Annotated in this window: 97 protein-coding genes, 1 tRNA gene and 1 pseudogene (2 of these 99 only partly in view); 53 read left to right on the top strand and 46 right to left on the bottom strand. The window is 61.2% G+C overall.

What is annotated here, in order from left to right; translation table 11 throughout:
• Positions 1-176, bottom strand: partial view of an aminodeoxychorismate/anthranilate synthase component II gene (locus J3P96_RS02890; protein ID WP_018928869.1) — the beginning only. Its footprint begins 418 nt before the window's first position; only the first 176 of its 594 coding nucleotides appear in the window; the start codon lies at positions 174-176; the stop codon falls past the left edge of the window.
• A 413-nt stretch (positions 177-589) separates the two neighbouring features.
• Here J3P96_RS02890 and estP point away from each other — a divergent pair, with 413 nt between their 5' ends.
• Positions 590-2,497: an esterase EstP gene (estP, locus tag J3P96_RS02885; protein WP_434655240.1), complete on the top strand. Its 1,908-nt coding sequence runs from the start codon at positions 590-592 to the stop codon at positions 2,495-2,497.
• Positions 2,498-2,635: 138 nt separating this feature from the next.
• Here the strand turns inward: estP and trpE are convergent, their stop codons facing one another.
• The 10 genes from trpE to J3P96_RS02835 form a co-directional block, all read right to left on the bottom strand.
• The gene (gene trpE / locus J3P96_RS02880; RefSeq protein WP_434655237.1) at positions 2,636-4,117 is read right to left on the bottom strand and encodes an anthranilate synthase component I; all 1,482 of its coding nucleotides are present in this window, start codon (positions 4,115-4,117) and stop codon (positions 2,636-2,638) included.
• Positions 4,118-4,187: 70 nt separating this feature from the next.
• Positions 4,188-5,006: a phosphoglycolate phosphatase gene (locus J3P96_RS02875; RefSeq protein ID WP_434571435.1), complete on the bottom strand. Its 819-nt coding sequence runs from the start codon at positions 5,004-5,006 to the stop codon at positions 4,188-4,190.
• Positions 5,003-5,677, bottom strand: coding sequence for a ribulose-phosphate 3-epimerase (gene rpe, locus J3P96_RS02870; RefSeq protein WP_434627731.1), 675 nt, complete (start codon positions 5,675-5,677; stop codon positions 5,003-5,005). Before rpe ends, J3P96_RS02875 begins: the two co-directional genes overlap by 4 nt.
• 78 nt (positions 5,678-5,755) lie before the next feature.
• Positions 5,756-6,904: an iron-containing alcohol dehydrogenase gene (locus J3P96_RS02865; RefSeq protein WP_434627729.1), complete on the bottom strand. Its 1,149-nt coding sequence runs from the start codon at positions 6,902-6,904 to the stop codon at positions 5,756-5,758.
• 204 nt (positions 6,905-7,108) lie between these two features.
• Positions 7,109-7,933 (bottom strand): ABC transporter permease, encoded by an 825-nt coding sequence (locus J3P96_RS02860; protein WP_305498415.1) that lies wholly within the window; start codon positions 7,931-7,933, stop codon positions 7,109-7,111.
• A 12-nt stretch (positions 7,934-7,945) separates the two neighbouring features.
• On the bottom strand, positions 7,946-9,196 hold the full coding sequence (locus J3P96_RS02855) for an ABC transporter permease (protein WP_434655234.1): 1,251 nt from the start codon (positions 9,194-9,196) through the stop codon (positions 7,946-7,948).
• A gap of 226 nt (positions 9,197-9,422) precedes the next feature.
• Complete coding sequence (locus J3P96_RS02850) at positions 9,423-10,466, bottom strand: ABC transporter substrate-binding protein (RefSeq protein WP_003206153.1); 1,044 nt, start codon at positions 10,464-10,466, stop codon at positions 9,423-9,425.
• Between the two features lie 49 nt (positions 10,467-10,515).
• Complete coding sequence (locus J3P96_RS02845) at positions 10,516-11,640, bottom strand: ABC transporter ATP-binding protein (RefSeq protein WP_305498413.1); 1,125 nt, start codon at positions 11,638-11,640, stop codon at positions 10,516-10,518.
• A gap of 361 nt (positions 11,641-12,001) precedes the next feature.
• Positions 12,002-12,631: a response regulator gene (locus J3P96_RS02840; RefSeq protein ID WP_047702279.1), complete on the bottom strand. Its 630-nt coding sequence runs from the start codon at positions 12,629-12,631 to the stop codon at positions 12,002-12,004.
• Positions 12,632-12,694: 63 nt separating this feature from the next.
• On the bottom strand, positions 12,695-15,097 hold the full coding sequence (locus J3P96_RS02835; RefSeq protein ID WP_434655232.1) for a PAS domain-containing sensor histidine kinase: 2,403 nt from the start codon (positions 15,095-15,097) through the stop codon (positions 12,695-12,697).
• 74 nt (positions 15,098-15,171) lie between these two features.
• Between J3P96_RS02835 and J3P96_RS02830 the strand changes: the two genes are divergently transcribed.
• A complete protein-coding gene (locus J3P96_RS02830) occupies positions 15,172-16,161 on the top strand; it encodes an alpha/beta hydrolase family protein (RefSeq protein WP_434571421.1) in 990 nt (329 codons plus the stop codon).
• A 169-nt stretch (positions 16,162-16,330) separates the two neighbouring features.
• Here J3P96_RS02830 and J3P96_RS02825 read toward each other — a convergent pair whose 3' ends face one another.
• The 3 genes from J3P96_RS02825 to J3P96_RS02815 are packed head-to-tail and all read right to left on the bottom strand — an operon-like array spanning position 16,331 to position 18,793.
• Complete coding sequence (locus J3P96_RS02825) at positions 16,331-17,098, bottom strand: TerB family tellurite resistance protein (RefSeq protein WP_434655228.1); 768 nt, start codon at positions 17,096-17,098, stop codon at positions 16,331-16,333.
• A 1-nt stretch (position 17,099) separates the two neighbouring features.
• On the bottom strand, positions 17,100-17,771 hold the full coding sequence (murU, locus tag J3P96_RS02820) for an N-acetylmuramate alpha-1-phosphate uridylyltransferase MurU (RefSeq protein ID WP_434655225.1): 672 nt from the start codon (positions 17,769-17,771) through the stop codon (positions 17,100-17,102).
• Positions 17,768-18,793, bottom strand: a complete 1,026-nt coding sequence (locus tag J3P96_RS02815) for an aminoglycoside phosphotransferase family protein (protein WP_434655223.1) — start codon at positions 18,791-18,793, stop codon at positions 17,768-17,770. Before J3P96_RS02815 ends, murU begins: the two co-directional genes overlap by 4 nt.
• Positions 18,794-18,923: 130 nt before the next feature.
• Here J3P96_RS02815 and J3P96_RS02810 point away from each other — a divergent pair, with 130 nt between their 5' ends.
• The 11 genes from J3P96_RS02810 (at position 18,924) to J3P96_RS02760 (ending at position 33,015) form a co-directional block, all read left to right on the top strand.
• Positions 18,924-21,722 carry an LPS-assembly protein LptD gene (locus J3P96_RS02810; RefSeq protein ID WP_434655221.1) on the top strand — a complete coding sequence of 933 codons (2,799 nt, stop codon included), beginning with the start codon at positions 18,924-18,926 and terminating at the stop codon, positions 21,720-21,722.
• Entirely contained in the window at positions 21,703-23,019 is a 1,317-nt protein-coding gene (gene surA, locus J3P96_RS02805; RefSeq protein ID WP_305498405.1) for a peptidylprolyl isomerase SurA, read from the top strand. The genes J3P96_RS02810 and surA overlap by 20 nt, the downstream gene beginning before the upstream one ends.
• A complete protein-coding gene (gene pdxA, locus J3P96_RS02800) occupies positions 23,016-24,005 on the top strand; it encodes a 4-hydroxythreonine-4-phosphate dehydrogenase PdxA (RefSeq protein WP_434655219.1) in 990 nt (329 codons plus the stop codon). The genes surA and pdxA overlap by 4 nt, the downstream gene beginning before the upstream one ends.
• A complete protein-coding gene (rsmA, locus tag J3P96_RS02795; RefSeq protein WP_434571410.1) occupies positions 24,002-24,820 on the top strand; it encodes a 16S rRNA (adenine(1518)-N(6)/adenine(1519)-N(6))-dimethyltransferase RsmA in 819 nt (272 codons plus the stop codon). The genes pdxA and rsmA overlap by 4 nt, the downstream gene beginning before the upstream one ends.
• Before the next feature lie 109 nt (positions 24,821-24,929).
• A complete protein-coding gene (gene apaG / locus J3P96_RS02790; protein ID WP_305498400.1) occupies positions 24,930-25,310 on the top strand; it encodes a Co2+/Mg2+ efflux protein ApaG in 381 nt (126 codons plus the stop codon).
• Positions 25,310-26,185, top strand: a complete 876-nt coding sequence (locus tag J3P96_RS02785; protein WP_434571408.1) for a symmetrical bis(5'-nucleosyl)-tetraphosphatase — start codon at positions 25,310-25,312, stop codon at positions 26,183-26,185. The genes apaG and J3P96_RS02785 overlap by 1 nt, the downstream gene beginning before the upstream one ends.
• Positions 26,186-26,218: 33 nt before the next feature.
• Entirely contained in the window at positions 26,219-26,548 is a 330-nt protein-coding gene (gene glpE / locus J3P96_RS02780) for a thiosulfate sulfurtransferase GlpE (RefSeq protein ID WP_434655215.1), read from the top strand.
• A 299-nt stretch (positions 26,549-26,847) separates the two neighbouring features.
• Complete coding sequence (locus tag J3P96_RS02775) at positions 26,848-28,770, top strand: PrkA family serine protein kinase (RefSeq protein ID WP_305498395.1); 1,923 nt, start codon at positions 26,848-26,850, stop codon at positions 28,768-28,770.
• Positions 28,771-28,890: 120 nt separating this feature from the next.
• Positions 28,891-30,162, top strand: a complete 1,272-nt coding sequence (locus tag J3P96_RS02770) for a YeaH/YhbH family protein (RefSeq protein WP_434655212.1) — start codon at positions 28,891-28,893, stop codon at positions 30,160-30,162.
• The gene (locus tag J3P96_RS02765) at positions 30,159-31,724 is read left to right on the top strand and encodes a SpoVR family protein (RefSeq protein ID WP_305498391.1); all 1,566 of its coding nucleotides are present in this window, start codon (positions 30,159-30,161) and stop codon (positions 31,722-31,724) included. Before J3P96_RS02770 ends, J3P96_RS02765 begins: the two co-directional genes overlap by 4 nt.
• Before the next feature lie 64 nt (positions 31,725-31,788).
• Positions 31,789-33,015, top strand: a complete 1,227-nt coding sequence (locus J3P96_RS02760) for a multifunctional CCA addition/repair protein (RefSeq protein ID WP_434655209.1) — start codon at positions 31,789-31,791, stop codon at positions 33,013-33,015.
• Between the two features lie 141 nt (positions 33,016-33,156).
• Here J3P96_RS02760 and folK read toward each other — a convergent pair whose 3' ends face one another.
• Positions 33,157-33,675 carry a 2-amino-4-hydroxy-6-hydroxymethyldihydropteridine diphosphokinase gene (gene folK / locus J3P96_RS02755; RefSeq protein ID WP_434655207.1) on the bottom strand — a complete coding sequence of 173 codons (519 nt, stop codon included), beginning with the start codon at positions 33,673-33,675 and terminating at the stop codon, positions 33,157-33,159.
• Entirely contained in the window at positions 33,666-34,019 is a 354-nt protein-coding gene (gene folB / locus J3P96_RS02750; protein WP_434655205.1) for a dihydroneopterin aldolase, read from the bottom strand. Before folB ends, folK begins: the two co-directional genes overlap by 10 nt.
• 75 nt (positions 34,020-34,094) lie before the next feature.
• On the opposite strand from folB, the gene plsY reads away from it, so the two are divergent.
• The gene (plsY, locus tag J3P96_RS02745; protein WP_434655203.1) at positions 34,095-34,664 is read left to right on the top strand and encodes a glycerol-3-phosphate 1-O-acyltransferase PlsY; all 570 of its coding nucleotides are present in this window, start codon (positions 34,095-34,097) and stop codon (positions 34,662-34,664) included.
• A 7-nt stretch (positions 34,665-34,671) separates the two neighbouring features.
• Here the strand turns inward: plsY and tsaD are convergent, their stop codons facing one another.
• Positions 34,672-35,697: a tRNA (adenosine(37)-N6)-threonylcarbamoyltransferase complex transferase subunit TsaD gene (gene tsaD / locus J3P96_RS02740; RefSeq protein WP_434658075.1), complete on the bottom strand. Its 1,026-nt coding sequence runs from the start codon at positions 35,695-35,697 to the stop codon at positions 34,672-34,674.
• A 198-nt stretch (positions 35,698-35,895) separates the two neighbouring features.
• On the opposite strand from tsaD, the gene rpsU reads away from it, so the two are divergent.
• The 5 genes from rpsU (at position 35,896) to J3P96_RS02715 (ending at position 44,420) form a co-directional block, all read left to right on the top strand.
• The gene (rpsU, locus tag J3P96_RS02735) at positions 35,896-36,111 is read left to right on the top strand and encodes a 30S ribosomal protein S21 (protein ID WP_002551877.1); all 216 of its coding nucleotides are present in this window, start codon (positions 35,896-35,898) and stop codon (positions 36,109-36,111) included.
• Between the two features lie 478 nt (positions 36,112-36,589).
• Positions 36,590-38,548, top strand: coding sequence for a DNA primase (dnaG, locus tag J3P96_RS02730; RefSeq protein WP_434571398.1), 1,959 nt, complete (start codon positions 36,590-36,592; stop codon positions 38,546-38,548).
• A 67-nt stretch (positions 38,549-38,615) separates the two neighbouring features.
• Positions 38,616-40,463: an RNA polymerase sigma factor RpoD gene (rpoD, locus tag J3P96_RS02725; protein WP_434571396.1), complete on the top strand. Its 1,848-nt coding sequence runs from the start codon at positions 38,616-38,618 to the stop codon at positions 40,461-40,463.
• Between the two features lie 121 nt (positions 40,464-40,584).
• Positions 40,585-44,328 carry a bifunctional diguanylate cyclase/phosphodiesterase gene (locus J3P96_RS02720; RefSeq protein WP_434655201.1) on the top strand — a complete coding sequence of 1,248 codons (3,744 nt, stop codon included), beginning with the start codon at positions 40,585-40,587 and terminating at the stop codon, positions 44,326-44,328.
• 15 nt (positions 44,329-44,343) lie between these two features.
• A tRNA-Ile gene (locus J3P96_RS02715) sits at positions 44,344-44,420 on the top strand.
• 54 nt (positions 44,421-44,474) lie between these two features.
• On the opposite strand, the gene J3P96_RS02710 is transcribed toward J3P96_RS02715, so the two are convergent.
• Both J3P96_RS02710 and J3P96_RS02705 read right to left on the bottom strand, forming a co-directional pair.
• Complete coding sequence (locus tag J3P96_RS02710; RefSeq protein WP_434655197.1) at positions 44,475-45,671, bottom strand: type II toxin-antitoxin system HipA family toxin; 1,197 nt, start codon at positions 45,669-45,671, stop codon at positions 44,475-44,477.
• A complete protein-coding gene (locus J3P96_RS02705) occupies positions 45,671-45,922 on the bottom strand; it encodes a helix-turn-helix domain-containing protein (RefSeq protein WP_434655195.1) in 252 nt (83 codons plus the stop codon). The genes J3P96_RS02710 and J3P96_RS02705 overlap by 1 nt, the downstream gene beginning before the upstream one ends.
• A 140-nt stretch (positions 45,923-46,062) precedes the next feature.
• Here J3P96_RS02705 and J3P96_RS02700 point away from each other — a divergent pair, with 140 nt between their 5' ends.
• The 11 genes from J3P96_RS02700 (at position 46,063) to J3P96_RS02650 (ending at position 59,601) form a co-directional block, all read left to right on the top strand.
• A complete protein-coding gene (locus J3P96_RS02700) occupies positions 46,063-48,498 on the top strand; it encodes a hypothetical protein (protein WP_434658072.1) in 2,436 nt (811 codons plus the stop codon).
• Positions 48,499-48,533: 35 nt separating this feature from the next.
• Positions 48,534-48,995 carry an Lrp/AsnC family transcriptional regulator gene (locus J3P96_RS02695; protein WP_434655192.1) on the top strand — a complete coding sequence of 154 codons (462 nt, stop codon included), beginning with the start codon at positions 48,534-48,536 and terminating at the stop codon, positions 48,993-48,995.
• A 272-nt stretch (positions 48,996-49,267) separates the two neighbouring features.
• Positions 49,268-50,950, top strand: coding sequence for a flavin monoamine oxidase family protein (locus J3P96_RS02690; protein ID WP_434655191.1), 1,683 nt, complete (start codon positions 49,268-49,270; stop codon positions 50,948-50,950).
• A 12-nt stretch (positions 50,951-50,962) separates the two neighbouring features.
• Positions 50,963-51,757: a carbon-nitrogen hydrolase family protein gene (locus tag J3P96_RS02685; RefSeq protein ID WP_434655190.1), complete on the top strand. Its 795-nt coding sequence runs from the start codon at positions 50,963-50,965 to the stop codon at positions 51,755-51,757.
• A gap of 48 nt (positions 51,758-51,805) precedes the next feature.
• Positions 51,806-54,244 (top strand): pyrroloquinoline quinone biosynthesis protein PqqF, encoded by a 2,439-nt coding sequence (gene pqqF, locus J3P96_RS02680; protein WP_434655188.1) that lies wholly within the window; start codon positions 51,806-51,808, stop codon positions 54,242-54,244.
• Between the two features lie 157 nt (positions 54,245-54,401).
• Positions 54,402-54,476 (top strand): pyrroloquinoline quinone precursor peptide PqqA, encoded by a 75-nt coding sequence (gene pqqA / locus J3P96_RS02675; RefSeq protein WP_003177660.1) that lies wholly within the window; start codon positions 54,402-54,404, stop codon positions 54,474-54,476.
• An 80-nt stretch (positions 54,477-54,556) separates the two neighbouring features.
• Complete coding sequence (gene pqqB / locus J3P96_RS02670; protein ID WP_434655185.1) at positions 54,557-55,468, top strand: pyrroloquinoline quinone biosynthesis protein PqqB; 912 nt, start codon at positions 54,557-54,559, stop codon at positions 55,466-55,468.
• A gap of 193 nt (positions 55,469-55,661) precedes the next feature.
• Complete coding sequence (gene pqqC / locus J3P96_RS02665) at positions 55,662-56,414, top strand: pyrroloquinoline-quinone synthase PqqC (protein WP_434655182.1); 753 nt, start codon at positions 55,662-55,664, stop codon at positions 56,412-56,414.
• Positions 56,411-56,686, top strand: coding sequence for a pyrroloquinoline quinone biosynthesis peptide chaperone PqqD (gene pqqD, locus J3P96_RS02660; protein WP_434655179.1), 276 nt, complete (start codon positions 56,411-56,413; stop codon positions 56,684-56,686). Before pqqC ends, pqqD begins: the two co-directional genes overlap by 4 nt.
• Entirely contained in the window at positions 56,679-57,809 is a 1,131-nt protein-coding gene (gene pqqE / locus J3P96_RS02655; protein ID WP_434571378.1) for a pyrroloquinoline quinone biosynthesis protein PqqE, read from the top strand. The genes pqqD and pqqE overlap by 8 nt, the downstream gene beginning before the upstream one ends.
• A complete protein-coding gene (locus J3P96_RS02650; protein WP_434655177.1) occupies positions 57,775-59,601 on the top strand; it encodes an alpha/beta hydrolase family protein in 1,827 nt (608 codons plus the stop codon). The genes pqqE and J3P96_RS02650 overlap by 35 nt, the downstream gene beginning before the upstream one ends.
• A 132-nt stretch (positions 59,602-59,733) precedes the next feature.
• Here J3P96_RS02650 and J3P96_RS02645 read toward each other — a convergent pair whose 3' ends face one another.
• The 5 genes from J3P96_RS02645 to J3P96_RS02625 all read right to left on the bottom strand — a co-directional run bounded on the left by J3P96_RS02645 (position 59,734) and on the right by J3P96_RS02625 (position 67,596).
• Entirely contained in the window at positions 59,734-59,892 is a 159-nt protein-coding gene (locus J3P96_RS02645) for a YqaE/Pmp3 family membrane protein (RefSeq protein ID WP_038436734.1), read from the bottom strand.
• 339 nt (positions 59,893-60,231) lie between these two features.
• Entirely contained in the window at positions 60,232-62,010 is a 1,779-nt protein-coding gene (locus J3P96_RS02640) for an acyl-CoA dehydrogenase C-terminal domain-containing protein (protein ID WP_434655174.1), read from the bottom strand.
• 254 nt (positions 62,011-62,264) lie between these two features.
• On the bottom strand, positions 62,265-64,061 hold the full coding sequence (locus tag J3P96_RS02635) for an acyl-CoA dehydrogenase C-terminal domain-containing protein (protein WP_434655171.1): 1,797 nt from the start codon (positions 64,059-64,061) through the stop codon (positions 62,265-62,267).
• A gap of 91 nt (positions 64,062-64,152) precedes the next feature.
• Positions 64,153-65,442: a GGDEF domain-containing protein gene (locus J3P96_RS02630; RefSeq protein WP_434655169.1), complete on the bottom strand. Its 1,290-nt coding sequence runs from the start codon at positions 65,440-65,442 to the stop codon at positions 64,153-64,155.
• A 348-nt stretch (positions 65,443-65,790) separates the two neighbouring features.
• The gene (locus J3P96_RS02625; RefSeq protein WP_434571371.1) at positions 65,791-67,596 is read right to left on the bottom strand and encodes a phenylacyl-CoA dehydrogenase; all 1,806 of its coding nucleotides are present in this window, start codon (positions 67,594-67,596) and stop codon (positions 65,791-65,793) included.
• Between the two features lie 53 nt (positions 67,597-67,649).
• On the opposite strand from J3P96_RS02625, the gene J3P96_RS02620 reads away from it, so the two are divergent.
• Complete coding sequence (locus J3P96_RS02620) at positions 67,650-67,799, top strand: hypothetical protein (RefSeq protein WP_305498356.1); 150 nt, start codon at positions 67,650-67,652, stop codon at positions 67,797-67,799.
• A gap of 74 nt (positions 67,800-67,873) precedes the next feature.
• Here J3P96_RS02620 and J3P96_RS02615 read toward each other — a convergent pair whose 3' ends face one another.
• The 6 genes from J3P96_RS02615 to bioB all read right to left on the bottom strand — a co-directional run bounded on the left by J3P96_RS02615 (position 67,874) and on the right by bioB (position 72,892).
• Complete coding sequence (locus J3P96_RS02615; RefSeq protein WP_434655166.1) at positions 67,874-68,170, bottom strand: pyrroloquinoline quinone biosynthesis protein PqqE; 297 nt, start codon at positions 68,168-68,170, stop codon at positions 67,874-67,876.
• A gap of 118 nt (positions 68,171-68,288) precedes the next feature.
• Entirely contained in the window at positions 68,289-68,969 is a 681-nt protein-coding gene (gene bioD / locus J3P96_RS02610; protein WP_434571368.1) for a dethiobiotin synthase, read from the bottom strand.
• A complete protein-coding gene (gene bioC, locus J3P96_RS02605; protein ID WP_434655165.1) occupies positions 68,966-69,778 on the bottom strand; it encodes a malonyl-ACP O-methyltransferase BioC in 813 nt (270 codons plus the stop codon). The genes bioD and bioC overlap by 4 nt, the downstream gene beginning before the upstream one ends.
• Complete coding sequence (locus J3P96_RS02600) at positions 69,771-70,502, bottom strand: alpha/beta fold hydrolase (RefSeq protein WP_434602029.1); 732 nt, start codon at positions 70,500-70,502, stop codon at positions 69,771-69,773. The genes bioC and J3P96_RS02600 overlap by 8 nt, the downstream gene beginning before the upstream one ends.
• Complete coding sequence (bioF, locus tag J3P96_RS02595) at positions 70,495-71,673, bottom strand: 8-amino-7-oxononanoate synthase (RefSeq protein ID WP_434655162.1); 1,179 nt, start codon at positions 71,671-71,673, stop codon at positions 70,495-70,497. The genes J3P96_RS02600 and bioF overlap by 8 nt, the downstream gene beginning before the upstream one ends.
• A 163-nt stretch (positions 71,674-71,836) precedes the next feature.
• The gene (gene bioB, locus J3P96_RS02590) at positions 71,837-72,892 is read right to left on the bottom strand and encodes a biotin synthase BioB (protein WP_434627635.1); all 1,056 of its coding nucleotides are present in this window, start codon (positions 72,890-72,892) and stop codon (positions 71,837-71,839) included.
• A 90-nt stretch (positions 72,893-72,982) separates the two neighbouring features.
• Between bioB and J3P96_RS02585 the strand changes: the two genes are divergently transcribed.
• The 5 genes from J3P96_RS02585 (at position 72,983) to rarD (ending at position 78,808) form a co-directional block, all read left to right on the top strand.
• Positions 72,983-73,723 carry a ComF family protein gene (locus tag J3P96_RS02585; protein ID WP_434655160.1) on the top strand — a complete coding sequence of 247 codons (741 nt, stop codon included), beginning with the start codon at positions 72,983-72,985 and terminating at the stop codon, positions 73,721-73,723.
• 55 nt (positions 73,724-73,778) lie between these two features.
• The gene (locus tag J3P96_RS02580) at positions 73,779-74,543 is read left to right on the top strand and encodes a TOBE domain-containing protein (RefSeq protein WP_434655158.1); all 765 of its coding nucleotides are present in this window, start codon (positions 73,779-73,781) and stop codon (positions 74,541-74,543) included.
• 67 nt (positions 74,544-74,610) lie between these two features.
• The gene (locus J3P96_RS02575) at positions 74,611-76,512 is read left to right on the top strand and encodes a PhoX family protein (RefSeq protein WP_434571359.1); all 1,902 of its coding nucleotides are present in this window, start codon (positions 74,611-74,613) and stop codon (positions 76,510-76,512) included.
• A gap of 230 nt (positions 76,513-76,742) precedes the next feature.
• Positions 76,743-77,717 carry a serine/threonine protein kinase gene (locus tag J3P96_RS02570; protein ID WP_434655156.1) on the top strand — a complete coding sequence of 325 codons (975 nt, stop codon included), beginning with the start codon at positions 76,743-76,745 and terminating at the stop codon, positions 77,715-77,717.
• A 203-nt stretch (positions 77,718-77,920) separates the two neighbouring features.
• Complete coding sequence (rarD, locus tag J3P96_RS02565; protein ID WP_434655153.1) at positions 77,921-78,808, top strand: EamA family transporter RarD; 888 nt, start codon at positions 77,921-77,923, stop codon at positions 78,806-78,808.
• A gap of 217 nt (positions 78,809-79,025) precedes the next feature.
• Here rarD and J3P96_RS02560 read toward each other — a convergent pair whose 3' ends face one another.
• Positions 79,026-79,544, bottom strand: a complete 519-nt coding sequence (locus J3P96_RS02560) for a glycine cleavage system protein R (protein WP_434571355.1) — start codon at positions 79,542-79,544, stop codon at positions 79,026-79,028.
• A gap of 438 nt (positions 79,545-79,982) precedes the next feature.
• On the opposite strand from J3P96_RS02560, the gene J3P96_RS02555 reads away from it, so the two are divergent.
• Entirely contained in the window at positions 79,983-82,160 is a 2,178-nt protein-coding gene (locus tag J3P96_RS02555; RefSeq protein WP_434655151.1) for a malate synthase G, read from the top strand.
• 221 nt (positions 82,161-82,381) lie between these two features.
• Here the strand turns inward: J3P96_RS02555 and J3P96_RS02550 are convergent, their stop codons facing one another.
• Positions 82,382-82,828, bottom strand: coding sequence for a response regulator (locus J3P96_RS02550; RefSeq protein ID WP_434571351.1), 447 nt, complete (start codon positions 82,826-82,828; stop codon positions 82,382-82,384).
• Between the two features lie 252 nt (positions 82,829-83,080).
• Between J3P96_RS02550 and J3P96_RS02545 the strand changes: the two genes are divergently transcribed.
• From J3P96_RS02545 to J3P96_RS02510, 8 genes are all read left to right on the top strand, one after another.
• Positions 83,081-85,021, top strand: a complete 1,941-nt coding sequence (locus J3P96_RS02545) for a putative nucleotidyltransferase substrate binding domain-containing protein (RefSeq protein WP_434655149.1) — start codon at positions 83,081-83,083, stop codon at positions 85,019-85,021.
• Positions 85,018-85,725 (top strand): 3'-5' exonuclease, encoded by a 708-nt coding sequence (locus J3P96_RS02540; protein WP_434655147.1) that lies wholly within the window; start codon positions 85,018-85,020, stop codon positions 85,723-85,725. Before J3P96_RS02545 ends, J3P96_RS02540 begins: the two co-directional genes overlap by 4 nt.
• A gap of 209 nt (positions 85,726-85,934) precedes the next feature.
• Positions 85,935-86,453: an RNA polymerase sigma factor gene (locus J3P96_RS02535; protein ID WP_434655145.1), complete on the top strand. Its 519-nt coding sequence runs from the start codon at positions 85,935-85,937 to the stop codon at positions 86,451-86,453.
• Positions 86,450-87,430: a FecR domain-containing protein gene (locus J3P96_RS02530; RefSeq protein ID WP_434655143.1), complete on the top strand. Its 981-nt coding sequence runs from the start codon at positions 86,450-86,452 to the stop codon at positions 87,428-87,430. Before J3P96_RS02535 ends, J3P96_RS02530 begins: the two co-directional genes overlap by 4 nt.
• A 218-nt stretch (positions 87,431-87,648) precedes the next feature.
• Positions 87,649-90,087, top strand: a complete 2,439-nt coding sequence (locus J3P96_RS02525; RefSeq protein ID WP_434655141.1) for a TonB-dependent siderophore receptor — start codon at positions 87,649-87,651, stop codon at positions 90,085-90,087.
• Positions 90,088-90,311: 224 nt separating this feature from the next.
• Positions 90,312-91,442, top strand: coding sequence for a PepSY-associated TM helix domain-containing protein (locus J3P96_RS02520; RefSeq protein ID WP_434655139.1), 1,131 nt, complete (start codon positions 90,312-90,314; stop codon positions 91,440-91,442).
• Positions 91,439-91,618, top strand: coding sequence for a hypothetical protein (locus tag J3P96_RS02515; RefSeq protein WP_434655136.1), 180 nt, complete (start codon positions 91,439-91,441; stop codon positions 91,616-91,618). The genes J3P96_RS02520 and J3P96_RS02515 overlap by 4 nt, the downstream gene beginning before the upstream one ends.
• A gap of 196 nt (positions 91,619-91,814) precedes the next feature.
• Positions 91,815-92,444, top strand: coding sequence for a glutathione S-transferase (locus J3P96_RS02510; protein ID WP_434655135.1), 630 nt, complete (start codon positions 91,815-91,817; stop codon positions 92,442-92,444).
• A gap of 197 nt (positions 92,445-92,641) precedes the next feature.
• Here J3P96_RS02510 and creD read toward each other — a convergent pair whose 3' ends face one another.
• The 3 genes from creD to creB form a co-directional block, all read right to left on the bottom strand.
• Complete coding sequence (gene creD, locus J3P96_RS02505; protein WP_434602048.1) at positions 92,642-94,015, bottom strand: cell envelope integrity protein CreD; 1,374 nt, start codon at positions 94,013-94,015, stop codon at positions 92,642-92,644.
• Between the two features lie 213 nt (positions 94,016-94,228).
• On the bottom strand, positions 94,229-95,647 hold the full coding sequence (gene creC / locus J3P96_RS02500) for a two-component system sensor histidine kinase CreC (RefSeq protein ID WP_434655132.1): 1,419 nt from the start codon (positions 95,645-95,647) through the stop codon (positions 94,229-94,231).
• Positions 95,647-96,327, bottom strand: a complete 681-nt coding sequence (gene creB / locus J3P96_RS02495; protein ID WP_434655131.1) for a two-component system response regulator CreB — start codon at positions 96,325-96,327, stop codon at positions 95,647-95,649. The genes creC and creB overlap by 1 nt, the downstream gene beginning before the upstream one ends.
• A 179-nt stretch (positions 96,328-96,506) precedes the next feature.
• Here creB and J3P96_RS02490 point away from each other — a divergent pair, with 179 nt between their 5' ends.
• The gene (locus J3P96_RS02490; RefSeq protein WP_434655129.1) at positions 96,507-97,499 is read left to right on the top strand and encodes an RHS repeat-associated core domain-containing protein; all 993 of its coding nucleotides are present in this window, start codon (positions 96,507-96,509) and stop codon (positions 97,497-97,499) included.
• Between the two features lie 159 nt (positions 97,500-97,658).
• Here the strand turns inward: J3P96_RS02490 and J3P96_RS02485 are convergent, their stop codons facing one another.
• Positions 97,659-98,165: an ATP-dependent zinc protease family protein gene (locus tag J3P96_RS02485; protein WP_305498325.1), complete on the bottom strand. Its 507-nt coding sequence runs from the start codon at positions 98,163-98,165 to the stop codon at positions 97,659-97,661.
• A 197-nt stretch (positions 98,166-98,362) separates the two neighbouring features.
• Between J3P96_RS02485 and J3P96_RS02480 the strand changes: the two genes are divergently transcribed.
• On the top strand, positions 98,363-99,250 hold the full coding sequence (locus J3P96_RS02480; protein WP_434655127.1) for an acyltransferase: 888 nt from the start codon (positions 98,363-98,365) through the stop codon (positions 99,248-99,250).
• On the opposite strand, the gene J3P96_RS02475 is transcribed toward J3P96_RS02480, so the two are convergent.
• Complete coding sequence (locus J3P96_RS02475; protein ID WP_434571332.1) at positions 99,251-99,820, bottom strand: DUF2780 domain-containing protein; 570 nt, start codon at positions 99,818-99,820, stop codon at positions 99,251-99,253.
• A 159-nt stretch (positions 99,821-99,979) separates the two neighbouring features.
• On the opposite strand from J3P96_RS02475, the gene J3P96_RS02470 reads away from it, so the two are divergent.
• The 5 genes and pseudogenes from J3P96_RS02470 (at position 99,980) to J3P96_RS02450 (ending at position 103,686) form a co-directional block, all read left to right on the top strand.
• Positions 99,980-100,558 (top strand): hypothetical protein, encoded by a 579-nt coding sequence (locus J3P96_RS02470; protein ID WP_434655125.1) that lies wholly within the window; start codon positions 99,980-99,982, stop codon positions 100,556-100,558.
• 304 nt (positions 100,559-100,862) lie between these two features.
• On the top strand, positions 100,863-101,453 hold the full coding sequence (locus J3P96_RS02465) for a lytic polysaccharide monooxygenase (RefSeq protein ID WP_434655124.1): 591 nt from the start codon (positions 100,863-100,865) through the stop codon (positions 101,451-101,453).
• Between the two features lie 44 nt (positions 101,454-101,497).
• Positions 101,498-102,511: an RHS repeat-associated core domain-containing protein gene (locus J3P96_RS02460; protein ID WP_434655122.1), complete on the top strand. Its 1,014-nt coding sequence runs from the start codon at positions 101,498-101,500 to the stop codon at positions 102,509-102,511.
• Positions 102,512-102,688: 177 nt separating this feature from the next.
• Positions 102,689-103,222, top strand: a pseudogene (locus J3P96_RS02455) (RHS repeat-associated core domain-containing protein); the annotation flags it as partial.
• A 35-nt stretch (positions 103,223-103,257) separates the two neighbouring features.
• Complete coding sequence (locus tag J3P96_RS02450) at positions 103,258-103,686, top strand: hypothetical protein (RefSeq protein WP_434655120.1); 429 nt, start codon at positions 103,258-103,260, stop codon at positions 103,684-103,686.
• Between the two features lie 98 nt (positions 103,687-103,784).
• Here the strand turns inward: J3P96_RS02450 and fdhA are convergent, their stop codons facing one another.
• The 8 genes from fdhA to J3P96_RS02410 form a co-directional block, all read right to left on the bottom strand.
• A complete protein-coding gene (gene fdhA, locus J3P96_RS02445; protein WP_003177608.1) occupies positions 103,785-104,984 on the bottom strand; it encodes a formaldehyde dehydrogenase, glutathione-independent in 1,200 nt (399 codons plus the stop codon).
• A gap of 188 nt (positions 104,985-105,172) precedes the next feature.
• Positions 105,173-106,030 (bottom strand): formyltetrahydrofolate deformylase, encoded by an 858-nt coding sequence (gene purU / locus J3P96_RS02440; protein WP_434571318.1) that lies wholly within the window; start codon positions 106,028-106,030, stop codon positions 105,173-105,175.
• Between the two features lie 158 nt (positions 106,031-106,188).
• Positions 106,189-106,821 carry a sarcosine oxidase subunit gamma gene (locus J3P96_RS02435; protein ID WP_434655118.1) on the bottom strand — a complete coding sequence of 211 codons (633 nt, stop codon included), beginning with the start codon at positions 106,819-106,821 and terminating at the stop codon, positions 106,189-106,191.
• A 165-nt stretch (positions 106,822-106,986) separates the two neighbouring features.
• Positions 106,987-110,004 (bottom strand): sarcosine oxidase subunit alpha, encoded by a 3,018-nt coding sequence (locus J3P96_RS02430; protein WP_434655115.1) that lies wholly within the window; start codon positions 110,002-110,004, stop codon positions 106,987-106,989.
• Positions 110,001-110,330, bottom strand: a complete 330-nt coding sequence (locus tag J3P96_RS02425) for a sarcosine oxidase subunit delta (RefSeq protein WP_434602065.1) — start codon at positions 110,328-110,330, stop codon at positions 110,001-110,003. The genes J3P96_RS02430 and J3P96_RS02425 overlap by 4 nt, the downstream gene beginning before the upstream one ends.
• Positions 110,331-110,344: 14 nt before the next feature.
• On the bottom strand, positions 110,345-111,595 hold the full coding sequence (locus J3P96_RS02420) for a sarcosine oxidase subunit beta (protein ID WP_007980419.1): 1,251 nt from the start codon (positions 111,593-111,595) through the stop codon (positions 110,345-110,347).
• Between the two features lie 21 nt (positions 111,596-111,616).
• Entirely contained in the window at positions 111,617-112,870 is a 1,254-nt protein-coding gene (glyA, locus tag J3P96_RS02415; RefSeq protein WP_030139294.1) for a serine hydroxymethyltransferase, read from the bottom strand.
• A gap of 308 nt (positions 112,871-113,178) precedes the next feature.
• Positions 113,179-113,883 carry a TraX family protein gene (locus tag J3P96_RS02410; RefSeq protein ID WP_434655111.1) on the bottom strand — a complete coding sequence of 235 codons (705 nt, stop codon included), beginning with the start codon at positions 113,881-113,883 and terminating at the stop codon, positions 113,179-113,181.
• A 194-nt stretch (positions 113,884-114,077) separates the two neighbouring features.
• Between J3P96_RS02410 and J3P96_RS02405 the strand changes: the two genes are divergently transcribed.
• Positions 114,078-115,118, top strand: a complete 1,041-nt coding sequence (locus J3P96_RS02405; RefSeq protein ID WP_434655109.1) for a low specificity L-threonine aldolase — start codon at positions 114,078-114,080, stop codon at positions 115,116-115,118.
• Between the two features lie 187 nt (positions 115,119-115,305).
• Here J3P96_RS02405 and gbcB read toward each other — a convergent pair whose 3' ends face one another.
• A protein-coding gene (gbcB, locus tag J3P96_RS02400; RefSeq protein ID WP_305498306.1) for a glycine-betaine demethylase subunit GbcB crosses the window boundary here: on the bottom strand, positions 115,306-115,343 show its final stretch. 1,063 nt of this gene lie beyond the right edge of the window; 38 of the gene's 1,101 nt are visible here — the last part of the coding sequence; its start codon lies beyond the right edge, outside the window; it ends in the stop codon at positions 115,306-115,308.

The raw sequence follows: 115,343 nt of genomic DNA, 5'->3' as shown, positions 1-115,343 counted from the left end.
GCCTCGGTCGGCGTGCAAGGGCCGGGCGAGACGACGATGCGTTCGGGCTTGAGGGCCTCGATTTCGGCAATGGTCAGCTCATCGTTGCGCACGACCTTGACCTCGGAGCCGAGCTCGCCGAGGTATTGCACAACGTTGTAAGTAAAAGAGTCGTAGTTATCGATCATCAGCAACATGGCGTAAACAACCTATTGAATACACTGACTTGGAATACAGCCTTCGAAGAGTGGCCCGCACGGTGCTGCGCTGGACAGGCGAATGATGCGCCTGCGAAGCGGTTTCCAAACGGGTAAAGAAGGCAAATCGGTACAGGTCCGGCGAAGCCGGCATGGAACGTTCAGGCGCGCCAACGCCAACGGGCGTGAGCCTTGATCAATTGATTCAGAAGTTTGCTGACAATCGACACGGGGGAAGTCTCGTTCATACGTTCCGGCACAGTAACTTAGCTGGGCGGAGCACGCAATAAGACGGACCCGAAGGGCCCGCAAACAATCGCTACGCTCCGGGATTGGGTGGCAGACCGCCGGAAGCTTTTGGTACTGTCGTTTCGTTTCTTCCGATAAAAAACAAGATTGAAAAGGACCTTCTCATGATCAAGCCGACGTTGTTCATCCCCATCGCCAGCTGCCTGCTGACCATGGCCTGCGCTCAGGCGATTGCCGCCCCCAATCCCTACTCCAATTTCATCGTGTTCGGCGACAGTCTCAGCGACGCCGGTCAGTTCAGCGATCCCGACGGCCCGCCTGGCTCAACCTTGCGTTTTACCAACCGCACCGGCCCGGTGTACCTGGATGGCAGCGGCGAAGCCTATTCTGCAAACGCGACCCAACTGCTCGGTGGACGACTGGGCTTTTCCGCCGATGAAACCGCCGCGTCCACTTCGGCAGTGCGTGCCCGCGAAGGGCTCGCGGACGGCAACAACTGGGCCGTAGGCGGTTTTCGTACCGACCAGATACTGGACTCGATCACCAATATTTCCGCCACCGGCGAGCGCAGCCGGGCCGGTTATCTGCCCGCCAATGGCCTGCGTGCCGACCCGAATGCGCTGTATTACCTCTCCGGCGGCGGCAATGATTTTCTTCAAGGCAGAGTGTTGAGCATCGCCCAGGCGGATGCCGCCGCGGACCGCCTGGCTGACAGCGTGCAAGTGCTGCAAACCGCCGGAGCCCGCTATGCGATGGTCTGGTTGCTGCCGGACCTGGGCCTGACGCCGGCCCTCAATGGCACCCCCTTGCAGGGAACGGTCTCGCTGCTCAGCAATCGGTTCAACCAGCAACTGGTCACACGGTTGCAGGGCATCGATGCCGAGATCATTCCGCTGAACGTTCCGCTATTGCTGCAGGAAACCTTTGCCGATCCTGGACGATTCGGCCTTGCCACCGGCGAGAACCTCACCGCCACTTGCTTCAGCGGCAACAGCTGTACGGAAAACCCCACCTACGGCATCAACAGCGCCACGCCTGATCCGAGCAAGCTGATCTATAACGATGCGGTTCACCCCACCGAAACCGGGCAGAAGCTGATTGCCGACTACGCCTATTCCCTGCTCGCAGCGCCGTGGGAACTGACCTTGCTGCCGGAAATGGCCCACTCGACCTTGCGCGCCCACCAGGATGAATTGCGCAGCCAATGGCAATCGGACTGGGAAGATTGGCAGGCGGTAGGTCAATGGCGGGCGATTGTTGCCGGCGGCGGCCAGCATCTGGACATTGATAGCCAAGGCAGCGGTGCAAGCGCCGACGGCAGTGGCTACAACCTGAACATCGGCGGCAGTTACCGCCTCAACGAAGCCTGGCGCATCGGCGTGGCCGCCGGCCTGTACCGCCAGGACATGGACGCAGGCCGCAACGATTCGAACTACAAGCTCAACAGCTACCTCGCCACCGCGTTCGCCCAGTTCCAGCAGAACCGCTGGTGGGCCGACGCCGCGCTGACCGGCGGCAAGCTCGACTACGACAACCTGGAGCGCAAATTCGACCTGGGCGTCAGCCAGGCGCAGGAGAAAGGCGATACCGACGGTCATCTCTGGGCATTCAGCACGCGCGTAGGCTACGACATTGCCCAGCCGGGCAGCCAATGGCACCTGTCACCGTTTGTCAGCGCTGATTATGCGAAGGTCGAGGTCGATGGTTACTCGGAACAGGGCAGCCGCTCCACGGCGCTGACTTTCGACGACCAGACCCGCGATTCAAAACGCCTGGGCATCGGCTTGCAGGGCAAATACAACTTTACCCGCCAGACCCAGGTGTACGGGGAATATGCCCACGAGCGCGAGTATGAGGACGATACGCAAAAGGTGAACATCGCCCTCAACAGCTTGCCGGCCAATGACTTCACGCTGGAGGGCTATACCCCACAAAGCCCCCTCAATCGCCTGAACCTGGGGATCAGCCACAAGTTGACCAGCGATCTCGCGCTGCGGGGCGGTTATACGTTGCGCAAGGATGATGATTTTACCCAGCAAGGGGTGAGCCTGGGGGTCAGCCTGGATTTCTGAATCCTGCAGTAACCGAAAGCCCTTGTGGCGAGGGAGCTTGCTCCCGCTCGACTGCGCAGCAGTCGCATCGATTTGATGGGCCCGCTTCGCAGGCCAGCGGGAGCAAGCTCCCTCGCCACAGTTGTTCGGCAAGAGCCTTCAGTCGTTCGAGGTCTGCTCGGCCAGGGCTACGGCACGGAACATTGCCCGACGCTTGTTCAGGGTTTCCTCCCATTCCAGCGCGGGCACCGAGTCGGCGACGATGCCGCCGCCAGCCTGCACGTGCAGTTCACCGTTCTTGATCACGGCGGTGCGGATGGCGATGGCCGTGTCCATGTTGCCGTTCCAGGCGAAGTACCCGACGGCTCCGCCGTACACACCGCGCTTGACCGGCTCCAGCTCGTCGATGATTTCCATGGCGCGGATCTTCGGCGCGCCAGACAAAGTGCCCGCCGGCAGGATCGCTCGCAAGGCGTCCATCGCCGTCAACCCGGCCTTCAATTGCCCGGTGACGTTGGACACGATGTGCATCACGTTGGAGTAGCGCTCGATGACCATTTTCTCGGTGAGCTTTACCGAGCCCACTTCGGAAACTCGGCCAGTGTCGTTGCGCCCCAGATCGATCAGCATCAGGTGCTCGGCGATTTCCTTGGCATCTGACAACAGGTCCTCTTCCAGCGCCCGGTCCGCTTCCTCCGTGGCGCCGCGTGGCCGTGTGCCGGCGATCGGCCGCACGGTGATCAGGTTTTCCTCGACCCGCACCAGCACCTCGGGCGAACTGCCCACGACATGGAAGTCACCGAAGTTGAAGAAATACATATAAGGCGTCGGGTTGAAACAGCGCAGCGCCCGGTACAGATCGATCGGCGCGGCCTTGAAGTCGATCGACATCCGTTGCGACGGCACGACCTGCATGCAGTCGCCCGCCAGGATGTATTCCTTGATGGTGTCGACGGCTTTTTCGTAGTCACCCTGGGTGAAACTGGAACGGAACACCGGGTCGGCAGCCGACTGCTTGCTGAGGTCCAGGCCGGGACGCGGGGTGATCGGCTGCCGGAGTTTTTCCAGCAACGTCTGAAGGCTTTGTTGACCTTGCTCGTAGGCATCTTCACGGGACGGATCGGCCAGGACGATGGCGTGCATCTTTCCGGCGAGATTGTCGAAGACTACCACCGCATCGGAGACCATCAGCAGAATGTCCGGCACACCCAGCGGATCGGGGTTCGGACAGGTGCCCAGGCGTTTTTCCACATAGCGCACGCAGTCGTAGCCGAAATAACCCACCAGGCCGCCGTTGAAACGTGGCAGGCCGGGGATGGTCGGGACGTTGTAGCGGGCCTTGAAGGATTCAACGAACGCGAGCGGATCCTCGACTTCGTGGCTTTCGATTTCGACGCCATCGTAGGTCACGCTGATGCGATGGTCATGGACTCGCAGCACGGTGCGGCACGGCAGGCCGATCATGGAATAGCGACCCCATTTTTCCCCACCTTGCACCGATTCGAGCAAGTAGGAATTGGGTTGGTCGGCCAACTTGAGGTAGATCGACAGCGGCGTGTCGAAGTCGGCCAGGGTTTCGCAGGCAAGCGGGATGCGGTTGTAGCCGGCAGCGGCTAGACGCAGAAATTCTTCGCGGATCATGGGGTGCCTCGTGGCAAGAGGAGCTGACAGTCAGGTATGCAAACGCGCCGGATAACCGGCCAGGATCACGTCAGGCGCGCCAACGCCAGCGGGCCAGGGCCTTCATGACTTTCATCCAGAGTTTGCGAGTGACCACCACGATGGCGTTTCCAGAAGAGGATTGAACAGCGTCGGGCAACGTTATCTCAGCGGCCGGGTCCAGGCAACCGGGAATTAGCAGGCGCAGATCATCAATCACCAATGTCGGAAATTCCTCGGCAATCGGTCGGCCATGATTGTAGCCGTAGCTCAGGGCAACACATTTGACCCCCGCGGCTTTCGCCGCCAGCACGTCGCTACGCGAGTCGCCGACAAACAACGATTGGGACGCCGGGATGTTGGCCATTTTCATGACGAAGAACAGTGCGGCCGGGTCGGGTTTTTTCTGTGGCAAGGTGTCGCCGCCGATGATCCAGCGGAAATAACGGCCGATCTTCATCTGATCCAACAGCGGCGCGACAAAACGCTCCGGCTTGTTGGTGATCAGCGCCATTTCCACGCCCTGCTTGTGCAACCATTTGAGGGTGGAGCGCACGCCCGGATAAACCACGGTCAGTTCGTGGTTGCCTTCATAGGCTTCGTTGAACAGCTCCAGTGCCCGCTCGGCCTCGGCCTCATCAACGCCCTGGGCATCAATGTGATTGGCCAGGGCCCGGCGCACCAGCATCGGCGCGCCGTTGCCGACCCACTGGCGCACCGCGTCGATGCCGGCAGGCGGACGCCCGAGCTGGAGCAGCATATTGTCCACGGCGGCCGCCAGGTCCGGGACCGAATCGACGAGCGTGCCGTCGAGATCGAACATCACCAGACGCGGCAGGCTGCCGGGAAACAGCTGCTCGAAGCCGCTCATGGACGTGCCAGGGCCAGTTCGGCGCGCATCTTTTCGATCACTGCCTGGTAGTCCGGTGCGTTGAAGATCGCCGAACCGGCGACAAAGGTGTCGGCACCGGCCGCGGCGATTTCGCGGATGTTGTTCACGTTCACGCCGCCGTCGATTTCCAGGCGGATATCCCGGCCCGAGGCATCGATCAGGGCGCGGGCTTCGCGCAGCTTGTCGAGCGTGCCCGGAATGAACTTCTGCCCGCCGAAACCCGGGTTGACGCTCATCAGCAGAATCATGTCGACCTTGTCCATCACGTACTTGAGTACGTCCAGGGGCGTGGCCGGGTTGAACACCAGGCCGGCCTTGCAGCCGCCTTCGCGGATCAATTGCAGGGAGCGGTCGACGTGCAGCGTGGCTTCCGGGTGGAAAGTGATGTAGGTGGCACCGGCCTCGATGAAATCACCGACGATGCGATCCACCGGACTGACCATCAGGTGCGCATCGATTGGCGCGGTGATGCCATATTTGCGCAACGCCGCGCAGACCATCGGGCCGATGGTCAGGTTGGGTACGTAGTGGTTGTCCATGACATCGAAGTGGACGATGTCGGCCCCGGCGGCCAGAACGTTATCCACTTCCTCGCCCAGGCGGGCGAAGTCGGCGGAGAGAATCGACGGAGCAATAGCGAAGGGCTGCATGACGCACCTGTTTTGAGCGAAATCACGATGGCGCGCATTGTATACCTCAAGATTTGGCGCGCCCACCGTGACGCACGATCAATACGCCGCTCGGTAGATCTTCTCGATATCGCCGGCGCTCAGCTTGCGCGGGTTGTTGCGCATCAGCCGCTCTATACCCGCCGCCTCCGCCGCCATGGACGGAATCACCTCCTCGGTGACGCCCAGGCCACTCAGGCCCTTGGGAATTTCAACCGCGGCACACAACGCGGCCATGGCCTCCACGGCCTCGTCCGCGGCTTCGATATCACTCAAGTGAGCCGTCTTGATGCCCATGGCTTCGGCAATATCGCGCATGCGCTCGACGCAGGCCATCTTGTTCCAGTGCATGACATACGGCAGCAACAAGGCATTGGCGACGCCATGGGAGACATGGAAACGCCCGCCCAGCGGATAGGCCAACGCATGCACGGCGCCGACCCCGGCATTGCCGAACGCCATACCGGCCATCAGGCTGGCGGTGGCCATGTCTTCACGGGCCTGCAAGTGGGACGGGTTGGCGTAGGCCTTGGGCAAGGCGCGGGTGATCAGCTTGATCGCGCCGATGGCCAGGGCATCGGTGATCGGCGAGGCGTTGAGTGACAGGTACGACTCGATGGCATGCACCAACGCATCAACGCCGCTGGCGGCGGTCACGCTGCGCGGACACGTCAGGGTCATCTGCGGGCTGACCAGCGCCACGTCCGGCAGCAGGAAATCACTGACGATGCCCTTTTTCAGCTGTGCGGCCTTGTCAGAGAGGATCGCCACGTTGGTGACTTCCGAACCGGTACCGGCGGTGGTGGGAATGGCAATCATGGGCGGACCTTTGCGCGGCACCTGATCGACACCGAACATATCCTGCAACTCACCGTGATAACCGGCATAAACGCCCACGCACTTGGCAATGTCGATGGCGCTGCCGCCACCCAGGCCGATGAGGCCGTCATGCCCGCCGTCGCGGTAGGCTTGCATGCAATCTTCGACGATGGCGATTTCCGGGTCGGGCATGACCCGGTCGAAAATCTCGTAGTCGCGCCCGCCCAAATGCTGCAGCGCCAGCTCCACGGTGCCCGACTTGACCAGCGCCGCGTCCGTGACGATCAACGGGTTATCGACATCCAGCCGTGTCAGCTCCGCCGCCAGTTGCTCGATGGCAGCGGCGCCGGTGATCAGTTTGTGGGCGATCTTGAATGAGGAAAGACTCATGTGCGCGGCCTCTTGTTCGAGTGGGGGCTGGCACAAGGATAGCTCGGTATTGGGGGGTGGTCTGTCATTCAGCTTATGAATGCACCGAGGAGCGGATGTGGGAGCGAGCCTGCTCGCGAAAGCGGACCGTCAGTCAACAATTATGTCGACTGGTACACCGCATTCGCGAGCAGGCTCGCTCCCACACTGGTTTTGCAGGGGGCCTCAGACTTGGGTCGTACGCAGCTTCTCGCTACGCCCACGCAGCCATTCCAGCGTCAGCAGCAGGATCACCGAGAAGGCGATCAACAACGTAGCCGCGGCGGCGATGGTCGGGCTCAGGTTCTCGCGAATACCGCTGAACATCTGCCGTGGCAGGGTCGCTTGCTCCGGGCCGGCCAGGAACAGGGTCACCACCACTTCATCAAACGAAGTCGCGAAGGCGAACAACGCACCAGAGATGACGCCCGGCGCGATCAACGGCAAGGTCACGCGACGGAACGCGGTCAATGGCGAAGCCCCGAGGCTGGCAGCAGCGCGGACCAGGTTGTGGTTGAACCCTTGCAAGGTCGCCGAGACGGTGATGATGACGAACGGCACACCGAGCACCGCGTGGACGATGATCAGCGAGAAGAAGCTGTTGCCCATCCCCAATGGCGCGAAAAACAGGTAGCTCGCGACGCCAATGATCACCACCGGCACCACCATGGGCGAAATCACCAGGGCCATCACCAGCGCCTTGCCCGGGAAATCACCACGAGTCAGGCCGATCGCCGCCAGCGTACCGAAGATCATCGCCAGCAGCGTTGCCGCCGGGGCCACGATGATGCTGTTCTTCAACGCCCGCATCCACTCGGCCGAAGCGAAGAAATCGTGGTACCACTGCAACGAAAAGCCCTGCAGCGGATAAACCAGGAAGCTGCCCGAGTTGAACGACAACGGAATGATCACCAGCACCGGCAGGATCAGGAACAACAGGATCAGCCCGCAGAGTATGCGCAAGCTGTAGAACCACACCCGCTCGACGGGGGACATGTAAGGACTCAGCATTTCGATCTCCCCTTAGCTCAGGCGCAGGCGACTGGCGCCCACCAGCCAGCTGTAAATCAGATAAAGCACGATGGTCGCCAGCAACAGCAATCCGCCGAGCGCCGTGGCCATGCCCCAGTTGATGCTGGTGTTGGTGTAGAACGCGACGAAGTAGCTGACCATCTGGTCGTTCGGGCTGCCCAGCAGTGCCGGGGTGATGTAGTAGCCGATAGCGAGGATGAACACCAACAGGCACCCGGCACCTACGCCGGCGTAGGTCTGCGGGAAATACACCCGCCAGAAACTGGCGAACGGGTGGCAGCCCAGGGAGATCGCCGCCCGCATGTAGGTGGGCGAGATGCCCTTCATCACGCTATAGATCGGCAGGATCATGAACGGCAGAAGGATGTGGACCATGGAGATGTAGACGCCGGTGCGGTTGAACACCAGCTCCAGCGGTTTATCGATGACGCCCATGGCCATCAGCGCGCTGTTGATCAATCCGCCCGATTGCAGCAGCACGATCCACGCCGCCACCCGCACCAGGATCGAGGTCCAGAACGGCAGCAGCACGAGGATCATCAACAGGTTGCTCTGGCGTGACGGCAGGTTCGCCAGCAGATAGGCCAGCGGATAGGCCAGCACCAGACAGATGGCGGTAATCACCAGGCCCATCCAGAAAGTACGGGTGAAAATATCCAGGTAGATCGCCTGGTCGGGGGTGGCCGGGGCCAGTTCACCTAGATCGTCGATGCGGTGATCGACGGCCGCCAGCAGGTAGTAAGGCGTGACATTGCTGGTGTTGCGCCGGATCACCTGCCAGTACGCGGGGTCACCCCAGCGTTCGTCGAGGCTCTCCAGTGCTTCTTTATAAGAGACCGGCTCGGTGGCGAACGGCAGCGCGCGAGCAGTCTTGGTCAGCAGGCTGCGGTAGCCGGCCAGTTCCATGTTCAGGCGCTTGGACAAATCGCCCAGGGTCTGATTCTTGCGGGCTTCGGCCAGATCTTCACTGGCAGCCTTGTACACCGGTTCGCTTGGCAAACCGCGTCCGTCCCATGCTGCGACGGCAGCGACAGTACGTGGCATGGCGCCCACCACTTCCGGGTTGCTGACGCTTTTGAACAGCAGCGCCACGATCGGCACCAGAAACACCAGCAACAGAAACAGCACCAGCGGCGCGATCAGGGCCTGGGCCTTCCAGCGGTTGAGCCGCTCGGCGCGCTTGAGTCGCTGCTTGAGGGTGGGGCTGGTGGTGCCCGCGTTCAGTGGAACGGCGATGGCCATGGCGAACTCCGCAAATCTCTTTGATCGTTACAGGGGCGGCGAGCCGCCTCTGTTCTTTTGAAACCGCAACCTGTGGTACGTGTGGTCGTGGCGAGGGAGCTTGCTCCCGCTGGGCCGTGAAGCGGCCCCAAAATTCTGTCGGCAATGCCAATTTTGTGAGTGCTGCGCACTCAAGCGGGAGCAAGCTCCCTCGCCACAAAAGCTCACCGCCACAGGAAGGCGCGGGTTACTTCGCCGCCCAGGAGTTGAAGCGCTGCTCCAGTTGCTCGCCGTTGTCAGCCCAGAAGCTGACGTCGATCTGCACCTGGTTGGCGATGTTTTCCGGGGTGGTCGGCATGTCTTTCAGCACATCCTTGGCCAGCAACGGCACGGCCTGGGTATTCGCCGGGCCGTAGGCGATGTTTTCCGAGTAGGTCTTCTGCTGCTGCGGTGCCACCGAGAAGGCGATGAATTTTTTTGCAGCTTCGGCGCGGGTCTTGTCCAGGCCACGCGGGATGGCCCAGGCGTCGAAGTCGTAGATGCCGCCGTTCCACACCACTTTCAGGTTGCTTTCTTTCTGTACCGCGGCGATCCGGCCGTTGTAGGCCGAGCTCATGACCACGTCACCGGAAGCAAGGTACTGCGGTGGCTGGGCACCGGCTTCCCACCATTGGATGTTCGGCTTGAGTTCGTCGAGCTTCTTGAAGGCGCGATCCTGGCCATCCTTGCCGGCCAGCACTTTATAGACGTCTTTCGGCGCCACGCCGTCGGCCATCAGGGCGAATTCCAGGGTGTACTTGGCGCCCTTGCGCAGGCCGCGCTTGCCCGGGAATTGCTTGGTGTCCCAGAAGTCCGCCCAACTGGTCGGCGCGGTCTTCAGTTTGTCGGCGTTGTAGGCCAGCACGGTCGACCACACGAAGAAGCCCACGCCGCAAGGCTGAATGGCGCCCTTAACGTAGTCTTCGGCCTTGCCGAACAGGGCCGGATCGAGTTGCTCGAACATGTCTTCGTCGCAGCCACGGGACAATTCCGGCGACTCGACTTCCACCAGGTCCCACGAGACGCTCTTGGTGTCGACCATGGCCTTGACCTTGGCCATTTCGCCGTTGTATTCGCCAGCCACGATCTTGCCGTTGCCAGCCGCTTCCCACGGTGCGTAGAAGGCTTTGACCTGAGCCGCCTTGTTCGCCCCGCCGAAAGACACCACGGTCAGGTCCGGGCCCGCCGCCATCGCGCTTGCCGCACCCATCATGCCCAGTGTCAGGGCGGTGAACTTCAGGGATCTCAACATTTATTGTTCTCTCCACGTGCAGGGTTGGTGTTGGTACAGCAGGGGGCGATCAATTCGCCTCTAGAAGCGGATCGAGCGCGCGTACGTGCTCGACCTGCCAGCCAAGCGGAACCACGTCCCCGACAGCAAGCCCGGGGTCGAGCTCGGCAATCGGTTGTTTCACGAAGAAGTCGTTCTTGCCGCAGACTTCGAGGCGAACCCGGACGTGGTCGCCCAGATAGATGAATTCCGCCACCCTCCCTGAGAAGCGGTTGATACATTGTTCGCTGGCGCCGTTGAGGCTCACCCGCTCCGGGCGGATCGACAAGGTGACGGGTTCGCCGGGCTTGCCGACATTGACCGCCAGGGCCTCGACCTTTTCGCCACGTCCCAGCTCCACCACGCAACGGTCACCGGTGTGACTGTGCAGGCGGCCGTTGAGGCGGTTGTTCTCGCCGATGAAGTTGGCGACGAAGGTGTTCTTTGGCTCTTCATAGAGCGTGCGCGGCGGGGCGATCTGCTGGATCTCGCCCTGGTGGAACACCGCCACGCGGTCGGACATGGTCAGGGCTTCGCCCTGGTCGTGCGTCACGTAGACCACGGTCACGCCCAGGCGCTGGTGCAGGTGTTTGATTTCCATCTGCATGTGTTCGCGCAATTGCTTGTCCAGTGCGCCGAGAGGCTCGTCCATCAGCACCAGTTGCGGCTCGAATACCAGCGCCCGGGCCAGAGCCACGCGCTGTTGCTGGCCGCCGGACAACTGCGCCGGATAACGTTGGGCGAAGGTGTCCAGTTGGACCATGCTCAAGACACGCTTGACCCGATCGCCGACATCGCTTTTGTTCAGGCCGCGTACGGTCAGCGGGAATGCCAGGTTTTCGGCGACGGTCATGTGCGGGAACAAGGCGTAGTTCTGGAACACCATGCCGATATCGCGCTTGTGCGGCGGCACGTTGTTGATGGAGCGCCCGGCCAGCTGGATCTCGCCGGCGGTCGGGGTCTCGAAGCCTGCGAGCATCATCAGGCTGGTGGTCTTGCCGGAGCCGGAAGGCCCGAGCAGGGTCAGGAATTCGCCTTTGCGAATGTCCAGGTTGAGGTCCTTGACGATCAGGTTCTCGCCGTCGTAGCTCTTTTGCACACCACGAAAGCTGACCAGCACATCACTGGCCCCCGCGCTTGAATCCACCTGGCTCATACCCGCACCTTTTGTATTGATGACTGCTTGTGAGTCAAGCCTAGTGGAGCCCGACACCCACGCAAATCGGGCCGCAGGAGAGAATCACCTCAGCCGGATGGAAGGGTCGGGGTAGGGATCGCCCTACAAGGATGGCGGGATTGGACAAGTGCGGCGGCGAGTTTCAAGCGGCGAGCTGCAAGCAGGGGCAAAAGCGCTGTTGGGGTGTGTCGCAAACAGGTATGCCAACAGTTCGCTCATGTGGGAGCGGGCTTGCTCGCGAAAGCGGTCTGACAGCCAAGCATTCGTCGACTGATACACCGCCTTCGCGAGCAAGCCCGCTCCCACACAGGCTCGCTCCCACCGGGGAATGGCGGGAGGCTTAGAGCAACTTGTGCTCCATCGCGTATTTCACCAGCTCGGCCAACGAGGTGATGTTGAGCTTCTGCATCAGCCGCGCCTTGTGGGTGCTGATGGTCTTGCTGCTCAGGGCGAGTTGCTGGGCGATGTCGTTGACGTTGGCGCCTTGGGCCAGGCGTTCGAAAACCGAGAATTCACGCTCCGACAGCAAGGAGTGCAGCGGCCGTGTGTCGGTCAGGCCCACTTCGAAGACCATGCGGTCGGCAAGGTCCGGGTCAATGTAGCGTCCGCCCGCCGCGACCTTGCGGATCGCCATGAGCAGCAAAGCGGGATCGCTGTCCTTGGTGGCGTAGCCAGCGGCGCCGACTTTCAAGGCCCGGGCGGCCATTTGCGCCTCGTCATGCATCGACAACACCAGGATGGCCGGCGGATTGTTCAGCGCACGGATCCGTGGGATTGCCTCAAGGCCGTTGACGCCCGGCATGGAAATATCCAGCAGCACCACTTCGCAAGGCACGTGTCGCAGGGTCTCGAGCAGCTGTTCGCCATTGCTCGCCTCCCCTGCCACCACCAGATCCTTGGCCAGGCCGATCAATTGCTTGATGCCTTCGCGCACGATGGTGTGGTCTTCAGCTACCAGTACACGGATCACGGCTCTTCTCCAGATTCAGAATCTCATGTGCGGGCAAGCTCTCGCCCACAGGTTTCGTGCAGGTCATTCAAGGTGCGGCTTGTCCAACGGCACCCGTACCGCCAGGGTCGTGCCCTCGCCCGGCTCACTCTCCAGGGTCAATTGCCCGCCCATGATCAACACGCGCTCACGCATGCCAACCAGGCCGAAGGAGGTTGGCCGCCCCGTGTCGGCAATAAATCCTACACCGTCGTCACTGATCGTCAGGCACAACTGGTCGCCCTCGCGTACCAGCGTCAGTTCCACAGTATGCGCCTGGGCATGGCGCATCACATTGGTCAGCGCTTCCTGGAGAATCCGGAACAGGCCGATGGCCTTGGCGTCGCTCAACGCCGGCAGGTTGTCCGGCACCTGCACCAGGCACGGAATCTGTGTGCGCGCCTCGAAACGGCGGGCCTGCCATTCGATGGCCGAGGCAATACCGGCATCGAGGATCGGCGGGCGCAACGCCGTCGCCACGTCCCGCACCAATTGGAACAACTGGGCAATCAGGCGCTTCATGCTGTTGAGCCGTTCTTGCAGGCCCGGGTCAAGTTGCGCGTAGGCCAGTTCGCACATCGACGTCTCCAGCTTCAACACCGTGAGCATTTGCCCCAGTTCGTCGTGGACTTCCCGCGCAATGCGCGCCTTCTCTTCTTCCCGTACGCTTTCCAGGTGCGCCGACAGTTCACGCAACTGCTCCCGGGAACTGGCCAATTCCAGCTCGACACGTTTGCTTTCGGTGATATCCCAGACAATGCCGTCCCAGACATAGGCGCCATCTTCGAGCCGACGCGTGATCGCCTTGATCTCGGCCCAGCGCTCCTGGCCTTCGCGAGTCAGGATGCGGCCTTGCCAGGACCAATCGCTGTCGCTGTCCAGCGCCTGGTCCTGGGTGCGGTGGTAATCGGCCTTGTCCTGCGGGTGCACCAGGCTGCGCAGCCCGGTATCGCTGCGGGCCAGTACCGCCGGGGCGTAGCCCACCAGGCTTTCGCTGCCTTCGCTGATATAGGCAAAGTCGATCTGGCCGGTCCCCGGTGCCCGCTCCAGGCGAAAGACCAGGCCCGGCACATTGGCGGCAATGCCCTGCAGCCGCGCTTCGCTTTCCCGCAGCGCCGCCAGCGCGCGGCGACGCTCGGTCACGTCATTGAGGTAGACCACCAGGTACTCCGCGTCACGAAAGCGCAGGAAACTCAGGGAAACGTCCGCCGGCAGGATACTGCCATCGGCCCGCACGCATTCGGTTTCGAAACTCTGCGGTCCGTCTTCGCTGGCACGGGCGCGCTTCCACAGGTTGAGCCAGCGGTCCATGTGCAGGCCCGGTTCGAAGTCGATCAGCGGCCGATCGATGATCGCGCCTGACGCATAACCCAGCATGGTTTCGGCGGCGCGATTGGCGTAGCGCACATGGCTGTCCCAATTCACCCAGAGGATCCCGACCGTGCTTTGATCGATGGAAAATTGCGTCAGGCGCAAGGCTTCTTCACTGGCGGCGCGCTGGGCGATGTCCTCGCGCGCCGAGCGCAGGCGCCGTTCCAGCCCGCGTTGCTGGCGGCGTTGCCAGAACACGATGGAGACACTGCACAGCAACAAGGCGAGCATCAGCAGGGTCAGGTTCTGCCAGAAGCCAGGCGTCTCGGTCAGGCGTGGGTATTTGGGCTTGATCCAGCGGTTGTGCAGTTGCTCCAGCTCCTTGGCGGGAATCGCCTGCAAGCCCTTGTCGACGATTTCGGCCAACTGCGGCCAGTCCCGGCGCGTGGCGACCCTGAGCAGTTGCGGCAGGCCGATGTCTCCCACCACCACCAATCCGGAAAACTCCGGCTCGACCATCAGGCGACCCAACTGTGCCTCGTCGATCACCGCGTAGCGTGCCTGCTGGCTCAAGAGCAGCTGCAGGGCCTGGCGTTCCATCGGCACGCCTTGCAGGTTCAGCATGGGGTAGTTGCTGCGCAGGTAATCGGCCGTGGCGCTGGGCATCCGCACGACAACCCGGGCCTGAGGGTCGAGCTTCTCCAACTCCACGCCTTCGGCGCCCTTCTGCTCGCCCACGATCAACTGCGGCACACGCATGTAAGGGTCGGAAAACTGCCAGAGCCGCAGGCCGACCGGGGTCTGGGTCAAGCCCGGCGCGACATCCACTTCGCCGTTGCGCACCGCGGCTTCGAGTTGCGCGACATCCTGGAAGTTGCGCCAGGTCAGCTCGACGTTCAGCGCCTTGCCCAGCCATTGCATCAATTCGACGTGGGTGCCGGACAGACGCTGCAAGCGCCGGTCGTATTGTGCGTAGGGCGCCTGCAGCACCAGGCCGACGCGCAACTGCGGATGCTCCGCCAACCATTGGCGCTGGCCCGCGCTCAACTGCACCGCCTGCGCCTGTGGCGCGGGTGCAGCCCACGCCATCAAGGGAAGCCATAGACAGCCGATAACCCACAGGCAAACACGCATCATCGAATTCTCACGCACTGACAAATACTGACCAACCCATTAGGCTGCCGGAAATACTTCTGGTCATGGAATATCCGATGTCTTTTGTTAACCGCCTGACACTGTCTGCATTGTGCCTGTCGCTGATCCTGCCGAGTGCATTTTCTGTACAGGCCGGTGAAACGACGCCCGCCGCGGGCGATCAACCCGCCGAGGCGAAACCGGCCGAGCGCCAGCCGTTGCTCGAGCGTAGCCAGGAAGAAGCCGCGGCGCTCGCGCGAAAAGTCCCAGCCCAGGAACAGCAACAGCTGCAAACCGGCAGCGATGCTTTCCTTGCCCTCTGGAAGCCGGCCAACACCAGCGAGCCCAAGGGCGTGGTCATCATCATCCCTGGCGCCGGCGAAACGGCTGACTGGCCGCAAGTCATCAGCCCGCTGCGCAAAAAACTGCCGGATGCCGAATGGAGCAGCCTGAGTATTACGCTGCCGGACATGCAGAGCGACGTTATCGCACCCCGCGCGGCGGAAACACCGCCGGAGACCAAGCCGGCCGACATCGCTGCGGCAGCCCCCGACGCAACCACCGCGGCCCCGATCGAGCAGGTCGCCGGCGGCGAGGCCGACGCGGCTGAGCCGGCCTCCGCCGAAACCGGCGAAGAATCCGACAAGGCCGACGCCGAACGGATTTTCGCCCGTATCGACGCGGCATTGGCCTACGCCGAGCAACAGAGCGCCCGCAGTATCGTCTTGCTGGGCCACGGCACCGGCGCCTATTGGGCGGCGCGCTATCTTGGCGAAAGACAACCCACGCAAATCCAGCGCTTCGTGATGGTCGCGGCCCAGACACCCGTTACCGCCAAGCCCGGCCTCGCCGAGCTGACGCCGAACCTGAAGCTGGCAACGGCAGACATCTTTTATATGGACAAACCGACGGACCGCAACGCGGCCCTGGAGCGCCTGCAAGCCAGCAAACGACTGAAAGGGTCGAGCTTCAGCCAGGTTTCCCTCAAGGCGTTGCCCAACGCAACGGCGCAGCAGGAACAGCTGTTTCGACGGGTTCGGGGGTGGTTGAGTCCGCAGACAGACTGATACCTCAAGTGAACCAGTACTGTGGCGAGGGGATTTATCCCCGCTGGGCTGCGCAGCAGCCCCACAACTTGTCGACGCCAGGGCCAGCCATGCCCCGAGATTGTTTTTGGGAGCGCTTCGCACTCCAGCGGGGATAAATCCCCTCGCCACGGCAGCTGCATCAACGGAGCTAGCGAAAATCCCTGCGCTCGCGAATCAAGCGATAGGCGTTGTGCAGCTCGCGGGTCTTGTCGGTTGCTTCGCGTACCTGCAAGGCTGTCGCCCCGCTGCCAGCGATCTTGTCCGGGTGATGACGACTGATCAGGCGGCGATAAGCCCGCTTGATTTGCGACGGTTCGCTGTTGGCCGAAACCCCCAAGAGCCGCAACGCCTCCTGATACGTCAAGCCACTGCTGGGCAGCCCCGGTTTCTGCGGCTCGTAGTCCATCGCCAAGGCCTGGACCTGCTGCGGCGTCCAACCCAGCCACTTACCCCACTGGGCGAGCAACTCACGTTCGGCTACACCGGCACGGCCGTCGGCCCAGACCATCCGCCAGCAGGCCCGAAGCACGCCTTCAGCCGCATGCGGCTGGGCACTCAGGCGACGTAGATAACCACGCAACCGGTCGTTTCCCGATTTGCCCCGATTAAAGGCCGCGATAGCCCGACGTTGCGCCGGTTCGCTCAAGTCCAGCGCGCGCATTTCCAGACGCGCCTGCTGGATGTGACCATCGACCACGCGCCCGTCGATCTTCGCCAGGCGACCGAGCAACACGAACAACAGTTCATCGTTGCGCAACGCCGGGCGCCCGCCCAGGCGCTCGCGCACCTGGGCCCAGCCGTGCAGATTCAGACGCCGGTCCAGCGCCTGCCCCAACAATGCGCCGAGCATGGCCCCCGGGATGCTGGCAATGGCAAAGCCCGCCCCCGCTCCAATCAGAGTCCCTGGCCACCACATATCAACAGCTCGCTTCTATCAGTTTTTCGACTTGCGACAAACGTTCGTGAGTACCCACATCGACCCAGCGTCCTTCCAGGCGCGAGCCGCTGACCTGCCCTGCGGCCATGGCGCGGCGAAACAGCGGGGCCAGCTTGAATGCGCCATCGGCGCAGCCGGCAAACAGCTGTGGATCCAGCACGGCGATGCCGCTGTATGTCAGCTTATCGGCACCAGGTTCGCCGTCATTAACCTGGCCGCCAGCCAGCATGAAATCACCCTCGGGGTGATGCTCCGGATTGTCCACCAGCACCAGGTGCGCCAACCCCTGGATCGGCTGGCGCAGGGCGCTGAAATCGTAATCGGTCCAGATATCGCCGTTGACCACCAGGAACGCATCGTTACCCAGCAGCGGCAGCGCGCGGAAAATTCCGCCGCCGGTTTCCAGCGGCTCACCCTCCGGCGAATAGCGGATCTGCACGCCAAACCGCGAACCGTCGCCGAGGTGATCTTCGATGTGCTGGCCGAGCCAGGCATGGTTGATCACGATTTCGGTGAACCCGGCCGCGGCCAATGCCCGCAGGTGGTACTCGATCAACGGGATGCCGCCGACGCGAATCAACGGTTTGGGGGTAGTGAGGGTCAGGGGCCGCATGCGCTCACCCTTGCCCGCCGCCAGGATCATCGCCTTCATGCGCTCGCTCCGTCCGCTTGGCACAGGCTGCGGAGCAACTCGTCCAACGGTGCGAGTTCCGGACGACGGGCAATGACCGCTTCTATATAGGCAAAGAAACGCGGCACGTCAGCCAGGTAACGTGGCTTGCCATCGCGATGGCAAATGCGCGCGAAGATTCCGATCACCTTGAGATGGCGTTGCACGCCCATCAGGTCGCTGGCACGCAGGAAATCCTCGAAATCCGGCTGGACCGGAATGCCGAGCGTGCCGGCCTGCCGCCAATAATCTTCCAGCCAGCCGCGCACGCGCTCTTCCGGCCAACTGAGGAAAGCGTCCTTGAACAGGCACGTCACGTCGTAGGTCACCGGGCCATAGACCGCGTCCTGGAAATCCAGCACGCCTGGGTTGGGTTCGCTGAGCATCAGGTTGCGCGGCATGTAGTCGCGGTGTACCAACACTTTCGGCTGGGCCAGGGCACTGTTGATCAGCAGGTCGGATGCCTGCTGCCACAGTTGCTGCTGGGCCGTATCGAACTCGATTCCCAGCTCACGCTTGACGTACCACTCGGGGAACAACTCCAACTCGCGGCGCAATAACGCGACGTCGTAGCTGGGCAGCGGCGCGACCATCGGCAACTGCTGAAAAGCCAACAAGGCTTGCAGGGCATCGCCGAACAGATCGTCGGCATTTTCGCCGTTGATCACGTCCAGATAGGTCTGGTTGCCCAGGTCATTGAGCAAAAGAAACCCGCGCTCGAGGTCTTCGGCATAAATTTTCGGCACGTTGATCCCGGATTTCGCCAGCAAAAAAGCAATATCCACGAACGGTTTGCAGTTTTCCTGGGGCGGTGGCGCGTCCATCACGATCAGGCTGCAGCCCTCACCCTGCCAGCGGAAGTACCGCCGGAAACTCGCGTCACTGCTGGCCGCGGTCAACGTGGCCGGGGGTACGGCGCCCCAGCCTTGCTGGGTGAAGAGGATTGGTAGCTGCTCATCGAGCCAAACTTTCAGGTGTTGCAAGCGTACATCTTGGTCAGGCATTGCAAGGGTCTCCGACGGCGCTAGCCGTCAAGCGGGTCATGCTTTATTATCCAGCATCTTTTTCAGACCATCGAGAGGCGTGCGGCCCACACCGCGGGCAGATGGCACGCAGGAAGCCCGGACTAATAAGATGGCATTGAAATCCCCCGCGTTTCGTAAAAAATTTCCGTTGCTGGTCACCGGCAGTCTGCTGGCTCTGCAACCCCTGGCCTCTTCATTCGTCGTCGCGGCGCAGCAGTATGACTGTTCCGTCTCCGCTTCGGGTGCCTGGGACTGTTCACCCAAAGCGCCGGCCGCTGCATTGCCGCCGCGCCCGGTGCATGAAGGCAGTGCGGTTGCCGACAGCGGCAGCGCTCCGGCCGACAGCGATTCGGGCGAGGTAGCCGGCGATAAGCCGATGCTCGTTACCGAATCCAAGGGCCGCGGCCTGAAGTCGCGCAGTGCAGACTACAGTCACCTGGACTGGGTTCCGCGCGCGAACCTCACGCCTGCGCAACTGGCTGAAACCGGCCCGTACTGCGCGGGCGCGTACATCGAGCCGTCTCGCCCAGGCATGAACGACAAGACCGCCAAGAGTGACGCTCCGACATTCCTCGGCGCCAAGGCTTCACGCTACGAGCAGGAACAGCAAGTGGCGACCCTGGCCGGTGACGTGGTCATGCGCCAGGGCAGCATGCAGGTCGAGGCCGACGAGGCCAGCCTGTACCAGGCCGAGAACCGCGGCGAGCTGAACGGCAACGTGCGAGTCCGCGACAACGGTGCGCTGATTGTCGGCGACCACGCCGATGTGCAGCTGGACACAGGTGAAGCCAAGGTCGACAACGCCGAATACGTGATGCACAAATCGCGCATCCGCGGTAACGCGCTGTACGCCAAGCGCGCCGAGAACGCGATCATCCGCCTCAAGGACGGTACGTACACCACGTGCGAGCCGGGCAGCAACGCCTGGACGCTCAAGGGCAACAACATCACCCTGAACCCGGCCACCGGCTTCGGCACCGCTACCAACGTGACGCTGCGGGTCAAGGACTTCCCGGTCCTGTATACGCCGTACATCTACTTCCCGATCGACGACCGTCGCCAGTCCGGCTTCCTGCCGCCGACCATCGGCAGCGGCAGCGACACCGGCTTCCTGCTGGTCACTCCGTACTACTTCAACCTGGCGCCGAACTACGACGCCACGTTGTACCCACGCTACATGAGCAAGCGCGGCCTGTTGATGGAAGGCGAATTCCGCTACCTGACCAAGTCCAGCGAAGGCCAGTTCGGCGCGGCGTACCTCAACGACGAAGAAGACGAGCGCGCCAAGCAGACCGACTACAGCAAGACCCGCTACATGTACAACTGGCAGCACAAGGGTGGGCTGGACTCGCGTGTACTGACAGAAGTCGACTACACGAAGATCAGCGATCCGTATTACTTCCAGGATCTGCAGACCGATCAGATCGGCGTGGAATCCAGGAATTTCGTGAACCAGCAGGGTGCGGTCAGCTACCGTGGCGATACCTACACCGCTCGGCTGAACGTCCAGGCGTTCCAGATGGCCACGATTTCCAACATCACGCCTTATGACCGCTTGCCGCAAATCACCTTCAACGGTTTTCTGCCACAGCATCCGTATGGTCTGGATTTCGCCTATAACACTGAGTTCGTGCGGTTTGACCGGGACCTGAGGAACGGCAACTACACGGATGAAAACGGTAATACCGAGCTGTTTCTGGATGAGAACGTCCGAGGCCTGGCCCGCGCGACCGGCGACCGGATAAATCTGGCCCCCGTTGTCAGCCTGCCGATGAATGCAAGCTATGGCTTCATCAAGCCCTCGCTCAAGTACCAGTACACCCAATATGATCTTGACCTGGATAGCCAGGGCAAACAGGACATCGCCAACCAGGGTGCTGAAGGTGATCGCCTGAACGGTACCTACAGTGGCAGCCAGAACCGTGGCGTCCCTATCGCAAGCATTGACAGCGGCCTGTACTTCGATCGCGACACCCAATGGTTCGGCAAGAATTATCGCCAGACCCTGGAGCCGCGCCTGTTCTATCTCTACGTGCCAGAGAAAGATCAGAGTGACATTCCAGTCTTCGACACCAGCGAAAGCACCTTCAACTACGCGTCGCTGTTCCGGGACAACCGCTTCTCCGGTTCCGACCGTGTCGGCGACGAGAACAAGCTGTCGCTGGGCGTGACCAACCGCTGGATCCAGGAAGACGGCTTCGAACGCCAGCGCATCAGCGTCGGCCAGGCCTTCTACTTCAAGGACCGCGAAGTCCAACTGCCAGGTATTGATTTCCGGACTCGCGAAGACGCCCATTCCAGCGTTTCGCCTTACGCACTGGAATACGAATACCGCTGGAACCGCGACTGGCGCACCACCGCCGACTACAACTGGGACCCGGACACCCACAGCCCGCGTTCGGGCAGTGCGATGTTCCACTACCAGCCTGAAGACAACCCGAACAAGGTCATCAACGCCGGTTATCGCTATCGCAACGACCTGGTCCGTTACGACGAAACCACCGGTCGCTGGCAAGTGGGTGGAGGCGACTACGGTACGCCGGGCACTCCTGGCTACGTGAAGGACTATTACAAGATCAAACAGCACGACTTCTCGGTCATCTGGCCGATCGTGCCGCAGTGGAACGTGATCAGCCGCTGGCAGTATGACTACAACCGCAACCGTACCCTGGAAGCCTTCGGTGGTTTCGAATACGACAACTGCTGCTGGAAACTGCGCCTGATCAACCGTTACTGGGTCGACTATGAAGAATTCAGTCAAGCCGCCCCGGAAAACGAAAAAGGCGACCACGGCGTCTTCCTCCAAATTGTTCTGAAGGGACTCGGCGGCCTCACCGGCGCCAAGGTAGAGAGCTTCCTCGACAAAGGCATTCAAGGTTATCGTGAACGTGAAGACCAAGCTTTCTGATTGTCTGCGCCCGCTGATGCTGGGCGCGCTGTTCCTGGGTACCGCGGCGAACGCCGCGGTACAGTCCATCGACAAGGTCGTGGCCATCGTCGACAACGACGTGGTCATGCAGAGCCAGCTGGACCAGCGGGTCCATGAAGTTCAGCAAACCATCGCCAAGCGTGGCGGTGGCTTGCCGCCACCGGGTGTGCTGGACCAACAGGTGCTCGAACGCCTGATCGTCGAAAACCTGCAGTTGCAGATTGGCGAGCGTTCCGGCATCCGCATCACCGATGAAGAACTGAACCAGGCCGTCGGCACCATTGCCCAGCGCAATAACATGACTGTCGACCAGTTTCGCGCTGCCCTGGCGCGCGATGGCCTGTCGTTTGACGACGCCCGCGACCAGATCCGTCGCGAGATGGTCATCAGCCGTGTGCGTCAGCGCCGCGTCGCCGAACGCATCCAGGTTTCCGAGCAGGAAGTGAAGAACTTCCTCGCCTCCGACTTGGGCAAGATGCAGCTTTCGGAAGAACTGCACCTGGCAAACATCCTGATTCCTACGCCGGAAAGCGCCAATTCGGAAGCGATCCAGAGCGCTTATCGCCAGGCAATGGACATTTACCAGCAGCTCAAGCAAGGCGCTGACTTCAGCCAGATGGCGGTAGCCCGTTCGGCCAGTGAAAACGCTCTGGAAGGCGGCGACATGGGCTGGCGCAAGGCCGCCCAACTGCCGCCTCCGTTCGATCGCGAGCTGAGCACCATGGCCGTGGGCGACATCACCCAGCCAGCCCGCACGCCGGGCGGCTTCATTATCCTGAAGCTGCTGGAAAAACGCGGTGGCGGTACCCAGGTGCGTGACGAAGTACATGTTCGTCATATCCTGATCAAGCCAAGCGAGATCCGCAGCGAGGCCGAGACCAAGCGTCTGGCCGAGAAACTGTACGAACGCATCACCTCCGGCGAAGACTTCGCCGAACTGGCGAAGAGCTTCTCGGAAGACCCGGGCTCGGCCCTGAACGGCGGCGACCTGAACTGGGTCGACCCGAACGCGCTGGTTCCCGAGTTCCGCCAGGTCATGGCCGAAACACCGCAAGGCCAACTGTCCAAGCCGTTCAAGAGCCCTTATGGCTGGCATGTCCTGGAAGTCCTTGGCCGTCGCGCCACCGACAGCACCACCCAGGCGCGCGAACAACAGGCGCTGACGGTATTGCGTAACCGCAAGTACGACGAAGAGCTGCAAACCTGGCTGCGCCAGATTCGCGACGAAGCCTACGTCGAGATCAAACTCCCTGGTGCAGACCAGGCAGCGCAGTGAAACCCAAGCGTTTCGCGCTGACTCCCGGCGAGCCTGCCGGCATCGGTCCCGACCTGTGCCTGCTGCTCGCCTCGCAAGTCCAACCACACCCCCTGATCGCCATCACCAGCCGCGACCTGCTCCTTGAGCGGGCCGCGCAGTTGGGGGTGGCCGTCGACCTGTTGCCAGTGACGCCGGACGCTTGGCCGGATGCCCCCGCTCCCGCCGGTAGCCTGTACGTATGGGATACGCCGCTGGGCGCACCTGTCACCGCAGGCCAGCTGGACAAGGCCAACGCAGCATTCGTGCTGCAGACCCTGACCCGCGCTGGCCAAGGCTGCCTGGATGGGGCTTTCGCCGGCATGATCACGGCGCCGGTACACAAGGGTGTGATCAATGAATCCGGCATCCCTTTTTCCGGACACACCGAATTCCTGGCCGACCTGACCCACACCCCGCAAGTGGTGATGATGCTCGCCACCCGAGGCCTGCGCGTGGCACTGGTCACCACTCACCTGCCCCTGCGAGACATCGCCGACGCCATTACCCCGGAACGCCTCGAACGCGTTACGCGGATATTGCACGCCGACCTCCAGGAAAAATTCGGCATCGCCCGGCCCCGCATCCTGGTGTGCGGGCTGAATCCGCATGCCGGCGAAGGCGGGCATCTGGGCCATGAAGAAATCGACATCATCGAACCCACACTGGAGCGCTTGCGCAGCGAGGGCATGGACCTGCGTGGCCCGCTGCCTGCCGACACTCTGTTTACCCCCAAATATCTGGAACACTGCGACGCGGTGCTGGCGATGTACCACGACCAGGGCCTGCCCGTGCTGAAATACAAAGGTTTCGGTGCGGCGGTCAACGTGACCCTGGGCCTGCCGATCATCCGCACCTCCGTGGATCACGGCACCGCCCTGGATTTGGCCGGCAGCGGCAGGATCGACACCGGGAGCCTGCAAGTCGCGCTGGAAACCGCCTACCAGATGGCCGAGACCCATTTATGACCGAGCAATACCAACACCGCGCGCGCAAGCGCTTCGGCCAGAACTTCCTGCATGACGCCGGCGTTATCGACCGCATCCTGCGCTCCATCAATGCCAAGCCCGATGACCGTATGCTCGAGATCGGGCCGGGCCAGGGCGCACTGACCGAAGGGCTGCTTGGCAGCGGCGCGCAACTGGACGTGGTGGAGCTGGACAAGGACCTGGTACCGATTCTCAACCAGCAGTTCGCCGGCAAGAGCAATTTCAACCTGCATCAGGGCGATGCGCTGAAATTCGACTTCAACAGCCTGAATGCCGCGCCGGGCAGCCTTCGAGTCGTGGGCAACCTGCCGTACAACATCTCGACGCCGCTGATTTTTCACCTGCTGAACAATGCCGGCCTGATCCGCGACATGCACTTCATGCTGCAGAAAGAAGTGGTCGAGCGTCTCGCCGCCGGGCCTGGCGGAGGTGACTGGGGTCGTTTGTCGATCATGGTCCAGTATCATTGCCGGGTTGACCACCTGTTCAATGTAGGCCCCGGTGCGTTCAACCCGCCGCCGAAAGTCGACTCCGCCATCGTCCGGCTTGTGCCTCATGCAGTCCTGCCGCATCCCGCCAAGGACCATCGGCTGCTGGAGCGTCTGGTACGCGAAGCGTTCAACCAGCGCCGTAAAACCCTGCGCAACACCCTGAAACTGTTGCTCAGCAGTGCCGAAATCGAAGCCGCCGGCGTCGATGGCAGCCTGCGTCCGGAGCAACTGGACCTCGCAGCCTTCGTCCGCCTGGCCGACAAGCTCAGCGAACAGGTCGCGCCAAATACCGACGCCATCTGACGTTCAATGGTCGCTATCGGGCAGTACGCCAGTCTGGTCTACTACCCGATACTTGGCCTAGACTGATTCCCTCAGTTACGCCCGCGTCCCGCTTCCAAGGCCCTTTTGCATGTCCGATCCCCGTTACCAGGTCGACGTCAGCGTCGCCACCCGCTTTCTCGCTGAACAGTCGCAACCCGAGCACAACCGCTTCGCCTTTGCCTACACCATTACTGTGCGCAACAACGGCTCGTTGCCAGCCCGACTGCTGTCACGGCACTGGATCATTACCGACGGCGACGGGCACGTCGAAGAAGTCCGTGGCGAGGGTGTGGTCGGTCAGCAACCGTTGATCGACGCAGGCCAAAGCCACAGCTACAGCAGCGGCACCGTGATGACGACCAAGGTCGGCACCATGCAGGGCACCTACCAGATGCTGGCCGAGGACGGCAAACGCTTCGACGCGGTCATCAAGCCCTTTCGCCTGGCGGTGCCAGGAGCGTTGCACTGATGGCCACGTATGCGGTCGGCGACCTGCAAGGCTGCCTCGACCCGCTCAAGTGCCTGCTGGAGCGGGTCGCCTTCGACCCACGTGAAGACACCCTGTGGCTCGTGGGCGACCTGGTCAACCGGGGGCCGCAATCGCTTGAAACCTTGCGCTTCCTCTACGGCATCCGCGATTCGCTGGTTTGCGTGCTGGGTAACCATGACCTGCACCTGCTGGCGGCCTGGCAGAACATCGAGCGCCTGAAGAAGTCCGATACCCTGAAGGAAATTCTCGACGCGCCTGATTGCGTCGAGCTGCTCGAATGGCTGCGCCAGCAGAAGCTCATGCACTACGACGAGGCGCGCAATCTGGCGCTGGTCCATGCCGGCATTCCGCCCCAATGGTCCTTGCGCAAGGCGCTCAAGTGCGCAGGCGAAGTGGAGCAGGCGTTGCGCGATGACAACCTCTTCGGCCCCTACCTGGATGGCATGTACGGCAACGAACCGGTGAAGTGGGACAACGACCTCACCGGCGCCGCCCGCCTCAGGGTCATTACCAATTATTTCACCCGGATGCGCTTCTGCACCCGTGATGGCAAGCTTGATCTCAAGGGCAAGGAAGGTATCGAAACCGCTCCGCCCGGCTATGCGCCCTGGTTCAAGCACAAGGAGCGCAAGACCCGTAACCTGAAGATCATCTTCGGCCATTGGGCCGCGCTTGAAGGCCAAAGCGACGAGCCAGGGGTCTTTGCCCTCGATACCGGCTGTGTCTGGGGCAGCGCGCTGACGCTGATGAACGTCGACAGCGGCGAGTTGCTGCGCTGCGATTGCGACGAGAAGGGGCATGCCAAACCCCATCAACCGACCACCGCATCATTGCCGGCCGGCACTGCCATTTGATCGGCTTTGCACTCAAGGCCACAGGAGTCCCGTATGACCGAATACAAACGCATCTCTCCCGAACAAGCCCAGGTCCTGCGTGAACAGGGTGCCGTCGTCGTCGATGTGCGCGACCCAGCCACCTTTGCGGCTTTGCATATCAGCGGCTCCAAGCATCTGGACAACCATTCGCTGGCCGACTTCATCCGTGCCGCCGACCTCGATGCGCCTACCGTTGTGGTCTGCTACCACGGCAACTCCAGCCAGAGCGCAGCGGGTTACCTGGTCAGCCAGGGCTTCAGCAATGTATACAGCCTGGACGGCGGCTTTGAGCTGTGGCGCACGACTTATCCTGACGAAACAGCGCAAAGCACTCACGAATAATTTTTTATGACAGCCAAGCCCACGAGAACCGCGGGCTTGGGCGATGGCAGACGAACGGTCTGCCATAACTAATTACGTATTCCACCTTTACCTCTCGGATTCCGAACTATCCTTAGCCTCAGGCCATCCAAAACAGGGGAGAGCCGGTACACCGGCGCGCGGGTCATCGGGAGTCAGCTTTCAGGAGCCAGTGTTCTTGAAAGCATTCTGGGGGGTAAACGGCAACTGGGTTCCCAGCGGCTGTCCAGCATCGACTGATTGATCCGACACCGGCTCCACGTATCGAGCGAGGTGACGTCATGAGTATTTTTAGCCACTTCCAGCAACGTTTCGAGTCCACGCGGCAGGAGGAGTACTCGCTGCAGGAATACCTCGAACTCTGCAAGCAGGACCGCAGTGCCTACGCATCGGCCGCGGAGCGTCTGTTGCTGGCAATCGGAGAACCGGAACTGCTGGATACCTCGACCAACTCGAGGCTCTCGCGGATCTTTTCCAACAAGGTGATTCGCCGCTATCCGGCCTTTGCGGACTTCCACGGGATGGAAGAATGCATCGAACAGATCGTTTCCTATTTCCGCCATGCCGCCCAAGGCCTGGAGGAGAAAAAACAAATCCTCTATCTGCTCGGCCCTGTCGGTGGCGGTAAATCGTCCCTGGCCGAGAAGCTCAAGCAACTGATCGAAAAAGTGCCCTTCTATGCCATCAAGGGTTCGCCGGTGTTCGAGTCCCCACTGGGGCTGTTCAACGCTACCGAAGACGGCGCGATTCTCGAGGAAGACTTTGGCATTCCCCGGCGCTATCTCAATACCATCATGTCGCCATGGGCTACCAAGCGCCTGGCCGAGTTCGGCGGCGATATCAGCCAGTTCCGGGTGGTCAAGCTTTACCCCTCGATCCTTAACCAGATCGCCGTGGCCAAGACCGAGCCCGGGGATGAAAACAACCAGGATATCTCTGCCCTGGTGGGTAAGGTCGATATTCGCAAACTGGAGGAATTCCCTCAGAACGACGCCGACGCCTATAGCTATTCGGGCGCGCTGTGCCGGGCCAACCAGGGCCTGATGGAATTCGTCGAGATGTTCAAGGCGCCCATCAAGGTGCTGCACCCACTCCTGACTGCCACCCAGGAAGGCAACTACAACAGTACCGAAGGGCTGGGGGCGATTCCGTTCAGCGGCATCCTGCTGGCCCACTCCAACGAGTCGGAATGGCATACCTTCCGCAACAACAAGAACAACGAAGCCTTCATCGACCGGATCTACATCGTCAAGGTGCCGTACTGCCTGCGGGTGACCGATGAGATAAAAATCTACGACAAGCTGTTATTCAACAGTTCGCTGTCCAAGGCCCATTGCGCCCCCGATACGCTGAAGATGCTGGCTCAGTTCACCGTGCTGTCGCGTCTCAAGGAGCCGGAAAACTCCAACATCTATTCGAAAATGCGCGTCTACGACGGTGAAAACCTCAAGGACACCGATCCTAAGGCCAAGTCGATCCAGGAATACCGCGACAACGCGGGCGTGGACGAAGGCATGAATGGTCTTTCCACGCGTTTCGCATTCAAGATCCTGTCCAAGGTCTTCAACTTCGACCCTCACGAAATTGCCGCCAACCCGGTCCATCTGCTTTATGTACTTGAACAGCAGATCGAGCAGGAGCAGTTCCAGGCTGAAACTCGTGAGCGGTACCTGCGCTTCCTCAAGGAATACCTGGCTCCACGTTATATCGAGTTCATCGGCAAGGAGATCCAGACGGCCTACCTGGAGTCCTACAGCGAGTACGGTCAGAACATCTTCGATCGTTATGTGCTGTACGCGGATTTCTGGATTCAGGATCAGGAATACCGTGACCCGGAAACCGGCGAAATCCTCAATCGCGTGGCACTGAACGAGGAACTGGAAAAAATCGAAAAACCGGCGGGCATCAGCAATCCGAAGGATTTCCGCAACGAAATCGTCAACTTCGTGCTGCGCGCCCGGGCCAACAACAATGGCAAGAACCCGACCTGGCTCAGCTACGAGAAGCTGCGGGTGGTCATCGAGAAAAAAATGTTCTCCAACACCGAAGACCTGCTGCCAGTCATCAGCTTCAATGCCAAGGCCAGCAAGGAGGACCAGCAAAAACACAACGACTTCGTTACACGCATGGTCGAACGTGGCTACACCGACAAACAGGTACGCCTGCTTTCCGAGTGGTACCTGCGGGTCCGTAAATCACAGTAGCGCAGCCACAAGCCGCAAGCGACGAGCTGCAAGCCAGAATCGCCTGAACGCCAGGTTCCGGGCGACCGCTTCTACTTGCAGCTCGTAGCTCACCACTTGAAGCTGCCCAGAGGGTCACCTATGAGCTATGTGATCGACCGACGCCTGAATGGCAAGAACAAGAGCACGGTGAACCGCCAGCGTTTCTTGCGGCGTTACCGTGACCACATCAAGAAAGCCGTCGAAGAGGCGGTCAGCCGTCGTTCCATCACGGACATGGAGCATGGCGAGCAAATCAGCATCCCTGGCCGCGACATCGACGAGCCGGTGCTTCACCACGGCCGTGGTGGCAAGCAGACCGTCGTGCACCCGGGAAACAAGGAATTCACCACTGGCGAGCACATCCCGCGTCCGCAGGGGGGAGGCGGCGGCAAGGGGCCCGGCAAGGCCGGCAATTCCGGCGAAGGCATGGACGAGTTCGTATTCCAGATCACCCAGGAGGAATTCCTCGAATTCATGTTCGAGGATCTGGAACTGCCGAACCTGGTCAAGCGCAACCTGACCGGTACCGACACCTTCAAGACCGTGCGCGCCGGCATCAGCAACGAGGGTAATCCGTCACGCATCAATATCATTCGCACCCTGCGTTCGGCCCATGCCCGACGAATCGCGCTCTCAGGCAGCAGCCGGGCGAAACTGCGCGAAGCCAAGGAAGAGCTGGCTCGCCTGAAACGTGAAGAACCCGACAATTTTGGCGATATCCAGGATCTGGAAGCGGAAATCGAGAAACTCAGCGCGCGTATCCATCGTGTGCCGTTCCTCGACACGTTCGACCTCAAATACAACCTCCTGGTGAAACAACCGAATCCCAGTTCGAAGGCCGTGATGTTCTGCCTGATGGACGTTTCCGGCTCCATGACCCAAGCCACCAAGGACATCGCCAAGCGCTTCTTTATCCTGCTGTACCTGTTCCTGAAGAGGAACTACGACAAGATCGACGTGGTGTTCATCCGTCACCACACCAGCGCCAGGGAAGTCGACGAGGAAGAGTTTTTCTATTCCAGGGAAACTGGCGGCACGATCGTGTCCAGCGCGCTGAAACTGATGCAGGAAATCATGGCCGAACGTTACCCCGCCAATGAATGGAACATCTATGCGGCCCAGGCGTCCGACGGCGATAACTGGAACGACGACTCGCCAATCTGCCGTGACATCCTCATCAACCAGATCATGCCGTTCGTCCAGTACTACACCTACGTGGAAATTACTCCACGCGAACACCAGGCCCTGTGGTACGAATACGAACGCATCGCCGAAGCCTTCTCCGAAACATTTGCCCAACAGCAACTGGTCTCGGCCGGGGATATCTACCCGGTCTTCCGTGAACTCTTCCAGCGCAGGTTAGTGACATGACCGCCAAAAAAGAGCAGAAGCGCCAGCCCATTTCCACCGGCTCCGAATGGACATTCGAGCTGATCCAGGCCTACGACCGCGAAATCAGCCGTATCGCGGACCGTTACGCCCTGGACACGTACCCGAACCAGATCGAAGTGATCACCGCCGAGCAAATGATGGACGCCTATGCATCCGTAGGGATGCCCCTGGGCTACCACCATTGGTCCTACGGCAAGCATTTCCTCAGTACGGAGAAATCCTACAGCCGCGGCCAGATGGGGCTGGCCTATGAGATCGTGATCAACTCCGATCCCTGCATCGCCTACCTGATGGAAGAAAACACCATCTGCATGCAGGCGCTGGTGGTGGCGCATGCCTGCTATGGCCACAACAGTTTCTTCAAGGGCAACTATCTGTTCCGCACTTGGACCGACGCCAGCTCGATCATCGATTACCTGGTGTTCGCCAAGCAGTACATCATGCAGTGCGAGGAACGCCACGGCATTGATGCGGTGGAGGACCTGCTGGATTCCTGCCACGCCCTGATGAACTATGGTGTGGACCGCTACAAGCGGCCGTATCCAATTTCCGCCGAGGAAGAGCGCCGGCGCCAGAAGGACCGTGAAGAACACCTGCAAAAGCAGATCAACGATCTTTGGCGGACCATTCCCAAAGGCGCGGACAAGTACAGCGAGAAAGACAACGCGCGGTTCCCTGCCGAGCCCCAGGAGAACATCCTTTATTTCATCGAGAAACACGCGCCGCTGCTGGAACCCTGGCAGCGCGAAATCGTACGCATCGTGCGCAAGATCGCCCAGTATTTCTACCCTCAGCGCCAGACCCAGGTGATGAATGAGGGCTGGGCAACATTCTGGCACTACACGTTGATGAACGACCTGTACGACGAGGGCCTGGTCACCGATGGCTTCATGATGGAGTTCCTGACCTCCCATACCAGCGTGGTATTCCAGCCAGGGTTCGATAGTCCCTACTACAGCGGTATCAACCCATATGCCCTGGGCTTTGCCATGTACCGCGACATTCGCCGCATGTGTGAAGACCCTACCGAAGAGGATCGCCGCTGGTTTCCGGAAATCGCCGGCTCGGACTGGCTTTCCACGATCAAGTTCGCCATGAGCAGCTTCAAGGACGAGAGTTTCATCCTGCAGTACCTTTCGCCCAAGGTGATCCGCGACCTCAAGCTGTTCAGCATCATGGACGATGATCAGAAGGATGACCTGCTGGTGCCCGCCATCCACGACGAGAGCGGTTACCGGGTCATCCGTGAAACCCTGGCGGCGCAGTACAATCTCGGTAATCGCGAGCCCAACGTGCAGATCTACAGCATCGACCGTCGTGGTGATCGTTCCCTGACCCTGCGTCACCAGCAGCACAACCGCAAACCGCTGGGCGATTCCACCGACGAGGTCCTCAAGCACCTGCATCGGCTTTGGGGGTTCGACATCCACTTGGAAACCTTGCAAGGCGACCAGGTGATGAAAACCCACCATGTGCCGCCGCGCGGCGAACAAGGCGAAGGAGATTACGGGCGCCTGGACCTGGCCGTCATTCATCTTTGATAGCGTTTTCGCCTCCGAAGGTCCGGCTTAAAGGTTTATCCTATCGGCCCAACGGAGGTTTTTTATGCAGATCTACAAAGTCGGCGGCGCTGTTCGTGATCGCCTGCTCGGCATCCCCGTCACCGACATCGACCGGGTGGTCGTGGGCGCCACCGCCGAGGAAATGCTGGCCAAGGGATTCCGTCCCGTGGGGGCTGATTTTCCGGTCTTCCTTGACCCGAAGACTGGCGAGGAATACGCCCTCGCCCGCACCGAACGCAAGAGCGGCAGGGGTTACGGTGGCTTCGTGTTCCATGCCAGCCCCGAGGTGACGCTCGAAGAAGACCTCATCCGCAGGGACCTGACAATCAACGCCATGGCCGAAGACGACCATGGCAACCTCACCGATCCCTACCACGGCCAGCGCGATCTCGAAGATCGCCTGCTGCGGCACGTTTCCCCGGCGTTTGCCGAGGATCCACTGCGGGTTCTGCGAGTTGCCCGCTTTGCCGCACGTTATGCCCTGCTGGGTTTCAAGGTGGCGGACGAAACCCTCGCGTTGATGCGCAAGCTCAGTGAATCTGGCGAGCTGGAAGCTTTGACTGCCGAACGCAGCTGGAAAGAGATCTCCCGCGCCCTGATGGAAGATCAGCCACAAGTGTTTATCCAGGTACTGCGCGACTGCGATGCCCTCAAGGTATTGATGCCCGAGGTCAATGCGCTGTTCGGGGTCCCGCAGCCTGAAGCTCATCACCCGGAAATCGACAGCGGCGTCCATACCTTGAGCGTGCTGGAACAGTCGGCGCTGCACAAACAGCCACTGACGGTCCGCTGGGCTTGCCTGTTGCATGACCTCGGCAAAGGTTTAACACCCGAGCATGAATGGCCAAGGCACATCGCCCATGAGCACAAGGGCCTGAAGCTGATCAAAGCAGTCAACGAACGCTTCAAGGCGCCCCGTGACTGCCAGGAACTGGCGCTGCTGGTGGGTCAATACCACACCCATGGACACCGCGCGCTGGAGCTCAGGGCAACCACTTTGCTTGAGCTGCTGCAGAGCTTTGATGTGTACCGGCGCCCCCAGCGTTTCGAGGAGTTCATTGCCGCATGCGAGATGGATGCGCGAGGGCGCAAGGGGCTTGAGGAACGAAGTTACCCGCAGGCTGATTACCTGCGGGGCGCTGCGTCAGCGGCCCGCGGCGTGGCGGTGCAGCCGTTGCTGGAGAAGGGTTTCAAGGGGCCGGAACTGGGTGAAGCGATCAAGCGAGAGCGCCTCAGGGCGCTGAAAGCCTACAAGGAGGCGGCGAGCTGACGGAAATGATCTCCGTTGAATCTTCGCTGAATATCCTGCCGTCTTCGCGAGCAGGCTCGCTCCCACATTGGCGCTCGGCTGGGCCACAATCATGTGTCCACTGAATTTCTAAGGAGCGAGCTCGCGATGACGGCAGGCGCGTCACAGCAGATCTGATGGCGTAAGCGGCTGACCTCGCCACTCGAAAGCCACCGGCGCCAGCACCTGGTCAATCTGTGCTTCTTTCCACAACGTGGAAAAGCTCTTGCCCACGCCTGGATGAATCCGGTCCGGCGCAATCAACGATAAAGGCCACAAGACAAAAGCATTCTTCAGAATTTCCGCGCGCGGCAGGATCAACCCATCGAAGTTGCCGACCTGCTCGCCATACAGCAGCACGTCGATATCCAGCGGCAAACCCTTGCGGTCCGGCGCGTAGCGGCCATTATCAGCCTCGATGAACTTGAGGCGGCGGTCCAGTTCCATCAGCGGAAGATCGGTGAACGCCGACACGACGAAATTGAAGAACGGGCCGCTCTTGATACCCACCGGCTGACTTTCGAACACGGCCGAACAGCGCATATCCACCAGGAAAACGGCCAGAGCCTCAAGTCCCGCGCGCAAATGGATTTCACGCTCGATATTGCTGCCGAGCCCGAGAAAAACCTGAGTCAGCGACATCCGCGCTCGATCTCCACGCCAACGCCGGTAGCGGCCGGCACGGCCCCTGGCTTGGTCACTTTCAGGCGCAGCCAGGTGATCCTGAACTCATCCATGAGCTCTTGGGCCAGTCGCTCGGCAAAGGTTTCGACCAATTGGAACTGCGCCTGCTCGGCAAATGCCTGGATGCGGGCCGATACGCTGGCGTAGTCGAGGGCCAGGCTCAGGTCGTCGCCCGCAGCCGCCGGACGATTATCCCAGGCAAAACGCAGATCAAGCCGCAGGCACTGTCGGATGCCTCGCTCCCAGTCGTAGGCACCAATCACCGTGTCGACTTCCAGGCCTTCGATAAACACTCTGTCCAAGCTCTCTTCTCCGCAGCACGACAAGGGCGCGTTGCGCCGTTAGAATCAGGGGCTTCCTCGCCCGGAATAGCTAGCATGTTTTGGTCATTGGCGATCCTCGCCTACCTGCTCGGCTCACTGTCCTTTGCCATTTTGCTCAGCCGCCTGACCGGTCGCCCGGATCCGCGAATGAGTGGTTCAGGCAATGCCGGCGCCACCAACATGCTGCGCCTGGCCGGACGCAAGCTTGCCGTCCTGACCCTGCTTGGCGACCTCTGCAAAGGCCTCGTGCCGGTTCTGCTCGCCAGCCTCGCAGGGATTTCGTTGCAGCAACAGGCCTGGGTCGGCGTCTGCGCGGTCATCGGCCATCTGTTCCCGCTGTACTTCCGCTTTCGCGGCGGCAAGGGTGTCGCCACCGCCGCCGGCATGCTGCTGGGCCTGTATCCGCCTGCCGCCCTGCTTGCCGTGTGCGCCTGGCTGCTGACCTTCTACCTGACCCGCACCAGCTCCCTTGCCGCATTGATCGCCACGCCACTGACCCTGCCTTTGCTGGCCTGGCAGGAACCGGCGGCATTGCTGCCGATGACGACACTCGTTGCGCTGATCGTCTGGCGCCACCGGGGCAATCTACGCGACCTGTTCGCCGGGCGCGAACGGCATTTCTGATAACGCCTCACAGCGGTGAAAGTTGCTCCATGGGCCAGCGCGCCTGCACGCTGATCGCCAGGCTTTCCTGCTGCCCCGCTTGCAGGCGCTGGCAACCGGCAAAAGCGATCATTGCGCCGTTATCTGTGCAGAACTCCGGCCGAGCGTAGTAAACGTCGCCCTTCATATCGCCGAGCATTTTCTCCAGGGATACCCGCAAGGCCTTGTTCGCGCTCACCCCGCCGGCAATCACCAGGCGCTTGAGCCCAGCCTGTTTCAGCGCGCGCTTGCACTTGATCGTCAAAGTCTCCACCACGGCCTGCTGGAACGCCAGGGAGATGTCGCAACGGGCTTGCTCACTGTCGTCCCCGGCATTGACGCATTGTTGCCAGGTATTCAGCGCGAAGGTTTTCAGGCCACTGAAGCTGAAATCCAGTCCAGGCCGGTCGCACATTGGACGCGGGAATACGAAACGCCCTTCAATGCCGTGAGCGGCAAGTCGTGCGATTTCCGGTCCGCCAGGATAATTGAGCCCCATCATCTTGGCGGTTTTATCAAAAGCCTCGCCCGCGGCGTCGTCGAGCGACTCGCCCATGAGTTGGTATTGGCCGATTCCATCGACCCGCACGAGCTGCGTATGGCCTCCGGACACCAACAAAGCGACGAACGGAAACTCCGGCGGCTGCGGCTCCAGCATCGGCGCCAGCAGGTGGCCCTCCATGTGGTGCACGCCCAAGGCCGGAATGCCCCAGGCAAAGGCCAGCGCCTGGGCACAGGAAGCACCGACCAACAGGGCGCCCACCAGACCCGGCCCGGCCGTGTAGGCGATGGCATCGATCTCGGTCGGCACGCAGCCGCCTTCGGCCAGGACCTGGCGGATCAAGGGCAGCATGCGCTTGACGTGATCGCGTGACGCAAGCTCCGGCACCACGCCGCCGTACGCGCGGTGCAGGTCGATCTGGCTGAACAGCGCGTCGGCCAGCAGGCCACGTTCACTGTCGTAGAGGGCGACGCCGGTTTCGTCGCAGGACGTTTCTAATCCCAGTACTAGCATGGGTTGCGCCTTGTAGAGGCTGAATTCGAAGGCGCGCATAATAGTCGTCGCGTTGTGCCCCGACCAGCGGTTTTCGATCAGAGGCTTTGCATTCCGAGCGTTGAGGGGTTAACATCCGCAACCCTTAAAAACCGACGTCTTCAAGTGCTCTTTTGCCGCGAGGATGTTGACCCCGGTAATGAATGAAGGTAGCTCTGGATGCCAGCCGTCAAAGTAAAAGAGAACGAACCCTTCGACGTAGCTCTGCGTCGTTTCAAGCGCTCCTGCGAAAAAGCCGGTGTTCTGGCTGAAGTTCGTAGCCGCGAATTCTACGAGAAGCCGACTTCCGAGCGTAAGCGCAAAGCAGCAGCCGCTGTTAAGCGTCACGCCAAGAAAGTTCAGCGCGAACAGCGCCGCGCCGTACGTCTGTACTAATACACAGACGCCCGTCGCAAGCTTCTTGCCAAGCCCGGCCTCCAAGCCGGGCTTATGGCATTTGCGGAACAACGCTTGATGCTTCACCGTCAAAGTCGCAGACGCGACCAAGACGATCTGCTTTATCGCGTCAGACCTGGCTCTTTTGCCAGCGGTGCACGTCTCTTCTGACGAGCCTTCCAAGGCTACTGACGAGCACACCCTGATTCCTCTAACGACGATCAGCCCAAGGCACCGCTGCGTGCCCGCTTCATGAGCTATCCGAGGCCTGACCGGCCGTTACCGGACTCAGCGCAACACATTTCGTACAGTCGAATACTGATAGCCATTAACGTCAGTGGATAATCGGCAGATACACTTCCCGACAGCAATGATGCAGACGACCCGGTCGAGCCACCATTTTCCGTGCCTCAGGACCAGGAACCGACTCCGCAGCTGATTTTGGGCTCCTATTTCGCGCAGTGATGATGAGAACGCCATGGCCGGGCTAATTCCCCAGAGCTTTATTGACGACCTCCTGAACCGCACCGACATCGTCGACGTGGTCAGCTCTCGCCTGCAAATGAAGAAAGCGGGCAAGAACTACACAGCCTGCTGCCCGTTTCACAAAGAAAAAACCCCCTCCTTCAGCGTCAGCCCTGACAAGCAGTTCTATTATTGCTTCGGCTGCGGCGCTGGCGGCAATGCCCTCGGCTTCATCATGGACCACGACAACCTGGATTTCCCCCAGGCCGTCGAGGAACTGGCCAAAGCCGCCGGCATGGAAATTCCTCGCGAGGAGAGCGGACGACAACACAAGCCTCGCCAACCCACCGATTCGCCGCTGTATCCGCTGCTCACGGCAGCAGCCGACTTTTATCGCCAGGCACTTAAAAGCCATCCGGCCCGCAAGGCGGCGGTGGATTATCTCAAGGGCCGCGGCCTGACCGGTGAGATTGCTCGCGACTTCGGCCTCGGCTTCGCCCCGCCGGGCTGGGACAACCTGTACAAACATCTGAGTAGCGATACGCTGCAGCAACGCGCCATGATCGACGCCGGCCTGCTGATCGAGAACGCCGAGACGGGCAAGCGCTACGACCGCTTCCGTGACCGGGTGATGTTCCCGATCCGCGATACCCGCGGGCGGATCATCGCCTTTGGCGGCCGGGTGCTGGGGGACGACAAGCCCAAGTACCTGAACTCCCCGGAGACCCCGGTTTTCCATAAGGGTCAGGAACTCTACGGCCTGTACGAGGCGCGCAAGAACAATCGCAACCTCGATGAAATCATCGTTGTCGAAGGCTACATGGACGTCATCGCCCTGGCCCAGCAAGGCTTGCGCAACGCCGTTGCGACCCTGGGCACGGCCACCAGCGAAGAACACATGAAGCGCCTGTTTCGCGTCGTGCCGAGCGTGCTGTTCTGCTTCGACGGCGACCAGGCCGGACGCAACGCCGCCTGGCGCGCGCTTGAAGCGACGCTGCCCTGCCTGCAGGACGGGCGGCGCGCACGTTTTCTGTTCCTGCCCGAGGGCGAGGACCCGGACACCCTGGTGCGCTCCGAGGGCACCGATGCGTTCCGTGCGCGGATCAACCAGCACGCACAGCCGCTGGCCGACTATTTTTTCCAGCAACTGACCGAAGAAGCCGATCCTCGCTCCCTCGAAGGCAAGGCCCATATGGCCACGCTCGCGGCACCGCTGATCGACAAGGTGCCCGGCGCCAACCTGCGGACCTTGATGCGTCAACGCCTGACGGAAATTACCGGGCTGAACAGCGAAGCGGTCAGCCAGCTGGCCCACAGTGCCCCCCAGGAGGCACCGCCGGCTTATGACCCGGGCATCGACTACGACGCGATACCCGACTTCGCCGACTATCATCAAACCCAGCAGGACTACGCGCCGCAGCAGGAATGGACACCGAAGAAACCCGGTGCCGGCGGCAAGAAATGGGACAAGAAACCCTGGGACAAGACCGGCAAGCGCGGCGATCGCGACCAGCCACGTGCCCCGCGCGTGCCGGCCGCCGTCGAACCACCAACACTGGCTGCCCTGCGCACCCTGCTGCACCACCCGCAGTTGGCTGAAAAGGTAGAAGATGCCGGGCACTTCGCCGCCGAGGACCACAGCAATACACAATTGCTGGTTGCGCTCCTTGAAGCTGTGCAGAAGAACCCCAAGCTAAACTCATTCCAGTTGATCGCGCGGTGGCACGGCACCGAGCAGGGGCGCCTTTTGAAGGCATTGGCCGAGAAGGAATGGCTGATAGAGGGAGATAACCTTGAACAACAGTTTTTCGACACCATTACTAGCTTGTCCGCCCGCCAACGCGAGCGAAACCTGGAACAACTTCTGCGCAAAGCTCGCCAGAGCGAGTTGACCAGCGAAGAGAAAAACCAATTGCGTGACTTACTCAGCCGCAATGTTTGCGCATCAAACCCGACCTCAACTGGCGCGTGAGGTCACAGCTCAGGTATAATCCTCGGCTTGTTTTTTGCCCGCCAAGACCTTCAGTGGATAGGGTGTTATGTCCGGAAAAGCGCAACAGCAGTCTCGTATCAAAGAGTTGATCCTATTGGGTCGTGAGCAGGGCTACCTGACTTACGCGGAGGTCAACGACCACCTGCCGGAGGATATTTCAGATCCGGAACAGGTGGAAGACATCATCCGCATGATCAACGACATGGGGATCAACGTATTCGAGGTTGCTCCAGATAAGGATGCCCTTATGCTGGCCGACGCCGATACCGACGAGGCGGCCGCTGAAGAAGCGGCCGCAGCGTTGGCAGCGGTCGAGACCGACATTGGTCGCACCACCGACCCCGTGCGCATGTACATGCGTGAGATGGGTACGGTAGAGCTCCTCACGCGTGAAGGCGAAATTGAAATCGCCAAGCGTATTGAAGAAGGCATCCGTGAAGTGATGGGCGCAATTGCGCACTTCCCTGGCACGGTCGACCATATTCTCTCCGAATACACCCGCGTCACCACCGAAGGTGGGCGCCTGTCTGACGTCCTGAGCGGTTACATCGACCCGGACGACGGCATCGCGCCGCCTGCCGCCGAAGTGCCGCCGCTGGTCGACCCGAAAGCCGTCAAGGCCGACGATGAGACCGACGATGACGACGCCGAAGCCAGCGACGACGAAGAAGAAGCCGAAAGCGGTCCGGACCCGGTCATCGCCGCCCAGCGTTTTGGCGCCGTGGCCGACCAGATGGAGATCACCCGCAAGGCGCTGAAAAAGCACGGTCGCAACAACAAGCAGGCAATTGCCGAACTGTTGGCGCTGGCTGAGCTGTTCATGCCGATCAAGCTGGTGCCCAAGCAGTTCGAAGGCCTGGTCGAGCGTGTTCGCAGTGCCCTGGATCGTCTGCGTCAGCAAGAGCGTGCGATCATGCAACTGTGTGTGCGTGACGCCCGCATGCCGCGTGCAGATTTCCTGCGCCAGTTCCCTGGCCATGAAGTCGACGAAAGCTGGACCGATGCACTGGCCAAAGGCAAGAGCAAATACGCCGAAGCGATTGGCCGCCTGCAACCGGACATCATTCGTTGCCAGCAGAAGCTGAGCGCGCTGGAGGCCGAGACTGGCCTGAGCATCGCTGAAATCAAGGACATCAACCGTCGCATGTCGATCGGCGAGGCCAAGGCCCGTCGCGCGAAGAAAGAGATGGTCGAAGCGAACTTGCGTCTGGTGATCTCGATCGCCAAGAAGTACACCAACCGTGGCCTGCAATTCCTCGATCTGATCCAGGAAGGCAACATCGGCCTGATGAAGGCGGTGGACAAGTTCGAATACCGTCGCGGCTACAAGTTCTCGACTTATGCCACCTGGTGGATTCGTCAGGCGATCACTCGCTCGATCGCCGACCAGGCCCGCACCATTCGTATCCCGGTGCACATGATCGAGACGATCAACAAGCTCAACCGTATTTCCCGGCAGATGTTGCAGGAAATGGGTCGCGAACCGACGCCGGAAGAGCTGGGCGAACGCATGGAAATGCCTGAGGACAAGATCCGCAAGGTATTGAAGATCGCCAAAGAGCCGATCTCCATGGAAACCCCGATCGGTGATGACGAAGACTCCCATCTGGGTGACTTCATCGAAGACTCCACCATGCAGTCGCCGATTGATGTCGCCACCGTTGAGAGCCTCAAGGAAGCGACTCGCGAAGTACTTTCCGGCCTCACTGCCCGTGAAGCCAAGGTACTGCGGATGCGCTTCGGCATCGACATGAACACCGACCACACCCTCGAGGAAGTCGGTAAACAGTTCGATGTGACTCGTGAGCGGATTCGTCAGATCGAAGCCAAGGCGTTGCGCAAACTGCGCCACCCGACGCGAAGCGAGCATCTGCGTTCGTTTCTCGACGAGTGACCTTCAAACCCCCGGCCCTGCCGGGGGTTTTGTTATGTGCAGATAACTCTTCCTTCTTGCTCCCCCGCCCTGTTGTCCGTCTACACTCGATTCATCCTTTCCCAGCCATGACGAGACCGTGATGCCCAGACTGACGGCCGTGCTTTTGCTGTCACTGATGACCTGGACCGCAACGGCCGGCGCGTTGACGCTCACGGAGGAAGAACGCCGCTGGCTCAAGGACCACCCCGACCTGCGCCTGGGTGTCGATGCGTCATGGCCGCCGTTCGAATTTCGCGACGACAACGGCCGCTACCAAGGCCTGGCCGCCGACTATGTCGACATCATCCGCGAGAAACTGGCCGTCACGCTCACCCCCATCGAACCCGTCAGCTGGACGGAGGTGCTGGAACAGGTCGTGCAGGGCAAGATCGACCTTCTACCGGGCATCATGTCCACCCCCGAACGCCAGAACTACCTGTCGTTCACTCGCCCCTACCTCGATTTTCCAATTGTGATCCTGGCCCATAAAGGCGGGCCCCGACCCCATAAGCTCGAAGACCTTTACGGGCTGAAAATCGCCGTGGTGGAGAACTATGCCCCCCACGAACTGCTGCGCAACCACCACCCCGACCTGAACCTGGTCGCGCTGCCCAACGTCAGTTCGGCGCTACAGGCCTTGGCGACCGATGAAGTCGATGCGGTGGTGGGCGATCTTGCCTCCAGCGTGTGGAGCTTGCGCCAGCTCAAGCTTGACGGGCTCTACGTCAGCGGAGAAACGCCCTACCGCTACCAGTTGGCGATGGCCGTCCCACGGGAAAACAAGATATTGGTGGGCATCCTCGACAAGGTCCTGGCGGACATGACGCCGATGGAGATCAGCGAAATCCAGGAAAAATGGGTTGGCAACGTGCGGGACCATCGCCAGCTCTGGTCAGGCCTCCTGCTTTACGGCCTGCCCGGGCTGCTGCTGTTGATCGCCATCCTGGCAGTGGTGATTCGCATCAACCGTCGCCTGAGTTCGGAAATAGCCCGACGCGTCGACCTGGAACAGGAGTTGCGTAGCAGCGAATACCATTATCGCGGGCTGGTAGAGAGCCTTTCGGCGATTGCCTGGGAGGCCAGGGTCAGCGACTTCACCTACAGCTATGTATCGCCTCACGCCGAAGAATTGCTCGGCTACCCCCTCGCCCATTGGCTCATCCCCGGGTTCTGGCGCAACATCATTCACCCGGCGGACCTGATCCGCGCGCAGACATATTGCGATCACGAAGTCCTTGCCGGCCGCGATCACTGCATCGACTACCGGGTGATCACCGCCGACGGTCGCTGCCTGTGGGTGCGGGACATCGTCAGCCTGATCAAGCATGGCCATGAACCGTTGATGCGCGGACTGATGATCGACATCAGTGAAGCCAAGCATACCGAGGAAGCGCTGCGCCTTTCCGAACAGAAGTTCGGCTCGGTATTTCGCCAGTGCCCGGACATCCTGGTGATTGCCCGCCTGCTGGACGGTTGTCTGCTGGAGGTCAATAAAGCCTTCGAAGAGCAGATTGGCCTCAGCGCCGCAGAGGTGGTCGGCAAAAGCGCTACCGACCTGGACATCTGGGGCATACAAGGCGTCGGCCCAAGCCTGCTCCAGCGGTTGCAGGCCGGGAGCATTCGCAATCTGGAAATGCCTTTCCAACGCAGCAACGGCGAAGTGTTCACCGGGCTGATATCTGCCGAACCCTTTGATCTGGACACCACGCCGGCGCTGGTCGTGGTGGTGCGAGACATCAGCCAGCTCAAGGAGACCCAGCAACAATTGCAGACCTCCGAAGAGAAGTTCGCCAAGGCCTTTCACGCCTCGCCCGATGGGTTGCTGCTATCCAGGCAGAGCGATGGTTTGCTGATTGAAGTCAACGACGGTTTCAGCCGCATTACCGGCTTCAACAGCGCCCTGTCGGTCGATCGTTCGACCCTGGACCTGGGAATCTGGGTCAATCTCAACGAGCGCAAGCAGATGCTCGACCTGCTGCAGCGGGACGGTTTCGTAAAGGATTTCAGTTGCCATATCCGTCGTAACGACGGGCAGATACGGCTCTGCGAGGTGTCCAGCCGTCCGCTGCCCATCGGCAACGAGGACTGCATGCTGACGATCGCCCGAGACATCACCGAACGCCACTTCATGCAGGAGAAACTGCAGCAGGCCGCCACCGTATTCGAAAGCACCGCCGAAGGCGTACTGATCACCGATACACAACAGCACATCAGCGCCGTGAACCGAGCCTTTACCGAAATCACCGGCTATAGCGAAACCGAAGCCCTGGGCCATACGCCTCGGCTGCTGGCTTCCGGGCTGCACGACAGCGCGTTTTATGCCGCGATGTGGCACCAGTTGACGGCGGAGGGCCACTGGCAGGGTGAAATCTCCAATCGACGCAAAAATGGCGAGCTGTATCCCAGCTGGCTGACCATCAGCGCCGTGCGCAACCAGGAACAACAGACCACCCATTTCGTCGCGGTCTTTGCCGATATTTCAAGCCTCAAGCACGCCCAGGCCCGACTCGACTACCAGGCGCATCACGACCCGCTCACGGGCCTGCCGAATCGCACCCTGTTCGAAAGCCGTTTGCTCTCGGCGCTCAATAGTCAGCAAGAAAATGGCGGCCAAGGCGCGGTGTTGTTCCTGGACCTGGACCGTTTCAAACACATCAACGACAGCCTCGGGCACCCGGTCGGCGATCTGCTGCTCAAGGGCATTGCCGTGCGCCTGCGCGAGCAACTGCGTGATATCGACACCGTGGCGCGCCTGGGCGGTGACGAATTCATCATCCTGCTGCCCGGCCTGCAGCAGCCCAGCGATGCCGAGCACATCGCGCAGAAGCTGTTGAACTGTTTCTGCGCGCCGTTCCAGGCCGGCGAGCATGAGTTTTTCATCAGCGCCAGCATCGGCACCAGCCTCTATCCGCAGGATGGCTGCGATGTCGCCACGCTGGTCAAAAACGCCGACGCGGCGATGTACCGCTCCAAGGCCAAGGGTCGCAACCGGGTGGAAAGCTACACTCGCGACCTCACGGCCCAGGCCAGCGAGCGCGTGGCACTGGAACACGAGCTGCGTCGGGCGATCGAGCGCAACGAACTGTCGTTGTCGTTCCAGCCGAAAATCAGCCTCATCGACAACCGGCTGGTGGGCGCCGAGGCGCTGATTCGCTGGACCCATCCGACCTTTGGCGACGTACCGCCGGAGCATTTCATCCCCCTGGCCGAAGAAAACGGCATGATCCTGCAAATCGGCGATTGGGTACTGGAAAACGCCTGCCGGCAACTGCACGCATGGAACAGCTGTCACGAAAGCCTCGGGCCGCTGTCGGTCAACCTGGCCGGTGCCCAATTGCGCCAACCCAACCTGCTGGGTCGGATCGAACAGTTGCTGCGGGAAAACCACCTTGAGCCTGGTTTGTTGCAACTGGAGATTACCGAAAACTTCATCATGAGCCAGGCCGAAGAGGCCCTGACGGTACTGTATCAACTGAAAAAACTCGGCGTGCAACTGGCCATCGACGACTTCGGTACCGGCTATTCCTCGCTGAGCTACCTCAAGCGCCTGCCGCTGGACATCCTGAAAATCGACCAGTCTTTCGTCCGCGGCCTGCCTGACGACCCCCACGATGTGGCCATCGTGCGGGCAATCATCGCCTTGGGCCGGAGCATGCAATTCAGCATCATCGCCGAGGGCGTCGAAACCCTCGCCCAACAGCAATTTCTCGCCGAGGAAGGCTGCGAGCAGATCCAGGGTTACATCGTCAGCCTGCCCCTGTGCGCCGCGGAATTTGCCGCGACGTTTCTGCATGTGACCGTATCGGATTTTTCGGATAGCACAGCCGAGAAACCGTCGCTATAATCCGCGGCCTACTGAGGGCCTATAGCTCAGTTGGTTAGAGCAGAGGACTCATAATCCTTTGGTCCACGGTTCGAGTCCGTGTGGGCCCACCAAATCGAAAGCCGCGCATTGCGCGGCTTTTGTGTTTCTTGGCGCAAGCGCTGCACCTATCCAAAGGTTCTCAAGAACGGCTCCGCACACTGCTTGATCGCCGCCACTACATGCGGGGCCTGCTCACCAAGCTCGGTTGAGCGAGCCACTACTCGTTCCAGCGCTTGCAGTTGCAAGCGGATTACCTCTTCTGGCTGAGCAACATCACACACCTGAGCAAAGTCCAGCAGACCCTGTCGAGAAGCGAATAGCGATTTGTTGCCGGCGAGATCAAGGGCCAGCACGTCTTCCGGGATGTAAGCGGTGGTATTAACGATGTCGTACGCCGGAGCCAGCCGGGCGTCGCGCTGGGTAGGGTTCGTGTAGAGCAATCCGAAGTTCTTGAGATGGGCGTCACCGTTACCTACGATGCAGCTTAAAGCCACCACGGCAAACAGTTGAGCCAGGGAATCCTTGACTTGCTCGGGGGAACAGTAAAGTCGAATCGCCTTGGCGATTGCCGAGTAGCTTTTGCTGTATTTCTGCTGCGCGGCGAGCCCCATCAGCGCAGCCATGTCCTCAAAACCGATGGGATTGAGTTGGCTGTCCCGGTCGAAACGACGCATGACGAACAGTTTGGCGTTTTTGGAAAGAAAGAACTCCGGTACCGCAATCCCGGCCTCCCTGGCAACGGACATACAGAGAAACTCGTTGATTGCGAGTCCCGGAAGTTCCTCCCGACCGCTCTTGATAATCAGATCGGAGGTTTTTGAAGTGAATCGCTGAGGTGCAGAAGCCTCCTGTTCGGGCACAAGAACCTTAGGCTGCACGCCCGAAATCCCCGCCCGCAGGATATAGCGATCGACGAGGCCGGTAAAAATATCCTCGGCACCGTCCCACGCCAGGATTTCTTCCAGCTTTTCTCCTGGAAATTGTTGACGCTGCAATAACGCATCGACTTCAGGGGAACTCACTACTACCCGCCCGATGGGCGAACTGCTGCCCGACAACGCAAGGAGCAGCATGGGATCGACATCAGCTACCTTGGCCAGGCGGTTGCGCAACTGCTCTAAAACGTACCCTTCGGGCAGATTCATTTGAAAGATCGGGTGCAGCTCCCTATGACGATACTCATCCAGGCGCACAGGCATGAGCAGGCTTATTGCAGCCTGGGCCTTCGCCTCGTCGTGATAACGGAACCGGTAATCCCCGGCACCGCCAACGATCCTTCCGCTGGTACCTTCAGGAGTTGCCACCTGCAACACAGCTGCCATCAGTCGAATACCCCTTCAATTTCATCCAGTGTCGGCATCGCCGCCGGTATCACGGCCAACTCGCAATCCAGTGCTCCCAGGACTCGCGCATAAGCGGCCATGCTTACCGACATGTCACCTTTCTCGATGGCAATCACCTTCTGCCGGGGGATGCCGGCCAAGGCGGCCAGACTAGCTTGGGTCAGCCCGCGATTTGAACGGCGTTGCCTGACCTGTACGCCGAGCCGGGTAGTAATGAGGGAGTAATCCATGTTTCGTATACGCGACAAAATTATTGAGATGTAACGTATACCAAACACGCCAAATAATCAAAACAACGAGCGGCGGGACTTTGTCTTTTTTAACGTCCGCTCACTTACAATCAGATTTCCAATACCCCGCCGAGACGCCCATCATCGCCAGCCCCAGCCTTCCCCGCCTGTTCCTCGAACTCTTCTGGCAACTCGGCATCCTGGTGGTGCCAGCCTTTTTTGTAACGATACTGCCGCCGCCGCTGGCCTTGCTGGCGGTGGTGTTGCTCGGTTTGCTGATGGGTCTTGCCGCGCGGCTGGGCTTTTTGGCGGCGGGTCGGGGCATTGCCCGGCTGACTGTCGGCGCGGTGTTTGGCCTGGGTTTCAGTCTGGGACGAGCATTGCCTGAGTGGTGGGGAATTCTGGTGGCGATCGTCGCCATCGTTGGCGGGCTCGCCTGCGTGAGCAAGTGGGAGCGCCGCCTTGGGTTGGCGCCGGTCTCCTCTGCGGGCCAAGGACCGAGTGCCTGGGGCACAAACGAGCCGCTGCTGACGCCCGAGGGCGAGCCGATCCGGGTGTTCAACCACAGCGAAATTGCCATGGGCGGCCCCGTTCATTGCGATTATCTGTTTCCTGATGGCGTGCTCTTGCAAGGCCTTGGCTCCTCGGCGGTGTTCTCCAGCGACGGTCGCTATTTCGCCGCGCCGGTACCGTCACGCCAGGAATGGGGACTGGTCGTGCTCGACCGGGAGCAACGCAAGCTGTACCGCTGTGCCGAAACCGAGTTCTGGGAGCTGGATGCCCTGGACCTGGATCAACTGAGCGGCCGCCATAGCCCCTTGGTCGACAACAGCGTTCGTCAGGCCCGACTGGATGAACTGTTGCAGGCCGCCGAAGTAGCCGAGCTGATCCCGTTTGCGGACCTTTGGCTGGAGCCTGGCTGGAATCCGGACAGTGTTGCGCGCAGCTTCGAACGGGCTTCCATTGATGGCGGGCAAATCCTGCAGGGCGACATCTTGTTGCCCAAGACCTTTCGCGATCTGGCCCAGCCATTGGAGCCACTGTATTCGCCGCGCTACGCCATCAGCCTCAATGGTCAACCATCGGGCCTGGTCATGGCAGCCGATGCGCCACTGGTCTGGAGCGGCGATAACCGCGCCCTGGTCTGTCTGGCCCGGGAGCAGGCCAACGAGGCGGATGGCAATCAGTACTGGTTGTGGCAAGCGGATCATGGCTGGCGCGCCCTGCCCTCGCCGTGGGTGAAGAGCGACGCGGAGCCGTCCTTTTATTGGCATGAATTATTGAGCCTTGATGCGAGCCATGTCCGTATCGGCTCGTATCTCGATTATCCGCGACCAGGCGCCGGCCGTTATGGCTACCGCCTGGAGAGTATCCACGGCGATACCGAGACCCAGACCGGTCATGACGCTCAAGGTCGCGTGCAGGTCGGTGAGTTCAAGCTGACCCGCATGGCGATCATGCTGCCGCTGGACAGCACGGGGCGGCGAGGCGACTCGTGCGTCGAGACGCAACCGTTGCAAGGCGATGTGCGCGCTGTCCTGACCTGGCTCGGTGACAATCCCCAAGGCCTGGGTGGCTATCGCTGCCGGATCGGCGACTGGTCGTTGCCGGGGGCTTGGCTGCTGGACCATCGGGTTTCCGATTGTGGACGCTATCTGGCGCTGCTGCCCTTTGAAAACTCAACGACAGTCACCAGCCATGCGCTGGTGGCGGATGTGCAGGAGCAACGTCTGCTGGAAGGGCCGCCCATGTGGGTGGAACGGATACTGGATTTCCGCGATGGTCGATTGAATCTGGCAGTGATCCAGGGCCGTCTTGATCAAGAGGGGGAAAGCAGCCCGTTGCAACGTTTCAACATCGCCGCGCCAGAGGTTGGCGGCGACGCGTCGTTCTTCCGTCCCAACGAGCAATCCCGGCTGTTCTACAACACTGTGCAGTTGCAGCCGACAGACTCGCAGCTCAAAGCCGTCCCGCCTTGGCGTCTGGTGGCTGGCCCGCAAGCGGCCACTGCCGAGGGAGATTTCATCCAGCCCGCGCCGAATGATCAGGATGCCGCCTGGCTGTTTGGCAGCGAGACGGAATACGCCGACAGCTGGGTGCGTACCGGTACGCCCCGTCTCGGCGGGCATTTGCTGACAGCCTCAGGCTGCGCGTTGGTCGATCTGGCGCCCTCGATGATCTGGTCGGCGGACAGCCGCTACCTGGCCCTGACCTGCATGGCGACCGATGTCACGGAACTGTGTGGCAGTTACCGCGGTTGGCAACTGCTGCTTCTTGATGTCCGGGAGCACACGCTGCGCATACATCCGCAATGGCTGGGCAACCGACCATTATTGGAAAGCTTCGCGGAAGAGCAGCTACGGATACGCTGTTTCGAGCGCGACTGGGAGACCGAAGCCGACGAGGATCAGGGTTCGGTGCAGTCGTTCTCACTGGACGCTCTGCTGCAGTTGCCCACTGAGCAACTGATCTGCCAGGAAGGTGTCTGGCTCAGGTCTTCCCAGGCGCACCTGGCAGCCGCCTGGCGGGCGCTGGCTTTACCTGCCACTGGCTATTTCGAGCGAGGGAACCTGTAACATGCCCGCCATTGATGCCCGCGCCGGAGCCAACCTTGACTGAGATCCGCCCCCCCGTCCTCGACGAAATCGACCGCCAGTTGATCGCGGCCCTGCAAATCAACGCGCGGGAAAGCGTCGCCATGCTCGCCCGGCAATTGGGAGTTGCCCGCACCACCGTGACTTCGCGCCTGGCTCGACTGGAGAAAGCCAAGGTGATCACTGGGTACGGCGTGCGTCTTGGCCAGCGGGTGATCGATGGCGGTCTGCAGGCCTATGTCGGCATCAAGGTGCAGCCACGCTCCGGTAAAGAGGTATTGCGACGCTTGAGCGCCATGGCCCAGGTCCAGCAGTTGTGCGCGGTCAGCGGCGAATTTGATTATGTGGCGTGGCTGCGCACCGATTCGCCGGAACAGCTGGATCAGTTGCTCGACCAGATCGGCAGCGTGGACGGGGTGGAGAAAACTACCACGTCGATCATTCTCAGCAGCAAGATCGATCGGGGCCAGCCGGTCTGAAGCCTTGCACCTTATCCTGTGGGAGCGAGCCTGCTCGCGAAGCGGTTGTCAGAACGAACTGTTCCCACTGGCCCACCGCATTCGCGAGCAGGCTCGCTCCCACAGGATCATACTTCGTCATTACGACTCGACTACATTACAAAATGACTTGAAACTACGCAAAACGACGACACATTGCGTCTTATTAACGTGTTTCACCCTCTCTAGAATGGCTGGCATCTTTCCTATACTCAGACGCGAACGCCGCGTCGAGTCGCCCATCAAGGTCAGCCATGAACAAGCACAATCGCCACCCAGCAGACGGCAAGAAGCCCATCACCATTTTCGGGCCGGACTTTCCTTTCGCCTTTGACGACTGGATCGAGCACCCGGCCGGCCTGGGGGTCATTCCCGAGCACAACCACGGGGCTGAAGTGGCGATCGTCGGCGCGGGGATCGCCGGTCTCGTAGCCGCTTACGAATTGATGAAGCTGGGCCTCAAACCGGTGGTGTACGAGGCGTCGAAGATGGGCGGACGTCTGCGCTCCCAAGCGTTCAACGGCGCCGAAGGCATCGTTGCCGAGCTCGGTGGCATGCGTTTTCCGGTGTCGTCCACGGCGTTCTACCACTACGTCGACAAACTGGGCCTGGAGACCAAACCGTTCCCCAACCCACTGACCTCGGCCTCGGGCAGCACCGTCATCGACCTGGAAGGGCAGACTTACTACGCCGAAAAAATGGCCGACCTCCCTGCGCTGTTCCAGGAAGTCGCTGACGCCTGGGCCGATGCCCTGGAGGATGGCTCGCGTTTCAGCGAGATCCAGCAGGCGATCCGCGAGCGCGACGTGCCGCGTCTCAAAGAGCTGTGGAACACCCTGGTACCGCTGTGGGATGACCGCACATTCTACGATTTCGTCGCCACCTCCAAGGCATTCGCCAAGCTGTCTTTCCAGCACCGCGAAGTGTTCGGCCAGGTCGGCTTCGGCACGGGCGGCTGGGACTCGGACTTCCCCAACTCGATGCTGGAAATCTTTCGCGTGGTGATGACCAATTGCGACGACCATCAGCACCTGGTGGTTGGCGGCGTGGAACAGGTGCCGCAGGGAATCTGGAGGCACGTGCCGGAGCGTTGTGTGCATTGGCCGGAGGGCACCAGCCTGAATTCGTTGCACCTGGGCGCGCCACGCAGCGGGGTGAAGCGTATCGCTCGCGCCGACGACGGCCGATTCAGCGTGACCGACGTCTGGGGCGACACGCGCGAATACGCCGCCGTGCTGGTCACCTGCCAGACCTGGCTGCTGACCACCCAGATCGAGTGTGAAGAAGCGCTGTTCTCGCAAAAAATGTGGATGGCCCTGGATCGCACCCGCTACATGCAATCGTCAAAGACCTTCGTGATGGTCGACCGGCCGTTCTGGAAGGACAAGGCCCCGGAAACCGGCCGCGACCTGATGAGCATGACCCTCACCGATCGCCTGACCCGAGGCACCTACCTGTTCGACAACGGCGACAACAAGCCGGGGGTCATTTGCCTGTCGTATTCCTGGATGAGCGATGCACTGAAAATGCTCCCGTACCCGGTGGAAAAACGCGTCAAGCTGGCCCTGGATGCCCTGAAGAAAATCTACCCGAAGGTAGACATCGCCGCGCGGATCATTGGCGAACCGATCACCGTGTCCTGGGAAGCCGACCCGTATTTCCTCGGCGCCTTCAAGGGCGCGCTACCCGGCCACTATCGTTACAACCAGCGCATGTACGCGCATTTCATGCAGGACGACATGCCGGCCGAACAAAAAGGGATCTTTATCGCCGGCGACGACGTCTCATGGACACCCGCCTGGGTTGAAGGCGCGGTCCAGACCTCGCTCAATGCCGTGTGGGGAATCATGAAACACTTCGGCGGTAAAACCCATGCCGAGAACCCGGGTCCAGGGGATGTGTTCGACGAAATCGGTCCGATCGCCCTGCCCGAATAAAAGGAGTTGTCGATGCGCGTAGCCCTCTACCAATGTCCACCGCTGCCAATGGATCCGGCCGGCAACCTGCAGCGCCTGCACCAAGTCGCGCTGGAGGCCCGAGGCGCTGACATATTGGTGCTGCCGGAGATGTTCCTGACCGGCTATAACATCGGCGTCGATGCGGTGAATGTACTGGCCGAGGTCTACAACGGCGAATGGGCCCAGCAGATTGGCCGCATCGCCAAGGCGGCCGGCCTGGCGATTCTCTATGGCTACCCCGAACGCAGCGAAGACGGACAGATCTACAACGCCGTGCAACTGATCGATGCCCAAGGCGAACGCCTCGCCAACTATCGCAAGAGCCACCTGTTCGGCGACCTCGACCATACGATGTTCAGCGCCGGGAATGCGACGCTGCCCATTGTCGAGCTCAACGGCTGGAAGCTCGGCTTCCTGATCTGCTATGACCTGGAATTCCCGGAGAACGCCCGCCGGCTGGCCTTGGCCGGTGCCGAGCTGATCCTGGTGCCGACCGCCAACATGCAGCCCTACGAGTTCATCGCCGACGTCACCGTGCGGGCACGGGCCATTGAAAACCAGTGTTTCGTGGCCTACGCCAACTACTGCGGCCACGAAGGTGAATTGCGCTATTGCGGCCAGAGCAGCATCGCCGCCCCGGACGGCAGCCGCCCGGCCTTGGCGGGGCTGGACGAGGCGTTGATCGTCGGCGAACTGGATCGACAGTTGATGAATGACTCACGCGCGGCCTACAACTACCTGCACGACCGTCGCCCGACGCTCTACGGCGACTTGCATAAACACTGATCCGGGCTAATCCGCTAGCATGAGCACATCCTTGTCCTGGAAGCGCTCATGCCGGCCCCCGATTCCCTCCGCCCCCATACCGAAACCCTGGCCAACGGCCTGCAAGTGACGTTGCGCCATGCACCCGACCTCAAGCGCAGCGCTGCGGTGTTGCGGGTGGCGGCCGGCAGCCATGATGCGCCCGAGGCCTGGCCGGGCCTCGCGCATTTTCTCGAACATCTTTTTTTCCTCGGGACAGAACGTTTTCCCAGCGGGCAGAACCTGATGGCCTACGTGCGGGACCACGGTGGGCAAGTCAACGCGCGTACCAGCGAGCGCACCACGGACTTTTTCATCGAGCTGCCGCCTGCCGCCCTGGCCGACGGGTTGGAGCGTCTGGCAGACATGCTCGCTCATCCCCGACTGGATGAAGCCGACCAGTTACGCGAGCGGGAAGTGCTGCACGCCGAATTCATCGCCTGGTCCGGGGACGCCGCCGCCCAGCGCCAGGTTGCCCTGTATGATGGATTGTCGGCGGCTCATCCGCTGCGGGGCTTTCACGCTGGCAATCGCGACAGCCTCGCTGTACCACAGCCTGAATTTCAAACGGCGCTGCGCGGTTTCCATCAGCGTTTCTACCAGAGCGGTCAGATGACCTTGAGCCTCGCCGGCCCGCAAAGCCTCGAAGCCATGAAGGCGCTGGCCGATCAATTCGATACAAGCATGCCCATCGGAAAAGCGGCGACCAGGCAATCGCCGCCGAGGCTAATGACGGCGCCAGGCATCGCTTATCAACAGGTCCGGGAAGGCTGCCTCGACTTGCTCTTCGCCCTCGAACACTTGCCTGGCGCCTCGCCTCAAGCATTGGCTTTCCTGTGTCACTGGCTGAACTCCAGCAAACCGGGCGGCTTGCTTGCGACGTTGCGCCAACGCGGTCTCGCCGACAGCCTCAAGGCTTCGCCGCTGTATGAATTTGCCGGTCAGGCACTGCTGCACATCGAGCTCAAGCTCGACAGCGGCCAGGTACCGTCGGCTATCGAGCCGTTGCTGCGCGACTGGCTGGGGTTCTTTACCGCCCATGACGACTGGGCTCCCTTGCGCCAGGAATTCAACGCCCTGCTGCAGCGCCGTCAGGAAACGGCAACCGCCCTGCAACTGGCGCGTTGGGACGGCGAAGGATGTGCCGGGGCTCTAGCGGAAAACGACTTGATGCGGATTCGAGAAATCCTCAAACAACTGCACCCTGCGAATCCGGTCGCCGAACAATGGCAACTGCCCTCGCCCAACCCGTTCCTGCAAGCGCCAAGCGAGCCGCCCCGCGCCGGTTTGATACGCGGCCAGACCAGCGCCCACCGTGGTCTGCGCACGTTCGCACAAGACCGCAGCCGGGGCCGGCGGGAACGCTCGCCCATGCAGTTCAGCCAGGCATTGCCGGACTCTCGGGAAAGTGCGGTGTATGTGCGCTGGCAACTGGAGACCCGGGTACCGCTGGATTTTCAACCCAGACTCGATCGGCACCTGGCGGATGTGTGCGAGGACGCCCGGCAGGCAGGCGTGGACATCACTTTCGAAATCTGTAATGACCGATGGCTGCTGAAGCTGGTCGGTTTGCAAGCACCGATGCCGTTGGTGCTTGAGCACCTGCTGACGAAGCTGGAGGAGCCGCTGCCACCCGTTCAGGCCAGGAGCGAAACGCCCCTGATGCCGATTCGACGTTTGCTGCGGGAATTGCCGGATCACTATCAGCAGAACCTGCGGCATGCAGAGCTGCCACCGCCCGGCAGCGAACAAGACGTCTGGGCGGGCGCCCGCTGGGACGGCCTGGCCATCGGTCTGTCGGCTGCTTCCCAAGCGGCTGTGGGCCCGTTATTAGCTCGAATTCCTGGCGTGGCCCGCGAGGCGACGGCGCCAGCAGCGACGCCTTCACCAGGACGGATCTGGCGCACCCTCGAGACCCATGGCGACGAACACGCCGTGTTGCTGTTTTGCCCCTCGCCCACGTTGGACTTGCCCGACGAAGCTGCCTGGCGATTGCTGGCTCATTTGTGCCAGACCCCGTATTACCAGCGCTTGAGGGTCGAGCTGCAGTTAGGTTATGCGGTGTTCAGTGGCTTGAAGCAAATCGATGGATGGACCGGCTTGTTGCTGGGTGCGCAATCGCCCGAGACGTCGGCCGCGCAGTTGGTCAGCCATATGGAGCAGTTTCTGACCGAGCTCCCCGCCGTGATCGAGCAAACCGACGATGCAACCCTGGCCAGCCAACAACAAGCCCTGGCCAGTCAGATGCAAATCGCCGCGTTGCCCTGCGCCCAGGCGGCCGAGCTACTCTGGCAAGGAAAACTGGCCGGCCACCCGGCAGACTTCCCTGAGCGACTGGCCGATGCCATCCTGGGCATGCAGCGCAAAGACCTGGTGGATGCCGCGCGCCGCTTGATCGACGCGCTGGGTGGACGTTATTGCCTCAGCAACGCGCCGAGCCCGGGCGACCCCTGGCGAGCGGCCAAATGATCATTACAGGCGCTGCAATGAGCTTTCTCAGAGAATCGCAGCGAACCAAATTGTCAGATTTAGTAACATAGTCATCTGAGCATCTGAACATCTCCGAACGGAGGTGGACTATATGTATAGCTTTAAACCGATCCACCCCAACCAAAGGAGTATTCCCATGTCCTGGTCCAAACCCGCATATATCGACCTGCGTATCGGCTTCGAAGTCACCATGTACTTCGCCAGCCGTTGATGATTGCAGGCAGTTAGTACGCGACACAACGCCTCGGCCATCCGGGGCGTTTTTATTTCGGTTTGCAGATGGGAGCGAGCATGTTCGTCCAGATTCTAGGTTCCGCCGCCGGTGGGGGCTTTCCCCAGTGGAACTGCAACTGCGCCAATTGCGCGGGTTTTCGCGACGGCAGTCTCCGAGCGCAGGCGCGCACCCAGTCGTCCATTGCAATTTCCGATGATGGCGTGAGCTGGGTCCTGTGCAACGCCTCGCCGGACATCCGCGCGCAACTCCAGGGTTTCGCCCCGATGCAGCCTGGCCGGGCGCTACGGGACACTGGCATCGGCGCGATCATCCTGATGGACAGCCAGATCGATCACACCACCGGCTTGCTCAGCCTGCGCGAAGGCTGCCCGCATCAGGTCTGGTGCACCGACATGGTCCATGAAGACCTGAGCACCGGTTTCCCGCTGTTCAACATGCTGACCCACTGGAACGGCGGCCTGAGCTGGAACCGCATCGAGCTGGACCAGAGCTTCACCGTCCCGGCCTGCCCGAACCTGCGCTTCACCCCGCTGCCGCTGCGCAGCGCCGCGCCGCCCTATTCACCGCACCGCTTCGATCCGCATCCGGGTGACAACATCGGGCTGATCGTTGAAGACCTGCGCAGCGGCGGCAAACTGTTCTATGCGCCGGGCCTGGGCAAGGTCGACGAACCGTTGCTGCAGATCATGGCCGACAGCGACTGCCTGCTGGTGGACGGCACGATGTGGGACGACGACGAAATGCAACGCCGTGGCGTCGGCACTCGCACCGGTCGAGAGATGGGCCACTTGGCGCAGAACGGTCCCGGAGGGATGCTGGAGGTGCTGGAGCAATTGCCCGAGCAGCGCAAGGTGCTCATCCATATCAACAACACCAACCCGATCCTGGACGAAGATTCGCCCGAGCGGGCCGAGCTGGTGCGTTGCAGGATTGAAGTGGCCTATGACGGGATGAGTATTGAGTTGTAGGAATGGGCAGACGAATGTGTGAGCGGCTTTGCGGTGTGCCAGATCTGGCCTCTTCGCGAGCAGGCTCGCTCCCACAGTAGTCCCGAGTCGTACCGGATATCTGCTTTAGCACCACCCAATGTGGGAGCGAGCCTGCTCGCGAAGAGGCCGCCCAGGCAACCCATCCGCCAGCGGTTATCCAAGGAGAACCGAAATGACTGACACCCCCCTGTCCATCGCCGAGTTCGAGGCGGCCCTGCGTGCCAAAGGCGCGTACTACCACATTTATCATCCCTATCACGTGGCGATGTATGGAGGCCGTGCCACGCGCGAGCAGATCCAGGGCTGGGTCGCGAACCGCTTCTACTACCAAGTGAATATTCCGCTCAAGGACGCCGCGATCCTGGCCAACTGCCCGGACCGGGAAATCCGTCGCGAGTGGATCCAGCGCCTGCTCGACCATGACGGCGCCCCCGGCGAAGACGGCGGCATCGAAGCCTGGCTGCGACTGGGCCAGGCAGTGGGCCTGGACCCCGATCAGCTGCGCTCACAAGAGTTGGTGCTACCCGGCGTACGCTTCGCCGTGGATGCCTACGTCAACTTCGCCCGCCGGGCCTCCTGGCAGGAAGCCGCCAGCAGCTCATTGACCGAACTGTTCGCCCCGCAGATCCACCAATCGCGCCTGGACAGCTGGCCGCAGCACTACCCCTGGATCGACCCGGCCGGCTATGAATATTTCCGCACCCGCCTGGGCCAGGCTCGGCGTGATGTGGAGCATGGTCTCGCGATCACCTTGCAGCACTACACCACCCGCGCAGGCCAGGAGCGCATGCTGGAAATTCTCCAGTTCAAATTGGACATTCTCTGGAGCATGCTCGACGCCATGAGCATGGCTTACGAATTAAAACGCCCGCCCTATCACAGCGTGACCGATCAACGGGTGTGGCATAAAGGGATTACCTTATGAGCTTCGACCGCAGCAAAACCCCTCAGTGGCGTCCCGGCTATCGCTTCCAATACGAACCGGCCCAGAAAGGCCATGTGCTGCTTTATCCTGAAGGCATGATCAAGCTCAACGACAGCGCCTCGCTGATCGGCGGCCTGATCGATGGTGAACGGGATGTCGCGGCGATTATCGGCGAGCTGGAGAAGCAATTTCCGGACGTGCCGGAACTCGGTGACGACATCGATCAATTCATGGAGGTCGCCCGTGCACAGCACTGGATCACCCTTGCCTGAGAAGCCCGCCGTCGGCTTACCGCTGTGGCTGCTGGCCGAGCTGACCTATCGCTGCCCGTTGCAATGCCCGTACTGCTCCAACCCGCTGGACTTTGCCGAACAAGGCAAGGAGCTGAGCACCGAGCAGTGGTTCAAGGTCTTTCGCGAGGCCCGGGAAATGGGCGCCGCGCAACTGGGCTTTTCCGGCGGCGAGCCGTTGGTGCGCCAGGACCTCGCCGAGCTGATCGGCGAGGCGCGCAAGCTAGGCTTCTACACCAATCTGATCACCTCCGGCATCGGCTTGACCGAACAGAAAATCAGCGATTTCAAGAAGGCCGGCCTCGACCACATCCAGATCAGTTTCCAGGCCAGCGACGAGCAGGTGAACAATCTGCTGGCCGGTTCGAAAAAAGCTTTCGCGCAAAAACTGGAGATGGCCCGAGCGGTGAAAGCCCATGGTTATCCGATGGTGCTGAACTTCGTCACCCATCGGCACAACATCGACAAGATCGACCGCATCATCGAGCTGTGCATCGCCCTGGAAGCCGACTTTGTCGAACTCGCCACCTGTCAGTTCTATGGCTGGGCACACCTCAACCGCGTCGGCCTGCTGCCCACGCGGGAACAACTGGTGCGTGCCGAGCGCATCACCAATGAATACCGGGCCAGGCTCGAGGCCGAAGGTAACCCGTGCAAGTTGATCTTCGTGACCCCGGATTACTACGAAGAGCGCCCCAAGGCCTGCATGAACGGCTGGGGCAGCATCTTCCTGACCGTTACCCCGGATGGCACGGCATTGCCTTGCCATGGCGCCCGGCAGATGCCGGTGCAATTCCCGAATGTGCGTGACCACAGCATGCAACACATCTGGTACGACTCGTTCGGCTTCAACCGTTTCCGGGGTTATGACTGGATGCCCGAGCCCTGCCGCTCGTGCGATGAAAAAGAAAAGGATTTCGGCGGCTGTCGTTGCCAGGCGTTCATGCTCACCGGTGACGCCAGCAATGCCGATCCGGTGTGCAGCAAATCCGCGCACCACGGGATGATTCTCCAGGCTCGCGAAGACGCCGAGCATGCCACGCAAACCATTGGACAACTGGCCTTTCGCAATGAACGAAACTCGCGCCTCATCGTTAAAGGCTGAACCTTTCAGCGCCGCCCAGGCCGTCGCGGCAGGCGTCGACTTTGCCGAACTGCAACTCGGCCCCCAGGGTCTTTTCTGGAACGAATACCGCCCCGAAGATGGCGCTTGCCGGATCTGGCATTGGCGAGACGGCAAGGCGCGTTGCCTGACCCCGGACGGTTTCAGTGTGCGCAGCCGGGTGTACGAATACGGCGGCGGGTCGTTCTGCCTGAGCGACGACGGCGTGCTGTTCGTCAACGAAAGCGACCAACAGCTGTATCACCAATCGCTGGGCGACCAGCGCCCGGTGGCGCTGACCGCGGGCGATTGTCGATACGGCGATCTGCACTTCGCCACAGGGCACGTGCTGGCCGTGGAGGAACAGGCCGACCAGCATCGATTGGTATCGATTGGGCTGGCGGATCACCAACGCCGTGTATTGGCCGAAGGCGCGGACTTCTATGCCGCGCCGATCTTGAGCCCCGACGAAAAACGTCTCGCCTGGATTGAATGGAGTCGCCCCCACCAGCCGTGGACAGCGACGCGGCTGATGCTCGCCGAACGCAACGATTCAACCTGGGCAGCGCCATGCTGCGTGGCCGGCGATGATGACGAAGAATCCATCCAGCAACCTCGCTTCGATGCTTGCAGTCGCCTTTATTGCCTGACCGACCGAGACGGTTACTGGCAGCCCTGGAGTGAACGCGCCGGCGTCCTGAAGCCAATGGACGCCGCCGAAGCCGATCACGCCCCGGCGCCTTGGCAGCTGGGCGGGTGTTCATGGTTGCCGATGGATCAAAGCACTTACCTGGCAAGCTGGACCGAGGCCGGCTTCGGGCGGTTGGGGCTGCGCTGCGGCGGCGTGCTCGAAGATTTCACCGGCACTTACAGCCGCTTCCGCAGCCTCGCGCTGGATGAGCAATTTATCTATGCCATTGCCGCCTCGCCAGCCAGCCCCTCGGCGGTCATTGCGATCGAGCGGCGCAGTCATGAAGCGCTGGTGCTGGCCGGAGGCATCGCGCCGTTGCCTCCCGAGCAAATCAGCCGCCCCCGGACTCTGCGCTATCCCTCTGCGTCCAGCGAAGCCCACGGTTTTTTTTATCCAGCCATGAACACCGACGCGAAACCGCCGCTGGTGGTGTTCGTCCACGGCGGGCCCACTTCGGCTTGCTACCCGATGTTCGACCCGCGCATCCAGTATTGGACCCAGCGCGGCTTCGCCGTTGCCGACCTCAACTACCGTGGCAGCAGCGGTTATGGGCGCGTCTATCGGCAAGCGCTGCATTTGAGTTGGGGCGTGGTGGATGTCGAGGATGCCTGCGCCGTGGTTGCTTACCTGGATGAGCAAGGCTTGGTCGATGGCCGCTGCGCCTTCATCCGTGGCGGCAGCGCAGGTGGCTATACCAGCCTCTGCGCCCTGGCGTTCCGGGACGTATTTCGTGCCGGCGCCAGCCTCTACGGCGTCAGCGATCCCGTTGCCCTGGCCCGCGCTACGCACAAATTCGAAGGTGACTATCTGGATTGGCTGATCGGCGACCCGCAACTGGACGCCGAACGCTACCGGGCCCGCACGCCGTTACTGCACGCCGAGAGGATTCGCGCGCCGGTGATTTTTTTCCAGGGCGAACTGGACGCCGTGGTCGTGCCGCAGCAGACCCGCGACATGGTCAAGGCGCTGGAGGACAACGGTGTTGCGGTCGAGGCTTATTACTACCCTGATGAGCGCCATGGCTTTCGCAAGGCCGAGAACCAGGCACATGCGCTGGAGCATGAGTGGTTGTTCTATCGCAGGGTGATGGATGCTCGCCTCTAGAAGCGGCAAGTACTTGTGGCGAGGGAGCTTGCTCCCGCTGGGTCGCGGAGCGGCCCCAGGCTTTTGCGATTGCTGCGCAATCGAGCGGGAGCAAGCTCCCTCGCCACAGAGGTCGTAGTCATTACATTAACTTCAGCGCTTGGCGATGATGTACACCGCATGCACGATGCCGGGGATATAACCCAACAGCGTCAGCAGAATGTTCAGCCAGAAAGCCCCGCCGAACCCGACTTGCAGGAACACACCCAGCGGTGGCAACAGAATGGCGATGATGATTCGAATGATATCCATGGACAGCTCCTGATGGTCGATGGCCACATTGCCATATAGCTCATGGACAGCTGACCGCTCGTCAGGGTTCAGTGCGCGTCCAAAGAGGCGGGCCGCAGGGAGAAGATACGCAGGCAAAAAACGCGGGCAAAAGAAAACCCCGCCGAAGCGGGGCTTTGCAGACTGTTTCCCTGACATCCATTTCACTCCGCCTTCCTGGCAGAATCCTACGTGTCCGTGTTGTAACTTTGCGCGTCCTGCGCTACGTCCATGGAAGCTAGATTAGCCGTGGATCCAATCGGCCGATAGAGGGAAATCGCCAGCACGTCATGTAAGCTTTTTCCTACATATCGTCTTCTTTTAGAACTGACCGGGTTCCAGCAGGAACAGCGACTCGCTGCCCGCCCTTACCGAAGCGCCCAAGGAATGGATTCGTGGCAACAGGCGGGCAAAATAGAAACGTGCCGTGCCCAGTTTGCTCGCGTAAAAATCGTCCTGCTTTTCCTTGCCCAGGGCCGCCCGGGCCATGAGTGCCCACATGTAGGCATACGCGGTGTAGCCAAACGCCTGCAGGTACTCCACCGAAGCCGCACCGATTTCATGGGGATTGTTTTTCGCCCGGTCCAGCAGCCACTCGGTCAGCTCGTCCAGCGTGCCGACGGCATCGTTCAACGGCTGGGTGAACTCCGTCAGATCGCTGCCAGCGGTAGCGGTGAAATGACGAATCTCGTCGGCGAACAGTTTGTAGAACGCCCCGCCGTTGCCGACGATCTTGCGTCCCACCAGGTCCAGTGCCTGGATGCCGTTGGTGCCTTCGTATATCTGGGTGATGCGCACGTCGCGCACCAGCTGCTCCTGGCCCCATTCGCGAATGTAGCCGTGGCCGCCGAAAACCTGCTGGCCGTGAATGGTGGTTTCCAGGCCCAGGTCGGTCAGGAAAGCTTTCGCTACTGGCGTCAGTAACGCCACCAAGTCTTCGGCGCGCTTGCGAGTCGTCGGGTCTTCGCTGAACTTGGCGGTGTCCAGTTGCATCGCCACGTAGGTGGAGAACGCCCGGCCACCTTCGTTCGACGCTTTCATGGTCAGCAACATCCGGCGCACATCCGGGTGGACGATGATCGGGTCGGCGATCTTGTCCTTGTTCTGCGCGCCGGTTGGCGAACGGCTTTGCAGGCGATCACGGGCGTACTCGACAGCGTTCTGGTACGAACGCTCGCCGGAGGCCAGGCCCTGGATCCCGACGCCCAGGCGTTCGTAATTCATCATGGTGAACATCGCAGCCAGGCCTTTGTTCGGCTCGCCGACCAGGTAACCCACTGCTTCGTCGAAGTTCATCACGCAGGTGGCGGACGCCTGGATGCCCATCTTGTGTTCGATCGAACCGCAGTTGGCCGCGTTGCGTGCACCCAGGCTGCCGTCGGCGTTGACCATGAATTTCGGCACCAGGAACAGCGAAATGCCTTTCGGGCCCGCCGGTGCGTCGGGGAGCTTCGCCAACACCAGGTGAATAATGTTTTCGGTGAGGTCGTGTTCGCCACCGGTAATGAAAATCTTCGTGCCGCTGACCTTGTAGGTGCCGTCAGCCTGGGGCTCAGCCTTGGTCCGGATAATCCCCAGGTCGGTGCCGGCATGGGGTTCGGTCAGGCACATGGAGCCGGCCCAGACGCCGGCGTACATGTTTGGCAGGTACGCGGCTTTCAATTCCTCGCTGGCGTGGGCGTTGATCGACAGGCAGGCTCCTGCGGTAAGCATCGGGTACAGACCGAAGGACAGGCTGGCGGAGTTGACCATTTCCTCGACCTGGGCCGAAACCGCCTTGGGCATGCCCATGCCACCGTACGTTGGATCACCGCCGACGCCGACCCAACCGCCTTCAGCGAAGGTCCTGTAGGCTTCAGGGAAACCCGCCGGGGTGGTCACGGCGCCGTCAGCCCAGTGGCAGCCCTCTTCGTCAGCTGCACGGCTGAGGGGCGCGATGCTTTTACCGGTGACCTTGCCCGCCTCTTCGAGGATCGCTTCGACGGTTTCAGCGTCTACGGTTTCGGCCAACGCCGGCAGTTGAGCCCAGAGTTTCGCGACCTCGAACACTTCATTGAGGACGAAGCGCATATCGCGCAGGGGCGCTTTGTAGTCAGCCATGGCAAACCTCGCAGGATCTAAACAATTGGTTCGTAGGAAAGCGTTCTCGCAATGGCCCAGAGTGTACCTCAACAACTTTTGAGACACATAGGGTCAACCTGTGACTGTTTTGTTATTTTTAGTCAACCCAGAAGTTCTGATTTCCCGTGGCGAGGGAGCTTGCTCCCGCTTGAGTGCGCAGCGCTCACTAGAAGGGCTGCTGAGCACCCCAGCGGGAGCGAGCTCCCTCGCCACTGAGAAAATGTTTCAGCCTGTCAAAGCGCAAACAACTCCGCCGGCAACCCCATCAGGCAATCACTTCCCGCCTCTATGGCAGCCCGATGGGCGGCCGTACGCGGCAGCAGGCGCTTGAAGTAAAACTCGCACGTCGCCAGCTTGGCCCGGCAGAAGTCGCTATCTCCAGTGCCGCTGTCGAGTTGCGCCTGGGCCACCAACGCCATGCGCAACCACAGATAGGCCAAAATGATATAGCCGCTGTACATCAGGTAATCCACCGAAGCGGCGCCCACCTCATCCGGATTTTTCATGGCGGCCATGCCGACCTGCGTCGTCAGTTCGCCCCATTGCTGGTTGAGCCCGTCCAGTTGCGCAATGAAAGCCTGGAGCTGCGGATGCCCGGCATTGGCAGCGCAGAATTTATGAACGATTCTGGTGAAACCGCGCAGCAACTTGCCCTGGCTACCCAGCACCTTGCGCCCCAGCAGGTCCAGGGCCTGGATGCCGTTGGTGCCTTCATAGATCGGCGCGATCCGGCAATCACGCACCAGCTGCTCCATGCCCCACTCACGAATGAAGCCATGACCGCCAAAGACTTGCATGCCGTGGTTGGTCACTTCCAGACCCGTGTCGGTCATGAAGGCCTTGCAGATCGGGGTGAGGAAGGCCAGCAGGTCTTCCGCCTCCTGGCGGGCGTTTTCGTCGCGGCTCAAATGCGCGGTATCGAGCAGTTGCGCAGTGAAATACGTCAGCGCCCGGTTGCCTTCGTTGAAGGCTTTCATGGTCAGCAGCATCCGGCGTACATCGGGATGGACGATGATCGGGTCGGCGACTTTTTCCGGCGCCTTCGGGCCGGTCAAAGAGCGCATCTGCAGGCGATCGTTGGCGTATTTGACCGCGCCCTGGAAGCTCGCTTCGCCGAGGCAGAGGCCCTGCATGCCGGTACCGAGGCGGGCGTGGTTCATCATGGTGAACATGCAGTTGAGGCCCTTGTTCGGTTCGCCGATCAGGAAACCCATGGCCCCATCGAAGTTCAGCACGCATGTGGCCGACGCCTTGATGCCCATCTTGTGCTCGATCGAACCGCAGGAAACACCATTGCGCTCACCGGCCTCGCCCGCTGCATCGGGCAGGAACTTGGGCACGATGAACAACGAGATGCCTTTGGTCCCGGCGGGAGCATCCGGCAATTTGGCGAGCACCAGGTGAATGATGTTGTCGCTCATGTCGTGCTCGCCGGCGCTGATGAAGATCTTGCTGCCGGTCACCGCGTAGCTGCCATCCGCCTGAGGCACGGCGCGGGTCTTGATGATGCCCAGGTCAGTGCCGCAGTGGGCTTCGGTCAGGCACATGGTGCCGGTCCACTGGCCGGCGGTGAGCTTGTTAAGGTAGGTCTGTTTCTGCTGTTCGGTGCCGTGAGCGTGGATGGCCGACATGGCGCCGTGGGTCAGGCCGGGGTACATGCCCCAGGAGGTATTGCTCGACCCGATCATTTCGCTGATCACCAGCCCCAGCGAGCTGGGCAGGCCTTGGCCGCCATAAGCCGGATCCGCTGCCAGGCCGTGCCAGCCGCCTTCCACATACTGTGCGAAAGCTTGCTTGAAGCCTGTAGGTGTAGTGACCACGCCGTTATCGAAATGGCAGCCCTCTTCGTCACCCGGACGATTGAGCGGGGCCAGCACGTTCTCACAGAATCGGGCACCTTCTTCGAGGATGGCGCTGACCATGTCCGGACTGGCGTCGCTGGCCCCCAACTCGGCATAGCAGCCATGGAAATCAAAGACGTTGTCGATCAGGAAACGCATGTCGCGCAGCGGGGCTTTGTACTCGGGCATGGTGGTTTTCTCCGGTAGCAGATCATTCCAACCTACTGCCGGCCGCCAAGGCCCACAATCAATCTCCAGACGCTGAATGCGCCGTCATCACTCAACCCGCGGCGGCCTCCATGCGCACTGCGCCGCGACGATTCTGACCGAAGGCAATTACACAATTTCGCCCTGCCCCCTTGGCGTTGTAGAGCGCCTGGTCGGCGGACTTGAGCACTTCCTCGGGCGTGCGCTGGTCCACGCGTTCGGCCACGCCGATGCTGACGGTCACCGATACGCTGGTGGCGCCGCTGCCGGAGCGACGCTGGCGACCTTGCTGATCGTCCTGGGGGCGATTGTCGGGATTACGCAGTTGAATGGCGTACGTCTCGATGGACTGGCGGATGACTTCCAGATGAGGCATGCACTCATCGATGGTCTTGCCGGCAAACACCAGCGCAAACTCCTCGCCGCCGTAACGATAAGCCCTGCCGCCGCCACCGATTTTCGACAGCTTGCTGGCCACCAGGCGCAGCACCTGATCGCCAACATCGTGGCCGTGGGTGTCGTTGAATTTCTTGAAGTGATCCACGTCGCTCATCGCCAGCACGTAGTTGCGACCCAGGCGCTGCATGCGTTCATTCAGCGCCCGGCGCCCCGGCAGGCCGGTGAGCTCATCGCGGAAGGCCATCTGGTAGGCCTCGTGAGCAACCGCGGCGGCAATCATCAGCATCACCTGGCTGCACATGATGTTCAGGGTGAACGGCAAGATGAACGTCTTCGGCAGCATCCAGAACAACCCGACCAACCCCACCAGCTGCGCCGCATGCAAGGGTCGCGGGTTGCGCCAGTATTGCCAGGCCAGCAGCATGAACGCAGCGGCAAACACCGGGTATGACAATTGGATCAGGCTCATCCAGGCGCCATGCAGCGCCGGCCAGCGTATTTCCGAAAGCCACAGGAGCAGGGCCTGGGGAAAGCTTTGTTCCAGGGCCAGGGCCACGCCACCGAAGGCCAGCAGCACCGCGAAACGCGCCACCATGTCCTGGAACAGATGCGTGCGCTCCTGCCACGCCGCGAACAGCCCGAACAACAGCGGCAGCAGCAGGCAGACCAGATGGAAAACCACCGCCGCGTCTTCGCGCACCTTGCCGTTATCGCGATAGAAGTCGGTCTGGGTATCCAGCAGGAAATAAGCGATGTACACCGTGACCATCAGAAACAGTTCGCGCTGACGTCGGTAAACGGAGCAGTACGCCCCGCCCAACAACAACACCAGCGTGGGAAGCACGTTGAACAATGATGTGAAGAAGACGTTCAGGTCCTTGACGTAGGCAGCCGCGAGCCCCGCCAGTAAAAGCACTGTCGACGGTAGGAAATGGCTGAAGCGCATTACGGAAAGACGCGGCAAGGGTAAAGCTCCGACCCGGCTGTTCAAAGATGGCATTGTGCCTGCAACTGGAACAGTAAGGCACGCGAGAGGTGACAGATGTCACACTGCCATCGCTGTAACGGCAGATCGGGGAGTTTTCTTAGGGTCCGGTTGGATGAATATTGTTTCAGGATCGCCGTGGATACCCTGTAGAAAGGAGCTTGTGTGGGAGCGGGCTTGCTCGCGAAGACGGCGGCACAATCGAAATTAATGCAACCTGACCCACCGCTTTCGCGAGCAAGCCCGCTCCCACAAGGGAATGATGGTGGCCATGAAAAAGCCGCTGCTCCCGAAGAAGCAGCGGCTTTTTGAAGAAGCGCTTAAGGCTTAGTAGCCCAGCGCGAAGTCTTCTTCTTTCATGTCCATCAGGTTGTTGGCGCCCGACAACATGGTCGCCACGTGGGTGCGGGTGCGCGGCAGGATGCGCTGGAAGTAGAAGCGCGCGGTCTGCAGCTTGGCGGTGTAGAACGCTTCTTCGGTCGTGCCGGCCGCCAGTTTTTCCGCAGCCAGGCGCGCCATGTCGGCCCAGAAGTAAGCCAGGCAGGCGTAACCGGAGTACATCAGGTAATCCACCGAGGCCGCGCCGACTTCTTCACGATCCTTCATGGCGGCCATGCCGACCTTCATGGTCAGTTCGCCCCATTCCTTGTTCAGTGCAGCCAACGGCTCGACGAATTCCTTGACGGCTTCGTTACCTTCGTTGCCCTGGCAAAATTTGTGGACGATCTTGGTGAAGCCCTTGAGCGCCTCGCCCTGGGTCATCAGGACTTTACGGCCCAGCAGGTCGAGCGCCTGGATGCCGGTGGTGCCTTCGTACAGCATCGAGATGCGGCTGTCGCGCACGTTCTGCTCCATGCCCCACTCGGCGATGAAGCCGTGGCCGCCGTAGATCTGCACGCCGTGGTTGGCCGATTCGAAGCCGACTTCGGTCATGAACGCCTTGGCGATCGGGGTCATGAACGCCAGCAGGGCGTCAGCCTTCTTCTTCTCTTCTTCATCCACGCCGTACTTGACGATGTCGACCTGCTTGGCGGTGAAGTACACCATCGCCCGGTTGCCCTCGGCGAAGGCTTTCATGGTTAGCAACATGCGACGCACGTCAGGGTGCACGATGATCGGGTCGGCGGCCTTGTCCGGTGCTTTCGGGCCGGTCAGGGAACGCATCTGCAGGCGGTCGCGAGCGTACTTCAGGCCACCCTGGAAACCGATTTCGGCGTGGGCCAGGCCTTGCAGCGCGGTACCCAGGCGAGCGGTGTTCATGAAGGTGAACATGCAGTTCAGGCCTTTGTTCGCCGGGCCGATCAGGAAACCAGTGGCCGCGTCGAAGTTCATCACGCAGGTGGCGTTGCCGTGGATGCCCATCTTGTGTTCCAGGGAGCCACAGCTGACTGCGTTGCGCTGGCCGATTGAGCCGTCGGCCTCAGGCAGGAATTTCGGAACGATGAACAGCGAGATACCTTTGGTGCCAGCCGGTGCGTCCGGCAGGCGCGCCAGCACGATGTGGACGATGTTGTCAGCCATGTCGTGTTCGCCGGCCGAGATGAAGATCTTGGTGCCGGTCACTTTGTAGGAGCCGTCGGCCTGAGGTTCGGCCTTGGTGCGCAACATGCCCAGGTCGGTTCCGCAGTGCGGTTCGGTCAGGCACATGGTGCCGGTCCATTCGCCGGATACCAGCTTGGTCAGGTAAGCCTCTTGCTGCTCGGGGGTACCGTGCTCGGAAATGGTGTTCATCGCGCCATGGGACAGGCCCGGGTACATGCCCCACGACCAGTTGGCTTCGCCGACCATCTCGCTCACTGCCAGGCCCAGGGATTCCGGCAGGCCTTGGCCACCGTGCGCCACGTCATGGGCCAGGCTCGGCCAGCCGCCTTCGACAAATTGCTTGTAGGCTTCCTTGAAGCCGGTCGGGGTTTTCACGCCGGACTCGCTCCAGGTGCAACCTTCGAGATCACCCACGCGGTTCAGCGGCGCCAGCACCTGCTCACAGAACTTGGCGCCTTCTTCGAGGATGGCGTCAACCATGTCCGGAGTTGCCTCCTGGCACGCTGGAAGGCTCTGATAATGCGCTTCGTAGCCGAGCAGTTCGTCACGAACGAAGCGAATATCACGCAAGGGGGCCTTGTAGTCAGGCATAGCGATAAACCTCTGCTGATGTAACCGGGAATGAACGACCGCGTGGATTTGTTATGGCGATCAAACAGCTGTTTGAAACATACGTTTACGCTCAAACCTTGTCAAGCGGCGATCTTTTGCCGTTCGTCATCGTCCTGCAGGAAATTTCGGCCGTGAAAAATCCATCGCCAAGCAGAGGCACGGCTCGCGCAGTGAAAGATTAGTTGAGGAAGAAAGAGTTAGAGACAAAAACGCCGCGAATGAATCGCGGCGTTTTCACTACATCTGAACGGCAGAGTCAGGCGAACGTATCGATCAACGTTCCGAGCATTTCGTCGGACGCCTTGGCAACGTTCACCCCCAGTTGCACCTGGAACTTGCCTTGGGCCATTTCGACCATGTTGCTGGTCAGGTCCGATTGCTGACTGCGATCCACCGAACGCAGGCGATCCACCTGAACGTCGGAGGACTGGCTGGTGACCGAGCGCTCGATCGTGTTGTTGGCAATCTGGCTAGAGGCCTGATCAACGCGGTACTGCCCTGTCTGAATCGTGCTCAGACCGGCATAGAACGCGGTGCTTCCTGAGATTTCCATGGCAGGGAGGGTCTTCTTGAAGGGTCGACACGGGCATTGAACCAGATGCCTTGGGAAAAGGCTCGACAAAAACACTAATGGCACAGTGCCGCGTCATAGCCAAAACCTTGGCTCGGGGTTAGTCCAGGAGATCCAGTTGCAGATGTTCGGCCACCGCTTCGGCCGTCACGTCCTTGATTCGCGCGACTCTGCCCAGGCAGGGCGCCGGCAGGCGTTCGGCGAGGGTCGCGAGGTTTTCTTCCATGCGCGACGTCGCCGGATCGATGATGTTTGCTACCCAGCCGGCCAATGGCAAGCCGTCCCGCGCGATAGCCTCGGCGGTCAGCAACGCGTGGCTGATGCAGCCCAGGCGTACTCCTACCACCAGGATCACCGGCAGGCCCAGCGCTATCGCAAGATCGGAAAGATTGTCTTGCCCGGCCAGCGGCACACGCCAGCCGCCCGCGCCTTCGATCAAGGTGAAATCCGCATCCAGAGCCAGCACCTCGCGCATCGGCCCGAGCAAGGATTGCACGGTCAATGCCACGCCAGCTTCCCGGGCGGCCAGGTGAGGTGCGATCGCCGGTTCGAATGCCACCGGATTGACCTGTGCATAAGTCAATGGCACCGAACATTCGGCCAACAGGGCCAAGGCATCGGCGTTGCGCAGGCCCTTGGGCGTCACTGCGCAACCAGAGGCTACGGGCTTGCCCGCGGCGGTGCTCATGCCGGCCCGCCTGGCCGCGTGCAGCAGCCCCGCCGCAACGGTGGTCTTGCCCACGTCGGTGTCGGTGCCGGTGATGAAATAAGCCTGGCTCATAGCGGTTTCTCCAGCACGGCGTAGACCACCTGGTATGTGGCCGGCAGGCCCTGGGCCTGGCGATACTTTTCATAGGCCTGGACCAGCGCGAAAATTCTCGCCCTGCCCGTCAACCCACCGGGACGACCAGGATTCAGATTGTGCGCACCCAATGCTTTCAATTCGTGGGTCAGGGCACGTACATCGGGATAATGCAGAACATGCGGGCGATTCTCCAGGCTGACGACGCGCAACCCGCTGGCGTCGGCCAGCTGTCTATAGGTATCGAATGCGCGGAAACGGTTGACGTGTACCAGGCCATCCACTTCACGCCAGCTGTCGCGCAACTCGTATAACGTGCCGACACACAGGCTGGTGAAGGCAAACATCCCACCGGGTATCAAAACACGATAGGCCTCGCTCAATACCGAGGCAAAATCGCCACACCATTGCACCGCGAGGCTGGAATACACCAGGTCACAGCTGACCGACTGCAACGGCAGCCGCTCGGCATCACCGGCGATGAAATGCGCGGCGCCGCCTTGAGGGCGGGCGTGGTTGAGCATGCCTTCGGCGATATCCAGCGCAACACCCGCCCTCTCACCGAACCGCGCACAAAGGGCGCGGGTGAAATAACCGGTGCCACAACCCATGTCCAACCAGCGTCCCGGCATAAACGAGACGGGCAGCCGCGACAGCAATTGCTGTCCGACGTCGCGCTGCAGTTCAGCGACGCTGTCATAGCTGGCTGCCGCCCGGGAGAACGAGGCCGCGACCTGACGTTTGTCGGGCAAGGCGCCCGGCAACTTCACAACAGATAAATCAGTCATCACCGGACTCATGCAGAAAAGCCTGGATCGCCCCCGCCACGCCGTGGGGGTCCTCCAGTGGGAATCCGTGGCCGGCCTGTTCAATCAGACCGATTTCGACATCTGGCAGCATCGCCAGCAGTTCTCCCGCAGCCTCGGCAGGCACCAGCGCGTCGAGCCCGGCAAACAGATGCAATTGCGGGCCTCGAAAACCCTGCAAGGCAACCCCCGTGTCCAGTCGCGCCAGCAGCTCGAGCCCGGCCATCAATACCTCAGGCGAGGTGTTCGGCGCGCCGGCCAGAAGCAATCGCGACAACCCGCGCGGGTCGCCACAGCCTTGCGCACACAGCAAGCTGAAGCGTTTGAGGGTCTGGCGCGGATCGGCGGCGCATCCGGCGAGAAATCCATCGAAAGTGTCAGCGGGCATCGCGCTCGGCCAATGCTGGTGGGCCACAAAAGACACGTTGCTCGCCAGGGTCAGCAGGCCACAGCAACGCTCGCCCCGACGTGCCGCCAGTTCCGCGGCCAGCATCCCGCCCAGGGACCAGCCGCCCAGCCAGGCATCCTGGGGCAACGTGGCGTCCAGTTCATCGAGCCATTCACCGAGGTCGCTCGACACCAGTGCAGGCAATGGCTCGATTTCCACTTGCAAGTGCTCATCGAGCCCTTGCAAGGCCGCCGCCAGCGGTTCGAGGGGCGAAACGCCCAAGCCCCAGCCGGGCAGCAATATCAGTCGATCACGCATGGCTTGGCTCCGCTCCCAGTTGCGCAAAACAATCGGCCAGTGCATTCAACAATAGTTGTACCTGGGCTTCGCTGTGGGCAGCGGTCAACGTCACACGCAGCCGAGCGCTGCCGGCGGGCACGGTGGGTGGGCGGATCGCGGTGACCATCAGCCCGCGCTCGCGCAGCATCTGCGACAGCCGCATCGCCCGTCCCGCGTCGCCGATCAGGATGGGCTGGATCGGCGTGAAGCTGTCCATCAATTGCAAGCCGATTTGCTCGGCACCGTGGCGGAACTGGCGGATCAGCAATTGCAGATGCTCACGCCGCCAATGCTCGCTGCGCAGCAACTCAAGGCTCTTGAGCGTGGCGCAGGCCAACGCCGGTGGCTGGCTGGTGGTGTAGATGTAGGGGCGCGCGAACTGGATCAGGCTTTCAATTAATTCTTCGCTGCCGGCAACAAAAGCCCCGGCGGTGCCGAACGCCTTGCCCAGCGTCCCCACCAGGACCGGTACGTCTTCCTGGCTCAGGCCGAAATGCTCGACGACACCGCCGCCGGTGGCACCCAGCGTGCCGAAGCCATGGGCATCGTCAACCATGAGCCAGGCGCCCTTGGCCCGTGCTGCGCGGGCAAGAGCCGGCAGGTCGGCGATGTCGCCGTCCATGCTGAACACACCGTCAGTGACCACCAGGGTATTGCCGATGGCTTTTTCCAGGCGGGTCGCCAGGCTTTGGGCATCGTTGTGCAAGTAACGGCTGAAACGGGCACCGGACAACAGCCCCGCGTCGAGCAACGACGCGTGGTTGAGCCGGTCCTGCAACACCGTGTCGCCCTGTCCGACCAGCGCCGTGACGGCACCAAGGTTGGCCATATAGCCGGTGGTGAATAACAGTGCCCGGGGCCGGCCGGTCAAGTCGGCCAGCGCTTCTTCCACGGCGTGATGAGGGCCGCTGTGGCCGATCACCAGATGCGACGCACCGCCACCGACGCCCCAACGCGACGCGCCGGCACGCCAGGCCTCGATCACCTGCGGGTGATTGGCCAGGCCCAGGTAGTCGTTGTTGCAGAACGCCAGCAACGGCTGGCCGTCCACCACCACTTCCGGGCCTTGGGGGCTTTCAAGCAGCGGACGCTGGCGATAGAGGTTTTCGGCACGACGGGCAGCCAGGCGTGCGGCAAGATCGAAGGGCATGCAGGCCTCAACTGTTTAAAGACTGGCCAAAGATCCTTGTAGGAGCGAGCCTGCTCGCGATAGCGGTGAGCCAGTCGACATAAATGTTGAATGTTCCATTGCCATCGCGAGCAAGCTCGCTCCCACAGCGTCTTGCACTTCCAGTCAGGGAATCGGTGAGCAATCAAACAGCGGCGTTGTAGAACTGCTCGCTGCTCTTCTGCTCCACCAGCGCCTGCTCGATGGCCGCCTGATGCACTTCATCGGCATGCTCTTCGCGAGCTTCCGGCTGGATGCCCAAGCGCGCAAACAGTTGCATGTCCTTGTCGGCCTGCGGGTTGGCGGTGGTCAGCAATTTGTCGCCGTAGAAAATCGAGTTGGCGCCAGCGAAGAACGCCAGGGCTTGCATCTGCTCGTTCATGGCTTCGCGGCCAGCGGACAAGCGCACATGGGATTTCGGCATGAGGATGCGCGCCACGGCGAGCATGCGGATGAAATCGAACGGGTCGATGTCCTCGGCATTTTCCAGCGGCGTGCCGGCGACTTTCACCAGCATGTTGATCGGCACCGACTCTGGATGCTCCGGCAGGTTGGCCAGCTGGATCAGCAGGTTGGCGCGGTCGTCCAGGGACTCGCCCATGCCCAGGATCCCGCCGGAACAGATCTTCATCCCCGAATCACGTACATACGCCAGGGTTTGCAGGCGCTCGCTGTAAGTGCGGGTGGTGATGATGCTGCCGTAGAACTCCGGCGAGGTGTCGAGGTTGTGGTTGTAATAATCCAGGCCGGCCTGGGCCAGCGCTTCGGTCTGCTCCTGGTCGAGACGCCCCAGGGTCATGCAGGTCTCCAGGCCCATGGCCTTGACCCCCTTGACCATCTCCAGCACGTAGGGCATGTCCTTGGCCGACGGATGTTTCCACGCCGCGCCCATGCAGAAACGGGTCGAACCGATGGCCTTGGCGCGCGCGGCCTCTTCGAGGACCTTCTGCACTTCGAGCAATTTCTCTTTTTCCAGACCGGTGTTGTAGTGGCCGGACTGCGGACAATATTTGCAATCTTCCGGGCAGGCGCCGGTCTTGATCGACAGCAGGGTCGAAACCTGGACGCGGTTGGCATCGAAGTGCGCGCGGTGCACGGTCTGCGCCTGGAAGAGCAGGTCATTGAATGGCTGGACAAAGAGTGCTTTGACTTCGGCCAAAGACCAGTCATGACGCAGGTTGGCAGTGGTGCTGGCGCTCATGGGCATTTCCTTGATTATGCTTGGCAAGCGCCTGGGGAACGGAATACCCACAGGCGCGACACGGATGTTCGGCATATTTAAGGAAGAGCCATGCGCTGTCAACCACGATACAAAGATCCGGTTTACATCTGGTTAAAAAACAAACAGATCTGTCTGCTGTGCGGCGAATCCACCGACACCTTGCAACCCATCTGCACCCCTTGCGAAAGCGAACTGCCCTGGCTCGGCGAGCATTGCGCCGTTTGCGCCCTGCCGCTGCCCATGGCCGGGCTCCGTTGCGGCCAATGCGCCGCGCGGCCTCCGGCCTTCGAGCGGGTCCTGGCGCCATGGGCCTACGACTTTCCGGTGGACAGCCTGATTACCCGCTTCAAGCACCAGGCAAAATGGCCCCTCGGTCGACTGCTTGGCGAGTTGCTGGCGCAATCGCTGCAGCACCATTTCGACGAAGGCCTGGAGCGGCCCGATGCGCTGGTGCCAGTGCCGCTGGCGGCACGCCGCTTGCGCCAGCGCGGCTTCAACCAGGCGACGCTGCTGGCCCGCTGGCTCAGCGCAGCGCTGCGGATCCCTTGCGAAGACGACCTGCTGTTGCGCGTCCAGGACACCCCGGCCCAACAGGTCCTGGATGCCCGGGCCCGGCGCCGGAACTTGCGCCAGGCCTTTGCCTTAGCGCCCGGCGCGACGTTGCACAACCGTCACCTGGCGCTGGTCGATGATGTACTCACCACCGGCGCCACGGCGCAGGCACTGGCCCGGTTGCTGCTCGATGCCGGTGCCGCTCGGGTCGACGTGTATTGCCTGGCGCGCACGCCGAAACCCGGTGATCCGGCTTGACGTGCAGTGGCCAAGGCGCCAACGTCCTGCATCCGTCCCGTACAGGGTTTGCACCATGTCATTGCCTACGCTGTTGAGCCAACATATCGTCCGCCGTCCACAACGCATCGCCCTGTTACAGCACATCGCCGAGCAGGGTTCCATCACGCGGGCCGCCAAAAGTGCCGGGCTGAGCTACAAGGCGGCCTGGGATGCGATCGATGAGTTGAACAACCTGGCGGACCGGCCATTGGTCGAGCGCAGCGTTGGCGGCAAGGGTGGCGGCGGCGCGAAACTGTCGGAAGAAGGCCTGCGTGTGCTGCGTCTTTATCAGCGCTTGCAGGTATTGCAGGCGCAGTTGCTGGAAGCGAGCGAGGACGCCGGTGACCTGGGCCTGCTCAGCCGCCTGATGTTGCGCACCAGCGCGCGCAACCAACTGCATGGCAAGGTCGTCGGCATCCAGGCCCAGGGCCACAACGACCGGATACACCTGGAACTGGCGCGCGGCTTGCTCATCGACGCGCAGATCACCCACGACAGCACGTTGCGCCTGGAGCTGGGCCTCGGTACCGAAGTGGTGGCCTTGATCAAGGCCGGCTGGCTGACGTTGTATCCACTCGACCAGCCGGACGATTGCTCGGCCAACAGTCTGCAAGGCGTGATCGAGCACATCGCGGTCGCTGCGGATGGTCCCAATGAAGTGCGCATCGGCTTGCCCAACGGCCAGACGTTGTGTGCCCTTGCAGACCCGCTTGAGCTGGTTCGACGAAACCTCGACGCCGGCTCACCGGTGCAAGTGCGTTTTTCCCCTGCAAATGTGCTGCTCGGCACACCGTTGTAGCGCGCTGAAACATAAACTTCATCGACCCGCTTTAAGGTGACTGCCAAAACCAGCAGGGAGCCTGATGATGAGCCTATTAGAAGAAAACCAATCCACCGACTTGGAAAAGATCGTCGGCCTGAGCCGTCGCCGCTTCATCGGCGCAGGCGCTCTGTGCGGCGCGGCGATGTTCCTGGGCGGCAACCTGCTGAGCCGCAGCGTCATGGCCGCCGCCGTGAGCGAAGGCAACAAAAGGTTGCTGGGCTTTGACAGCATTGCCGCCGCCACGACCGACACCATTACCTTGCCGCCAGGCTACAAAGCCTCGGTGCTGATCAGTTGGGGCCAGCCACTGCAAAAAAATGCCCCGGCATTCGACCCCAGCGGCAATGGCACCGCCCGCGCCCAAGAAATGCAATTCGGTGACAACAACGACGGCATGAGCCTGTTCCCGTTTCCCGGCGAGGACAACCGGGCGCTGATGGCGATCAACAACGAATACACCAACTACCGCTACCTCTTCCCCCATGGCGGCCAGCCGCAGTCCGCCGAAGACGTGCACAAGGCCCAGGCCAGCGAAGGCGTGTCGGTCATCGAGATCCAGCGGCGCCGTGGCCAGTGGCAGTTCGTCCAGGATTCGCGCTACAACCGCAGGATCCATGGCAACACGCCGATTCGCCTGGGCGGCCCGGCTGCCGGTCACGACCTGATGAAAACCAGCGCCGACAAGAGCGGCAAAAAAGCGCTGGGGACGTTCCAGAACTGCGCCAACGGCATGACGCCGTGGGGCACCTACCTGACCTGTGAAGAAAACTTCACCGACTGCTTCGGCAGCAGCAACGCCGATCTGAAATTCGACGAGGCGCAAAAGCGCTACGGCGCTACCGTCACCAGCCGCGAAATCAACTGGCATCTGTTCGATCCGCGTTTCGACCTGGCGAAAAACCCCAACGAGCTCAATCGTCACGGCTGGGTGGTTGAAATCGACCCGTTCGATCCGAAGTCCACGCCGGTGAAACGCACCGCCCTGGGCCGCTTCAAACACGAAAACGCCGCGCTGGCGAAAACCCGTGACGGGCGCGCCGTTGTGTACATGGGCGACGACGAGCGTGGCGAGTTCATCTACAAGTTCGTCAGCCGCGATCGCATCGACCGCCGCAATCCCAAGGCCAACCGCGACCTGCTGGACCACGGCACGTTGTACGTGGCGCGCTTCGACGCCGGCGACGGCAACCCGGACCATCCGAAAGGCAAGGGCCAGTGGATCGAACTGACCCATGGCAAGAATGGCCTCGACGCCGGCAAGGGCTTCAATGACCAGGCTGAAGTGTTGATTCATGCACGCCTGGCCGCCACCGCCGTTGGCGCCACCCGCATGGACCGCCCGGAGTGGATCGTGGTGAGCCCGAAGGATGGCCAGGTCTATTGCACCCTGACCAACAACTCCAAGCGCGGCGAAGAAGGCCAACCGGTGGACGGGCCCAACCCTCGGGCCAAAAATGTCTACGGGCAGATTCTGCGCTGGCGCACCGACCGCGACGATCACGCTTCCAAGACCTTCGAGTGGGATCTGTTCGTGGTCGCCGGTAACCCGACGGTGCATGCCGGCACGCCCAAGGCCGGATCGTCCAACGTCAATGCGCAAAACATGTTCAACAGCCCCGACGGCCTGGGCTTCGACAAAGCCGGCCGGCTGTGGATCCAGACCGATGGCGACTCAAGCAACGCCGGGGACTTCGCCGGCATGGGCAACAACCAGATGCTCTGCGCCGACCCCAACAGCGGTGAGATCCGCCGCTTCATGGTCGGACCGGTGGGTTGTGAGGTCACCGGGATCAGCTTCGCGCCGGACTACAAGACCTTGTTCGTGGGCATCCAGCACCCTGGGGAAAACGGCGGTTCGACGTTCCCCGAGCACCTGCCCAATGGCAAGCCACGGTCGTCAGTGATGGTGATTACGCGCGAGGATGGCGGGATCATCGGCGGCTGACGCTGAGCGTTCCCACGCTCTGCGTGGGAACGCAGCCGTCTTTGTGGCGAGGGAGCTTGCTCCCGCCGGGTTGCGCAGCGACCCCATTTTTTTGTGGGCGCTGCGCACCCAAACGGGAGCAAGCTCCCTCGCCACGAAGAGCGACGCAACTCCCACCGACCCAATCATGACTGCTTTGCGCTACCATGCCGGGTCGGACGCGGCAGCCCTGCCGCTGCGCAGGAGTCAGCATGTCCCATCCGTTTGAAACCCTTACGCCCGACCTGGTACTCGATGCCGTTGAAAGCATCGGCTTTCTCAGCGACGCCCGCGTGCTGGCGCTCAACAGCTACGAAAACCGTGTCTATCAGGTCGGCATCGAAGACGCCGAACCGCTGATCGCCAAGTTCTATCGCCCCCAGCGCTGGACCAACGAAGCGATCCTGGAAGAACACCGCTTTACCTTCGAGCTGGCCGACTGCGAAGTGCCGGTGGTGGCGCCGCTGATCCATAACGGCGTCAGCCTGCATGAGCACGCCGGGTTTCGTTTCACCCTGTTCCCCCGTCGCGGCGGGCGGGCGCCGGAGCCGGGCAATCTCGACCAGCTCTATCGTCTGGGCCAGTTGCTCGGAAGGCTTCACGCGATCGGCGCGACCCGGCCATTCGAGCATCGCGAAGCACTGGGCGTGAGGAACTTCGGCCATGACTCGCTGGAGACCGTGCTGCAAAGCGGCTTTGTCCCCCGCAGCCTGCTGCCGGCCTACGAATCAGTGGCCAGGGATCTGCTCAAGCGTGTCGAAGATGCCTACGCCGCCACGCCCCACCAGAACATCCGCATGCACGGCGATTGCCACCCCGGCAACATGATGTGCCGCGACGAGGTGTTCCATATCGTCGACCTCGACGATTGCCGCATGGGCCCGGCCGTGCAGGATCTGTGGATGATGCTCGCCGGGGATCGCCAGGAATGCCTCGGACAGCTATCGGAATTGATGGACGGCTACCGGGAATTCCATGATTTCGACCCGCGCGAATTGGCCCTGATCGAACCGCTGCGCGCCCTGCGCCTGATGCACTACAGCGCCTGGCTGGCGCGCCGCTGGGATGACCCGGCGTTTCCGCGAAGCTTCCCCTGGTTCGGCAGCGAACGTTACTGGGGCGATCAGGTGTTAGCGCTGCGCGAGCAACTGGCGGCGCTTCAGGAAGAGCCGTTGAAGCTTTTTTGATCCAATGGCCCCCCAAATCCCTGTGGGAGCGAGCTTGCTCGCGATAGCGTTTAGATATGCAACATATCTGTCGACTGACACACCGCCATCGCGAGCAAGCTCGCTCCCACAGGGGTTGCGTGCAACATTCATAAGGCACCAGCACAATCAGACAAATCTACTTACAATCACTTCTTTGTTAGCTGCCTAAGCAAGGATTCTGCATGCAAGCCGTCAACCCGCGTCGCGGGTATATCCTGGGCCTGAGCGCCTACATCATCTGGGGTCTGTTCCCCATCTATTTCAAAGCCATCGCCAACGTGCCATCGGTGGAAATCATCATCCACCGGGTACTCTGGTCGGCGCTGTTCGGCGCGGCCCTGCTGATGGTCTGGAAACATCCGGGCTGGTGGCGCGAGCTGCGGGACAATCCGCGGCGCCTGGCGATCCTGGCCCTGAGCGGCACGCTGATCGCCGTCAACTGGCTGACCTACGTCTGGGCGGTGAATAACGGTCGCATGCTCGAAGCCAGCCTGGGCTATTACATCAATCCGCTGGTCAACGTGTTGCTGGGCATGTTGATCCTCGGCGAGCGGCTGCGCCGCATGCAATGGGTCGCGGTGGCGTTGGCAGCCATTGGCGTGGCGCAACAGGTCTGGCAGGTGGGCAGTCTGCCGTGGGTGTCGCTGATGCTGGCGCTGACGTTTGGCTTCTACGGGTTGATCCGCAAGCAGGCGCCGGTCAAGGCCTTGCCAGGGCTGGTGGTGGAAACCTGGATGCTGGTACCGATTGCTATCGCATGGCTGCTGTTCAACCCGGCCGCCACCAGCGCCCAGGCGGCTTTCTGGACGACTTCCGAAGCCTGGTGGCTGGTGGCGGCCGGTCCCGTGACGCTGGTGCCTCTGGTCTGCTTCAACGCGGCGGCGCGGCACCTGCCCTACACCACGCTGGGTTTCTTGCAGTACATCGCGCCGACGCTCGTGCTGCTGCTCGCGGTGCTTCTGTTTGACGAACATTTATCGTCCAGCACACTGGTGGCGTTCCTGTTCATCTGGGCCGGTCTGGCGGTGTACAGCATCGACGCGGTGGTCAGCATGCGCCGGCGCTCCTGATCAAAAAACCAACACATCTCTCCAGGCCACGTCCGGCGTGGCCTGCGCTTATCCTTCCCAAGGTTATCCACAACGTGATCCCCGGCGTTTGTGCACAAGCCTTTGAAAACTGGTGATTTTTTGACCATCACTGGCTGAGGCACGGCGGGCCTGGGCTGGCGCCGGGTCTCTACAGGTTATCCACAGGCAGGCGCAGCTTTTCCTTGGATAACCTGCGTCAGCTTTCGTCGCTGAGTTTCAGCTCGACCATCAATTCATCAGCCAGCGTTTCCAGCCGCTCCTGCAGGGTGTCCAGTGACAAGGTCAGGGGCACTCCAAGAATCGCCTCGGCATGAAATAACAATTCGCTGCTCATCGGCGCGGGTCGAACATGGGTAACCAGCCGCTCGACGTTCACCCCCTGCTCGCTCAACAGGCGCGTGATGTCGCGCACGATGCCGGGACGGTCATTGCCCACCAGTTCCATGGCGATGGGTTTCCAGGTGCAGGATTCTTCGATCGCATTCTCGGCAATCAGCACACGAATGCCATGAGCCGCCAGCCCATGCAAAGCCTCGATCAGTTCTTCATGAGATTCAGCCGGGGCGCTGAGGCGCAGGATCCCGGCGAATTGCCCGGCGAGGTGCGACATACGGCTTTCCAGCCAGTTGCCGCCGTGCTCGGCAATACACTCAGCGATGCGCTCGACCTGCCCGGGTTTGTCCGGGGCGAAAACGGTGATGACGAGATGGTCCATGGCGCAGCCCTTCTGTTGATGGAACGGACAGTATAGGCAAGGCGGAAAATCCACACGGTCGCGCTACCTTGCCACAGGTATATGTGTACGAATATTAGATTTATCTGGAACAATCCAACAGTTTTTTGAGAACATCCGGTTCCGCGCCGTGACTGTAGTGCTTTAGTCGGTCGCGGAACGACGCAATTAGTCTGATTTTCACAACCGTAACTGATCATGTAGTATGCCGCAGCGGGCACTACATAACCGCAATGCCTAATGTTGCACCGATGTCTGCCCAGGCCAGTCGCATCCCTGAAAGCCCCGTCAGCAAGGCTTAACCCAGCCGCCAGCAATGGCATGTACTGGTCCAGGGGTTTGTGGTTTAAATGTCCCGAGGCTTCATTGTCCAAATCGAAGAGCTGAAAAGCGCAATAGCTGAGCAGAGTGAGGCAAGCAATGACTGAACACGTTCAAGTCGGTGGCCTGCAGGTCGCCAAAGTCCTGTTCGACTTCGTGAATAACGAAGCCATTCCCGGAACCGGCCTCACCGCCGACGCATTCTGGGCCGGCGCCGACAAGGTCATCCGCGACCTGGCGCCGAAGAACAAAGCCCTACTCGCCAAACGCGACGATTTCCAGGCGCAGATCGATGCCTGGCACCAGGCTCGTGCCGGCCAGGCCCACGACGCCGTGGCTTACAAAGCCTTCCTGCAAGACATTGGTTACCTGCTGCCAGAAGCGGCGGATTTCCAGGCCACGACCCAGAATGTCGATGACGAAATTGCCCGCATGGCCGGCCCGCAGTTGGTGGTGCCGGTGATGAACGCCCGTTTCGCCCTCAACGCCTCGAACGCCCGCTGGGGTTCGCTGTACGACGCGCTGTACGGCACCGATGCGATCAGCGAAACCGATGGCGCGGAGAAAGGCAAAGGCTACAACAAGGTCCGCGGCGACAAGGTCATCGCCTTCGCCCGGGCCTTTCTCGACGAAGCAGCCCCGTTGGCGGCCGGCTCCCACGTCGATTCCATTGCCTACAAGATCGTCGACGGCAAGCTCGTCGTGACCCTCAAGGGCGGTAGCAACAGCGGCCTGCGCGACGATGCCCAACTGATCGGTTTCCAGGGCGATACGTCGGCGCCGAGCGCCGTGCTGCTCAAGCACAACGGCCTGCACTTCGAAATCCAGATCGATGCCAGCACTCCGGTCGGGCAGACCGACGCCGCCGGCGTCAAAGACATCCTGATGGAAGCCGCGTTGACCACCATCATGGATTGCGAAGACTCGGTCGCCGCCGTCGATGCCGATGACAAGGTGGTGATCTACCGTAACTGGCTCGGCTTGATGAAAGGCGATCTGTCGGAAGAAGTCGCCAAGGGCGGCCAGACGTTTACCCGGACCATGAACCCTGACCGCGTCTACACCGCCGCGGACAGGTCGAGCGTGACACTGCACGGCCGTTCGCTTTTGTTCGTGCGCAACGTCGGTCACCTGATGACCATTGACGCGATCTTGGACAAGGACGGCAATGAAGTGCCGGAAGGCATCCTCGACGGGCTGATCACCAGCCTGGCCGCGATCCACAGCCTCAACGGCAACACCTCGCGCCGCAACAGCCGCACCGGCTCGGTGTACATCGTCAAGCCGAAGATGCATGGCCCGGAAGAGGCGGCGTTCACCAACGAACTGTTCGGCCGCGTCGAAGACGTGCTGAACCTGCCGCGCAACACGCTGAAAGTCGGAATCATGGATGAGGAGCGCCGTACCACGGTCAACCTCAAGGCGTGTATCAAGGCGGCCAGCGAGCGCGTGGTGTTCATCAATACCGGTTTCCTCGACCGCACCGGCGACGAAATCCACACGTCCATGGAAGCCGGCCCGATGGTCCGCAAGGCCGACATGAAGGCCGAGAAGTGGATCGCTGCGTACGAAAACTGGAACGTCGACATCGGTTTGAGCACCGGTCTGCAAGGCCGCGCGCAAATCGGCAAGGGCATGTGGGCCATGCCGGACCTGATGGCCGCGATGCTCGAGCAGAAAATCGCCCACCCGATGGCGGGCGCCAACACGGCCTGGGTCCCATCGCCGACCGCTGCCGCCCTGCACGCGTTGCACTATCACAAGGTCGATGTATTCGCCCGTCAGGCCGAGCTGGCCAAGCGTGCCCGCGCCTCGGTGGACGACATCCTGACCATCCCGCTGGCGGTCAACCCGAACTGGACGCCCGAGCAGATCAAGCATGAACTGGACAACAATGCCCAGGGCATCCTTGGCTACGTAGTGCGCTGGATCGACCAGGGCGTCGGTTGCTCCAAGGTGCCGGACATCAACGACATCGGCCTGATGGAGGACCGTGCAACGCTGCGGATCTCCAGCCAGCACATCGCCAACTGGCTGCGCCATGGCATCGTCACCCGGGACCAGGTGATGGAGAGCCTCAAGCGCATGGCACCGGTGGTCGATCGCCAGAACGCCAGCGACCCGCTGTATCGCCCGCTGGCGCCAGACTTCGACAGCAACATCGCCTTCCAGGCGGCGGTCGAGTTGGTGATCGAAGGCACCAAACAACCGAACGGCTATACCGAGCCAGTGCTGCACCGTCGCCGTCGCGAGTTCAAGGCAGCCAATGGGTTGTGATTGAGCGGTAATCGCGGCAAATAAAAAGCCCTGATCTTGCGATCAGGGCTTTTTCATTTGCGATATCCAACTGCTTTTTGTGGCGAGGGAGCTTGCTCCCGCTCGGTTGCGCAGCGACCGCAATACAGTCAATTAGATTCCGAGTTCTGGAAAAAGGGTCTGCTTCGCAGCCCAGCGGGAGCAAGCTCCCTCGCCACAAAAGCTATCTCCCACAGACGATCTTAAAGATCCATCCCCAACTCATGCTTGACCAGCCCCAGCAGCTTGTCGGTGTCGATCGGCTTTAACAGGAAATCCACCACACTCAGATGCATCGCCTCGATGGCGTCCTTCACGTCGGCATCGCCCGACACAATGATGATCGGCAGCGCCGCCCGCTCCGACTCGCGTACCAGGCGCACCAGCTCCAGGCCATCGACATTGCCCATGCGCAGGTCGGTGATCAGCAGGCCGATGGCGGGCTTGGTTTCCAGCATCCTGAGTGCGGTTTCACCACTGGCGGCGGTCATGCAGCGTATGCCATCCAATGCCAGGATTTCCGACAGCAGCTCACGGGCGTCCTTGTCGTCATCGACAATCAGGACTCGCTGCGGCGGCAGGTCGGGTTCCAGCATGACGGCACTCAGCGCCTCGCGCTCGGCGTCACTCAAAATATCGTGGTCGGACATGATGCTCTCTACGTTCTCGAATCGATCCCCTGGCACAGTGGTCAGACATCGTTCTGCGGCGCTTCAATGTGCACTTCGTCGGATTTTTTTCCAAGTACATTCCAGGAAGAATTTTTCGACGCAAGGCCTGGGAGTTTTCCTTGGTTTCGCTCCCATTGCCGCGACCTAGACTTACGTCCAATGGGCACCCTGCGCTCAGGGGCCGACCATGGGGAACAGATCCGACCACAACAATTCGAAAAAGACTGCGTAATGGTTATGAAAAAAGCGGACGCCTTCATCCAGGCAGGGAAAACCGCGGTGTTGCAGAACATCCAGGGTACGTTGCTGTTTCTCCAGCGCTTCCCCCCGTTCAACCAGATGGAAAATGCCCACCTGGCCTACCTGGTCGAACAATGCCTGCTGCGTTTTTATGCCCCGGGCGAAACCATTATCAAGCCGGCCGACGGTCCGGTTGAGCACTTCTACATCGTCAAGCAAGGCCGGGTAGTGGGCGAGCGACCGCACTCGGCCAAGGGCGGTACCGAGACCACCTTCGAGATCACCACCGGCGAGTGCTTCCCCCTCGCGGCCCTGTTGGGTGAGCGAGCGACCCGCACCGAGCACCGGGCCGGCGAGGACACTTTCTGCCTGCAGTTGAACAAACTGGCCTTCATCAAGCTGTTCGCCCTGTCCGGCCCGTTTCGCGATTTCGCCTTGCGCGGGGTCAGCAGCCTGCTCGATCAGGTCAACCAGCAAGTGCAGCAGAAATCCGCGCAGACCCTGGGCACGCAATATTCCCTCAATACCCGCCTGGGCGAGCTGGCAATGCGTCACCCGGTCAGTTGCAGCCCCGAAACGCCGTTGCGCGAAGCCGTCAAGCTGATGCATGAGCAGCAAGTCGGCAGCATCGTGGTGGTGGACGAACACAAGGCGCCGGTCGGGATCTTCACCCTGCGCGATCTGCGTCAGGTCGTGGCCGACGGTACCGGGGATTTTTCCGGGGCGATCGCCATGCACATGACCCAGGCACCGTTTTTCCTGTCGCCTGACCACAGCGCCTTCGATGCGGCCATCGCCATGACCGAGCGCCACATTGCCCACGTCTGCCTGGTCAAGGACCAGCGCTTGTGCGGCGTGGTCTCGGAGCGGGACCTGTTTTCCCTGCAGCGCGTCGACCTGGTGCACCTGGCCCGGACGATCCGCAACGCCCCCAGGATCGAGAACCTGGTGACCTTGCGCGGCGAAATCGGTCAACTGGTGGAGCGCATGCTGGCCCATGGCGCGTCATCGACCCAGATCACCCACATCATCACCCTGCTCAACGACCACACCGTATGCCGGGTCGTCGAGCTGACCCTGGCCGAGAAGGGCGACCCGGGCGTTGCGTTCAGCTGGCTGTGCTTTGGCAGCGAAGGCCGCCGCGAACAGACCCTGCACACCGACCAGGACAACGGCATCCTGTTCGAAGCCCGGGACGCTGCCCATGCGGCGCAGATCCGTGGCCTGCTGCTGCCCATCGCCCAGCAGATCAACCAGAGCCTGGCCTTGTGCGGCTTCACGTTGTGCAAGGGCAACATCATGGCCGGCAACCCCGAGTTGTGCCTGTCCCGCGCCGAATGGGCACGCCGCTTCGCAGCCTTTGTCCGTGAGGCCACCCCGGAGAACCTGCTGGGTTCGAGCATCTATTTCGATTTGCGGGTGGTGTGGGGCGACGAGCAAGGCTGCGAGCAGTTGCGCCGGCAGATCCTCGATCAGGTGGCCGACAATCGCCTGTTCCAACGCATGCTGGCCGAGAACGCGCTTCGCCATCGCCCGCCCGTTGGCCGCTTCAGGGATTTTGTGTTGAGCCGCAAGAACGGCGAGAAGGCGACGCTCGACCTCAAAGTACAAGGCCTGACCCCCTTCGTCGACGGCGCCCGCCTGCTGGCGCTGGCCAACGGCATCGAGGCCAACAATACTCTGGAGCGCTTGCGGCAACTGGTCGTCAAGGAGGTGATCGAGCCACTGGACGGCGCGGCTTATGAAGAGGCCTATCACTTTATCCAGCAGACGCGCATGCAACAGCATCAGCTGCAAACGCGGGAGAACCAGCCCTACTCCAACCGCGTCGACCCGGACAGCCTCAACCACTTGGACCGGCGCATCCTGCGTGAGTCCCTGCGCCAGGCCCAACGCCTGCAGAGCAGCCTGACCGTGAGGTACCAACTGTGAGTCTGTTTTCCTGGTTGCGCCCGGTCCAGCCGATGCTCTCGGACGCATTGCAGCAGCGCCTGGACAATCTGCCCGCCGGCGCGCCATTGACGGAGCGCAGCCTGCGGGAACAACGGTGGGTGGTGGTCGACCTGGAAACCACCGGCCTCAACCTGAACAAGGATCAGGTGCTGTCCATCGGTGCGGTCGTCATTGAAGACGGCGCCATCGACTTCAGCCAGCAGTTCGAGCGAACCTTGCAATGCGACCAGCAGAAGCTTGGGCCAAGCGTACTGATCCATGGCCTGGCACCCAGTGCCATCGCCGCCGGCAGCGACCCGGCCGAAGCGCTGGTGGCATTCATGGAGTTCGTCGGCGACAGCCCATTGCTGGCGTTCCATGCGCCGTTCGATTCGCACATGCTCGGACGCGCCATGAAAGATTATCTGGGCTACCGGCTGCTGCATCCGTTCCTGGACGTGGCTGACCTGGCCCCGATGCTTTGCCCGCAAGCCAATCTGCGCAAGTCAGGCCTGGACGAGTGGATCGACTGGTTCAAGCTGCAAGTCTTCGAGCGCCACAACGCCAGCGCCGACGCCCTCGCCACTGCGGAACTGGCGCTGATCCTGTTCAGCCGCGCCCGCCAGCAGGACATCCACAGCGCGCTCGACCTGCAACAGCGCCTGGGGCAGTGGAAACGGCGGCAGCAGGCGCCTTCGCTTTAATTAAAGCAACAAGGCTTTTGTGGGAGCGAGCCTGCTCGCGAAGGCGGTTTGTCAGCCGGCACCAACGTATTGGATGGACCGCTTTCGCGAGCAGGCTCGCTCCCACAGAAGTGCACAGTTTTATCCCGACCAGCGCCAATTGCTTTCCAGCCCCCGCCTCTGCCACAATCGCGAACAATTCTCGTTACTTAATACGTCGGTGATGCTCCGTGTCGTCAGTCCCCAGTCCTCAGAGTGATTTGGTTGGTGCGTTGTACCGTGACCATCGCGGCTGGCTATTGGCATGGCTACAGCGCAACGTGGCGTGTCCACAGCGGGCGCAAGACCTGAGCCAGGACACTTTCGTGCGGCTGCTGGGGCGTGACGGGTTGCAGCCACCGCGCGAGCCCCGGGCGTTTCTGCTGGCGATCGCCAAAGGCCTGCTGTTTGATTATTTCCGCAGGGCCGCGCTGGAGCAGGCTTACCTGACCGAACTGATGCTGATTCCCGAGGCTGAGCAACCTTCGGTAGAGGAGCAGCAGATGATCCTCGAAGACCTCAGGAACATCGACCGTCTGCTTGGCAAACTGTCGAGCAAGGCGCGTGCGGCCTTCCTCTATAACCGCCTCGACGGCCTCGGCCACGCTGAAATCGCCGAGCGCCTGGGGGTTTCGGTGCCGCGGGTGCGCCAATACCTGGCCCAAGGCGTGCGGCAGTGCTACATCGCCCTTTACGGTGAGCCGACATGACCATGGCCTCTTCCAAGCCAGTGTCGGCGCGGGTGTTGGACGCGGCCATCGCCTGGCAATTGTCCCTGGACTCAGGCAATGGCAGCCCTCAGGAGCGTGAAGCCTTCGCTCAATGGCACGCCGCCGATGAGGAGCATGCACGCGCCTGGCAACAGCTGGGCATGCTCGACCAGCGTTTCAGCGCCGCCAGCGGCCCGGCGCGTGCGGCGCTGCTGCAATCGCGGGTCAGCATCCGGCGGCGGGTACGCAAGATCGGCAGCGGCCTGGCCAGCGTCGTCGCGGTCATTGGCCTGGCGCTGTTCGCTGGCGAGCGTTACCTGCCGCTGGATTATTGGCTGGCCGACCAGCGCACCGCCACCGGTGAACAGCGCACGTTGCGCCTGGCCGACGGCACGCTGATCAACCTCAACACTCACAGCGCGTTGGATGTGCGTTTCGACGACAAGCAGCGGCGCGTCATCCTGCAGGAAGGCGAGATCCTGGTGGAAACCGGCCACAACGATCCGCGCCCGTTCATCGTCGAGACTCGCGAGGGCAGCATGCGCGCCCTGGGCACGCGCTTTCTGGTCAGGCTCGAAGACCAAGGTACACGCCTGAGCGTGTTGAAATCCGCGGTGGCCGCGCATCCGCAAGCGACCGCCGAGGAGCAGATCCTGCGCGAAGGCCAGCAGGTGCTGATGCGCCGCGACGGCCTCGGTCCAACCTTGGCCCTGAGCCCCGGCGCCGATGCCTGGACTCGCGGCATGCTGGTGGTGGACGACGCGCGACTCGAAGACCTGGTCCGTGAGTTGGCGCGCTATCGGCGCGGCTACCTGGGCGTCGAGCCCAAGGTAGCGGACCTGCGCATTACCGGCAGTTTCCCGCTGCATGACACCAACCTGGCGTTGACCGCTTTGCTGCCGACCTTGCCGGTGCAGGTCGAGCATCACACGCGCTGGTGGGTGGTGGTGGCGCCGCGGGTCGAGGCCAAGCGCTAGAAGATGTTGCGTCTGAGATGACGCCTTCGCGAGCAGGCTCGCTCCCACCAGGTAATGCGTACCCCTGTGGTAGCGAGCCGGCTCGCGAAGAGGCCAGTTGCATCACCATCAAACCGCTCGCAATCTGAATCTAAATTATTTTCACCCCCCCCTATCACTTTTCGGTTTTCATCCGGCACACAGGCAATTGAGAAATATTTCCATTCAGGAGCCGCCGTATGTCCCGCCCGCTAGACACCCTGTTGCGCCCCAGCCTGTTGGCCGTCGCCATCGCCTTCGCCACCCCGCTGGCCAGCGGTCCGTTGCTGGCCGCCGAGCAGGCGTCCAGCGTGCGCGCCTACAATCTTCCCGCCGCGCCATTGGCCAGCACCCTGAACCAGATCGCCAGCCAGGCCGGCCTTGCCCTGAGCCTGAACCCGGCGCTGGCTTCGGGTAAAACCTCGGCGCCGGTCCAAGGCCAGTTCGACGCCACCGGTGCGCTGCGTGAAGCCTTGCGCGGCACCGGCCTGCAACTGGAACAAAGCAGCGCCGGCACCTACAGCCTGGTGGCCGTGCCAGAGGGCGTCATGGTGCTACCGGAAACCAGCGTGATCGGCGCCGGCGTCAGCGAAACCGCCTGGGGCCCGACCGAAGGCTATGCGGTCACCCGCACCGCCGCCGGCACCAAGACCGACACGCCGATCGTCGAACTGCCGCGCTCGGTCTCGGTGGTCACGCGCCAGCAGATGGACGACCGCTCCGTGCTCAACCTCAACGATGCCCTGCGCTACACCGCCGGCGTGCAGAGCAGCGGCTACGGTTCGGACTCGCGGAACGACTGGCTGCTGGTGCGCGGCTTCGTGCCGACCCAGTTCCTCGATGGCCTGCCGCTGCCCAAGGGCAACTACATCACCCCGAAGATCGAGCCGTGGAACCTTGAGCGCATCGCCGTGCTTCGAGGCCCGGCGTCGTCGGTCTACGGCCAGACGCCACCCGGCGGCATGCTCGACATGGTCAGTCGTCGCCCGCAAGCCGAGAGCAGCAATGAAGTGGAGTTGCAGGCCGGCAGCCACGAGCACAAGCAGATCAACTTCGACAGCACCGGCAAGGTCGACGACGAAGGCCAGTTCCTCTACCGGCTCAGCGGTACCGTGCGCGACAGTAACTCCCAGATCGATCACATCCCGGACAAGCGCTACAACATCGCCCCGAGCCTGACCTGGAACATCAACGACGACACCCGCCTGACATTCCTGTCGCAATACACCCGCGATGACACCGGCATCACCGGGCAATTCCTGCCCCTGCAAGGCACCAAGCTGTCGTCGCCGGCGGGCAAGATTTCCCATCACAAGAACCTCGGTGACCCGGATTGGGAATTCTACGACCGCACCTACTACGCGCTCGGTTATGCCTTTGAACACCGCCTGAACGACACCTGGCAGTTCCGCCAGAACCTGCGCTACACCAAGAGCGACCTGGAAACCCAGGGCATCTCCGCCGGCGGTCAGTTCTCGCCGGATGGCCCGGACCAATCGGTGGACGCCGACGGCAACGTCAAGCGCAGCGCCAGCGTGATCGACGAAGACATCAGCCAGTTCGCCGTGGACAACAACTTCCAGGCTGACTTCCAGACGGGTGATCTGAGCCACACCTTGTTGCTGGGCCTGGATCACCAGCGCTCGAACAGCAATTCGCGTTGGGATTGGGGTTCGACTGGCGTGCCGACCAGCAATATCAACAACCCGACCTACGGACAGGATTTTTCCAACGTCCAGTACTTCACGATGTATGACTACAACCAGAAGACCAACCAGACCGGCCTGTACTTCCAGGACCAGATTGCCCTGGACAAGTGGCGCCTGACCCTTGGTGGTCGTGAAGACTGGATTCACACCGGCACCGTGTTCCACAACCAGAACAATGTCACCAACACCCAGCGCGACAAGAAATTCAGCGGCAACGCGGCGTTAAGCTACGTCTTCGATAACGGTGTGACGCCCTACGTTTCCTTCGCCCAGTCGTTCCAGGCGGCGGCAGGTTCAAGCGTCAACAGCACCGAAGCGTTCAAGCCGACGGAAGGCGAACAGTACGAGGCGGGTATCAAGTACCAGCCACCCGGCACCAAGACCTTGTTGACGGCTGCGGTGTTCGACCTGACCCAGAAAAACAACTCCGTCACCGAAAACAACGTCACCCGCCAGGTTGGTGAAGTCCAGGTGCGCGGACTTGAGCTGGAAGCCTCGGGCGACGTTACCGACAACCTGAAGCTGGTCGGCTCCTACACCTACAACGACAGCGAAATCACCAAGGGCACCGCGGCCGAAGAAGGCAAGCGCATGGCCCAGGTTCCGCGTAACCAGGCCACCGCATGGGCTGACTACACCTGGCACAACGGCCCGCTGGACGGGTTCGGCGTGGGTGCCGGCGTGCGTTATGTCGGCGACACCTACGGCAACACCACCAACACCGATTGGGGGCATGTCGGTTCCTACACCGTGTACGACGCCTCGGCCCATTACGACCTGGGCCGTTTGAACAAGACCCTCAAGGGCGTCACCGTGGCGGTGGACGCGAAAAACATCTTCAACAAGGAATACCTGTCCACCTGTGACGGCTTCTATTGCTACTACGGAGACCAACGCAACGTCGTCGCCAGCGTGAATTACAAATGGTAAACGGTTAGCATTTGCAAAATCTTTTAGGCCGCGCTGTCGGGCAATGCTGTTCGTATAAGGAAAACCGTGGCGAGGGAGCTTGCTCCCGCTGGACTGCGCAGCGGTCCTAAGCTTTTGGGGCTGCTACGCAACCCAGCGGGAGCAAGCTCCCTCGCCACGATGGATACTCAATCCAAAATGAACAGAGTTGTTGCTGCAGGTGCCCTTTTGCATTCGGATCGATCATGAAAAGCAAAACCATTCGCCGCTGGTCCTTTGTCCACACCTGGAGCAGCCTGATCTGTACGGTGTTCTTGCTGATGCTGGCAATCACCGGGCTGCCGCTGATTTTCCATCATGAAATCGAGCATCTGTTGGGCGATGCCCCGCAGCTGCGGGAAATGCCGGCCGGCACGCCGCCGTTGGATCTTCAACAACTGGTGGAAAAAGCCAAGGCTCATCGTCCGGGTGAAGTGGTCCAGTATTTCGGCTGGGACGAAGACGACCCCAATGGCGTGATCACCATCATGGCGCCGACACCGGGCACCGAACCCAATTCGTCCCATACCTTCATGCTCGACGCGCGCACCGGCGAAGCCCTGGAAATGCCTTCGGCCAACGGCGGTTTCATGATGATCATGCTGCGCCTGCATGTGGACATGTTCGCCGGGCTGCCGGGCAAGTTGCTGCTGGCGTTCATGGGGTTTCTGTTCGTGATTGCCATCGTCTCCGGCGTGGTGCTGTACTTGCCGTTCATGCGGCGCTTGAACTTCGGCACGGTGCGCCAGGACAAATCCACCCGCCTGCGCTGGCTCGACCTGCACAACCTGATCGGCGTCGTCACCCTGGTCTGGGCGCTGACCGTGGGCGTGACCGGCGTGATTGCCGCCTGCGCCGACCTGATCATCGCCGCGTGGCGCAACGACAGCCTCAGCGCGATGGTCGAGCCGTACCGCAACGCCCCGCCATTGACACAACTGGCGCCGGCGACCCGCCTGCTCGACATTGCCAAGGAAGTCGCGTCGGGCATGGAGCCCAGCTTTATCGCCTTCCCCGGCACGCTGTTTTCCAGCGAGCATCACTACAGCGTGTTCATGAAGGGCGACACCCACCTGACCTCACACCTGCTCACCCCTGTCCTGATCGACGCCAGCACCCTGGACGTCACCGCCGTGGCCGAGCGACCGTGGTACATGGACGTGATGAGCCTGTCCCTGCCGCTGCACTTCGGCGACTACGGTGGCCGGCCAATGCAGATTTTCTGGGCAACCCTGGATGTGCTGACCATCATCGTCCTGGGCAGTGGCGTTTATCTGTGGGTGGTGCGACGTAAAGCCGCCAAGCGCACGACCGTCGGCGCGGAGGTAACCTCGTGAGGCCCCGGCAGTCGAATTTCTGGAAGGTGTTTGGCATTCCCGTGGTGATCGGCGCATTGAGCGCGGCGGGGCTGTTCAGCGCATTGCTCGGTGACGGCGCCTGGGATGCGCTGAGCTGGGTTGGATTGGGAATCCCGACCCTGCTTGGGACCTGGGGCTTGATCAAACGCGGATAACCCCAGCCAGGCGCGGACCCTGTGGGAGCGAGCCTGCTCGCGAAGGCGATAAGTCAGTTAAATTCATGCTGACTGACCCTCTGCTTTCGCGAGCAGGCTCGCTCCCACAGTGGAATACACCAATCGATTCGTTACTCGCCAGCAGACCCGCAACTGTCTAGGCTAAGCCCAGCCCGCCCAATCGAGGATGTTCTGCATGTCCACCCCCAGCATGACCCTGTTCCACAACCCCGCTTCGCCCTTCGTCCGCAAGGTCCTGGTGCTGCTGCACGAAACCGGCCAGCAGGATCGCGTCGCCTTGCAGCTCAGCCAACTCACGCCAGTCAAGCCGGACCTGGCGCTGATCGGTGACAACCCGTTGAGCAAGATCCCGGCCCTGCGCCTGGCCAACGGAACGGTGATCCACGACAGCCGCGTCATCCTTGACTACCTCGACCACCAACACGTCGGCAACCCGCTGATCCCGCGCGAGGGCGCCGCGCGCTGGCGGCGCCTGACCCTGGCCTCCATGGCCGACGGGATCATGGACGCGGCGGTGATGATCCGCTACGAGACCGCTCTGCGTCCCGTGGAAAAACACTGGGACGAATGGCTCGATGCGCAGCGGGACAAGATTCGTCGCGCCCTCGCCACGCTCGAATCCGAGGCGATTGCCGAACTGGCCAGCCATTTCGACGTCGCCTCCATCAGCGTGGCCTGCGCCCTGGGTTACCTGGACCTGCGCCATGCCGACCTGGAATGGCGCGAGAACAATCCGCAGCTGGCGGCGTGGTTTTCCGAGGTCAGTTTGCGGCCTTCGATGGTCGAGACGGTGCCCCGGGTCTAAAACTGCCTTGGCTCACCGGCCTCTTCGTCGGAACGCCGCCCGGAGCAGGCTCGCTCCCACATTTGATTGTGTTGCTCTCTTGTGGGAGCGAGCCTGCTCGCGAAGGCCGCGCACCGGATATAACGGAAACAACCCGACAATTCGCATCACCAGCATTTCCCCCACCCGCTGGTCCTCCCGCAGCCCCAACGACCGGCTCATTTCACCTCTCCCAGATCAAAACTCATCGCAGCCGCCGGCTTCGCGCCCACCCCGTACCAATCCAGCTTGCGGGTCAGCACCATGAACACGCCCAGCAGGCCGAACAGCAGCAGCGAGCCCATCAACAGCGCGTAGTCTTCGGCGCTCAACAGGCCATAAAGCAGTCCGTACAAACCCGCCAACCCCGCTGAAAATCCCAGGCCGTGGCTCACGCTGCGCAGCACATGGCAGACGTAGAAGCCAATCAGCACCACGCAGGCACTGGCCGATACCAGGTACGCCAGGGTGAAGCCAATGTGTTCCGACAATGACAGCAACAGCAGGTAGAAGAACGCCAGCGCCACGCCGACCAATGCGTACTGGACCGGGTGCACCGCGAGGCTCTTGAGCACTTCGAAGAGGAAGAACCCGGCGAAGGTCAGCGCGATGAACAGCAGCGCATATTTGATCGCCCGGTCGCTCTTCAGGTACTGGTCCACCGGATCGACGAAACTTACACCGAACGCACGACTGCGGAACGCTTCGCAACCATCGCTGGGATCGCAGGCTTGCAGCGTTTCCAAAAGGTTGGTGGAGAAAAACGAGGTCTGCCAGTCGGCATTGAAGCCCTGTTCATTGATCTCGCGATTGACCGGCAGGTAATTGCCGATGAAGCTCGGGTGCGGCCAATCGGCGGACAGGTGCACCTTGGTGGACTTGCCCACCGGCAGGATCTGCAGCTCGCCGGTGCCTTGCAGGCGCAGGTCGAAACCGAAGGTCAGTTCGGGGCTGCCCTGGGCGGTGATCATCGGCAACGGCACGTGTACGCCCTGCCCCAGCCAGCCAAGCCGCGAACCGGGAAGGAAATCGACCGTCTGCTGGTTCAGCGTCAGGGTCAATGCGTTCTCGATGCCACGGATGTCGCTGATGCCGACGCTCAGGTACGGCTCGTCAAAGCGGTAATCGGCGAAATCCTTCGGGGCGACGCCATAACGTTCCGGCACTTTGAAGCGGCCATCGATCCGGTTGTCGGCATGAAACAAGCGCGCTTCGTAGATGCCCCGGGCACGTGTTTCGGTGCGGATCTGGCCGTCGAGCTCAAATTGCTCCGGGAGGAAATACAACTCGCCCGTTTGCTCGACGGTTTCGAGGAAACGCACGCCGGTCTTCTCGTTGGTATTCCAGACCTTCACGTCCTTGCGAAACGGCACCACGATCATCGGGCCGATCAACTGCTGGCTGTGGCTGGAACTGCGGGCGATGTCCTGCAACACCCCATCGCGCAGCTCCTGGCGCTCATCGATAAGGCCGTTGATCATCAACAGCGGGATCATCAGCAAGAGAATCAACAGGGCAATCATGCCCAGTTTTATAGCGAGGCTGCGGTTCATGTGGGGCTCTCCCTGTTCGAATGGGGAAGAGTCTGGCGCGGCTGTGTGGGCGGTTTATGAGGGGAATGTGGAGATTGTGTGGAGAACCGGTTCCTGTGGGAGCGAGCTTGCTCGCGATAGCGGTAGAACAGCACCAACTGTGCTGAGTGACACACAGCCATCTCGAGCAAGCTCGCACACAAGTGACTGCTTTTTCAGATGGATTTTGTGGTGTCAGGGCAACCGCAGCACCACTTCCACCCCACCCTCGACATTGCCAATGCCGAATTCACCACCATGCAACTGCACCACTTCCTCGACGAAGTTGAGCCCCAGGCCTGTGCTTTTGCGCCCGGTGCCCGGGCGCGGCAGGGAATAAAACCGCTCGCTCAGGCGCGGTAGTGCGTAGTCGGGAATCGGCTCGGCCTGGTTGAACAGACGGATCTCGACGCGGCTGCCCAGGCGCTCGGCGCTGATGCGCAACAGGCCCTCGACAGGGGTGAAGTCCAAGGCGTTTTCCAGCAAATTGCCCAGGGCCTGGCGCAACAGGAAGGCCTCCCCGGTCAGCGTCAGATCAGCGGCGATGTATCGCTCTATGCGCAACTGACGGCTTTCGATCCAGCCGCCGCGGGCTTCCAGCAGTTCATCGACCAACGCCGCCAACGGCACCGCGACGATATCCTCCAGCCCCCGGCGCTGCTCGACCTGGGCCAGGTTGAGCAGGCGCTCGATCAATTGCTGCATGCGCACGCTTTCGCTGTCGATGTTGCTGACAAAGCGCTGGTGCTGGGCGGCGGGCATGTCGCTCTGCAGGAGCTCGGCGGCGCCGCGAATCGCGGCCAGCGGGCTCTTCAGTTCATGAGTCAAGGTGTGCACATAACGCTCGACGTAGGCCTTGCCTTCGAGCTGGGTGCGCATGTGTTCGACGGCGCCCGCCAGTTGCTCGAATTCGCCGCCGCGATAATGCGGCACTTCCACCCGCCGCCCCTGGCTGACAGCTTGAGCATAACGAGTCAACCGACGCAAAGCCGCGCTGAGCCACCAGGACAGCAAGGCGCCCAGCAACAGGCCCAGGCCGATCAACCCGGCACCGTACGCCAGCAGGCGCCGCTCCGTGCGGTCGATATAAGGTTGCAACGAGCTGTTGGGCTTGGCCACCGTGACCACACCGATGATTCTTCCGTTGTCGCGGATCGGTGCCCCGACATGCATCACCGACGACGCCGGATCGTCCGGATCGTTGCGGGTCGAACGAGCGCCGTAATGGCCGCGCAGGGTCAGGTAGACGTCATTCCACCGCGAATAATCCTGGCCCACCGCCACGCCACTGGAGTCGAGCACGACGATGCCATTGGCATCCGTGACGTAGATGCGGTGGTTGACCTGGTTTTTTGGCAATCCCCAGATCGTCGCCGCCGGCTGGCGTTCGCCATAGGACCTGAGCAATTGCGGCCAGCGGTTCTGGCTGAGCGTCCCGGCCTTGAAATCGTCCCGCAGGATCTCGGCCATCAGGTTGGCCGTGTCCACAAGGGTTTCCTCGGTGGACTGGCGCACACCGGGACGGATCTCCTCCATCACCGTGTTGAGCACGAAATACCCGGCCAGGCCGATGAACAGCACGTAGGCCAGGAAAATCCGGATACCCAGCGACATCAGCTGTGGCCCGGGCTGTAGCTGTAGCCAAGGCCCCGGTGGGTCTGGATCGGTTCGGCCTCGGCGCGGACCAGGCGCAACTTGGCGCGCAGGCTCTTGATGTGGCTGTCGATGCTGCGCTCGTAGCCGGCATCGCTGGCCACGCCCAGGGCGTCGAGCAACTGCTCGCGACTGAAGACCCGCTCAGGCTGCTCCAGCAGGCAGTTCAACAGGCGAAATTCATGACGAGTGAGGTTTAGCGGCTTGCCGCGATAGCTAATCTGCACGCGGTCACTGTCCACCAGGAACAACGCCGAACCCGCTTCCGCGAAAGGCCGCGGCGCCACGCGCTTGAGAATCGCGCGAACCCTGGCGGCAACCTCGCGAGGGCTGAAAGGCTTGACCACGTAATCATCGGCGCCGATCTCCAGGCCTACCACCCGGTCAATCTCGCCATCCCGAGCCGTAAGAAAAATTACCGGAACGTCGCTGAAACGTCTGAGATTCTTGCACGTCTCGAAACCGCTGATATCCGGCAGGCCCACGTCGAGAATAATCAGGTCCGCCGGAGTCTTTTGCTGATGCTCCAGGGCCGCGGCTCCCAGGCTCAACCAGGTGGTGTCAAAGCCCTCGCCCTGCAGCGCAAACACCAGCGTATCAGCGATGGCGGCTTCGTCTTCGACAATCAGAATATGAGGCATGGCGACCGGGCCCGACAGTAAAGTTGCCGGAACGGTGCCCCAAGCCTCGGGGCACGTCAATCGGTAGTCGAGCTGCTCGTTGCCAGGCTGTTCGGACTGACAGTTCTGATAGTGGGCAAGTAGTTGTAAACGGCGGATGCTCGAGGTCAGTGTTTTCGACTCCAAAGGGAGCTAGGTCGATGTCCGCGTCTTCCCGCGAAACTGTATTGTGCCGCTACCACTACGACCCGCTGGACCGCCTGGTCGATCGTGCGCCTTATGAACAGGCCGGCATCCAGCGCTTTTACTGCAAAAGCCGCTTGGCTACCGAGATACAAGGCGTAGTGCAGCGCAGCGTCTTCCAGCACGACGAACGGCTGTTGGCGCAACGGCGTCACGAAAATGCAAGGGTCAACACCGCCCTGCTGGCGACCGATCAACAGCACTCGGTGTTGAACGTGCTTGATGCAACCGGCCCCCATCCCTTCGCCTATACACCCTACGGCCATCGCCCAGCGGAAAATGGTTTGCTCAGCTTGCTGGGTTTTAACGGTGAGCCGCCGGATCCGGTGACAGGGCATTACTCGTTGGGTAGCGGGTACAGGGTGTTCAATCCGGTGTTGATGCGGTTCAACAGTCCGGACAGTCTGAGTCCGTTTGGGGACGGTGGGTTGAATGCGTACGGGTACTGCGCAGGGGACCCGATTAACTGGACGGATCCTACGGGGCATATACCCATTAAGCCCGTTATGGATGCATTTCTTAAAAACCTGGCGAAGCAAGGATTACGCAAAACCCCAATGAAAAAATTAGCAGCGGACCGCAGCTATCGGCAATCAATGAAACGCAAGGCCAATCTGATAGATCAAAATGAAAAGCTACTGAAAAACCAAAGCAGCTACAGCGTAAGCGATAATTTAACTGATCTAAAGACCAGCTTAGAAGGCTACAACAAAGCAAAACAAGGCTATCACTTTGATAGATATCCAGATCCGAACGTCAAATACGAATTCGAATATGGCGGACAAACTGTGCTCGATACAACGCCCTTTGATATAACCATCTCTCATTTTAAAAATCTTTATAACCGCCCAAAAACAAACAATTACAACAAACTCAACCCTGCCACACCCTTAAATGGGCGCCGAACCATTACCTCCAGCAGGCAAAAATACATCGAGCAGAATATATAAAAAATTTCACCAATATCGACCTACTCAAGGAAATCCGCCAATAACCGACTGCCGCTAAATCAGCAAAATTCATTGCCGGCACTACACAACATCAACGCCGACCCAGCCCCGAAAACATCGACCATCTCCGGGGCCTCGTCCGCATCCTGAACAGCACCCTCAACAGTCCGGTTTATCCGCCGTAAACCGCCGCGCCGGGTTCACCGCCGCGTCGAACTCACGCAAGGCCTTGGCACCGATCAGCAATGGGTAGTTGAAGCTGCTGCGGTCGGTCAGGTTGACCTCGACGGTGCGCTTGACGTTACCCAGACACATTTCCAGTTCCACCACCGGACGCTTGCTGGGGGCGATCTTTTCGTCGTCGTCCTCGTCCTCTTCGGAACGGGTCTTGATCTTGCTGATTCGGGCGATCTTGTGTTCGTAGATCTTGTTGCTAGCGTCCTTGGTCGCCAGGCGGAAACGTACCCAGTCATCGCCGTCACGGGTGAACGTCTCGATGTCCTTGGCCGACAGCGAGGCGGTCAATGCGCCGGTGTCCATCTTGGCCTTGAGCACTTCGCCACCGATTTCCGGCAGCGCGATGTATTCGTAGCGCCCATAGAGGGTCGGTTCGGCGGCGAGCACGGGGAGGGCCACCAGGGAAAGCAGGGCTAAAACGGATTTCATGTAAGGGGCTTCCGTTGTGGGAGTGGGATTTTAGACAGTGGCCGATGAATTCGTTCGGTAAAGCGTACCGTGGCTCCCTCGCCACAAAAGCAGGTTCAGCCTATACAAGCCCAAGTGAAACTTTCGTCCAGGCCGATTTGGCCTGCCGCGCGAAGCTGCTTATCATGGCCCGCCCACCCCGTTTGCAAGAGTCATCTATGCGCCGCCTGCTCACCGGCTGTTTCGTCACCCTGCTGCTACTGCTCAATACCCTGGTGCTGTTCGGGCCGCTGATGGTATTCGCATTGCTCAAACTGGTCCTGCCCGGGCGCCTTCGCGATTACGCCTCGTGGGCGGTGATGTGGATTGCCGAGACCTGGGCCGAGATCGACAAGTTGATCTTTGCCTGGTGCATCCCCACCCGATGGGACATTCGCGGCGGTGGGGGCCTGCGTAGCGACACTTCATACTTGGTGATCAGCAATCACCAGTCATGGGTGGATATCCCCGCCTTGGTCCAGACCCTCAACCGACGCACGCCGTTCTTCAAGTTCTTCCTCAAGAAAGAGCTGATCTGGGTGCCGTTCCTAGGGCTCGCGTGGTGGGCATTGGATTACCCTTTCATGAAGCGTTACACCAAGGCGTTCCTGGCGAAGAACCCGGAGCTGGCCGGCAAGGATCTGGAAATCACCAAGGCCGCCTGCGAGCTGTTCAAGCGTCAGCCAGTCACCGTGGTGAATTATCTCGAAGGCACACGCTTCACCGCCGCCAAAAGCCAACAGCAGCAGTCGCCCTTCAGCCATCTGCTCAAGCCCAAGGCCGGTGGCGTGGCGTTTGTGCTGGCGGCGATGGGCGAGCAACTGGATGCGATCCTCGACGTGACGGTGGTTTATCCGCAGCAGCGCATCCCGGGGTTCTGGGACTTGATCAGCGGCGCGGTGCCCAGGGTCATCGTCGACATCCAGACCCGCGAGCTGGACCCGGCGCTGTGGCAGGGCGACTACGAAAACGACCCGGTTTTTCGCCAGCATGTGCAGGACTGGGTCAACCAGCTCTGGCATGAAAAGGACCAGCGCATTGCTCATCTGCGCAACGAGAGCGCCTGATCAGATACCGGCGCCAGCGCCCCAGATACCGCCCAGGTTCTGCAACAGCGAGCTGGCGACGCCCTGTTGGCCGAGGTACTGCAAGATGATCGGGGCAAACTGGCCGATCATGCCGCTGTCCATGCCCAGCGCGCTGAAGGCATTGTTCAGGTCACCGGTGTCCTTGACGTTACCGAGCAAGCCGTCGAGCAAGGCGTTTTTGTCCGACCCGCCGCCCAGCAAGCCACCCAAGCCGTTAAGGCCACCGATGGCGCTGTTCCCGGCGATCTGATCGAGCCCCGGCACGCTTTTGCTCAGCTCGGAGAACTGCGCCTCGCTGAGCTGGTTCCTGGCCAGCCCGAGCATCGCCCCGGCACCGCCCACGGCTTGCTCCGGCGTGATCTGGAGTTCCGAGCCGAGGGTATTGAGCAACCCGGCGGCTTTCGGCGCAGCCGCCACCGCCCCCTCCTGCTGGTTGCCCTGAATGGCCGAGATCACGCTTGTCGCATCAGCGAGGCTGAACTGTGCGAAGGCCGGGCCGGCTGCCAACGAGAGCAGGCAAGACAGTGCAAAACCGCGTGAAACCTTCATCGGGACATCCTCTGGAACATGAAAAAGCCGCCCGGAAAGGGGCGGCGCAAAGTCGAGCGTTGGACTGGGATAGCCGGGGTTTGTTCAACACCGCGCTTGCCGCGTGCAGCAATACCTGCCATCGAATACAGTGCAGGCTTCTTTCAGCAGAGTAACGCCATGAACGTACAAATCGGTGGGGGCGCCCTCGCGGTCATTCTGACGGGCATGCTCATCGCCTTCGGCGTCAGCGAGTGCCAGCGCGGCCCGTTGAACCCGGAACTTGCCGACGACGTCAGCGACGCGCAAAAGACCTGGCTGACCATCGAGCACCGCATCAAGCGTTATGATCCAGCCCTGACGCAGGTCACACGAGACCAGCAGGGCCTGACCGTTTTCTACCGCCCCGCCACGCCCATCGAGGCGGGTGACGATTGGGCGCCGGACATGCTGCGCATCGTCGGCCACGGCCTGGCGGCGCTGAATGGCGCGCCAGGAGGAAAGGCGTATACCCAAGTGACCGTGAAAGCGCGAATGCTTGCCGATGATGACGTCGAACTGATGTATGACATGCCGGGGTTCGATGCCATCAAGACCCAACAGGACGGCTACTTCAACTTCGCCAGCATGCCGCGCAGCCTGTCCTTCAGTCCGGCCGCCCTGGCGCAGATCAAGGACGATTGCCGTGGCATGAACGCGCAGGCGTTCTATTCGCAATTCTGCCAGCGGGTCGGCGAAGTCATAACGAGCCAACCCTGAACGCGGCCATGCCGCATGCTCCGGTTTTTTTTGACGCAGTACTGTCAACTCTGACAGTAGGCAGCTGTTCATGCCGGTCCTAAGCTCGGATTGTCGAAGGTAAGACCTTGGCAGATACTTTCCTTTGCGCTGTAGCCAACCGGACAACGTGCCCGGATTAAAGGAATTCTCTCAAAAGGAGCTTGCAATGAAATATCCGAGCCTCGCCCTGAGCTGCGTTCTTCTGTCCGGCATCGGTTTGATCAGTTGCACTGATGCCACACCCCCACCCAAGAGCCCCGAGATAAAACACGGTACATCACAGATGCCTCCGTCCCGCCAGTACTACTGCTGGGATCAGCAAGACTTCAACAATGGCAGTGCAAACATCAAGAACGCTGCGTGTCGGGAAGCCTTTACAGCGGCAGGCGACGCCGACTGGGAACGCGCCCGCCTGTTCAACGATTGGAACGCCTACTCGCAAAACATCCCCGAAGGCACCAGACCGGAAGATGTCGCTCCCGACGGGAAACTTTGCTCCGCCGGGCAGGATCGCTTCAATAGCATCAACATCAAAAGCGCTGCCTGGCACACCACTGACCTGGACGTGAAGGACGGCCGCGTGCAGCTCACTTATGTGGCCAGCCAGATGCATGATCCCAGCGAATTCAAGGTTTACCTGACCGATCCGGACAACCTCAACTGGGCCGCGCTGAAGCAATCCCCTGACGTCAAGGTGACGCTCGCTCCGGACACCAAGGGACCGGGCACTTATTACCTGGACGTTCAATTACCTGCAGGCTACGCCACAGACAGCCGGTCAGTGATCTTCATCATGTGGCAACGCCATGAAGACCCTGCCCGTGAAACGTTCTTCAGTTGCAGCGATGTGGTGTTGAAGAACTCGAAAAGCTAACGACTGGTTCTTTGCTCCATTCATTTCATCTCATGGTCAACTCCATGCCGAAGAACCAGCGAACACTACTCTGCCACTACCATTACGATCCACTGGATCGCTTGGCCGACTTCGCAGGAGCGGACCAGACCAGCACCCGGCGCTTTTACCTGAAAGAGCGCCTGACCAGCGAAATTCAGGGCTCGGTACAACGATCGATTTTCCAACAGGACGGCCAACTTCTGGCTCAGCAACAGCGCCACGGTGGCGTCGTCGAAACGACATTGCTCGCCACCGACCCACAACGCTCGGTATTACACGCGCTCACTGCTACGCAGCCTCATCCGCTCGCCTACACTCCCTACGGTCACCGCTCTGCGCAAAGCGGCTTGCTCAGCCTGCTCGGCTTCAACGGCGAACGGCCGGATCCGGTGACCGGGCATTATCTGCTAGGCAATGGGTACCGCGCGTTCAATCCGGTGTTGATGCGTTTCAACAGCCCGGACAATTGGAGTCCGTTTGGGGAGGGGGGGCTGAATGCTTATGCGTACTGCATGGGGGACCCGGTTAATTTTTCAGACTCTACGGGCCATGTGCTGGCGGCCATTCAGGCGCTTATCAAAGGCTCTAGAAATTTTTTCGACGAGATGATCACAACGACCGGCCAAGCGGTGACAAGGGGTAAGGTTCCTGCTGAGTCAATTTCTATTGAAAGACAATACCTGAATACCATCGCCGCCACGGATCCGCATCCGGAGCCGTACGTCTCAACCCTGATCAACGTTAACAATAATCTGGCGAGTCACGGCAACAAAGCCTTGACCATGCCTCAAGCCAAGGCACTCGGCACAATAGTTCAACAAGTCAACAGTGGAAAAATCAGTAACACAACGGCGCACCTACAAGAATCCAGACTCTGGGCGGAAAATTTCTTTCTGGAACCGAATGGCACTAATTTTTCTGCCGCGCTTCTGAATTTCTCAGCAGCAGGCGTCAGAGGCGTCGCAGATAAAAATATGCGAGTAACCGGAGTTTCACTACGAAGAGGCACTGCTTTTACACCTGGGCAAAGCGCATAAGCTATTTATTCAACTTGACGCTTACGTCGCTCGTCTGTCTCATTTCTAACGAAACTTTTTTGCCAGGACCATCAGAGTGGACCACCTAACCTAACACTTCTGCTAGCTAGACAACCCTGTGCATCTGCCTGAGCCTGAGACCTGCGTCCGAGGTTTGTTTTATTCAGAGCGAAGCCCATGCTTTCTACAGACGAAACGCTACTTTGCCGCTATCACTATGATCCTCTCGATCGCCTGGCTTATTGCACGCCTGCGGCCCAGGCCAGCACCCACCGCTTCTATTTGAAGGAGCGCCTGGCCTCAGAGATTCAAGGCTCGGTACAACGATCAATTTTCCAGCACGACGACCAGTTGCTGGCCCAGCAGCAGCGAAAAAATGAAATCAGCACAACCACCTTGCTCGCCACCGATCAGCAGCGTTCTGTTTTACAAGCGCTCGACGCGGCGCAACCCCATCCTTTTGCTTACACGGCCTATGGTCATCGCCCACGGGAAAATGGCTTGCTCAGCCTGCTCGGCTTCAACGGAGAACGGCCAGATCCGGTGACCGGGCATTATTTACTGGGTGAGGGGTACCGGGCGTTCAACCCGATATTGCTGCGGTTTAACAGCCCGGACAGTTGGAGTCCGTTTGGAAAGGGCGGATTGAATGCTTATGCATATTGCAAGGGAAATCCGGTCAATTCCGAGGATCCCTCAGGGCATACGCCTGTATTTTTGAGTCTCTTTTGAGGGGGCTGGGGATCATGAAGAAATCCCCCCATAAAGCGGGTGTACCCTCGCCGACCAAGCAGTATCTGGTGGGTTACCATGGCACTACGGATGACAGCGCAAAAAGATTGTTCAACCGGGGCGTTCTGGAAGAATATTCAGGAGCCAACAGCAAACCGGAAGACTTGGTATTGGGTGAAGGATTTTACACAGCTAAAGATCCTGGAGTTGCGGAGGAATACGCTCGTTCGTTGCTCGTAAAAAGCGAACGTACAGTTGTACTGGAGGTATACGTAACCGACATGCCTTCAAAAGCACCTGGCATTGATTATTACCGAGGCAAGGGGGCAAGCGAGGGGATAAAGTCTTTCCGCCCTCACATCTATAAGGATATTTCATTTAAATACTATAGTTCTTTAAGGCGCAAACCCATGGCTGATCACGCTCGCCATATCCGCCAATGATCAGGCTTCGGTACATGTATGAGGCGAGCAATAAAAATGAAAGATCAACAAAGAAGGGCGACATCGCTGTCGCCCTTCTTTCCGTCTTGCTTCGAACCTTACGCCGCACTAAATAACTTATGCGGATCAATCACAAACTTCTTCGGCACACCCGCGTCGAACTCGCCATAGCCCTTCGGCGCGTCATCCAGGCTGATGACCTGCACGCCAACGATTTCAGCAATATTGATGCGGTCCCACATGATCGCCTGCATCAGCTGGCGGTTGTACTTCATCACCGGGGTCTGGCCGGTGTGGAAGCTGTGGGATTTGGCCCAGCCCAGGCCGAAGCGAATGCTCAGGCTGCCCATTTTTGCGGCGGCATCAACTGCGCCCGGGTCTTCGGTGACATAGAGGCCGGGAATGCCGATCTTGCCGGCCACGCGGACCACGCCCATCAATGAGTTGAGCACGGTGGCCGGGGCTTCGTGCTTGACGCCGTCATGGCCGTGGCCGCGGGCTTCGAAGCCCACGCAATCGACGGCGCAGTCCACTTCTGGTTCGCCCAGCAGCGCGGCGATTTGTTCGTGCAGCGGGGTGTCTGTGGACAGGTCGACGATTTCAAAGCCTTGGGCCTTGGCGTGAGCCAGGCGGATGGAGTTGACGTCGCCGATGATCACTACCGCAGCACCCAGCAGGCGGGCGGAAGCGGCCGCCGCGAGGCCAACCGGGCCGGCGCCAGCGATGTAGACGGTGCTGCCAGGGCCGACGCCGGCGGTGACGGCGCCGTGGTAGCCGGTCGGCAGGATATCGGACAGGCAGGTCAGGTCGCGGATTTTCTCCATGGCCTTGTCGCGGTCCGGCAGTTTCAGCAGGTTGAAGTCGGCGTACGGCACCAGCACGTATTCAGCCTGGCCGCCGGTCCAGTCGCCCATGTCGACATAACCGTAGGCACCGCCCGCACGGGCCGGGTTGACCGTCAGGCAGACACCGGTGTGTTGCTCCTTGCAGGAACGGCAGCGCCCGCACGCAACGTTGAATGGCACCGAAACCAGGTCACCGATTTTCAGGTTCTCGACGTCGCTGCCCTTTTCGATCACTTCACCGGTGATCTCGTGCCCCAGTACCAGGCCGGTCTGGGCAGTGGTACGGCCGCGCACCATGTGTTGGTCGGAGCCGCAGATGTTGGTGGAGACTACGCGCAGGATGACGCCGTGCTCGATCTTCCTGCCGCGCGGGTCCTGCATTTTGGGATAGTCGATTTTCTGTACTTCGACCTTGCCGTTGCCGAGATACACGACACCACGATTACCAGACATGCTTTCACCTCGCTGTTGTTTTTGTGGAACTGCGTTGCCCAGGCAGGCAGCGCGTTGATTGCTCGGGTTAGTGCTTGTGTCTTGTTTCTGTGTTGTTTGGGAGGGCCTCTTCGCGAGCAGGCTCGCTCCCACATTGGAATCTGTGTGCTCCCCTATAGTGTGGGAGCGAGCCTGCTCGCGATGTCGGCCTAAAGAACGACCGTGCGATTGGCGTTCAGGAACACCCTTCGCTCAATGTGATACCCCACCGCGCGGGCCAAGGTCAGCCCTTCGATGTCCCGCCCCTTGGCGATCAGGTCTTCGGGATAGTGGCTGTGATCCACCACTTCCACGCCCTGGGCGATGATCGGACCTTCGTCCAGGTCGTTGTTGATGTAATGCGCCGTGGCCCCCACCAGTTTCACGCCTTTGTTGTAGGCCTGGTGATACGGTTTGGCGCCCTTGAAGCCCGGCAGCAATGAGTGATGGATGTTGATGGCCTTGCCGTCGAGCTTGCGGCACAGTTCCGGCGACAGCACTTGCATGTAGCGGGCAAGAATCACCAGCTCGGCGCCGGTCTCCTCGATCACCTGCCATACCTGCCGCTCCTGGGCCGGCTTGTCGTTCGGATCCAGGGGGAAATGGTAGTAGGGAATCTGGTGCCAGTCGGCGAGCGGCTTGAGGTCGGGGTGATTGGAGACCACGGCCACCACGTCCATCGACAACTGCCCGATGCGTTGGCGGTAGAGCAAGTCGTTTAGGCAGTGATCGGCCTTGGAGACCATGATCACCACTTTGGGCCGGTAGTTCGGCGGCGTCAGTTCGAAGACCATGCCGAAGGCTTGCGCCCGCTCGGCCAGGCCGGCGCGGAAGCTCTGCTCGTCGAAACCGTCAGGTTGGCGAAACTCCACGCGAATGAAGAAGCGCGCCGAGAGCCGGTCGTCGAAGGAATGGTGCTCGGTGACGTAGCAGCCCTGCTCGAACAGAAAGCGGGTCACCGCGTCCACCGTGCCGAGCACGCTGGGGCAGTCGGCGGTCAAGATCCATGTGTCTGGGGCGCGGCTCATTGCGGTGACTCCTGTTCCAAATTAACGAAACGACAAAGAACCCTGTGGCGAGGGAGCTTGCTCCCGCTGGGCTGCGAAGCAGCCCCAGGATCTTGCGGTCGCTGCGCAACCGAGCGGGAGCAAGCTCCCTCGCCACGACAGCATTCCAAGGCCAAGAGTCAGGCCTGCACGCTCAACCCATACTCAGCCGCCGCATCCTGCAACCACAGCCACCAGTAATCGGAGAAGCTGCGGCGGATCACCAGTTCCCAAGTGTCTTCAGCCGTGTGGCGGATCACCAGTTGCGACTTGGCGAACACCGTGCCCACGGCCTTGCCCACCGGGAAGTTGCTTGGGTGTACATCGTAGCTGGTGGATTTCATCAGCACGTCGCGCACGTTAGGGCCGGACAGTTCAAGGATCTGCTGGCCGCCGCTGACGTTGACGATCTGGATGTGCAGGTCGCCCAGGGCTTCGCGCAGTTTCTGCTCGGCGACGAACTCTTCGCCAGAAGGCACCACCAGCAGCCATTCATCCGGCCCCAGCCATTGCAGGCTGGTTTCGCCCTTGACGATGACAGCCAGCGCACCCGGCAACTCCAGGCCCAGGGCCTTGTGCACGCCCGCGGCGAACGCCGGATCGTGGCCATCGCCACGAATGGTCAGGTGGCCGAGGAGTTTTTTCTCGCGCACGGTCACGCCGGCGTTCTTGCGGCCCTTGCCCGCCAGGCTGGCGAGGTCGGCATGGTGCAGCGACGACTCGGCCTTGGCCCCGGTGGTGGGGCGTTGTTGGTACACGTTGACTGCGGTCATATGGAGCACCTGTCTGAATGCTGTTGGGTCAAACCCTGTGGTGGCTGTCAGGCCGTCATCGCGAGCAAGCTCGCTCCCACAAGGGTTACACGATCAACTGTGGGAGCGAGCTTGCTCGCGATGAAGCCGACGCGGTATGCCGTTCTCCCACAGGACCTCAAGCCACTAGATATTCTGCCGATCCCCCTTCGGATCGAAGAACACCGAAGAAACGATCTCTGCCTCGATCACCCGACCATCCGCCAGCGGTGCGAAGACTCGCTCGCCGAGGCGCTTGAGCCCGCCCTTGACCACGCCCATCGCAAACGAATAACCCAGGGAGTTATGCGCATAGCTGGAGGTCACGTGGCCGACCATCGACATCGGGATCGCCTGCTTGGGGTTGAACACCAACTGCGCGCCTTCCGGCAGCCAGACATTCGGGTCGATCGGCTTGAGGCCCACCAGTTGCTTGCGCTCTTCACGCACGCAGTCTTCGCGATTCATCCCGCGCCAGCCGATCCACGAGAACGGCTTGGTCCGGCCGACGCACCAGCCCATGTTCAGGTCGTCCGGGGTCATCGAGCCGTCGGTGTCCTGGCCGACGATGATGAAGCCCTTTTCGGCCCGCAACACGTGCATGGTCTCGGTGCCATACGGGGTCAGGTTGTATTTCTTGCCGGCCTCGACGATCTGTTCGAGCACGCCCATGGCGTAGTCGGCCTGCACGTTGATTTCGTACGACAGCTCACCGGTGAACGAGATGCGGAACACCCGCGCCGGCACGCCGCCCACCAGGCCTTCCTTCCAGGTCATGAACGGGAAGCCGTCCTTGTCCAGGTCGATGTCGGTGACTTCGCTCAGCAGCTTGCGGCTGTTGGGCCCCGACAGGGTCATGGTCGCCCAGTGGTCGGTAACCGAGGTGAAATACACCTTCAGGTCCGGCCATTCGGTCTGCTGGTAGATCTCCAGCCATTGCAGTACACGGGCCGCACCGCCAGTGGTGGTGGTCATCAGGAAGTGGTTGTCGGCCAGACAGGCAGTCACGCCGTCGTCGAAGACCATGCCGTCTTCCTTGCACATCAGGCCGTAGCGGGCCTTGCCCACGTCGAGCTTGGTCCAGGCATTGGTGTAGATGCGGTTGAGGAACTCACGGGCATCCGGGCCCTGGATGTCGATCTTGCCCAGGGTCGAGGCGTCCAGCAGGCCGACGCTGTCGCGCACGGCCTTGCATTCGCGCTTGACCGCGGCATGCAGGTCTTCGCCGTTCTTCGGGAAGTACCAAGGCCGTTTCCACTGGCCGACGTCTTCGAACTCGGCGCCGTTTTTCACATGCCAGGCATGCAACGCGGTGAAGCGCACCGGTTCGAAGATGTGCCCGCAGTGCCGACCGGCCACCGCGCCGAAGGTCACCGGCGTGTAGTTCGGACGGAACATGGTGGTGCCCATCTGCGGGATGCTCACGTTCAGCGAGCGGGCCGCGATGGCCAGGCCGTTGACGTTGCCCAGCTTGCCCTGGTCGGTGCCGAAGCCCAGTGCGGTGTAGCGCTTGACGTGTTCCACCGACTCGAAGCCCTCGCGGGTGGCGAGTTCGATGGCGGCGGCGGTGACGTCGTTCTGCAGGTCGACGAATTGCTTCGGCGCACGTGCGGTGGTTTTTTCATGCGGCACCTGGAACAACGCCAGGGTCGGTTCTTCATGACGGCTCAGGGCCTTGGGCAACACGCCCTCAACAGCCTTGAAACCGGCTTCGCTGGCCGCGCGCACGCCGCCTTCAAAACCGTCGGCCAGGGAATCGCCGAGACCGTAGACGCCATTCACACCGCCGACGCAAACGCGTTTCTGCGGCGCTTCGCCCGGCACGAAACCGAGGATGTCTTCACGCCAGATCGGCTTACCGCCCAGGTGCGAAGCCAGGTGGACCACCGGGCTGTAGCCGCCGGAACTGGCCACCAGGTCGCAGTCCAGCCATTCGCCAGGGCTGGTGACCTTGTGGGCGCGGACGTCGATCGCGGCAACACGAGCCCCGGTGACGCGCTTGCTGCCACGGGCTTCGATCACGGCGCTGCCGGTGAGGATGCGGATGCCCTTGGCGCGGGCTTCTTCCACCAGCGCGCCACGCGGGTTACTGCGGGCATCGGCGACGGCCACCACTTGCAGGCCGGCGTCGAACCAGTCCAGGGCGACGCGATAGGCGTGGTCGTTGTTGGTGCTCAGCAGCAGTTTCTTGCCCGGTGCCACGCCGTAGCGGCGAATGTAGGTAGAAACCGCGCCAGCCAGCATGTTGCCCGGCACGTCGTTGTTGCCGTAGACCAGCGGGCGCTCGCAAGCACCAGTCGCCAGCACCACACGCTTGGCGCGAACCCGGTTGATGCGCTGGCGCACCTGGCCGATCGGTGCGCGGTCACCGAGGTGATCGGTGAGGCGCTCGTGGATGGTCAGGAAGTTGTGGTCGTGGTAACCGTTCACCGTGGCGCGAGGCAGCAACACCACCTCGGGCATCGAGCGCAGTTCAGCCACCGCCGCAGCGACCCACTCGGTCGCCGGCTTGCCGTCCAGGCTTTCGCGGGAGTCGAGCAGGCTGCCGCCGAACTCTTCCTGCTCATCGGCCAGGATCACTCGCGCACCGCTGCGGGCCGCGGCCAGTGCTGCGGCCAGGCCAGCAGGGCCAGCGCCGACGATCAGCACGTCGCAGTGACGATTCATGTAGTCGTAGGTGTCCGGATCGTTCTCGGTCGGCGAGCGACCCAACCCTGCGGCCTTGCGGATGTACTTCTCATAAGTCATCCAGAACGATTGCGGGTACATGAAGGTTTTGTAGTAGAAGCCCGGCGGCATCAGCTTGCCGCCGACCTTGCCGAGAATCCCCATCATGTCGTTGTTGACGTTCGGCCAGCCGTTGGTGCTGGTGGCGACCAGGCCCTGATACAGCGCCTGTTGCGTGGCGCGCACGTTCGGGATCTGTGTGGCTTCGGTGGCGCCGATCTGCAGCACCGCGTTCGGCTCTTCCGCACCGGCGGCAAAGATGCCGCGCGGACGAGAATACTTGAAGCTGCGGCCGATGATGTCGACACCGTTGGCCAGCAGCGCAGCGGCCAGGGAATCGCCTTCGAAGCCTTTGTAGCTCTGGCCGTTGAAGGTGAATGTCAGCACTTTGTTGCGGTCGATCCGTCCGCCGTTGGACAGGCGATTGATCTGGCTCATACCTTCTCTCCCAGAGCCTGCGCGGCCGCTTTCGGACTGTCAGCCTTGTCGGTGAATTGCGGCTTTTGACCGATCTTGTAGGTTTCGAGAATCTCGTAGGTCACGGTGTCACGGGTCGCGTTGAAGTACTGGCGGCAACCGGCGGCATGAATCCACAACTCGTGGTGCAGGCCGCGAGGGTTGTCGCGAAAGAACATGTAGTCGCCCCACTCCTCGTCGGTGCAGGCGTTCGGATCCAGCGGACGCGGGATGTGCGCCTGGCCGGATGCATGGAATTCCTCTTCGGAGCGCAGCTCAAAGCAGTGAGGACAGAAGATATGCAACATGGGGATTTCTCCTGTTAGTGGGCAACCGCAGCAGCGCCGTGTTCATCGATCAACGCACCGTTGTGGAAACGGTCGATGGAGAAAGGGGCGGCCAATGGGTGCATTTCACCCTTGGCCAGGCTCGCGGCAAACACGTTGCCCGAGCCAGGTGTCGCCTTGAAGCCGCCGGTGCCCCAACCGCAGTTGAAGAACATGTTCGGCACTGGCGTCTTAGAGATGATCGGGCAGGCGTCCGGCGTGGTGTCGACGATGCCGCCCCACTGGCGGTTCATGCGCACCCGCGAGAGCACCGGGAACATCTCGACGATGGCCTGGATGGTGTGCTCGATCACCGGGTACGAGCCACGCTGGCCGTAGCCGTTGTAGCCGTCGATACCGGCGCCGATCACCAGGTCGCCCTTGTCGGACTGGCTGATGTAGCCGTGCACGGCATTGGACATGATCACGCTGTCGATAATCGGCTTGATCGGCTCGGACACCAGCGCTTGCAGCGGATGGGATTCGATCGGCAGGCGGAAACCGGCAAGCTTGGCCATGTGCCCGGAGTTACCGGCGGTCACCACGCCGACGCGCTTGGCGCCGATGAAGCCCTTGTTGGTCTCCACGCCGATGCACACGCCGTTTTCCTTGCGGAAGCCGATCACTTCGGTCTGCTGGATCAGGTCCACGCCCAAGGCGTCCGCCGCCCGGGCAAAGCCCCAGGCCACGGCATCGTGACGGGCCACGCCGCCGCGACGCTGGACGGTGGCGCCCATCACCGGATAACGGGTGTTCTTCGAGCAATCCAGGTATGGGATCTCGTCGGCCACTTGCTTGGCATCGAGCAGTTCGCCGTCCACGCCGTTGAGGCGGTTGGCGCTGACGCGGCGCTCGGAATCACGGATGTCCTGCAATGTGTGGCACAGGTTGTAGACGCCACGCTGGGAGAACATCACGTTGTAGTTCAGGTCCTGGGACAAGCCTTCCCAGAGTTTCATCGCGTGTTCATACAAGTGGGCCGATTCGTCCCACAGGTAGTTGGAGCGCACGATGGTGGTGTTGCGCGCGGTGTTACCGCCGCCCAGCCAGCCCTTCTCGACCACGGCCACGTTGGTGATGCCGTGCTCCTTGGCCAGGTAGTAGGCGGTCGCCAGACCATGCCCGCCGCCGCCGACTATAACCACGTCGTAGACCTTTTTCGGGGTCGGCGTGCGCCACATCCGCTGCCAGTTTTCATGATGGCTGAGTGAGTGTTTGAAGAGGCCGAAGCCCGAATAGCGTTGCATAGTCATTACTCCAAAACCGACTCAGCGATAAACCGGGAAGTCCGCGCACAAGGCCGCCACTTGCTGCGCGACATTGGCCTCGACATCGGCATCGCCGAGGTTGTCGAGAATGTCGCAGATCCAGCCGGCCAGCGTGACGCACTGGGTCACCTTGAAGCCGCGGGTGGTCACCGCCGGCGTACCGATGCGCAGGCCCGAGGTCACGAACGGCGATTGCGGGTCGTTCGGCACGGCGTTCTTGTTGACGGTGATGTGGGCGCGGCCCAGGGCGGCATCCGCGTCCTTGCCGGTCAGGCCCTGGCGGATCAGGCTGACCAGGAACAGGTGGTTGTCGGTGCCGCCGGACACTACATCGTAGCCGCGCTTGATGAACACGCCCGCCATGGCCTGGGCGTTGTCGATCACTTGCTGCTGGTAAGCCTTGAAGCCCGGCTCCGCCGCTTCCTTGAAGCACACCGCCTTGCCAGCGATGACGTGCATCAGCGGGCCGCCCTGGGCTCCGGGGAATACGGCGGCGTTGAGCTTTTTCTCGATCTCTTCGTTGGCCTTGGCCAGGATCAGGCCGCCGCGTGGGCCGCGCAAGGTCTTGTGGGTAGTGGTGGTGACCACGTCGGCGTACGGCAGCGGGTTCGGGTACAGGCCGGCGGCAACCAGGCCGGCGACGTGGGCCATGTCGACGAACAGCAGCGCACCGACCTTGTCGGCGATCTGGCGGAAGCGTGGGAAATCAAGGGTCTTGGAATAGGCAGAAAAACCGGCCACGATCATCTTCGGCTTGCACTCGACCGCCAGGCGCTCGACTTCGTCGTAGTCGATCAGGCCCGTGGTGGTGTCGATGCCGTATTGCACCGCGTTGTACAGCTTGCCCGACGACGACACCTTGGCGCCGTGGGTCAGGTGACCGCCGTGGGCCAGGCTCATGCCCAGGATGGTGTCGCCGGCTTGCAGCAAGGCCAGGTACACGGCGCTGTTGGCCGACGAACCGGAATGCGGCTGGACGTTGGCGTAATCGGCGCCGAACAGTTGTTTGGCGCGCTCGATGGCCAGGGCTTCGACCTTGTCGACGTGCTCGCAGCCACCGTAGTAGCGCTTGCCCGGGTAACCTTCGGCGTACTTGTTGGTCAGGCCGCTGCCCTGGGCCTGCATCACGCGCTTGCTGGTGTAGTTCTCCGACGCGATCAGTTCGATGTGATCTTCCTGGCGTTGCTCCTCGGCATTCATCGCCGCCAGCAGTGCATCGTCGTAACCCTGGATCTGGTCTTGCTTGCTGAACATCGCGTCTCTCCCAGCGGCGGCGGTGCGCCTTTCGTCTCGGTGAGGCACGGACCGTTTCGGTCGTGCCCTTTGGATGCGATGGTATGGCCGGCGCAGGCAGGTCAAATGCCTATGGACGCCACGCAAAGGTGCGTTTACGACATGGGATCAAATGGAATCGAAGACGGCCCTTGTGGCGAGGGAGCTTGCTCCCGCTGGGCTACGAAGTAGCCCTAAGACCAGACGCCTCGGCACATCAGGTAAATCCGGGGTGGCCTTTTGGGAGGGCTTCGCCCTCCAGCGGGAGCAAGCTCCCTCGCCACGAAGGGTTATGCAATGACCTGGCGGACCGCGAGCAATATAAGGAAATGCCCGGGATACAGCGCATACGCCCAGCGCCGCATGGGCACTGGACGAAAACGCCCCGCCTGTCGCAAAAGCGCCAGCCCAAGCCATGGCGCGATCAGGCAAGCCACCAGACCCCAGAGCGCCACCGTGTCGCCCAGCCATGCCGCGCCATACAACACTCGCCATTGATTGGCGGCCACGCAGAGCATTCCCGGTAGCAACGCGAAATACCAAGGCCGGCGATGCACCAGCAACATCGCCAACGGCAGCAGCACGCCGTAGAACCCGAACATCAACTGTGACGAGCACAGCGCCGCCAGCAGCAGCGCCGCCACCGCCAGGCATCGCGCCTGCAAGGTGGGGGTTTGCCAACAGCGCGCCAGCAACAATCCCAGCACCAGCGTCGGCATCACGTTCAATGTCGTGGGGTTGGGAACGAACAAGCGGTAGGGGATTTCACTGATGGCGCTGAACAGCAACAGCCAGCCCAGGTAACGCCACGGAAGCGAGCTGGCGCCGTTGCGTGCGAGGTTGGTCGCCATCGCCAGGCAGAACCAGGGAAACGCCAAGCGCCCCGGCACATAAAGCCAATCGGCGGAAAAACCGACATATCGCAGATGATCGAGGACCATCGACAACAGTGCCAGCCACTTGAGCAGGTCCAGCGCAGCGTCGCGCTGACTCATGCGTACTGCGGCCCGCTGATTTTGTGATTTTCTGACCTAAACATCCCGTGTGCTCCCTCGCTAATCTTGGGTAAAGTGCGCACCACTATCGACCACGGCGCTGTGGACCCAAACACGCCGAACCATGGAACCCCTCACCCGGGAATTCCACCAGGGATCTCTTACCCAGGACTCTCTATTCAAGGAGCAAGGCCATGACCGACAAGAGCCAACAATTCGCCAGCGACAACTATTCCGGCATTTGCCCCGAAGCCTGGGCGGCCATGGAAGAAGCCAACCAGGGCCACCAGCGCGCCTATGGCGACGACGAATGGACCCACCGCGCGGCGGATGATTTCCGTGCCTTGTTCGAAACCGACTGCGAAGTGTTCTTCGCGTTCAACGGCACTGCGGCCAACTCCCTGGCCCTGTCGTCGCTGTGCCAGAGTTACCACAGCGTGATCTGCTCGGAAACCGCCCACGTCGAAACCGACGAATGCGGCGCGCCGGAATTCTTCTCCAACGGCTCCAAGCTCCTGGTGGCGCGCACCGAAAACGGCAAGCTGACCCCCGAGTCGATCCGCGAGATCGCCCTCAAGCGCCAGGACATCCATTATCCCAAGCCGCGCGTGGTGACCCTGACCCAGGCCACGGAAGTCGGCAGTGTCTATACCCCGGAAGAAATCCGCGCCATCAGCGTCACCTGCAAGGAACTGGGGCTGAACCTGCACATGGACGGCGCGCGCTTCTCCAATGCCTGCGCCTTCCTCGGCTGCACCCCGGCCGACCTGACCTGGAAGGCCGGTGTCGACGTGCTGTGCTTCGGCGGTACGAAAAACGGCATGGCGGTGGGCGAAGCGATCCTCTTCTTCAATCACGACCTGGCGGAAGATTTCGACTATCGCTGCAAACAGGCCGGCCAGTTGGCCTCGAAGATGCGCTTCCTCTCCGCCCCCTGGGTCGGCCTGCTGCAGAACGACGCCTGGCTCAAGCATGCCCGCCACGCCAACCGTTGCGCACAATTGCTGGCGCAACTGGTCAGCGACATTCCTGGCGTCGAGCTGATGTTCCCGGTCCAGGCCAACGGCGTGTTCCTGCAACTCTCGGAACCGGCCATCGCCGCGCTGACCGCCCGGGGCTGGCGCTTCTACACCTTCATCGGCAAAGGCGGCGCACGGTTCATGTGCTCGTGGGATACCGAAGAAGCGCGAGTGCGGGAGTTGGCGGCGGATATTCGGGAAGTGATGAGCGCCTGAGGCAACCACCGATGCATCAAGGCCGTTTGCCCTTTAAAGCTTCAGGGCTTTCGTGGCGAGGGAGCTTGCTCCCGCTCGGCTGCGCAGCAGTCGCCTCCGGTAAGCACGAGCTAACTGATGGATCGCATGGGGCTGCTGCGCAGCCCAGCGGGAGCAAGCTCCCTCGCCACAGGGGGCTCGCTGCGGGTTAAAACTCGATCCGCACATCCCCCTTCGGCACGCTGC

The sequence above is a fragment of the Pseudomonas sp. R3-56 genome, assembly GCF_051132075.1.
Lineage (GTDB): Bacteria > Pseudomonadota > Gammaproteobacteria > Pseudomonadales > Pseudomonadaceae > Aquipseudomonas.
The sequence above is the reverse complement of the archived record's forward strand: the minus strand, read 5'-3'. Positions and strand labels throughout refer to the sequence as shown.

Excerpts from the sequence above, each read along its gene's own strand:
- J3P96_RS02770 (WP_434655212.1), top strand. The coding sequence starts at position 28,891 with ATGAGCTATGTGATCGACCGACGCCTGAATGGCAAGAACAAGAGCACG.
- J3P96_RS02475 (WP_434571332.1), bottom strand. The coding sequence starts at position 99,820 with ATGAAGGTTTCACGCGGTTTTGCACTGTCTTGCCTGCTCTCGTTGGCA.
- J3P96_RS02640 (WP_434655174.1), bottom strand. The coding sequence starts at position 62,010 with ATGGCTGACTACAAAGCGCCCCTGCGCGATATGCGCTTCGTCCTCAAT.
- J3P96_RS02425 (WP_434602065.1), bottom strand. The coding sequence starts at position 110,330 with ATGTTGCATATCTTCTGTCCTCACTGCTTTGAGCTGCGCTCCGAAGAG.
- J3P96_RS02600 (WP_434602029.1), bottom strand. The coding sequence starts at position 70,502 with ATGCGTGATCGACTGATATTGCTGCCCGGCTGGGGCTTGGGCGTTTCG.
- J3P96_RS02525 (WP_434655141.1), top strand. The coding sequence starts at position 87,649 with ATGTCCCGCCCGCTAGACACCCTGTTGCGCCCCAGCCTGTTGGCCGTC.
- J3P96_RS02825 (WP_434655228.1), bottom strand. The coding sequence starts at position 17,098 with ATGTGGTGGCCAGGGACTCTGATTGGAGCGGGGGCGGGCTTTGCCATT.
- bioF (WP_434655162.1), bottom strand. The coding sequence starts at position 71,673 with ATGCCCTTCGATCTTGCCGCACGCCTGGCTGCCCGTCGTGCCGAAAAC.
- J3P96_RS02705 (WP_434655195.1), bottom strand. The coding sequence starts at position 45,922 with ATGGATTACTCCCTCATTACTACCCGGCTCGGCGTACAGGTCAGGCAA.
- J3P96_RS02520 (WP_434655139.1), top strand. The coding sequence starts at position 90,312 with ATGAAAAGCAAAACCATTCGCCGCTGGTCCTTTGTCCACACCTGGAGC.
- J3P96_RS02710 (WP_434655197.1), bottom strand. The coding sequence starts at position 45,671 with ATGGCAGCTGTGTTGCAGGTGGCAACTCCTGAAGGTACCAGCGGAAGG.
- J3P96_RS02855 (WP_434655234.1), bottom strand. The coding sequence starts at position 9,196 with ATGGCCATCGCCGTTCCACTGAACGCGGGCACCACCAGCCCCACCCTC.
- J3P96_RS02480 (WP_434655127.1), top strand. The coding sequence starts at position 98,363 with ATGCGCCGCCTGCTCACCGGCTGTTTCGTCACCCTGCTGCTACTGCTC.
- J3P96_RS02585 (WP_434655160.1), top strand. The coding sequence starts at position 72,983 with ATGCGCTGTCAACCACGATACAAAGATCCGGTTTACATCTGGTTAAAA.
- J3P96_RS02875 (WP_434571435.1), bottom strand. The coding sequence starts at position 5,006 with ATGAGCGGCTTCGAGCAGCTGTTTCCCGGCAGCCTGCCGCGTCTGGTG.
- murU (WP_434655225.1), bottom strand. The coding sequence starts at position 17,771 with ATGAAGGCGATGATCCTGGCGGCGGGCAAGGGTGAGCGCATGCGGCCC.
- J3P96_RS02615 (WP_434655166.1), bottom strand. The coding sequence starts at position 68,170 with ATGGAAATCTCAGGAAGCACCGCGTTCTATGCCGGTCTGAGCACGATT.
- rpsU (WP_002551877.1), top strand. The coding sequence starts at position 35,896 with ATGCCAGCCGTCAAAGTAAAAGAGAACGAACCCTTCGACGTAGCTCTG.
- J3P96_RS02560 (WP_434571355.1), bottom strand. The coding sequence starts at position 79,544 with ATGGACCATCTCGTCATCACCGTTTTCGCCCCGGACAAACCCGGGCAG.
- J3P96_RS02550 (WP_434571351.1), bottom strand. The coding sequence starts at position 82,828 with ATGTCCGACCACGATATTTTGAGTGACGCCGAGCGCGAGGCGCTGAGT.
- J3P96_RS02580 (WP_434655158.1), top strand. The coding sequence starts at position 73,779 with ATGTCATTGCCTACGCTGTTGAGCCAACATATCGTCCGCCGTCCACAA.
- pqqF (WP_434655188.1), top strand. The coding sequence starts at position 51,806 with ATGCCGGCCCCCGATTCCCTCCGCCCCCATACCGAAACCCTGGCCAAC.
- rsmA (WP_434571410.1), top strand. The coding sequence starts at position 24,002 with ATGACCGAGCAATACCAACACCGCGCGCGCAAGCGCTTCGGCCAGAAC.
- glpE (WP_434655215.1), top strand. The coding sequence starts at position 26,219 with ATGACCGAATACAAACGCATCTCTCCCGAACAAGCCCAGGTCCTGCGT.
- J3P96_RS02860 (WP_305498415.1), bottom strand. The coding sequence starts at position 7,933 with ATGCTGAGTCCTTACATGTCCCCCGTCGAGCGGGTGTGGTTCTACAGC.
- bioD (WP_434571368.1), bottom strand. The coding sequence starts at position 68,969 with ATGAGCCAGGCTTATTTCATCACCGGCACCGACACCGACGTGGGCAAG.
- bioB (WP_434627635.1), bottom strand. The coding sequence starts at position 72,892 with ATGAGCGCCAGCACCACTGCCAACCTGCGTCATGACTGGTCTTTGGCC.
- dnaG (WP_434571398.1), top strand. The coding sequence starts at position 36,590 with ATGGCCGGGCTAATTCCCCAGAGCTTTATTGACGACCTCCTGAACCGC.
- J3P96_RS02865 (WP_434627729.1), bottom strand. The coding sequence starts at position 6,904 with ATGAGTCTTTCCTCATTCAAGATCGCCCACAAACTGATCACCGGCGCC.
- J3P96_RS02810 (WP_434655221.1), top strand. The coding sequence starts at position 18,924 with ATGGCATTGAAATCCCCCGCGTTTCGTAAAAAATTTCCGTTGCTGGTC.
- J3P96_RS02450 (WP_434655120.1), top strand. The coding sequence starts at position 103,258 with ATGAAGAAATCCCCCCATAAAGCGGGTGTACCCTCGCCGACCAAGCAG.
- J3P96_RS02620 (WP_305498356.1), top strand. The coding sequence starts at position 67,650 with ATGGCGATCAAACAGCTGTTTGAAACATACGTTTACGCTCAAACCTTG.
- rpe (WP_434627731.1), bottom strand. The coding sequence starts at position 5,677 with ATGCAGCCCTTCGCTATTGCTCCGTCGATTCTCTCCGCCGACTTCGCC.
- J3P96_RS02485 (WP_305498325.1), bottom strand. The coding sequence starts at position 98,165 with ATGAAATCCGTTTTAGCCCTGCTTTCCCTGGTGGCCCTCCCCGTGCTC.
- J3P96_RS02465 (WP_434655124.1), top strand. The coding sequence starts at position 100,863 with ATGCCTCCGTCCCGCCAGTACTACTGCTGGGATCAGCAAGACTTCAAC.
- J3P96_RS02555 (WP_434655151.1), top strand. The coding sequence starts at position 79,983 with ATGACTGAACACGTTCAAGTCGGTGGCCTGCAGGTCGCCAAAGTCCTG.
- plsY (WP_434655203.1), top strand. The coding sequence starts at position 34,095 with ATGTTTTGGTCATTGGCGATCCTCGCCTACCTGCTCGGCTCACTGTCC.
- rpoD (WP_434571396.1), top strand. The coding sequence starts at position 38,616 with ATGTCCGGAAAAGCGCAACAGCAGTCTCGTATCAAAGAGTTGATCCTA.
- J3P96_RS02575 (WP_434571359.1), top strand. The coding sequence starts at position 74,611 with ATGAGCCTATTAGAAGAAAACCAATCCACCGACTTGGAAAAGATCGTC.
- J3P96_RS02435 (WP_434655118.1), bottom strand. The coding sequence starts at position 106,821 with ATGACCGCAGTCAACGTGTACCAACAACGCCCCACCACCGGGGCCAAG.
- J3P96_RS02690 (WP_434655191.1), top strand. The coding sequence starts at position 49,268 with ATGAACAAGCACAATCGCCACCCAGCAGACGGCAAGAAGCCCATCACC.
- J3P96_RS02410 (WP_434655111.1), bottom strand. The coding sequence starts at position 113,883 with ATGAGTCAGCGCGACGCTGCGCTGGACCTGCTCAAGTGGCTGGCACTG.
- J3P96_RS02490 (WP_434655129.1), top strand. The coding sequence starts at position 96,507 with ATGTCCGCGTCTTCCCGCGAAACTGTATTGTGCCGCTACCACTACGAC.
- J3P96_RS02650 (WP_434655177.1), top strand. The coding sequence starts at position 57,775 with ATGAACGAAACTCGCGCCTCATCGTTAAAGGCTGAACCTTTCAGCGCC.
- J3P96_RS02720 (WP_434655201.1), top strand. The coding sequence starts at position 40,585 with ATGCCCAGACTGACGGCCGTGCTTTTGCTGTCACTGATGACCTGGACC.
- fdhA (WP_003177608.1), bottom strand. The coding sequence starts at position 104,984 with ATGTCTGGTAATCGTGGTGTCGTGTATCTCGGCAACGGCAAGGTCGAA.
- creD (WP_434602048.1), bottom strand. The coding sequence starts at position 94,015 with ATGAACCGCAGCCTCGCTATAAAACTGGGCATGATTGCCCTGTTGATT.
- J3P96_RS02625 (WP_434571371.1), bottom strand. The coding sequence starts at position 67,596 with ATGCCTGACTACAAGGCCCCCTTGCGTGATATTCGCTTCGTTCGTGAC.
- J3P96_RS02570 (WP_434655156.1), top strand. The coding sequence starts at position 76,743 with ATGTCCCATCCGTTTGAAACCCTTACGCCCGACCTGGTACTCGATGCC.
- J3P96_RS02765 (WP_305498391.1), top strand. The coding sequence starts at position 30,159 with ATGACCGCCAAAAAAGAGCAGAAGCGCCAGCCCATTTCCACCGGCTCC.
- J3P96_RS02850 (WP_003206153.1), bottom strand. The coding sequence starts at position 10,466 with ATGTTGAGATCCCTGAAGTTCACCGCCCTGACACTGGGCATGATGGGT.
- J3P96_RS02685 (WP_434655190.1), top strand. The coding sequence starts at position 50,963 with ATGCGCGTAGCCCTCTACCAATGTCCACCGCTGCCAATGGATCCGGCC.
- J3P96_RS02530 (WP_434655143.1), top strand. The coding sequence starts at position 86,450 with ATGACCATGGCCTCTTCCAAGCCAGTGTCGGCGCGGGTGTTGGACGCG.
- creC (WP_434655132.1), bottom strand. The coding sequence starts at position 95,647 with ATGTCGCTGGGTATCCGGATTTTCCTGGCCTACGTGCTGTTCATCGGC.
- creB (WP_434655131.1), bottom strand. The coding sequence starts at position 96,327 with ATGCCTCATATTCTGATTGTCGAAGACGAAGCCGCCATCGCTGATACG.
- pqqC (WP_434655182.1), top strand. The coding sequence starts at position 55,662 with ATGACTGACACCCCCCTGTCCATCGCCGAGTTCGAGGCGGCCCTGCGT.
- J3P96_RS02430 (WP_434655115.1), bottom strand. The coding sequence starts at position 110,004 with ATGAGCCAGATCAATCGCCTGTCCAACGGCGGACGGATCGACCGCAAC.
- trpE (WP_434655237.1), bottom strand. The coding sequence starts at position 4,117 with ATGATCCGCGAAGAATTTCTGCGTCTAGCCGCTGCCGGCTACAACCGC.
- J3P96_RS02470 (WP_434655125.1), top strand. The coding sequence starts at position 99,980 with ATGAACGTACAAATCGGTGGGGGCGCCCTCGCGGTCATTCTGACGGGC.
- J3P96_RS02835 (WP_434655232.1), bottom strand. The coding sequence starts at position 15,097 with ATGATGCGTGTTTGCCTGTGGGTTATCGGCTGTCTATGGCTTCCCTTG.
- purU (WP_434571318.1), bottom strand. The coding sequence starts at position 106,030 with ATGAGCCGCGCCCCAGACACATGGATCTTGACCGCCGACTGCCCCAGC.
- J3P96_RS02405 (WP_434655109.1), top strand. The coding sequence starts at position 114,078 with ATGACCGACAAGAGCCAACAATTCGCCAGCGACAACTATTCCGGCATT.
- rarD (WP_434655153.1), top strand. The coding sequence starts at position 77,921 with ATGCAAGCCGTCAACCCGCGTCGCGGGTATATCCTGGGCCTGAGCGCC.
- J3P96_RS02785 (WP_434571408.1), top strand. The coding sequence starts at position 25,310 with ATGGCCACGTATGCGGTCGGCGACCTGCAAGGCTGCCTCGACCCGCTC.
- J3P96_RS02635 (WP_434655171.1), bottom strand. The coding sequence starts at position 64,061 with ATGCCCGAGTACAAAGCCCCGCTGCGCGACATGCGTTTCCTGATCGAC.
- J3P96_RS02815 (WP_434655223.1), bottom strand. The coding sequence starts at position 18,793 with ATGCCTGACCAAGATGTACGCTTGCAACACCTGAAAGTTTGGCTCGAT.
- J3P96_RS02830 (WP_434571421.1), top strand. The coding sequence starts at position 15,172 with ATGTCTTTTGTTAACCGCCTGACACTGTCTGCATTGTGCCTGTCGCTG.
- J3P96_RS02420 (WP_007980419.1), bottom strand. The coding sequence starts at position 111,595 with ATGCAACGCTATTCGGGCTTCGGCCTCTTCAAACACTCACTCAGCCAT.
- glyA (WP_030139294.1), bottom strand. The coding sequence starts at position 112,870 with ATGTTCAGCAAGCAAGACCAGATCCAGGGTTACGACGATGCACTGCTG.
- J3P96_RS02775 (WP_305498395.1), top strand. The coding sequence starts at position 26,848 with ATGAGTATTTTTAGCCACTTCCAGCAACGTTTCGAGTCCACGCGGCAG.
- J3P96_RS02460 (WP_434655122.1), top strand. The coding sequence starts at position 101,498 with ATGCCGAAGAACCAGCGAACACTACTCTGCCACTACCATTACGATCCA.
- pqqB (WP_434655185.1), top strand. The coding sequence starts at position 54,557 with ATGTTCGTCCAGATTCTAGGTTCCGCCGCCGGTGGGGGCTTTCCCCAG.
- bioC (WP_434655165.1), bottom strand. The coding sequence starts at position 69,778 with ATGACTGATTTATCTGTTGTGAAGTTGCCGGGCGCCTTGCCCGACAAA.
- J3P96_RS02645 (WP_038436734.1), bottom strand. The coding sequence starts at position 59,892 with ATGGATATCATTCGAATCATCATCGCCATTCTGTTGCCACCGCTGGGT.
- apaG (WP_305498400.1), top strand. The coding sequence starts at position 24,930 with ATGTCCGATCCCCGTTACCAGGTCGACGTCAGCGTCGCCACCCGCTTT.
- J3P96_RS02760 (WP_434655209.1), top strand. The coding sequence starts at position 31,789 with ATGCAGATCTACAAAGTCGGCGGCGCTGTTCGTGATCGCCTGCTCGGC.
- estP (WP_434655240.1), top strand. The coding sequence starts at position 590 with ATGATCAAGCCGACGTTGTTCATCCCCATCGCCAGCTGCCTGCTGACC.
- J3P96_RS02845 (WP_305498413.1), bottom strand. The coding sequence starts at position 11,640 with ATGAGCCAGGTGGATTCAAGCGCGGGGGCCAGTGATGTGCTGGTCAGC.
- pqqD (WP_434655179.1), top strand. The coding sequence starts at position 56,411 with ATGAGCTTCGACCGCAGCAAAACCCCTCAGTGGCGTCCCGGCTATCGC.
- J3P96_RS02510 (WP_434655135.1), top strand. The coding sequence starts at position 91,815 with ATGTCCACCCCCAGCATGACCCTGTTCCACAACCCCGCTTCGCCCTTC.
- folK (WP_434655207.1), bottom strand. The coding sequence starts at position 33,675 with ATGTCGCTGACTCAGGTTTTTCTCGGGCTCGGCAGCAATATCGAGCGT.
- tsaD (WP_434658075.1), bottom strand. The coding sequence starts at position 35,697 with ATGCTAGTACTGGGATTAGAAACGTCCTGCGACGAAACCGGCGTCGCC.
- J3P96_RS02545 (WP_434655149.1), top strand. The coding sequence starts at position 83,081 with ATGGTTATGAAAAAAGCGGACGCCTTCATCCAGGCAGGGAAAACCGCG.